This window comes from Shewanella sp. TB7-MNA-CIBAN-0143 (genome assembly GCF_040310065.1).
Lineage (GTDB): Bacteria > Pseudomonadota > Gammaproteobacteria > Enterobacterales > Shewanellaceae > Shewanella.
In genome coordinates this window covers 1-99,062 of sequence record NZ_JBEOPL010000020.1, presented here as the reverse complement: position 1 = coordinate 99,062, position 99,062 = coordinate 1, and the positions used below count along the sequence as shown (strand labels likewise).

Genomic DNA, 99,062 nt, shown 5'->3' with positions numbered 1-99,062 from the left:
AGAAGTCTGAAACAGAAACAAGAAATGCAGCTTAAAATTTAAGTAAAGAGTGCCAACTACCTTGAAAAACACCGAGTGCAATAGATTTACCGTATCGCTTAGCTTTAACCAATTCACGTTGACTATCGCCATTACTGACACCATTAGCCAATAACCACTCAAACGCTGATTTAGGGATTGAGTGGCAATCGATGCTGTGGTTGTTACCGCCATTAGTTAATAAAGCAAACTCTCTAACAGTGACATTATTAACCTTGTTGCGCATCATAAATGCCTTTATATGCGTCAGGATTACGTAATGCAGCATCATTTCGTTGATAAGGTCTTATGCCATCTTGTGACCAATCATTACCCATCAACTGTAATACTGAGCTATCAGTAAACTTCTCTTCAATAAATTGTAAACTGGCATCGGTTTTTAGGTGGTCACCCAATACTTGGCCAACACGTTCCCAGTCTTCAAAAAAGTATTCTTCTAATAAAGGAAGAAGTTCTAACTCAAAAATACGTGCCAAACGCTCAATGGATGGATCATCTTTTAATGGTAAAAAGAAGCTATGGCCTATGGTATGTTCACGGTCATAAAGCAGCTCAATACGCTGGTTAATCGTTTTAAGCATCTTCGCTACATCTATACCATCAATAGCAATACCTGAAAGTAAGCCATGTTGTGGCATCATCTCAACAAATTCAAAGCGACGACGCAGCGCTATATCGACTTGAGCTAGCGATTTATCTGCGGTGTTCATAGTACCGATAATATGCAGATTTGAAGGTACTGAAAATGACTCTTTTGAATAAGGCAGTTTTACTGATAAAGCTTCAGCGCAACCCGAACGTTTACTCGGCTCGATTAGCGTAATTAACTCACCAAAGATATTTGAAATATTGCCACGGTTGATTTCATCGATGATAAGGACAAATGGTTGTTGCGTAGTTTCATGGTCAGCAACTTCAGGCACATATTCTTTTAGTCCAAAGTGTTTCTTCAAGTAGAGTAAAAAACCTTCTACATAGGAGGTGTTATAGATATCTTGTTTCGATCCTGTTAGATAAAGCTTTCTCACATTCGCTATTGAGGCGACATATTTAGGGTCTGTGCTTTCAGTTGAGTGTGGGAATATTTTAAAAGTAGCGCCACCAACATATTCGATTTCAAACTTCTTTCCACGTACAGTTTCCATTTCTATACGGTCGTCAGCTTCTTCATATTTTTCTTGAAGCTGTATAACTGCATCATCAAAAGCATCGACAGATACCACCTGTAAATGGCTTGAACTTGCTCGTTCACATATCGATTTAAACACACCAGGGTCAACACTATATGACAGTACACCGTTATCGCTATTAGCCTTTAATCCTTCAACAAAATCTTCATAGCTAAAGCTTTGATGGAAGGTAACAAAACCAATACGATTCTTCGTCACTAGCTCATCAAAACGGGCTTTGATTTTATGGCGGTCATGTTCATATTCAGTTAAATAAGCTGGATCAACAATAGCAAGTGCTTGGTTAATGGTATTGTAGGTTTTACCAGTACCAGGGGGTCCATACAAAATTTGGTTTAATGCAGCCATGTTGCCACCTGCTTTAGTTGATTGTTTAGTGTTATTATTTTTAGGAAACGCATTGGCGACGCCAATCAAAGACAGTAATTGATGGATAGCACCTTCACTTTCAACGTTAAAGCCATAACCATATTGTGATGTGCCATTAAGCCTTGGATATCGACGAAAACTGGTATTTTTAGTTGGCAGCCAATCAGTATCAAGCCCTTCAATTGAATCAATCTTATCTCTCAAATTAATGATATTTGGATGAAGCACTAATGGTTGCTTTGAAACAACACGATCTGATTTACGTTTAACATAAATATAAGAATCTTGATCAAGGCGGTGTTCATATGCATATGAAGGGTGGCTACTTTCATCATGAGAACCTGTTAACTTAATTAAAAGCTTATGAATTTGTTCTGAATTTAACATTTACAGACCTTGCAAAAATACACTAAATTTCTTATCTAACTTGTGCCTGAAATACTTCAAAATTGTTTAATGCTTCAAATGCAGTAAACACATTCCAACCATGTGATCTCAAAGCTTTAGCATTAGACATGTTTATTAACACCGCAATCTTACGTCTAGGCCAGCATAAATCGATAGCAATCATATTACTTTTATCATTGATGACGACGCCTAATTCAGCACCAGGTAATCTCATTGATTGACACTTTTGCAATAGACCGTCTAAAGCAGTGTCAGCACATTCTCGGATATTATTATAATCAAACACATCAAACTTATGCTGTTCACGGCGAAGTTGGTTTATTTTTAGTACATCATCATTGCTTACATACAAATGTCCATGATGTGGTTGTTTTTTATGGCAATCAACACAAAGCCCCCTTAAATTACTAAGTTTATTATCCGCTTTGTTACCGTTAATATGATGTGTATGCAATAGCTTAGAGTCGTTTGCTAGATAAACGCCACATTGTTCGCAAGTGTAATTTAAATCACTTCTTACCTTTGATGAGATAGCAGGCCAATCTGCAGTGTAATTGCTTGATGCTTTAGCACTGTTAATAGGCAAACTTTTAAAATAGGAACTATACACTTCAAAAAACTGCTCAAATGAAAAATGATTAAATACTTTCTCTTTTGCTGCATAGCTCTGAGTTGCATATCCCTTATAATTAAGGATTTTTAAACAGTTTTTGCATACCCCTAAAGCGGCCTCTCCCCTTATATCCTCTTGATAGCTGTGCACTGAGCCAAATACAGGAAACAAACCATCTACTCGGTTAATAACGTCATACCTCTTGAATCGTCCAGTATTTCGCATTAAATCTAATGTAGAACATTCAGCGACATGGATACGACGGCCTTGTTTTCCATCTACCATTACAACTTCAATATCTTCGCCCTGATCAGGAATATAAAGCATGACCTGATGACCGTCATAATTCAAAATCCCATCAGACCCATCAATTTGGTCTAGTTGGATATCTTTACCGAGAATTAATCCTTTAGTTAAATGACTCCCAATACTCTCAAGTTCAGCTGAACGGCTAGTAATATTAAAATGAGTAGTCACGTTTCCTAGTGGCGCAACAGCGCGATGCAATGCACTAAAATCAACCGTCAGTTTCATTATTGAGCCTCTAATATCCGTTTAATTTGAATATCAGCGTTCGTTATTGCTCTAAACGAAACTCGACGAGACATTGCTTCATCCTCTACACCGTCAATCAAAATTAAACGAGATGAAGAAAAACCAACTGCTGCAATGTTTGCTTTTATCCACTCAGCATCAGCTGGCATCAGCGCATATCCATATTCTAAGACGGATCGGGTACGACCTTGCGATAGTTGCATATTATAGAAATAGGCTTCTGCATCTGATGAACCACGAATTCCTAAACTTGACGTATGCCCTTCTATTCTTATTTCATCTAACGATTCTCTATATGGTGCTAGAACATTGATATATCTGGGGAAAAAATCGTTAAGAATTTCTTTATATGCATCACTTAAACGCGTTTCATTATTAGCAAATAACACATCAGGTGATTGAAAGTTAAAGGCTAATGTTTCCTTGTCTATAGTAGCGCCCCATTTATCGAGATCTTTTTTAAACTCTTCTTCCAAAGCTTGATAAATTGCCACTTGGTTTTCTTGGTAAGCAACAGCCACATCTTTAATTTTGTCGTTTTCTTTTTGCGTTATCATCATAAAAACGATAGCAATGAACAAGAAAACCATCATTAAACCGGCCATTAAATCAGACACAGTCAACCAATGTTCACCGCTGTCTTGTGCGCCGTTACTCGTGCCAAATATTTTATCCATTAGGCTACTCGCTGATTAACAACTTCATTCATTGCTTGAGTCAATTTAATGTAGTCTTCAACAAACTTACCGCTGACTTGAGCTAATGCTTGACCCATCTCATTCATCACACGATTGATTTCTTGCTGCATGGCAGTGTCAATCAGTTTGAGTTGTGAATCGACGGCTTCACCTGTTAAGCCAACTTGTTGTTTAATTTGCTCTTCCATGGCATCAAATGTGCGTTTAGCTTGGTTAATCTGTTGCGTCGCAGCATCATCAATCACTTCATTAAGTCTTTGCTGTAATTTTTCTGCTGATTTAACTACTGTGTCACGGACATTCTCAGTGTCAGTAACCAAGTTTTTATTGGCTTCTTTCATTGTTGAGTTCATGTCTTTAGCATCAACTACTAGCTTTTCAATCATGTCTCGCATGGTGCTATTAAGATCACTTACCGCGTCTTGTAAATGCTGTTTAATAATTTCCGTCTGTGATTGCAGGTAATCAGAACTTGTTTGTAAGCTTTCGTTTGTGCGGGATGTATTATTAGTAAATTCAGTCGCAGCGGTGTCAATTTCTTTGCCTATTTTATCTGAACTTTCAATTAGGCGTTCACCAACACTGTTAATGCCTTTTTCAGTTTCGCTGGCAAATTTATCTAGTAGATCATTTGATGTTTTAACATGCGCTTTAATATAATCATCCGACTCAGATAGAAGTGTTTTGTAATGGTCACTGGCCGTAGTCACTGCCGCTGATATATCTTCTACGGTGCTTTGTACTTGGGCTCTAATCTCAGGTACTGCTTTAACCGCTTCATCACGCATTAATTTAAAGGCTTCTAAATGACGTTCAAGCTCAGCCAGTTGATGTTGATTTACTTCCATTACGCCTTTTAGTTCATTCATCGATTCCGGAATGATTTTGCTTTGCTCACTAATATGCGCAACCGATGACTCTGTTGCTGATATGGACTCAACACCTTGGGCATATTGCTGCTGCATTTGCTCAAGTTGTAATTTGTAGTTTTCTTGCCATTCAACAAGCTTAATCACGGCTTCATTAAGTTGCTTAAAGTTATCGCCAAACTGCTCAGTTAAATTATTATTAAAATCTGTAATCACCTGTTTGAGGGCTTCAATAACTTGCTCAGTGGCAGATTTAGATAAAGTATCAGCAAAGTCTTGCAATTTTAGCCACAGCTTTTCAGAAAATGCGTCAAACTTTTCCTGCTGCTTGGTTGATTGTTCTTGCAGATTTTTCACTGACAATTTGGCATTGTCATTAATGTCACCGCGCAGAATTTTAAGTTGCCCAAATAAAGTGGATTCTTCATTACCGACAAGTGCATCTTTTAAAGTGCGCGTTTCAGTCACTTGCGCCTGCATTGCACCCAATATCGCTTCAGGCGTAGCATGGGAAAGACTCTCTTCAACTTGCTTAGGTTTTAAGAAAGAAAATGTCGATAATGTTTTGAATACCAATGAGAGTAAAATACCCGCCAAACTGGTAATAAATGCGGTTTTCAATCCTTCAAGTAAAGGCGGAATACTGGCCTCAATATCAAGCTGATTGAAATCTAACAAGCCTAAAACAATGCCTAAAAACGTACCAAAAATCCCCATAGTCGTTAATAAGGTCGGCACATAATTGACGAATTCAACTTGCTTGGCTTGTTTGGTAAAAAATAACCCTAATGCACACACTATAACCATCAATACTAAAATGGCACTACTTACCGATTGTGTATCTAAACTGCGCAATAAATTCTCTAATATTTCCATATATTTTTATTTCTTAATAGTTAAGGTCTGTTGTTAAATAGCCTGTTCGACGATGGCGTCGGTCAGGTGGAGTTGAGTTGTTTGGGCGGCACTTAAATGTGTTTTTATTTGGTCGCAGAGTGCCATTAGTTCATCGACTCTAGCGACGATGTGATGTTGTTCTTCAAGTGGTGGTAAAGCAACGACTAAGCTTCTAATGTGCTCTCTTGATACATTTTTCATGGAGCTACTTGTGCCCCCTGCAACTCGATTGTAATAATCCCTTGAAACTTGGCTGTTATTCATCAAGTTTAAATACTCGCCACTTACACTTCCGTGTAATTTAAACCTGATTATTTTGTCACTCATCATTAGATTTTTAGGTGCTAGTTCAGGAACAACTACTGCTTTCGCAACTAAATCTGCTGTATTAGCCCTTGAGATAAGAAAATCGCCGCCTTGAACTTCATGTTCAAGGCGTGGTTCAAGATGTGGAGGAAGCTCTTTATTTTCTTCTGGATTATACTGTCCCCAAGTTACAGCACTAACCTTTAAAACCCCCCAATTATCTCCCTCTCTGGGGGTGGGAATACATTGAGGGCTCCAGCCAGCACTCGAACTGAGTGCTGTATCATCAAATCGACACCACTCCCACCCCTTTGGCAGTTCAAACGGTTTTTCTTCGTCGGTGATGGCAGGTAATGGCTTTTGCTTTTTGATTTTACCGTTTTTAATCAGCTGGGCTTTTTCAGCTTTGATGCGTTCTAGCAGTTTGGTGGCAGGCTCGTAATCTTGACTATTTATTTCATCGAAGCTGGCTTGTTGTACTAACTTACCCATGACGGCGAGTTGGAGGATGGTTTGTTTTAGGGTGTCGATGCTGGCTTCTGTGGTGAAAAGCGTGTCGAAGTGTTCAGCGACACGCTGCCAGCTGTCTATAAAACTATCATTAAGTGAAGGCTCAAGGCTGTCAGCAAAACTCCCTATAACTGCAGGCTCTAGGCTAGCTGCTGACTGAGTAGTGTTAGGCTGTAGTAGTGCATTCAGCAGGGTTTCGACTAAGGTTTGGTGCGCCGCAATACTTGTTTCAGTTTGCGCTTCAAGGGCATCACACAAGCTCATCAACTCATCGACTTTGGAGACGATACGGTGTTGCTCATCTAGCGGTGCAAATGGTAATGGATTATATGCAAAAAAATCTTTAGGCACTCGTTTTTGACCTGCTGTACCAGTCATCTTAGTTTCGCCGACTTTTAGAAACATCGGTGCTTTCAAATATAGAAGGATAAAGAGTGGATCTACTGTTGATTCGATTGGCCTGGCAATGTGTAACTCCGTTGTTCCAGTTCCGACACCGTTAATTAATCCAGAAAAAAAAGCTGCTTTACTGTTCTCGAAACAAGGAGTGATTTTTGCTAATCCAATATCACCATCAGCAAAGTGTGTATATCCTTTTTTTATTTCTTTCCATAACCTTGTTTCAGAACCATGATCACCTTTATAACTGGTACTAATTAGAGGCATTGGCACAAAAGAAGCTTCTGTATCATCATCAAAACTAGAATTTCTTGGACCTATTTCTGCAAGTTCTGCTAAACAAGTCCACGCCCAGCCATTCGGCAATTCAAATGGCTTTTCATCTTCACCAATATCAGGGAACGGCTTTTGTTTTTTAAGCTTACCGTCTTTAACCAATTGAGCTTTTTCAGCAGCAATACGTTCAAGCAATATTGAAGCTGGTTCGTCATTAACATCTTGTGGCACTAACTTGCCGCGCACGGCGAGTTCTAAAATCAGTTCACGGAGTTTTTTGATGCCATACAATGAAAACTTATTTGAAGTGCCACGCCCTGCTGAGGATTTTCGCTCAATGGCAGTTGTCCAAATATCAATATGCTGCGTGATCAAATTATTTGCTTTGTGTTCTGATTGACCGTCGTTGGTAGGTATTGGTAAATCAGTCATTACTTGCCCTCACCGTCTGATGCTGCCGAAGGTGACGATAATGCGGCTGACAAGATACCTTTTAGTTGATCGCGTAGTGCTTTAATATCCGCTTGTTGTTTGGCGTAATCGCTTAGTAACGTTTGTGGATCATGGCTGATAACTTCGCCCACATGGGGGTTTTTAATGTCCAGGTTATAGTTACGGCCAATAATGTCATCGATTGAGACTTTCCAAGCTTGCTCGTTTTCTACCCGCGATGCAAAGCCGTCGGCCTCATTACCCCACCATTCAAGCTCTGTTTCAAACTCTTCAAAGCGCATGGGTTTGGTTTTGTTGTAATTTTTTACCCCTGCTGGGTAGGGATGCTCGTAAAACCACACGTCTTTAGTTGGCGTGCCTTTGGTGAAGAATAAAATATTGGTTTTAATGCCGGTGTAGGGATTAAACACCCCATTAGGTAAACGCACTATGGTGTGTAGATTACATTCGTCCATTAACATTTTTTTGATTTTGGTTTTAACGCCTTCACCAAACAAGGTGCCGTCTGGTAATACAACTGCTGCTCGACCTCCACTTTTAAGCGCTGATGGCTCCTTACCCGCTGACGGCGCTGCCAATACTTCAATAATAAGTTGTAGAAACAAGTCGGCGGTTTCACGGGTTTGGAATTCGCTAGGGAAGTTTTTTTCTATGCCGTCTTCTTCGGTGCCGCCAAATGGCGGGTTGGTGATGATAACGTCAACTTGCTCGTCCCAACTTGAAAGCGGTTTGTTTAAGGTGTTGCCGTGCCTAATTTGCACTGGCACTTCAATACCGTGGAGCATCATGTTGGTGGTGCACAGTAAATGCGGTAGCTGCTTTTTTTCCACACCAAAGATTTGCTTTTGCAGGGTTTGATGGTCATCTGCTGTTTTAACGTAGTTGGCTTTAACGTGATCAAAGGCGCAAGCTAAAAATCCGCCAGTACCACACGCAGGGTCCATAATCGATTCGCCCAATTTGGGATCGGTTACCGCCACAATAAACTTAGTGATGGCGCGCGGGGTATAAAACTCACCAGCGTTACCAGCACTTTGTAAGTCTTTTAATATTTGCTCGTATAAATCACCAAACAAGTGGCGCTCGTTTGAGTCAGTAAAGTCTATTTCATTAAGCTTATTAATCACCTGACGTAACAGCGTGCCGTTTTTCATGTAGTTAAACGCATCAGAAAACGCCGCTTTTACCACAAAACCACGGGGGTTTTTATCTATTGGTGCAGTGAGGTTTTTAAGCTGTGGGAATAGCTCATCATTTACAAAATCAAGTAGCTCATCACCGGTAATGCCTTCATTATCTGCCGCCCAGTTGCGCCATAAGAATTCAGCTGGAATTGGCTCGCGGTAATCGTCTAGTTCAAGCTCTAACTCTTGTTCTTGTGCATCAAACACTTTTAAGAACAGTAACCAAGACATTTGCCCTAATCGCTGGGCGTCACCATCGACACCGGCATCTTTACGCATAATATCTTGGATGGATTTAATTGCTGAACTGATAGACATAGTATTCTCTTAAACGGTTACTGCTGCTGTTATTGGCAGCAGTATAAAATGATGTTGTGTTTTATTTTTAACAAACAGAGCTAATATAAAAACGAATACAAAGCGCTGTTCCAAAGTGCTTATGCAAAGAACAGATGCTAGGCTGATTGCTGATGAATTTGATAAATCTGCGCTTCTAATTCACTAATGGCTTGCTCGTATTCTTGTTTGCCGCCAAAGCCTTTTTTAACGATCTCACTCAAATTACCGTACTCGGTAAACGGGGCAACTTTAAGCACTTGCATGTTTTCAATTTCTTGCACGCCGACATCGGCATATTTTAACAGTAAATTTTGCAGTACGGCTTGTGCAGTGTCGGAATATTTAGTGAAGTAATTGCGCTTTTGCACATTGTTTGCACGATCTTTTCGAGTTAATGGGGGTTGGTCGTACACCACATGACAAATCATATCGAAAGGATCCATGTCTTTACCGACTTCGTCCTCTAAAGCAGACCAAATAATGCCTTCGAGTGCCAGTTCATCAATTACCGCTTGTTTGCGATCTGATTCATTCCAGCGCTTAACAAACTCATCGAGTGAGCTAAACTGCTTCGCCATGGTTTTACGGGTGTAATCTTTAAAGGATTCGGTGACTAATTTACCGTCGCTGTCGTAATATTGCACTCGTTCAGCCACTTTGCTGACAGTCACGCCTGACACGCGGTACTTGCTGATTTTACGGGTTTCACCTTCGTCCCATTCACCATCAAGGCTGCCATCGCCTTGGGGTTCGTTTATGGTGTTTTGTTCATCAACCTGATGTTCATCGCCCTGTTGGTTTTGATTATCATCGGCACCGTTTTCATTCGTAACCTCATCACCAACTGAGTCAATATCAACATTTTCATCTTCAATATCTTCAGGCGTCACTCTAATGATTTTTTCTGGTGTACCGTCAAAGCGTTCGTCGGCAAATAATTCGGTGGCCTTTTTAAAGTCGAGAATGGTGAACCACAGCTTGCCGTATCGGTCGTCAATGCGGGTGCCACGGCCAATAATCTGCTTAAATTTGGTCATGGACTGAATATTTTGATCCAGTACTACTAACTTACAGGTTTTGGCATCTACCCCTGTAGACATTAGTTCTGAGGTGGTGGCAATAACAGGATAGGCTTTTTTGGGATTAATGAAGTTGTCTAACTGCGCTTTGCCAAGCTCATCGTCACCGGTTATTTTCATCACGTACTTTTCATTCTTGGCCATTTGCTCAGGGTTAAGATTGGCAATAGCACGGCGCATGCGATCGGCGTGGTCAATATCGTTACAAAACACGATAGTTTTGGCCATCGGGTCGGTGCGCTTTAAGTAGTTGGTAATGGTTTCGGCAACCAATTGGGTGCGTTCATCAATCACCATGGTGCGGTCGAAGTCTTTTTGGTTATAAATTCGGTCTTCGATCACTTCACCGTTGTTATCGATTTGACCTTTTGTCGGGCGCCAACCTTGTAAATCGACATCAATATCTACCCGCACCACTTTATAAGGTGCTAGGAATCCATCTTCAATCCCTTCTTTGAGTGAGTAGGTATAGACAGGCTCACCAAAGTAATCGGAGTTTGATACTTGGTCTGTTTCTTTAGGAGTGGCGGTAAGGCCAACTTGAGCCGCGCTGCTGAAATATTCTAAAATTTCACGCCAGGCGCTGTCTTCAGATGCACTCCCACGATGACACTCGTCGATAATGATTAGGTCGAAAAAGTCTGGGTCGACTTGTTTAAAGGCTTTTTGGCTTTCTTCTGGGCCGGTTAATGCTTGGTATAAGGCTAAATGAATTTCAAATGCAGGATCAACCGTGCGTCCAGTGATTTTGGTCATTGAAGTGCCAAAGGGCTGAAAATCGTTTATGCGGGTTTGGTCTACCAAAATGTTACGGTCGGCTAAAAACAAGATTCGTTTTTTAGCGCGGGACTTCCATAAACGCCAGATGATTTGAAATGCGGTATAGGTTTTACCCGTACCGGTCGCCATGACAAGTAACACTCGGTCTTTACCGGATGAAATAGCTTCAATGGTTTTATTAATGGCTTGCAGTTGATAATAACGAGGTTGCTTACCCGTGCCATCATCATGATATTCTTGATTGATAATCGGTAACTGGGTTTGGGTATAACCTTTCCACACGCAGTACTTAGTCCATAATTCTTGTGGTGATGGAAAGTCTTCTAAGCGGATCTCTGATTCAAGTTGGTTTTCTTCAGGTGTTCCTAACTTGGTTTTATCATGGAAGATAAAGCCATCGCCATTGGAGGCAAAAATAAAAGGCACTTCAAGTAAACGGGCATAATCTAGCCCCTGTTGCATGCCTTTACCCACTTCGTGCTTATTGGCTTTAGCCTCAATAACAGCCAGCGGCATACTGGGTTTGTGATACAGCACAATATCAGCAGACTTAACCGTTTTGCGCACACCCAATTGACCACGCACAATGACTTTACCGTCACGCAATTTCACCTCTTGGCGAATTTGCGACATATCATCCCACCCAGCATTTTTGATAGCTGGCATGATGTATTTAGAGATAATATCGGTTTCGGTAAGCTTGGCTTTATTGATACTCATACGAGATCTAGATCCTTCTAGCGCGATTGCAAACGGCAATAATATTAAGTTTGCCACATAACCTTGTTAACACCAATGATTACATACAGATACAGAACTTAAAAATGTTAAAACGTGATTTTGCGTAAACATTGCGATTGTTTGATGTTGATGAAGAATCTTAAATCGATTAGCCTTACTTTACCGCCCAAACTGATCATGTTTTTCGAGGTTTGGTGCATTTTATTTCGAATAGACAAAGCGTATCTAGACCAAATCGTGTTAGCGCATACGCTCTAACACTCACTATTCGTATTATGATAAGTATGCTTTAGATTGGCTTGTTAGCTGTTTATTTTAAATTTCACAAGTAACTGCATTCAATACATTTTGTTCTTGTTTTCTTAGGTAATTTACTACTTTCTCTTCAAACGATATATCGGAATAGAATTGCTTGATTAGGTATTTTGAAGGGATATCAGTCCGTTCCATTAATGGGACCGCTCGACCCGTCGCAATGACGTAAACATGAAAATCTTTATAACGTGCCAACATAGGTTCAATAATATTTTTAAGCAACGCATTAGCCAACAACGTAGCATAACCTTTATTACGATGCTCTATGACTGTTACGAAATGAATAATACCCAACTCTTTATAGGTCACGCCTTGATGACAAGTGACTTTGTCTGCACGGGCTTCAAAGTTTTCAAAAAGACTGTACCCTACCAATTCATCATTTACATAAAGTTTAATTATTTCTGCTTGAGTCCCGTTTTGTAATTCCTCGTGCTTATCTAACCACTCAAAAATGTACCACATTTTCATGTCGGCCTGACCCAAGGCGAGTAATTCATGAGTACAAGTTTTAACATTACAGTGTTCGAATCTAAGCATTAATAACCCATTTGAATCTTCGTAAGTTAGTTTACATTGACCTGTGAACTTACTTTTATATAAATAGAGAACAAAATCAGCATAATAAAGACTAAGCTTGCCACTCCTTGTTAAATAGCCGCCCCCAGTGTGAGGATAGTTGTAGTGATCAAACGAATGACGCAGCAAGCTAATATCGCACTAAGCGTATTAACACAGTTGGTTGTACTTTTGATGCACGAACAAAACCAACTGCTTTAAACCGTTTAAGTCTCTTGTAAGTTGCGATTAGGAGATCTAAACAGGCTCCAACACTGCTCATCGAAGGTGCAAATCCAACATCTTTCTTTAGACTTTTCAATTAGCCCCCCGATAATGTCACTTATCGGGATTAACAAAACACGAATTTATGAGCTGCTATTAATCTTCCATCCAATCCATATTCGGTAGTGCATTCAAATGCTGGCCATATCGTATTTCGTTAAAAGAGGAACCATTTTTCATGACATCGGAAACTTCGATAGCCAACGCGCAAGCCATCATTTGAATAGCTTCGTCACGCGGTGTACCTGTCATGACTAAACGCATCAAGGTTTCTTTTACCTTTTTGGGTTCACCGTCGGCGATTTGATTTTCGACTACTTCGATTAGTGTTTCTTCGGTCATGTAACTGTCTTGCTGCTTATCCATTATAACGACTCTGTTAAATATTTAACGCCATTATGCCGCAAGCATGGTGCAAGCCATAGAGTAAACTCCGAATTATTCGAGTGTTGCAGGCAATAACGTAACGTTAAGGTAAAGTAAGATTTATCTCTGTTGATAATCTGATTGGATGTTGTACGCTGAAACGAATTTTTTTGAGCTGACAATATCATCGACTAACACTTAAATGAGCACAAATGGGTTAAGCCCTTAACCCATTTGTGGACATAAACGTTTTAGTGTTATCAACTAAATGTAGCCTCAAAATATGAGAAAATGTATCCCTAACGACTAACGGTCTAGCCAACATTTCTTAACCATTTCAAGACTGACCTATTTCGGCATATTCACCTTGAGGATGATATATTTCTACTAGCCTGCACAATAGTTCTACTAGCCTGCACAACTCATAAACTGAGGTAATAGTATTTCGGAATCGTTCCCACATATTTTTAAATCAGTCATTTGAATTTAAAAACTCCTTAGCTTTAGCAATCGAATAATTTACCGCTTGAGCCAATTCGAGCTTTGGCGGCATGACGAGTTCATTAGGATCGATATGGACATCGATCAGACAGGCATTTTTGCTAGCAAATGCTTCTCCCAACGCTTTTACTAGCAGCTCAGGGCGATCTACACTCCAACCTTCACCACCGCATAAGCGAGCAAACTCTGAAAAGTCTGGATTTTTTAATGCTGTTTTATAATTAGGGTAACCGCTGCTTTCTTGCTCTAGTTGAATTAACCCTAGCTTGGCGTTGTTAAAAATAATAACCTTTATGGGTAATGTTAGATTGACTGCAGTAATAAACTCTTGCATTAACATGCTAAAACCACCGTCACCAATAAGGACGACCACCTGCCGCTCAGGAAATTTTAATTGCGCGCCTATCGCACCAGCCATGCTAAATGCCATTGTGGCCAAGTTGCCTGATAGGGTAAATAATTGTTGTTCAGTAACGGGTAGATGTCGTGCGACCCATGCGGTCACTGTACCCGTGTCACAGAGAAAAATGGCATCTTTGTTCGCAAGCTCGCCGACGGTTCGAGCCAGGCACTGGGGTTTTATTGGCATATCTTGCGAGTTTTCTGCTTCGCTTTGCTCTTCTGACCAACTCCTTTTCTGACGCCGACATTCAGTAAGAAAGTTGTCGTTTTCTTTTTGAGGTAAATCAACGATTAATTGGTCTAGTACTTCACTTACATCTCCGACTATCGATACATCCACAGGGCAACGTCGACCAATATGTCGAATTTCTTTATCCACCTGAATAACTTTGGCTTTTCCTGGATAATATTCTTTGTAGGGAAAATCAGTCCCCAGCATCACAAGTAAATCACAATTATTCATCGCATCAACAGATGGCCGCGTACCAAGTAGGCCAAGCCCTCCTAAGGAATATTCATGCTCATCCGGAAGTAGTACTTTGGCTTTTAGTGTTCTGATAAGTGGGGAGTTGCATTTTTTCAACAAAGTAAGTAACTGTTGACGTGCTGGTATAGCCCCAACACCCGCTAGAACAACAATTTTTTCAGCTTGCTCAATTAAGCTAATTGCACTGTTTAATGCTGATGCTAAAGGTTTAGTTGGTCCCGTTTCAGCGCCCGCTATTGGATGACCCGTAATGTCAGCTTCAACTTGCTCAGTGGCAACATCAGCAGGCAAAGCAATATGAGCAACCCCTTTTTCAATCAGCGCACTATTACACGCTTGCTGAATAATCTCGGGAACACGATCAGAGGCAAATAAGGTTTGATTAAACACAGCCACATCAGAAAACAGAGCTGATGAATTAATTTCTTGATGCGAGTGATTACCGATTTCACTGCGTGGTAACTGTCCAGTTATTGCAAGAACGGGGGCATGGTCGAGCTTAGCGTCATACAGACCATTGAGCAAATGTATGGCCCCACCTCCAGCAGTACCAACACAAACGGCAAGTTTACCGGTTAATTTTGCTTGGGCTGATGCTGCGAATGCCCCGCTTTCTTCATGGCGAACTTGTATAAATTCGATTTCTCCATGGCGGCGTATGGCGTCCATCAAATCATTAATAGCATCCCCTGGAATGCCAAAGACATGACGGACACCATATTGATAAATCGTCTCTACGATATGATCGACAACTTTGCGTTTTTTTATTGCAGCCATAAATATCTCTCTCCGTTTAAAATAAGCTTCACGAAATACACTTAATTAAGCAAAATTAATAGGTTACTGAATTTAATAGCATTTTATTAATGGTTAACTGTTTATTTAAGATCCAATAACACATCATACTGTGCTACGAACTTTGACTCTGTGCGTCACCGTACCCTCTGGCTTTTGCTTTCTCACGAATGTTGACCAGTTAAATACAATTGACCGTTTTTTAAAGTAACGTTATCTCAAATGATAAACCCTAGCAGAAAATAATTTAGCCTATTCGCCATGTCGCTCGATTTAACCATTCCTGAAAATTATCTCGCGTGCGCTGGCGAACAGACGCCGGGAACAGTTACGATTTATGCTTAGAGACATCTAATCGATTCGCGTAAGGCTGGAACGATATTCGATCTTATCTGTAACTTAGCAGAGTGGCCCAGTGACTCGACAAAGGAGAAATACGATGAAGACGAATGAAGGTATGCTCGATCGCTCGCTCCGCGTTACCGCCGGGCTAGTTCTTATTGGACTTGCTGCCACCGACACAATTGGCATATGGGGCTATATTGGCGTTGTGCCGCTGCTTACAGGAGCGGTAGGCTTGTGTCCTCTATATTCGCTCCTAGGCATAAACTCCTGTTCGGTGAGTAAGCGCTGAATCTAATCCACAGCGAATGCCCTGCTATCGTGAAACACTATAGTTAAACACCATGTCAAGATCCTAACAGGACTCGCGTTCATGGTACGACCCTTCTGTTCGCGCGGTTAAGTTAGCGAACTCGGAACTGTACTGCTTAAACACCTGAGGTCATTGTTACTGCCAACAGATATGTAATCGCAAGTTCTACGACGTTATTTTATTCAGCATTTTTTATAAAAAGGCCTGCTATGAAAGTCATTACATCACCCCCCCCAATTAATCCTTGTGAAGAGTCATGTGTTAAAATGGCACTTATTGCAGAAGGTGGTGGGCAACGAGGAATATTCACAGCCGGTGTATTAGATGCGTGGTTAGAGAATGATTTTGATCCTTTCGATTTATTTATAGGGGCGTCTGCAGGCTCACAAAATATTACAAGCTTTTTATCTCGTCAGAAAGGTTATGCCAAGAGATTAATTGGTGAATTAACACGTCGTAATAATTTTTACAAACTAGGCCGTGGATTAGCAGGTGGCAATGCTATTGATTTGGATTGGTACTTTGATAAAACCATTCAAGGTAGTTTTGCATTAGACTTTACGACAGCAACTAAATCATTGGGTCAACGAGAATTATTGTTCAGCGCAACGAATTCACGCGATAGACAAGGCTATTTCTTAAGCCCAAACGGTCATACAAGTCACTGGCGCCAATTACTTAAAGCCTCGAGTGCATTTCCTTTTTTGTATAAACAAGGGGTTAAACTCACACCTAGGCAGGCCTTTAGCTCAACAAATAAGGCCAAAGCAAACGTTGATGACCATAAAACAGACATCTACCTTGACGGTGGACTTGCTGAGCCTTTACCTGTGCGAGAATCCTATCGCCGTGGTGCTAAAAAAATTGTGGTTATTCGAACGGTGAATGCCGACTGTCATACTCAGGCTGCTTGGGTACGTAAACTTAAGTCATGGATTTACGTGTCTGGGTATTGCCCAAAAATGATTGATTATTTGGTACAGCATGAGCAAGCTTATCAAAAAGAACTCGCCTTTATCACTAACCCTCCTGAAGATGTCGAAATTATTCAAATTTTTGCGGAAGACAATCTTCAAAGTAAATTGTTAGGGAGTACTGATATGGATTTACAACATGATTATCTTGCCGGTATCACTGCGGGTAATGCTTTTTTGGAGACTCAAAAACGTTTTGTGCTGTAAACACTAAGCATAATCTAAGCATAATCTAAGCATAATCTAAGCATAATCTAAGCATAATCTAAGCATAATAAAATTAATTTATACCTGTTTTGTAAACCAGTAGAATGAATATTACTAGGCAATAAAAAACATTTTTTAATGCCATAACCCCGATGCATTAAACTAAAAGTATTAACCCGCTCAAGTACCACATAATACTCTTCTATTAACGTAAACGATGCTGCAATATCGGTATCATTCATGTTAACCGACTTATGATGACTCATTGAGTCATTTTTTTCGTTTGTTTGAACCAATGAATCTAAGATATAACGCACCCAAAAATGCAGACATAACCGATGCGACCAAGATGGATGTTTTTGCGTTATGGAGATGTTCAGGTTGCCCGTCAAACCCCAGTGTCGCAATAAATGTGGACATGGTGAAGCCTATCCCGGCTATCAGTGAAGCACCAATAATGTGTTGAATATTAACTCCCTTGGGTAATTTACCTATTTTGTAGTGCAGGCCCAGCCAGCACGCGCCGGAAATGCCAATAAATTTACCGACTACAAGGCCAAAAATAATCCCTAATCCAACAGGGTATTGGAGGCTGTCGATAAACGAACTAAAACTAAACACTACGCCAGCATTAGTCAATGCAAACAGCGGTAAGATGAAGAGTGCTACAGGTAGATGCAGTACATCTTCCCAACGACGCAGGGGAGTGCCAGCATGTTCTGCTAAATCGCGCACTTCCAGTACCTGTTTATGGTCCTCCTGACTACCAAGAACGTCCACCTTTTCTATTTCTTGCTGAAGAGAGCTGATTGTTGTTTTAGCCTTATCAAGCGACTTTGCCGACGCCAACTTCGGCCGTGCTGGCACCGTCAATGCGATTGCAACGCCAGCAACAGTGGCATGAACACCAGACATGAGCATCATCCACCAGGTTGCAATACCGATGATAATATAGAAAATTGGCTGTCTTACGCCCGCGTAGTTAGCTACTGCCAAAAAAGTAATAAGTGAACATGCGCTAAACAGATAGATTACGGATATTTCCTGGGTATAAAATAGTGCAATAACGAGTATCGCCCCAACATCATCAACGATGGCGAGCCCAACTATGAAAGCCAAAAGACTGGCAGGTATGTATTTTCGCACTATGGTAAGTACACCTAGCGCAAACGCGGTATCGGTTGCCATTGGGATACCCCAACCGATCTGTGAATCAAGTCCCCAATTGAACAAGGTATAGATCGTAGCCGGTAAAATCATTCCGCCTATGGCACAAATAATCAACATGCGCCGATTTTCCGGTTTAGCGAGGTCTCCGGCTAGCACCTCGCGTTTGATTTCAAGTCCAATCAATAAGAAAAATATCACCATTAAACCATCATTAATAATGTGTTTAAGTGAAGATCTTAACTCAACATCACCCAAAAATATTCCAATCGGGGTGTGCACAAGATCTAAGTAGGTAGAAGAATAGGCTGAATTTGCCCACCATAGGGCCAAGATTGTCGATAACAGAAGAAACAGACTGGAGGTAGTCTGCGCTCGAATAAAACCCGAAAATGGTTCGTGCATATATTCCAAACCACGCTGCAATATATTTTTAGATTCGTTTGCCATATTAATCACCTGTCATCATCTCGCCTAAGAAGTATATTTATCTTCAGAGTAGAAAATATTTTTAGGCTTTAGGAGTTCGAACAAATACTATAAATTGCGTTTGTTCGATTGTTTTATAACTACTTTATTGAACAAAAACGCTTTACGGAAAAAACTGCATGACCCTGAACTCATAGCGCCTGCATACATGAAAATGCGTTATGGAGCCTTAGCTACATTGCTGTAAACGTAGGGGGCTGCGCCTATCAATGTTGTTAAGCAGTATATTGAGCAGCAAAATAGACCACATTAAACCGTGTTGCTGTTTTCGCCATGCTTATTGGCCATGACGGACGGGGCATGTTGTCGCGGAGATCAGCCATTATCATGTTAGTTGCTGAATGCGAAACTCATTACGCAAGTCTCCTGCCATTTTGAACGGCGCGAAAGCTAAAACTTGAACACTGTTTTTGATGTCTATCATTTTCACGTGAATTGTTGGGGAAAAGTAAAGGCGGGATATAAAACCGTGGTTCCCGCTCAAGTCTTAAGATGGCATGAGTACAATGCCACCTTTGTTTAGCACTACAACACGACTTTAGTGTCCTGTACCTGTTGGCGGAGTTTGAGACCATTCCTGCATAGCTTGGTCTCCTGGACGATCAACTTTCACTTTATCGCCCTCAGTTGAGGTTACCCAGCTTAATGGAATGTAATGGTGTTGACCGCCCTTGTCTTTTTTAAGCTTGAGGGTATCAGTGCCCTCCATATGATCTACAGTAGCAAATTGACCATCTTCGGAGCAGACAACAGGCATATCAGGTTTAATTTGGTTGGTTTTAATCATAGTTTCCCCTCAGAGCTCAGTGCAAGCCCTTCTATTTATAAATGAGCAATCAGTCATCTGACAAGCTTCAGAAAGCGGAATTGTCTTGGACTTTAACTGAAATTATTGGTTACTTAATGTTCCCAATCGCACAATAAAATCATACCCATAAAACTAAATGCAGTCTGTTCGGCAACGAACAGACTGCATTTCCAAGTCCTCTTTTGCAATGTTTTCAATCAATAAGATTAGCCAAATCTAGGGTGACTGCGCCAATCAAAACTGAACGCTACGAAAATATGAGTACGACAATCACATGTTCGTTGTTTAAGTCGGAGTTTGATCAGCGGTATTACCCTGCCCCTCAAGATCTGAAGTATCAATCTTCTTCGCCAGGACGATATAGAAAGCAGGCAACACATACATAGTTAACAAAGTACCGATACCGAGTCCTGTAGCAATGGTTATACCAATCGCAAAGCGCGACTCTGCTCCTGGGCCCGCTGCAATTAACAGCGGGATCATGGCGACGATAAGCGCCAGCGAAGTCATGATAATAGGGCGAAGTCGAATCGCTGCGGCTTCGATTACCGCGTCGCGCTTGTTGCGTCCCCTTTCCTGAAGTGTATTGGCAAATTCCACGATAAGAATACCGTTCTTCGCGACCACGCCAATCAATGTTATCAGACCAACCTGTGTGTAGATATTCATCGATGCAAAACCAAGCATAATGAAGGCCATTGCCCCTGCAATTGACATCGGCACCGATATTAAAATGATAAGAGGATCACGCCAGCTCTCAAATTGCGCAGCAAGCACCAGATAGATAACGAGTAGCGATAAAAAGATAGTCACGATTAACGCACTGCCAGAATTTTCGAACTGTCTAGACTCGCCCTTAAAATCATAGCTGAAACCCCGAGGTAGGATATCGACCGCCTTGGTTTTCATGAAACTGATGGCATCTCCCATCGACACTGATGGCGCTGGAATGCCTTCGATCGTGACCGAATTCAGCTGATTGAATTGTGTTCTGGATGAGGGTTCTACATCATGCTCGAAGCTAACGACCGAGCCGAGCGGAACTAAATCGCCAGAGTCGGCGCGGATGAAATAATCGTTGAGCGCCGTTGCTGTTTGGCGCGCGTAGCGCTCAACCTGGGGAATAACCTCATACGAGCGCCCCTCCATGTTGAAACGACTAATAAACCCGCCGCCAAGCATACCGCCAAGCGCCTGACCAATTTCCTGCATCGACAAACCGAGATCGGCTACGCGTTCGCGGTCGACCTTTACTCGGGTGACGGGCTTATCGATGTCGATCGATTTCTGCACGAATGTGAAGTTGCCACTCTGCATGGCAGCCCCTACGAATTCATCTGCTATTTGATCGAGTTGAGTAAAATCACTGCCCGAAGTTAGCACAAACTGAAAGGGTAGACCGCCACTCGAACCAGGCAAGGATGGAATTGGGAATAAAGCTGTTTTCAAACCAGTAATCCCTGCCACAGAAGCCTGCAGTTGAGGCATGATATCAAACTGCGATATATCTCGTTCGCTCCAAGGCTTCATTTTGAAACCGCCAAACACCGCATTGGGACTCGTCATACCAACCAGCATGAACGTCTCGTCGTAACCTGGTACCTGCTCGAAGGCTGTCTGCATTTCTGTGCCATACTTCTGCAGGTATTCGAGTGTGGCTGTCTGCGGTCCTTTACCCTGAAACAAAATGATGCCACGGTCCTCAGTCGGTGCAAGCTCTTTCTGGCTTAGCATCATCATAAAAAAGATCGACACTAGTACGACTACCGCAAACATAATTACAGGTGAGACGGCCTTGACCATGATAGCCAGCGAGCGCTGATAAGTATTGGCGAGTCGGTCGAACAAACTTTCAATTGCACTCTCGAAGCGGGTCGACTGTCCATGTGGTTTGAGAACCTTACTGGCCAGCATAGGCGATAACGTCAAGGCAATGATGCCTGAAATGACGACGGCACCAGCAAGCGTGAAAGCAAACTCGGTAAAAAGCGAACCAACCAGCCCACCCATGAAACCAATAGGCGCGTAGACTGCAACCAAGGTTATCGTCATGGCGATAACTGGATTAGCCATTTCTCGAGCACCGATCAACGCCGCGTCCTTCTTTGATTTACCATCAACGATATGCCGGTGTATGTTCTCGACTATGATAATAGCATCGTCGACGACCAAGCCTATTGCCAGCACAAGTGAGAGCAGCGTAAGCAAATTGAGCGAGAAACCCAGCACCAGCATGATGAAGGCTCCACCGATGAGCGAGAGCGGTACCGCTATTGAGGGAATGATTGCCGCTCGCAGAGATCCTAGGCATAGAAACACGATGACAAGAACGATACCCACTGCCTCGATAAGCGTCTTGATCACCTCATTAATTGAATCATCAATAAATGCTGATGCATCGTAGGGGAGTTCGACCTGCAGACCCGAGGGCAGCTGAGACTTTATATCCGGCAGGAGTTCCTTAACACGTTCAGCCACAGACAGTGGATTAGAACCCGGAGATAGATTAATGGCTACGTAGGTTGAGGGTTTACCCTTATACAGTGCTATGTTCTCGTAGGTTTGTGATCCGAGCTCTACCATGGCGATATCCTTGAGACGAACGATACTATCTTCGGTCGATTTAATTATCAGATTCTCGAACTGTTTGGTGTTTCCAACGTCAGTATTCGTAGTGAGATTGATCTTGATGAATTCATCTTTGGTTTGCCCAACTGCTGAAATATAGTTGTTCTGACGCAGGGTTTGAGCAATATCTGTCGAGGTGAGATTAACCGCTGCAAGTCTTTGAGGATCGAGCCAGACTCTCAGCGCAAAGCGACGCCCCAGCAGTTCGGCCTTGGCTACACCGGATAGGGCTTGTAGTTTTGGCTGTACTTCTCGGGCAAGATAATCTGAGATCTGTGGGACTTTCATGGTATCGCTAAAGAAAGCGATGTACATGAGCGCACGACCTTCTCCCGTCGTCGAGTTGATAACAGGGTCCTGAGCCTCGTCAGGTAACTCGTTACGCTGACTGGCAACTTTAGATTGAATCTCCGCAAGTGCGTCATTAGCATCGTAGTTGAGTTCCATCTGTGCTTCGATGGTTGAAAAACCTTGTATGCTCGATGAGCTCAGAAAGTCTATGCCCTTTGCTTCGGCAATAGCCTGCTGCAAAGGTTGGGTAATGAATCCCTGGATCAATTCACTGCTGGCGCCTGGATATGCAGTAGTAACGGTGACTTTAGTGTTTTCCAATACAGGGTATTCGCGGATCTCCATCTCCATAATAGAGCGAATCCCAACCAGTAATATTAGTAGACTAACAACAATGGACAGCACTGGCCGTTGTATAAAAATGTCTGTAAAACGCATGTTTATTTAACTCCTGTACTGTCTGCAATCTTGTCATCTTGCTTTATTTTCACTCGCTGACCAGCCCTCAAGCGCAGCAAACCAGAGGCAATGATACGTTCACCGGGTTCTAACCCTTTGTTAATTTCAGTCATGCCATCCCGTGTAACGCCGGTTTCCAATGTCCGCTGCTCAGTGACCAGCTGGCCTTTTTCATTTTTAGTTAATGCATAGGCGAAATCGCCGTAGGTGTTGAAAGACAGTGCTATGTTTGGAATTGCAATGACCTGCCTTTCACCCTTTGCCATGGTTCTAATGGTAGCGAACATACCCGGTTTGAGGCTTTGTTGGGGGTTTAGAAGTTGGGCGCGCAGCTTAACTGTGCGTGTCTCTGGCGTGATAGAGCTATTAATTGCGGTAATTGTTCCCTTGAATACCTCTGAGCCAGTTGCCGCCACAGTGACTTCAACGAGATCACCAATATCAACGCTGGCCAGTTCCTGTTCAGACAGAGTATATTCGACCAGAATTGGATTAAGCATATTGATTTCAACGACAGGTGTACCCACAGATAAATATTCACCTATATCCGCTAGACGTAGCCCTACTATGCCGTCGAAGGGAGCCGTGAGTATTTTTTTACCAAACTGGGCCTCGGCTTCTTTTACTCGTGCTCTGGCTACATCCAGCGCAGCCTTTGTTTCATCTAAGGCGAACTGTGACACAGCCCGTTTGGAAATCAAGTCTGAGTTATGTTGAAATGCTTTCGAAGCAAGCTGTGCCTCAGCTAGACGTGTTGTAAGAGCGGCTTGCTCTATATCGCTGTTTAGGCGGATCAGGATATCGCCTTTTTTGACGGATTGACCCGATTTGAACAAAACTTTTGTCACTACACCGGGCAATTCATTGGCTATCATGACGCCGTTGATAGCTCTGATGCCACCGATTGATTGGATACTCGGTTGCCAAGATACTCTAGCGACCTCTGTAGTTTCAACGACAGTTGCGGGGCGTGGCTGAGAGAATTTGGCCTGCATTTGGTTAATTTGATAGAACTTGTAGCCGAAGATGCTGCCGATGACGACAAGGAGCAGAACGATAGCAATTGCGAAGCGTGAGAAAGTGCCCATCCAATCTGTATCCTTTTTAGTTAATATATAATAAGTAAATAACGTTAATAATCTGACCATTTAATTTCAAAAACTTGGTAGTTTGAAACGCTCAATCTACTTATTTGAAGCTCTCAACATCCACGATGTTTTTTCATGTATTCGCATTCGATCAGATACAAGAGATACCGTTGATTCGTCGTCTGATTGATGGGCCACTTTTAAAACATCGCGAGCAGTCTGTATAATTTTTTCGTGACCAACGAGTAATACTTCCATCATTTCCGTTGCATTGGGAACACCATCTACCTCATGGATTGAACTTAACTTGGAAAATTCTTTATAAGTGCCTGGCGCAGCAACATCGAGAGTTCGAACACGTTCGGCTATATCGTCTACAGCAATGGCCAATTCCATATACTGCTCTTCAAACATCAAGTGCAGCTCCCTAAACCTCACCCCAGTCACATTCCAGTGAAAGTTATGCGTCTGTAAATAAAGCGTATAAGTATCGGCTAATAACTTCTTTAACCCTTCAGCGATTTCGCTTCTATCTTTTTTATCAATGCCAATATTAATGTTGCTCATATTAAATTTCCTTTTAGTTTATTAATGGATATATTCATACTGATTTTTCTGAACGCTGAATGCTGAATTTAAAAATCCAGCTAGCACTTATTCCTTACATGTATTAATTTTTATATTGTATAGCGTAGGTGATTGATCGTTGTCCCAGTAATAAAGCTCAACGTCGTTCCTTAAACCAAGACGAAATGACATGGTCGAGTATTAATATTCTTTACTGAAATAAAAGCAGAGTAAGAAAAGTATTTTCCCGTAACACCAAGCAACACTTTACTCCATTACGGACTTAAGCTCTGTGCGATATCGAACCAACAATAATGGCTAGTGGATTAACATGAGGAATGGAGATATTGAATAAAGATTTATTAATCGCAATAAGAATAGATTCATCACCGTAACCTACTGCGAATAGACCTTAGCTGGGTGGTCGCTTAATCCTGTTGGCTTGGTCGTTCACTCATTTAATCAGGCTTAATTTTTTGCCAAAATGAAATGTAAAAAACAATATAAACTCCATCAAGTTAGCTTCGCACCGAAAGTATTATCTGTTGTCACTCATTAGCACTTTTATCAGTTATGACAAATAAACCGAAACATTAGGGGAATAAATCATCAACTTTTCAGTTGATGATTTATAAATATTTTGAATTTTTGTTTAAACATAACATTCAAAAATAGTTAGTTATCTTCATCTAAAGTCATCAGCGACGTGTTACCACCAGATGCGGTAGTATCAATGCTAACGGCTTTTTCTGTTAATAAACGTTGAATGAGATTATCAAAATATTCTGAACTGATCATTGGTAAAATTGCCCCTTGACGTTCGGCTAATCTGTCACTGATATAATTTTTTCGGCCGCAGTGACTATCAACAACGACTCCTGATAACGCAGGATGCGCCAACAAAGTGGTTAAATGACATAAGCGGGTAATTTGAAACACATTCTCATCTGCGCCTGTTGTAACGAACTTATCTCTAATGGCTAACGCTTGATCATAAAATAAATCAGAAACGACCGAGATAACGGTATTTCCGGTTGTCAAAGCCGTTACAATTGAGAGTATCCAAAAGTGAAAAGTCACATTTTCATCAGCAAAGCAGATGATATTACCGCGATTTTCCAAATAGAGTATATTAGACTCACCTGTCGGACCTGGAAGCGTTGTTGGCTTTTGCAGATGCTTTTCAACACACACTAATTGTGAATTAGCCGCTGTCAAAGTACTATTTAAGTCATCGGCTAAATCATCAACAATATCGATATCAGCCATTTCGGCTAACATTTGACTCACAAAAGAAATACGCTGATCTAACTCGGTCAAGCGCCAGGTTTTTTCTGCTATATCCGCCCTATCCATCATTAATTCTGCTTCTGCTTTCGATCTCGAATCGCTCACTAAAGCATCAACTTGCGATGGTAATAAGTTAAATTTATCGGCATCGGGAGTGGCTTTCTCTTTCACTAGACGTGTTAAATAATATGGCCCACCCGCTTTTGGCCCTGTACCTGAAAGACCACGCCCCCCAAAAGGTTGCACCCCCACAATAGCGCCAATCATATTGCGATTTACATATACATTACCTGCACGCGATAGTGTCGCCAAATGAAAAGCTCGCTGTTCAATCCGCGTATGAATACCCATCGTTAAACCGAAACCGGTGCCATTAATATCATCAATGACTTTTTCTATTTCATCGCCTTTAAAACGAATAATATGGACACAGGGACCAAATACTTCATGCTTGAGCACACTAATATTGTCTATTTCATAAAGTCGCGGCGCAAAAAAGAAATGTTCGTTTTCTGCTATTTCATTTGTCTCATTAGATATCGCGCATTGGTACAATAATTGACCATGAGTTTTCATATAGTCACTGTGAGCATTGAGTGAATCTAGCGCTTTTTGATCAATGACGGGACCTACATCAGTGCTGAGTTTTTCTGGATTACCCACATGCAATTCTGCTAATGCGCCTTTAAGCATTGTAATAACAGTATCGGCAATATCTTCTTGCAAAAATAATACCCTGAGCGCAGAACAACGCTGACCTGCAGACTGAAATCCTGAAGAAATAACATCATCAACCACTTGCTCAGGCAAAGCTGTGGAGTCAACTATCATACAGTTTTGACCGCCTGTTTCAGCAATAAAAGGGACTTTTGCGCCGTCTCTATCAGCCAACGTTGGCGAAATAATAGTCGCTGTTTTAATCGAACCCGTAAAAATAACCGTTTGAATATGTGCATTAGGAATAATAATACTGCCCACTTCACTGCCCTTGGCAATAACCGCTTGTACAACGCCATGAGGTAATCCAGCAGACGTCATTAGTTCAATAGCGCGCAATGCAATTAAACTTGTTTGCTCGGCTGGTTTTGCCAGCACCGTATTACCAGTAGAAATGGCAGCTGTCACTTGCCCTATAAATATCGCTAACGGGAAGTTCCAAGGGCTGATACATAACACCACACCACGGGCTTCTAAACGATCATCTTCTGCAAGCTCAATCGCTTGTTGTGCATAATAACGACAAAAATCAACAGCCTCTCTGACTTCATCTATACCATCTTGAGTCGTTTTTCCCGCTTCTTTGATGCATAAGGCAATGAGCTCGTCCCTATGATGTTCAAGAATATCGGCGATACTGCATAATAAGGCTGCGCGTTCAGATACAGGCTTTTGTGACCATGAGGCAAATGCAGTTTGAGCCGTATCGATCATCGCGAGCATGTCATCTTTGCTATGATGGCGCTGGAAACCAATGATTTCACTTTGCTTTGCTGGGTTTCTAATGGCTACAGCCCCCTCTGGCGTATCACTTTCAGAAAACTGGTTATTTTCAACCCAATTATCTAGTGATGTTTTTAGCGGGGTTACCATATTTATGTCGGTTAAATCTAAGCCCTTGGAATTATCTCGACCAACACCATTTTCATCATGGTACAAGGCAATAGGTTTGATAATCTGGCCGTTATATTTGTCTGTTAAGCGATGCATTTTTTTAACCGGGTCTTCAAGTAAAGATTCGACCGGTTGAGACTCATCAATAATGGCATTAACAAAAGAAGAATTAGCGCCATTTTCTAACAAACGACGGACTAAATAGGCTAGTAGCTCTTTATGAGGACCAACCGGTGCGTAGACGCGAGATTGAACATTTTCACTGGCAACAACTTGATCATATAAAGAACCACCCATGCCATATAGACATTGAAATTCAAAACTTGTTTTGTCATTGCCCGCCAGTTCAAGAATAGTCGTCACTGTGTAAGCATTATGTGTCGCAAACTGTGGATAGAGAGTATCTCTATATTCTAATAATTTTTTTGCACAGGCGAGGTAAGAAACATCAGTGGAAGCCTTGCGAGTGAATACCGGAAAATGCTCATAGCCACCTTTTTGAGTGTTTTTAATCTGAGTATCCCAATAAGCACCTTTAACTAAACGCACCATCATTTTTCGGCCAACACGAACGGTTAACTCATGTAACCAATCAATGATAAAAATAGCCCGTTTTTGATAAGCTTGTAGAGCCATCGAAAAGCCATTCCAACCCGCTAATTCGTCATCACTAAATACCGCCTCAATAACATCAAGGGACAAATCTAATCGCTCAGATTCTTCCGCATCAACCGTTAAACCAATATTGTATTTTTTAGCTTGCAAACAAAGCGCTTTAAGTTTGGGAACAGCTTCAGTCATTACTCGTTGTCTTTGCGCAAATTCGTAACGAGGATGAATAGCAGAAAGCTTAACTGAGATACCAGGAACTCTACGAGGATCGTTCTTACCTGACGCGAGTGAAACCGCGCCAATAGCATCTATGGCAACTTGATAAGCTTTAAAATATTTATCAGCATCACCCATGGTGCGCGCACCCTCACCTAGCATATCGTAAGAATATACGAAGCCTTGCCGATCTTGTTTGGTAGCATGCTCTGTTGCAGCTTGAATCGTTTCGCCCATAACAAACTGCTCACCCATAATTTGCATGGCATAGTTCATTGCTTTACGAATGACAGGCTCACCTAAACGACCAATAATCTTTTTCAATAAATCAAAACTATCTTTTTCGCGTTCATCAGCATAATCAACCATAGTGCCGGTAACTAATAACCCCCACGATGAGGCATTAACAAACAGTGAATCACTGCTGCCCAAATGACTTCGCCACTCACCTTGAGAAATTTTGTCGCTAATGAGGGCATCTTGAGTGTGCTTATCTGGTACACGTAATAAGGCCTCAGCCAAACACATCAACACCACACCTTCTTCACTGGATAATGTGTATTCTGCGAGTAAGGCATCTACAGCACCGTTACCTGATTCGTCTCTACGTATTTTTAATGATATTTTACGTGCCTTTTCCCACGCTCTGCTGGCAGCTTCATCGTTAACGTCTGCTAACGGTAAAATATGCTCTACCGCAACACTTTCATCAATACGATAGAACTCGCGAATTTTCTGACGAATAGGAGAGTCCGTAATGTTCGAATTATTAAAAAGCATGTGCTTCACCTCAGCATGAATAAATTGTATTTTGCAATGACTGGAGACATTTGATATCTAAGAGATACCTAAGATTTGATAACTAACGAGTAAATTATACTGCTCTTTAGTTTTAGACTCTGTGCGTTAGCGTACTTTCTATAAAACACGGTTAACAGTGGTTCCAACTCTTAACATTAACTCATACTTTCAAAAACTTATCAGGCTATATGCCGTTGATAAACTATCGTTTGGTTTTGCCAATATCGCTGAGTTTAAGTGGAGTGTTACCTACGTTGAGGTAATACAACCCATAAATTCGGCCTAGATTTGTTGAAAGGTTGCATTATCTGTATATGGCTTGATATGAATTGGCCGTTGTCACCAACTTTAACGTTATTTTGGTAGCTAAAATAACGCATAAAGTTAGTCATTAAAAAGGCTCTGCTTACCACAGGAGTGCATTCTGAAAAGTTTCTAGTACTAAATCACTCAGTATGACGTTATGTGATTTTTTGTTTGTGAGACATTTATGCTACAAATCGTCAATTTGTTTCATGTTACGTGCCAGTAATCGCCCCTCGGCCTCTTGAACCGACAATATATTATCAAGAAATTCCGTCACCGAAGGTGCACAGCTGCATTTTTGCAGATACTCAAATAGTCCGACGATATTTTTATGATATTCAAGAGTGACAATTGCTATTTCATCCGTATCCATCTTCTCAAACGGATGCTCACCTTCAGTGTGAATAGAAATAGTGAATTTTTCGTAGTAATGCCGACTATACGTGTTGAGTGCACTGCTATTACCATTGTCTTCAAACTTTTTCATTACCTGCGCCATTTTTTTTTCGTGCTCTGAAATGTACTTAAGCAGCAAACCAACTCTTACACTATCGCTTTTTTGTGCACAATTGGCGGCAAAATAATGCAGTTCTTGGTGCATGTTTTTAGTCCATTGCATAACATCGTGAAGTGTTTCTATTTGCATATTATCCTCAAAATTAAAGCTTTTAGGTCACTCTGGGTGGAAAGTGAATCGCCTGCCTAGCATAAAAATAAAAAAATGGTAAAAAATATCACCATTTGTGGCGTAAATTGCAATCGCTTTTAACTCATTTAGTCTATGCAACATTATGTATTTACTACATAATTTAAAATTAGTAACCACGATTTAACTCATGATGTTGATAGTCATAATACGTGTATTTTACTTTTTACTCTGTTCGTTGCCGCACTGAACTTGACATAAATATCTGTCTAATCAAGATATTCACAAACCTTACTGAAAAGAAGTATGACCAACATAGAGCAATTAGAATTATCGGCCCACCGTGGCGATATCATCAAAGAGGTCAACAGGCTCATTGAAAAATATCGTGCTATTTTTTAGATGGAACGTATCTGAAATAGATAAACGCTGGGCAGAAAAATACTTATAGAAAGACGTTGTGTTGCACTCTGATAATGGTGATCCCATGAAATACCTGACGATGCGAGCGAGGATGTACAATTTAGTGGGTGTGACCAAATGAAGTCATCCAAGGATGAGTAATGATAATCCGTACTCAGAATCTACTGTTTAAAACGGTAAAATATCATCTGCGTTGGCCTAGTGATGGTTTTATATCGTTAGATGAAGCGCGTACATGAGTAAATGAATTTGTTTATGGGTACGACAACGAACATTGCCATAGCAGGATTAAGTTTGTGACACCTAATCAGAGACATGATGGTCTTGATGTTAGGATATTGGCGAAGCGAAAAGTGTGCTATCAGACAACAGAAATGAACATCTAGAGCAATGAACAAAAAGAACAGAAACTGTCAGCCATAGGCTGTGGAGTTAAATTAAGAGCAACACAAAGAAGCTGTTTAACCATTTAAGCGACAACTGTCATGAAAAAAACCGCTTAGATAAACCTGTACACCAGTATTCTAAGACGCAGTACTAGTATGTTGATTCTAGGTGCCATCTATCATTATCGTTGAATCAAACCGCTAGCGAAGTTAGTTAGTTATTTATTGTTTAATAGCCTTAAACCAGATGTAACGAGGATTTACTACATTCTTTTATATAGAGTGTCTTCATTGATCTGGTGTAATTTATTTTCAAGCTATTGAATAAATGATGTATCAACGATGGTATTCACCAGCCCTTTCTGGTTGATAAAAAATTTCATTAATGGTTATTTTTATTAACCCACCACCAGGCTTTGGCCATTCAATTTGATCTCCCTGAGCCAACCCAAGTAACGCGCTCCCAACTGGCGCCAGAATAGAGATTTTATCGCCATTCAAATCAAGATCTTTGGGATAAACAAGCGTCATTAAAAACTCATCTCGAGACGACTCGACAGTAAATTTAACCGTTGAGTTCATGGTGACAATTGTAGTGGGTATTTCTGTTGGATCCACGATTGTTGCTCGAGCGAGTTCCTCTTCAAGCTCACTTATACCTACCATTTTCTTTGTAGGTAAGGACTCGATGAGTTTAAATAGTCTCTGCGCATCAAGTGATGAGATCGTTATTTCAGGTCTGTTATTCATTTTTTCCTCAAAAATTCTAATAATTCATGCTTTAAGTATTTTACCTAACGATCAAACTTTGAATAATAGAAGGTTTAATGAGGTAAAATAACATTATTAATGTAGTGATATTAATTTTAAAAATCACACACGCGATTGCAAATATTATCCCTAGTTTATTAAAAATAACTTAATATCTGAGTATCTTCGCCTAAAAACAGGTGACATACAAGCCACTACAAAGTGAATATCCACGACTATATTTACAACCAATAAATATATTACGCTAAAGGTGAATTTATAAGACGAAAACACATAAAATCAACAAAAAACTAATAAGCTGTACAGTGCCTTAAAGGACGGGAGTATTACAGAGAACATTAATTTCTTAATCTGATATATTTATTATATTCAAAGTTTAATGAATACTTATGATCAAGCCTATTTAGATATTAATGCATTAAACATGATCTCTTGAGCCTTATCTTGTATAGAATTGAGTAACAATTTCTCTGATTTTACCTGAACTTTTTGCCCGTTAATTATTGTAAATTCATCCAAATAGTTAACTAGCTGTTTAACAATACCAATGTAATTTTCAGGTATCCTTATAGCCACTTTTTGGGTCGCTTAGCTATTCGTGCTCTAGCGCCACCAACTCCAACTTGATGTGACTTAATCTCACCATTATTTGCTGTCATTTCTAGACTCCTTCACTATCTTTTCATAGAGAAAGTTAACATCATTATCCATTTTAAAAATCACTACCACAAAGTAAATTAACAAACAATAACATATAGTTATTAAAACCAAATTGTCTATAACGTTAATGTAAAAAGATTCTGTATGTTAAAAAAATAAAATAGGCTGAACATAAAAATCATCTTCAGCCTATTTATAAAAACATTCTACGTTATTGTTCCTAGCCCTCACAAAAAGCAGTTATTACTGACATTTATGTACAAAGTGTTCAGTTAATTAAAGGAGGTAAAGTATTTCGTATCCAGTTTACTAGCCTTTTTTCTTTCTAATCTTGGCTACCTCTGTAACATTTGATTCTTTTTTTAACTTACGCTTTTCTTTTAGCGACAACAATGGTTTTTTCATTTCATGCTTAGACATATCATTACCTTATAAATAAAAAATTAATAACGTTTATTTAATGCAATAAACTCATTTTTGAAATAAATAATCCACCGCCCTCCTTTTAGAACTTTTTGGGTTTATTTTTATAGTATTAAAATTAAATTAATTACAGCATTTTAAAAACAAATAATTATTTACATATAGATAAAACAAAGATTGGGTTACTCCTATTGATTAAAAATAGTTTAACGAAATCTAAGCCTCAACATATAAATGCAAGCTGTTTTTTAAATGTTAATTTTAATTGTATATTCTGTAAAAACAGATGGGCGCAATGACACGCCCGCTTAATCGGGGAATTTTAGGGCGAAGCTCCCTAAAAAAATAATTGAATAAAATGTGAATATTGATGTTTTCATAAAGCCAATATAGCAGCTTAAATAATAACTTCAAGTATACGTTAGCGGTAAATCTGAATAATCTACGATTATCGTTTCTAATTTATGGATTTAATTGTGAATACGGTCGACTTTAGTGTTGTGTCTTAAGTTAATTAACCAATATTGACTGCTGTTACAACCTAATACTGCAGCCTATTGCGTAGTTTTTGCCCTCCAATCAACCTAAGTCTACTGGAGGGCAAAAGATGACTTATCTACTTATTTCTTGGTTAACTTATATAACTTTGTCCAGCATAGATGATGAAGTGTCGTAATGCTAAAACACCCGTCAAACTGCAGCAGGCAACTGATATCATGATGGCTTTAGTGTGACGAGCATTGGCAGGTAAAAACATAGACAGAATGGGAACGATAAACCCGATTCCGACTACGCCTATCCAAAACACGCTAGCCCAAATGTCGGTACTTAATGATGCTAATGCTTCAGCAGCTGCGCCTCCTGTGAAATAAAGAGTACTAAACAGCATCACTAAAAACATCATTTCAGACACGATTACTGGTAAATCTAGGCTGTGCATTTTTGCCACATCGTTATCATGGGGGCTGCTATTAAAACAGGTTAACGCAACGATTAAGTTACCCGCAGCTCCCGCTGATAAACCAGACGCTAAGAACAATGCAGGTAATACTGCAGTATTGAGCATTGGGTAGGCATTCATGGCCGAGATTAAAAAGCCCGTATACGCACCAACTCCTATAGCAAGTACAAACAGTAGGATTTCAATTACTTTACGCATTGGCAATAGCATATGCCCTATTGGGGCTAAAAATCCTAACTTCCACTTTGGTAAATCATCTCGCAATACAATCAATGCATAAGCAATACCTAACGGTGAATAAGCTAGTAAGGCCAACACACCAATCGCCATTACAGATGTAAAGTTATAATTGACTAAGATGAGCCAGAAATGAAATGGTTTGGTTAAATCAAACACTAAACAGGCCAAACCTAAGCTTATGGCTACTGGCCCGATAATGGCAGAGGCTTTTAATATCGAAGTTTCAATATTCCCCCCTTTACTATACCAACGCATACCAATACCAATGAGTACGCTACCTGCCGATAAACCGGCCATAAATAAATAAACGGCGATAACCCAGTTCCATGTCACTGGATCATATTGCGCCATGTCGCCCCATATATTGTTCATGACTCTATCCCTCCTCGTTTAGTCGGAACACGGTACACTCGTGGTTTGGTACCTAAATGCGTTTTGTCTTGATAGGTTATTTTTGTATTCAGTAATTGAGCAACCTCACTTTTACTGTCGTTAGCATCGCCAAAATACAATGCATCTGTTGGGCATGCTGTAACACAAGCGGGTTGTTCACCTCTGGCTAGGCGAGTGTCTTTACAGAAATTACATTTGTCTGCAGCCTTGGTTATGGGATTCATAAAGCGCACTTTGTATGGACATGCCGCAACACAATACATACAGCCAACGCACTTATCGTTATGAATAGACACTAAGCCATTTTCGTCTATGTAAGCGGCACCTGTAGGGCAAACACTGACACAAGGTGCGTCTTCGCATTGCTGACAGGACACGCGGTGATATTTAAAATGTAAGTTTGGTGCTTCACCAAAAGGACCTTCCACCCTAACTTGCAGGCGTGTTACCCCTTCAGGGACTTCGTTTTCACTGCGACAAGCTATATTGCAAGCTTGGCAGCCGATGCATTTGTTTTCATCATGCACCATGACATATCGTTTGCTCATAGGAGACTCCAAATCAATTAGTTACCGGCTAAATTTTTACCAACTTGACACCTGTGGTGTGTAAATTCATGCCACAGATGGGAGCGATGACATTAGGAAGTAGGTTGCCGCAATGGATACCTTTTCCTGTTGCTCGCACCAGTTCTTTGTTTTTGGAGCCAAAGCCCATGTATGCAAACACAGTATCTTGACGAATCCCCGGGGTGACCAAAGCGGTTCCTTCTTCGGTGCCAACACTGCTGGTTAATTGAATTGCATCGCCACTATGGATATTTAATCGTCCGGCGGTTAATGGATGGATCCAAACTGCGTTGTTAGACATAAGGTTGGAGAGCATAGGAATATTATGGGTGGCGCCGTTGGTGTGTACGGCAACTTTGCCTTGAATAAAATATAATTCATCGGCTTGCTTTAGTTGGACATGACGATGCTTAATCACGCCTCGTCCTGGAGCCATATCTTCGACTTGTGGTGAGGTTAATTCAATTTTCCCACTGGGTGTTTTGAAGTGCATAGCTGTAGCATACGTTCCATCGGCATCTACGTTTCTTGCGTTGGGATAAGTCTTAACGAACTCGTCAACCATTTCAGGTTCACGTAGCATCAAAGGCTTGCCGTAGCTTACGAAGCCTATTTTTTTAATGTGTTCTAACAAGGCGTGATCACGATTAACCTGCATTAATTGCAACGTTTCTATGTTGTCCCAAGGATAATACTTGTCCAGCCCTAACGCCTTACCAAGATCTTTGAATATTTGCCAACTAGGACGGGTGTTACCGATGGTTTCAACTACACGTTGACGCACATAATAAGCAGGATTTTTACCTGACTTATCAGCAATTTCCTCATCACGTTCAAGGTAGGTTGACTCTGGTAAAATAATGTCAGCATACGCTGCTGTTTCACTGATATACAGGTCACAGCACACCACTAAATCTAATGCTTTAAGCGTTTGCTCTACTTTCGCCCGGTCTGTTAAGGTTTGCATTGGGTTAGTACGGCTCATCACCCATGCTTTTAGCTGATAAGGCTTAGCCTCTAAAGTTGCATCTATTATGGTTTGATAAATACCACCTGAAGACCACATCAACTTGTATTGTTTATCTACTTGGTCAATACGAATAGCAGAGATTTTAGGCATGCCTTCAACACCAGGCGTCACTAATTCTGGGGCAACTTTCTCACCGGCAAATTTATTGTATCCAGGTGCTTTCTGGCCCATGTATATGCCACCTTTGCGTTCAATATTACCAATCAAAATATTGACAGCATATATTGCACGACGCATATCGAACTCTTCGGGAGTAAAGGTGGCACGATGACCGAAGTCAACAACAGCATGTGGCGCTTTGCTTGCAAATTCATGAGCAATTCGTCGAATGGCACTGGCAGAAACATCTGAAATAGTTTCTGCCCACTCTGGGGTATATTTTTTTACCTCTGCAGCAAATTCTTCAAAACCAACAACATATTTTTCGATAAAATCATGGTCGTATAAATGGTCATAAATTAAAACATGACATAACGCTAGCGCAACTGACACGTCAGTGCCTGGACGAATGGCATGCCATTCATCAGCTTTGTCGGCAACAACTGAAAAACGAGGTTCAAATACGACTAACTTGGCTCCTTTATCCATTTGTGCTTGCATCATGCCTCGAGTCTCAGACATGTTTATGCCTTCATAAATATTATGACCGAAGTTAATGATGTATTTTGAATTGCTCAAATCACGCTTCATTTTGGTACCAAACATAGCCTTTGCAGCTATTTCATAGGCACCAGGACAAGTCGAAGCATGTGTGAAAGTATTAGGTGAACCAAAAGTAGCTGCCAAATGAAATAAATGGCCATCTAACGAACCTGATTTAGACGAAAAAGCGACAGTTTCTGCACCGAACTGTTGCTTAATATCCGTTAGTTTTTCGGCAATATATTGATAAGCTTCATCCCAACTGATCTCAGCCCATTTGCCTTCTCCACGCTCACCAGTTCTTTTTAATGGATTAACGATACGCTGTGAGTCATATAAAAGACTATGACCCGCACCACCGCGAGCACAAACTTTACCGCCGAATGATTTGGCTTCTTTATTACCAGTAATAAATACGTTTTTACCGTCTACAATACGGGCTTTAATAGGGCAGCGTGTAGAACACATTTCGCAGATACTGGCCACTTCAGAAGAGACACCTTTTAAAGGCTGTTTCTCTAACGCGGCTAACGAGCCAGGTAGCATACTTGCCAGAGCACAGGTTGCACTTGTAGCACCAGCCCCCATTAAAAAATGTCGCCGATTTAACTGAATCATGATTGCCCCCTTCATCTTCAACTAAGCACGAAGTTATTACGGTTAACTTAGGTTTAATGGGGCTTATTAGATAAACACAACAATAAGCTCCATCGCTAAACACAGTGTTAACCCATAAGTATTTTAAGGGTATTGTGGTAAACCACATTGATATTAATCATATGATTAATATCACGGTTTCAGCTCTCAAATACACGTTATCAGTGAGTCGTTGGTTTGATATATATTACAATATGGTTATTAAGGGAATAACAATCGACACTCTACATCCCGCTACCCAAGGTGCTTCAGTATCATCTACGCATTTAGATAAGCTAATATTGCCGCCAAACTGTGTAATCACATCGTGACAAATGGCTAAACCAAGACCTAAGCCGTTTTCTTTTGTTGTAAAAAAAGTGGTTTTGAATTCATCGGCTGAACAGCTTAAACCAGTGCCATTATCATAAATGGCCAATTTCAATGTCTGATTGACGACCTGTAAGTTAATTAAAATTCGATTTATTTGAGGAGAACAATGATGCTTTTTAGGCATAGCATCTACAGCATTTTTTAAAACATTTATCAGCACTTGGCAAAAACCTACCTTATCACCGATTATTTTTATTTCAGTATCAGCAGGTGTATAACTAAGCGTAATATTGTGACTTTTTAATTCATGTTCAAGCAATTCTATACAGGTTGTTAATTGTTCTTGTACATCAAATTCTGTGTTTTCTGCATCTTTCCTTTGAAGCAAACTTCGTATCCTATGTACAATTTCTCCAGCTCTAATTGATTGTTGCTGTATTTTCTCTAACAGCTGATATTGAATCGAATTTATTCCAATACTTTTAGCCTGCTCAATCATGCCGCCTTCGCTATATTGCGTAATGGCAGCAATAGGCTGATTTAACTCGTGAGCTAAGCCAGCACCAATCTCACCTAGGATTGCTGCACTTTGTAAACGCTCTAACTGCAGGGCTTTTATCTTTAATTGCCGTTCTGAATGTAATAAGTTTTCACTTTCTTGTCTAAACCGATATTCAAGCCATAAATGGTAGATGGTTGCCACGATAAATAGCGCTACAAAACCAAATGCCCATTGCTGGTTTAATTTAATCCACAGCCAAACTTGTAAGTATATTGGCACTTTATTTGATTCTAAATCCAAATCTTTAAACAGTTTAATGACTTTAAATTGACTAATAGGTGCTGCCCAGCCGCGATTTTGCCCAATTATCGAAACCGGATGAGTAGCACTAATCGACAGTAATGCTCTGGTGATATCCGTTCTTACGACAAGTGGAACATCATCTGATGAGGCAAATGACCAATTAGGATATAACGGTGTACTAACAGCACAATCATAACCAGCAGGCGTAACATCATTAATCACTCTAAAGTCATCAGCCTTGATGTAACCTTCTTCAATCATTTGTTCTAAAGTACAAAATGGGGTGATAGCAATATCAGCATTACTATCTCGAACTTGATAAATTAATGGCTCCAACGGAAAACCGAGAAAGGTGACTTTAGAGAAAAAATTGTAAGTTGGGAAACCTTTGTCTTGAAGAAGACCTATAGCGGCTTGATAGCCTCCTAATGCATTAGGATCACTTGCTACGACAGAATGACTCATAAGATCATCTATTGTGTAAAATTGACTATCCTTGCGAACAACGATGGTTGCACCTATTGCGAAAGTATTCCCCTGATGCTTATCACTTTTCATAGTCGCGAGCCATGAAATAGGAAAATCATCGCTCATGTTGAAGTAATGTCCAGGATTGGTAACAACAAACTGAACTTGCCCATTAAGCAGTTGCTCATTCATCCTAACAAAATTTAAAGGCACAACCTCAAAGCTGGCATTGGCAACATTTTGGCTTAAATAGTCCATTAATGGCTGCCAGCGTTCAATACTTTTAGCCACACCATAATTTGCAAGCACTGCAACTCGGTAATGTACTTCAGCATGAGCTTGAGTCGTAATGGGTTTTTCAATGACCGCATCAGGTGTTATAGGCTGCGCACTTGCTTGAGTTAAATATCCAGCAAGAGTTAATGAAAGTGCTCCAATCAGCAAAGTTTCAATTCGCATCCGTAACCTTTTAGCCATCTGACAACATTTAGTTAATCGGTACTTAGTTAATAAACAAAGTAATCCGTTTTTATGCAACAAACTCAGTGTAGTGCAACTTAATTAACAAAACAGATGCACACAGCACAAAAGCAACCGAACAACTTGATCCACAACCAACAATGATTACACTGTATTAACATTTAATAAATCGATACTACATATGATTAAAGATATTTATATGGTGGATGATGACCTAGCAATTCTTGATTCTATGCAATTTATGCTATTGCAATATGAATACAACTTACAGGTTTTCAATAGTGCCATTTCGTTTATTAACACCATTGATACTACCCAGCCAGGTTGTCTTATCGTGGACAGCAAAATGCCAGAAATTACTGGCCAAGAACTACAACAAAAATTAATTGCCGCTAACAGTCCGTTAGGCATCCTCTTTTTAACGGGTCACGGTGATCTGCCGATGGCGGTAAATGCATTTAGACAAGGTGCTTGTGATTTTTTTCAAAAACCCGTTAACGGGAAAGAACTGGTTGTTGCTATAGAAAAAGCCTTTACGTGTAGCCATAAAATGTTTGAATCTATTCTTCTGAAACAACGATATAACACCTTAACAGAACGTGAAATCCAAGTATTACATCTATTAATAGAAGGCAAAACCAACAAACAAATGGCCGACGAATTATACCTTTCTCTGCGCACTATTGAGGTACATCGTTCTAAAATCATTAAGAAACTAGCCGTACATAATGCTGCTGAATTGGCAAAGTTCAGCCCTTTATTAGCCTAGTTTTTATTAACTTATGCTGTGTTAAATTGTTTTTGCACTGCCCGTAGCCCCGATAATTTCACGCTATAATTGCAACGAAATTTTTTGTGTTATCTTTTGTATAAATACCTTCCTGGATATGAATCCCACTCTAGAATGGTACAAACGGCTATTAAGTCTGCTTTGGGCACTTCACTTTATATCGTTAGGTACTACATCTTTTCGTGACCCTCGATTGAAAACTCTCTGAACTTGATTTTATAAAGCAGTTTATTGTTAAATCCTCTCCGCAAATTACCTCTCACTCAGTCTGTTCATAATCTTTCATATATTGTCTACGTTCATTCATCCACGGTCTGAGTGCCATTAACAATTATTATCTAATATAGCTGTCATCAGCAAAGATAATTTTTTAAGTGAGCAAGCTATGACAACAAAAAACGTAGTAGACCCCAAAAGTAATGTTAAGTCTAAGGAGCTGAAAGCTCTTGGATTTATCATTTTTTTATTTTTTCCCATTATCACCGTAACCAGCATTAGTGCGTACGGTTTTGTCATTTGGATGATCCAAGCATTTGGTGGCGTTGTTGCGCACTAATCCTCAAACAAATTATGAGTCAATCTTATAAAGGATGCTGTTATGAAATGGTTTATTAATACCTGGCGGACGCTAAATCAGCCTGCCAAATATCTTACTTTAGGCACAATTAGCCTATCAGCTTTTTTAATGGGGATTATATTCTGGGGTGGTTTCAATACCGCACTGGAAATGACCAACACTGAAGAGTTCTGTATTAGCTGTCACAGTATGGAAAGCAAGCCCTACCAAGAGCTACAGCAAACTGTGCATTGGTCTAATCACTCTGGCGTTCGGGCCACTTGCCCTGATTGTCACGTGCCGCATAACTGGAGTCGTAAAATTGGTCGCAAGATTGAAGCATCACATGATATGTGGGGCTGGTTGATGCAAACCGTTAATACTGAGGAAAAATTTGAATCAAAACGTCTAGAGATGGCTAGCCGTGAGTGGAAACGCTTCGACCGTGATAACTCTTTAGCGTGTAAAAACTGCCATAACTATGACTCGATGAAATGGGATGACATGTCAAAGTTGGCGCAAAAACAAATGAAGCGTGCAGCAGAGATAGACCAGAGCTGTGTTGATTGCCATAAAGGTATTGCTCACAAACTTCCTGACATGGGCACTTCCCGTGCACCAGAACTCATTGCACAAGTCGGATCTGGCGAAACCGGTCTTGTGGTTGGTGCTCAATATTTTACCGCCTTGACTAAACCCCTTTATTTTAATCAAAAAACAGATGTTGAAGCTGGTACGTTAAACATTGCCACTAAAGTGACGGTACTTGAAACCAATGGCAGTCGTGTACAAGTTGGTATTAAAGGTTGGCGTAAAAAAATTGGTGCTGGTCGTGTTATCTATTTCGATTTTGGTCTTAACATTCTGTCGGCTCAGTTATCAAAAGATGCTGCGCTAGAAGAAGGTGTAATGAATGTCTTTCAACAAAAAGAAGACCCAATGACCGGATTAACATGGCAACGTGTTGAAGCCAAAATTTGGACCGATGCAGACTACCTAGTAAGTGATTTACAGCCACTTTGGGATTATGCCCGCACCACTTATACCAGCAGTTGTAGCGTGTGTCATACCCAACCAGCAGAAGCACACTTTGACGCTAACAGTTGGCCTGGAATGTTTAAAGGCATGATTGCATTCGTCAACATGGACCAAGACACTCAAGCGCTTGTACAAAAGTACTTACAAGAGCATTCATCTACTTTCAATAAGTCGGCGCATTAATAGGACATCATCATGAACAGAAGACATTTTCTTAAAGGCTTAGTGGCGACTTCTTATGTTGGACTAAGCAGTACATCAGTGTTGGCGCCATTCAATGCCCTTGCAGCTGCAAGCACTAAAGCAGGTGACGACTGGTTAACTACCGGTTCGCACTTTGGTGCATTCAAAATGAAACGTAAGAATGGCGTGATTGACCAGGTGATTCCATTTGAGTTGGACAAATACCCTACCGATATGATCAATGGCGTTAAAGGCTTAGTCTACAACCCATCACGGGTTCGCTACCCTATGGTACGCTTAGACTTTTTATTGAAAGGTCATAAAAGCGACACCAGTCAACGCGGTGATTTTCGCTTTGTCCGTGTCACTTGGGACAAAGCATTGACCCTGTTTAAAGATTCACTTGATGAGGTGCAAACTCAATATGGCCCATCAGGACTGCACGCGGGTCAAACTGGCTGGCGCGCCACTGGACAACTGCATTCAAGTACCAGTCACATGCAACGCGCTGTTGGTATGCACGGTAATTTTGTCAAAAAAATTGGTGACTACTCAACGGGTGCTGGCCAGACTATTTTGCCTTATATTTTAGGTTCTACTGAAGTTTATGCCCAAGGTACTTCATGGCCGTTAATCCTTGAGCAATCTAAAACCATCATTTTGTGGTCAAATGATCCCTATAAAAACCTGCAAGTGGGTTGGAATGCCGAAACCCATGAATCGTTCGCTTATCTAGCGGAGCTTAAAGAAAAAGTAAAACAAGGTAAGATCCGAGTGATCAGTATCGACCCAGTGGTCACTAAAACCCAAAAATACTTAGGCTGTGAGCAACTTTACGTCAACCCACAAACTGACGTTGCGTTAATGCTAGGTATTGCCCATGAAATGATCACCAGTAAGTTACACGATGAAAAATTTATTGAGGGCTACAGCTTAGGGTTTGACAGATTCGTACCTTATATTTTAGGCGAGTCAGATAACGTAGCTAAAACACCAGAGTGGGCCAGTAAAATTACTGGTGTTAGCCCTGAAATTATACGTGATTTAGCTAAAGTGATGACCAAAGGTCGTACTCAAATCATGATGGGTTGGTGTATTCAACGTCAACAACACGGTGAACAACCTTATTGGATGGCAGCTGTACTTGCCACTATGATTGGCCAAATTGGTTTACCTGGTGGTGGTATCAGCTATGGCCATCATTACTCAAGTATTGGCGTTCCTTCATCGGGCGCAGCTGCACCGGGCGCGTTTCCTCGTAATCTTGATGAAGGCCAAAAGCCATTATTCGACAGTAATGATTTTAAAGGCGCGAGTAGCACCATTCCGATTGCACGTTGGATTGATGCCATTTTAGAACCGGGTAAAACCATCGATGCCAACGGGGCTAAGGTCACTTATCCTGATATTAAGATGATGGTATTTTCAGGTAATAATCCATGGAGTCATCACCAAGATAGAAATAAGATGAAGCAAGCATTTCAAAAGCTTGAATGTGTGGTCACTGTCGACATTAACTGGACAGCAACGTGCCGTTTCTCAGACATCGTTTTACCTGCTTGTACTACATTTGAACGTAATGACATTGACGTTTATGGCAGCTACGCTAACCGTGGTGTTTTAGCGATGCAAAAAATGGTTGAACCATTATTTGATAGCTTGTCTGATTTTGATATCTTTACCCGCTTTGCCAAAATAATGGGTAAAGAGACAGAATATACCCGTGGCATGTCTGAATTTGACTGGATTAAGAAACTTTATAACGACTGTAAAGCCGATAATGCCGGTAAGTTCGATATGCCAAATTTCGACACGTTCTGGAAACAAGGTTATGTACATTTTGGTGAAGGCCTACCTTGGACTCGCCATGCCGACTTTAGGGATGATCCTGAAATGAATCCATTGGGTACACCATCGGGCTTGATTGAAATTTTCAGCCGTAAAATCGCCCAATTCAATTACGATGACTGTCCTGGCCATCCTACTTGGATAGAAAAGTCAGAGCGCAGCCATGGTGGTCCTGGTTCAGATAAATACCCAATGTGGATGCAATCTTGCCACCCAGATAAACGCTTACATTCACAAATGTGTGAGTCGCAGCAATATCGGGAAACCTATACGGTACAAGGTCGTGAACCCGTGTACTTGAATCCTACCGATGCAAAACAGCGCGGCATTAAAGATGGCGATGTTGTTCGTGTGTTTAACGACCGAGGTCAACTGTTAGCGGGTGCAGTGGTATCCGACAGCTTCCCTAGTGGGGTTATCCGAATTCATGAAGGGGCTTGGTATGGCCCAGTCGGTAAAGATGGGTCTAAACAAGGCGGTAGTGAAATTGGGGCGTTGTGCAGCTATGGTGACCCAAATACGTTAACGCAAGATATTGGTACATCAAAGCTTGCCCAGGCTTGCTCCGCATACACTTGCTTGGTCGATTTCGAAAAGTATCAAGGTAAGTTACCTGACGTCAGTTCTTTTAGTGGCCCAATAGAAACGCAGCTATAACGTGTAAGCATTATCACTGTGCGCCAAGCGATTTAATTCTTGGCGCTTAAGTTAACGGCCATAATAGGCTCAGGAGATAACATAGATGAATGACAAGATATTGTATAACACGCCAATGAACCAGGGTCGTTCGATGGTGTATAAGCTGCTCTCATCACTGTTTGCAAAAGAGCTAGATCAACAGCTATTACAAGAGCTCACTGCAAGTCAGGCTCAGGCATTCTTTGCTCAATTGGCCAGTGACCCGTTATTGAGTCAAGACATTGAAACCATAAACTCAGTGCTTAATTCAACCCTTAACAGCGTCAATACTGATCATGCTTTATTAGAGCTTGCTGCCGATTATTGTGGCCTATTTTTAGTAGGTACAAAGCATAGCGCCAGCCCTTATGCCAGTTTATATCTTAACGATAATGCAGTTGCCAAGGACGACATACTCTTATTTGGTGAACAGCATCAGCAAATGCAAACATATCTAAAACAAAGCCAATTAACGGTTCAAAGTGAATTTCCTGAACCGTCTGACCATATTGCCGTTATTTTGGCTTATGTCGCTCACCAAGCGTGTGCTTGTGACGATAACACTCAGCTCAGCTTTATTAGGCAATATCTCCACGCTTGGTTACCCCGTTTTGTAGATAGGCTTACCTCTGTGGATACCGGTAAGTTTTATTCAGCCATTGCTCACCTCACTCTGGCTTGGGTTGAAAGCGATTGTGTAGGACTAAAAGGTGCTCAGTAACAGGATATCTATATCATTAACCCCCCATATAAAAACACCGAGCAAGATCGGTGTTTTTATATGTAATGTTTGAGCTTAGGATAAATAGAGTGAGGATTATACACACTCAACTATATTTTATATCCCTAATTTACAAAAGCTTAGACAGGAAGCTTCAACTCAAGTGCCTTAATAGATGCTTGCCACACTTGCTTAAGCAACAAATATGAATCATCACTAATGCCATCTTTTTCTAATTGTTTGCACAACTGACTCAACTGAATAAAGCCAATGCTGGCACCACTGCCTTTAAGTGCGTGTAACACTTTTGGCCTATCTGCAGGTAAAGCTGCCAGTGCATTGATGTGTTGTGTACTACTGACTTTAAATAGCGCTAACATCTCTTTAACAGCTTCTGTACCAAGATATTGTAAGTCTTCATTAATTTGCTTTTCATCGAGTAAAGCCAGATTGTCTTCATTACAAACAGATACTTTTTGATCTATGGTCGTTTGTGTAAAGCCTTTGTGTTTATCCATCTTGGTTAACTTATTCGTGTTGTCGCTGTTGATTGCTGACTTGTCACTCGCATCACCAATCCAATTGGCTAAAAACTTCATATTAAGCGGTTTGGCTAATACGTCATCGAAGCCTGCTGTTTGATACTCGTTTATGTCATCATGTTGAATTTGTGCCGTAAATGCGGCTATGCTGATGTCTTTTTGGGCTGCGTTAGCAATACGCTTCAACTCAAGTAATAACTCAATACCAGAGCCATCGCCTAATTGAATATCAAGCATAATGCCGTCAAACTTCAACGCACTATCGACGTTAAACAACGCTCTTGCTTGCGCACAACTATCAGCCAGTACGGAATGATGTCCAAGATATGCTAAAAACCCTTGGGCCACCATGGAATTCACTTTGTTGTCTTCGATAACGAGTACACATTTAGAATCAACTTTAGGTAACTCTGCACTGATAACCTCATACGTTTGTTCACAAATGTGTAATGGTAAACTAAAACCAAAGCTGGAACCCTCACCCACTTTACTACTCACCCGAATAGAATCATTGGCAGTGTTAGCCTCATTCATTAACGAGACTAATTCTTTACAAATAGCGAGCCCAAGTCCTGTGCCTCTGGTTCTGCCTTGATTAGGCTGTACACCATAGGCGATAAACAATTGATCCATGGCCTTTTCACTGATACCAACGCCAGTATCTGCCACTTCAAAGGTTAATTGTTTCTCGACCACATTTACCCGTAATGTAACCTCTCCTGCTGGAGTGAATTTAATGGCATTGCCGAGCAAATTAAACAACACTTGGCGCAATTTGGGGCCATCTACCGTTATCCATTTAGGTAAATTACCGCGAACTAAATATAACGAGATACCTGACAATCCCGCACCAGCTAACATGATTGCCATCACTTCATCGAGCAGCTCATTAAGCGCAACAGCCCGTGGTTCGTTAGTTAATTTACCTTGCTCCAAACGGGAAAAGTCCAAAATATCATTAAGTACATTTTGCAGTAAGGTGCCGCTGTATTGCGATAATGCCAACATTTGTTTTTGTGCTGGAGGTAATGGCGAGTGACTCAGTAAAGTCAGGGTGCCTAAAAGACCATTTAGCGGAGTACGGATTTCATGGCTCATGGTCGCTAAAAATAGCGATTTTGCCTTGTTAGCTTGTTCTGCCATCACTCTAGCCGTCGAATGCCCTTTTGCTTCAGCGTCTAGTTGACGGTTGGTTTCAGCCAGTTCGAGTGTACGTGCCTGCACGGTACTTTCAAGTGAGGCTTTATGGGCAAATAATTCTGATGCCGTTTGTTGTAATTCAGATTGCAGTGCTTGATTGTGCGCGGTTTTTTGTTTAAAAGCTTCAATGGCAGAAGCCATCGCGGTGAGTTCATCGTCTCCGTGAGGATCCAGTACCACTTCGGTATTGCCCTGACTTAATTGAGATAATGCAGCAGTTGCTTCACTTAGGCGTAAAGCGATGCCTTTATAAATAACCCGATAAACCACCAACAGCATAATGATTAACATCAAAATACCTGTCGCCCACAGCCCTGACTTAGCCCACAGTAATTGCTGTAAAAAATTACTTCGGGCATGTTCTGCCTGTAGCTGTTGTGCTTTCATTGCACTATCGACTGACTTATTCAGTTGGCCTAATTTATCCGTCAGCGTTAACAGTTGCGCATTTTGTTTTGTTAGCAATTGCGCATATTGCTGCTGCAAACTTAAGCCAACATTCACCTCCCTTAACATTATCAATTGGTGCTCAAGCTCTGTTGCCCTAACCGGATCTCGAATTAAGCCTTTAAGTAATTCTAGAGGCATTAAATCAATTTGCCCACTCGTTCCTGAACCTGTGTAAGGGCTCGGTATTTCGTTGCCGCTTTGTGAGTTATCGCGAGTAGAATTAATGGTATAAGTCGTTGGAGACAGTACTCGAGCCATACTGTTGAGTACGTTATTTAATCCGAGTTGTTGGTCTGGAGACTGTAATAACTGCCCTACTAACTCAATGTGATGGATCAATCCCAAAGCTCGATTTAAACGTTCACGGACATCCAAGTCTTGCTCTATGATGGAGTCCAAAAGTTTGGCACTTTGTTCAGCGCCAACCACTTGAGGGTAAGCTAAACTCAACTTGGCCAGAATGGTTGAATCGACCACTGCTTGTTCTGCTTCAAGTAAAACACCACTGTTACTGGCCGCTTCCGCCAGTGCGGCTCCTTTATTAATCAATTGCGCCGCCAACACTAAACGTTTACCCACTTGGCGGCCGAATACCGATAAGTCATGGATAATTTCGCCAGCTAATAAAGCTAAATGCTGATCTTTATTAACACCATGATTTTGTAGATTTAACGAATTGAGTCGTTCAATAGCAGAAAGCAAATTAGTGCTTTCCAGTGATAACTTACGCCCAAGGAAAGCGCGTTGAGCCTCTTCTTCCACTCGTTCAAGCGCTTGGGCATTGTCGAGCAAGCCATTAGAAGACTGCATCAATTGCCTTGCAGCCTCAGATGCAGGTAACGCCTCTTCATATAGATACTGGTCAGCCAGCTTTACCCAATAAAGCGAAATGCTGCCAAGGCTAACTAACATTAACAATAACAATCCGAGCAGACAGAATGCCAACATAAGGCGACCCACTAAGCTCTTGCCTGATAGTGATAAAGTGCTCACAGTCATTCCTTAAAATGTTATAATTACGAAAATTTTTTAGTGTTCTGTTTAGAAACCTTAATCGAGACAATATAATGCGCCGACTTATTTATTTGCTCATAGCTTGCTTAGGGACAATACCATTACTTGCTGAAGCAACATCCGATTCTAGCTGGACATTACAGCAGCGCACGCCCTTTAATGCCAAAATTCAAACAGTAAAATCAATACAATATAATCAACTGACCTCGGCCAAAAAGGCTTGGCGAATCTGTGCCTTAGTACCTCACCTTAAAGACGCTTATTGGATCGGCATTGATTATGGTTTGGTGTCAAAAGCCAGCCAATTAGGCATTAATTTAGAATTATTTGAAGCTGGTAGCTATTACAGAAAAGAGCAACAACTAAAACAACTTGAATACTGCCTTAATCAACCGTTCGATGCCATCTTACTCGGTGCTGTGGCCCCCAATTTACTTGATCAATATCCGGGGCTAATTAATAAACCCATCATAGCGTTAGTGAATAGACTCGATAACCCCATTATAACAACTCGTGTAGGCGTCAATTGGTATCAAATGGGCTGGAAAGCTGGCCACTTTATCGCCAAAGCTGTAAAAAATTTACCGCCATCGTCTCCAGTAACACTCGCTCTACTCACCGGCCCAGAAAGTGTTGGCGGCAGCGATTGGGTTGAGCTCGGTATTCAAGATGCTATTGCCGATAGTCCTATTGTGGTTTCGTCAATTCGTCATACCGATAATAATCGTGACCTTTATCGTGACCAACTTCATAATCTACTTAATGATCATGTTCCTAGTTATATTCTAGGCAGTGCCGTTGCTATTGAAGCAGCAATAGGAACATTGCAACATAAACGATTAGCTGGCCAAGTAAAACTTGTGAGCAGCTATTTATCGCCAGCGACCTTGCGCGGACTTTATCGCAATAAAGTGGCTTTCAGTAGTGATGATCAAGTGGTGTTACAAGGTAAATTGGCAATAGATATTGCGGTAAAACTACTGGAGGGGGCACACTCATTTGGGGATATTGGCCCACAAATACAGGCGTTAGAACAAGGAGCTGTGCAACTCAATTTGTTTAACAACAGCTTAGCCCCTGCAGACTTTTACCCCATTTATCGCGTGACGACAAAAACTAATCTTTAACCTTTGTCGCAAACAAATAGCCTTCTCCATGAACCGTTACAAACAGGTCTGCCTGTAGTTTGTTTCGTAAACGGCGAATAATGACATCAATGGTTCTATCATTTACATCTTCATTACGATGGCTTGTTTGCTGCATTAGCCGCTCACGTGATAGTACTTGCTGTGGATGCAATGCAAAGGCGGTAAGTAATTCGAACTCTGCTTTAGTCAGCTTTATCACCTCGTCACCACGACTCAGTTTTCGGCTGTTTAACTCAAGAGTATATTTATCGAACGCAATGATATCGTCACACTGTTCAAATTGTTCTACAACTTCTTGTTGTGCTTTTTTAACTAATGAAATTCGCCACAACAAATTTTTAACTCTTACCAATAGTTCTCTTAATTCAAATGGCTTAGTCACATAATCATCAGCACCCATCTCAAGGCCAACGATTTTATCAATGGTTTCATCACGACCAGTGACTAATATAATGCCAACGTCCGAACGACTTCTTAGTTCACGCGCCAAGCTCAAACCATCGGTACCGGGTAAGTTAATATCTAACATCACCAAATCGATATGTTGATTTGTAAACTGTTGCCACATCTGTTCGCCGTCTCCAGCTTCAAGTACACGATAACCATCACGCTCAAAATAACCTTTTAATCGAGCGCGGATCACGGCTTCATCGTCAACGACGAGTACCGTATTTGTTAAACCAGTATGTGCCATCATCCTATCCAGATAGTGTTGCTAATAATGGCCGTTATTATTCATAACTTTTCATATTTGCCTATAAAGATTTGTCAGGAATGAGTGACAGCTAGCAAAATAGTTTATAAAAAACGACCTGAGTCACACAATGGGAATGCGTAGAATCAGGTCCAATAATAAAAAAGATTATATTATCAATTTAGAAACTTTTGCTGATGCCAACAACCACTCGGTCATCAAAGATTTTTGTTTGAGTGCCATAGACCTTATGATCGCTATCCATGGTACTGCCATGATAACGAACATCAAAATTGATTCCGGCATAGGCTTTACTCACACCCAAATTCCAGTGCCCCCAACCTTCTGCACCATGACCATCTAAGTCTTGGTAGCCGATACTTGCTGAAACGTATAAACCATTGTCAAACTGATAACTCGGATGAACGGCATAGTTAACACCTTGCCAGCCCTCTACACCAAACCAATCATCGATTGTTGGAGTCACTTCTAACTGCACATTTGCATGACCAAATTGCTTACCGACTTTAATCCACAGTTCGGTATAATTTGAATATGAGGCACCTGGATACAGGTAAGAAAAAATCATGACGTCGTAACTGATACCACTATTGCCAAACTCGCCTGCTTTACCAATATAAGGTGCAGTAACAATTTCTAAATTGGGGTCTGCAAATTTGATATTGGATGCAAATACACCAGCATACCAACCCAGATCATTGCCCCAACCTAGGGTACCTTGTACCACTGGTACTTCTGCATCCATTGTTTCTGATTCGCCACGGAAAACATAATCTGAAGCAAAGGTTAATTTACCACTTATGGCTCCACCGAAGACATCATCGTCTGCAGCGTTGGCAAAAGAGGTCGCCGATAAAAGTAGACTGCCTAACAAAATTGACTGAGCTAATTGAGTTTTTCTAATGTTCATATTCATCACCCTAAAATATATGTTCTTATTGATAGAGTGACTATATTCAAAACTTGTGAATAGCTATTGAGTTGGATATGAACTGATCGGAAACAAATATGAAAAAATATGAACACTAAGATTTAACATGACCTCAAGCATTGTGTATCGCTCTATTAAACATGAATGATCGATTTTTATAATCAAAAGTGTCCATATGCACAGCTGGATTTCGATGTGCTTCACTAGGTTAAACCGGTAAATACTCAGATTTATGTAACGCTCAACTTTTACAACATTTGAGCTATTGTGCTTATGAGTTTTTAAACAACAGGCTTACAACTGGCTCTGCTGTTGTTTGAAGGGTTGATGATAAAACTGCAGGGTTTTACCTACTGTTAATTTATCTTTGTCTGTCATTTTGTTCCAAGCGATAATTTGGTCCACACTGACCTTATACACTTTGGCAATACTCCATAGTGTGTCGCCATATTTTACCGTGTGATCGCTTTGAACTGTTGACTGATTAGATATTGTGATAATCCTTGGCTGTTTGCTTGGTGCAGCTTGCTTTGGTGTAGAGACTTGGGCGTTTTGTGTTGTAGCCAGTTCGACTAAGGGTGTTATGCCCGATGCAGCTTGTGGCATATACAAAAATTGACCCGCAACGATCTTATCGCCATTAATGTCATTCATCGCTTTTATTTCTGACACCGTTGTAAGGTGACGTTTTGCAATGACACTAATATTATCGCCAGCTCTAATCTGATATTTAAACCATTTTACTCTAGCGCTAATATCAGTATCCGCAAGAGCTTGTTTAAACTCACTGACTTTACTCACTGGCACTATCAACTGATGCGGTCCATCGGGTGATGTTGCCCAGCGATTAAACCCTGGATTCAATTTTTGTAACCGAGCAATGGATATATTGGCTAGATCGGCAGCAACTGCGATGTCAATTTGGCTTCCGACATCAATTACTTCAACTAGTGGTTTATTAGGAATGGATTTAAGACTGATGCCGTAGCTTTCAGAATGTTTAATCACATCTGCTATTGCCAGCAATTGTGGTACGTATTGCCGAGTTTCCTTAGGTAATGGTAAAGACCAAAAGTCGGTGCTCAGCCCTCTTGCTTCATTATATCTAATAGCCTCACGTAAGCGACCTTCACCAGCATTGTATGCGGCTAGTGCATATAACCAGTTGTCGGTTTTTTTATACAAGTATTCGAGCATATCTAATGCAGCGGTGGTTGCAGCAGGCACATCTTTTCTGCCGTCATACCACCAATTCATCTCTAGTCCAAAATGGCTGGCCATGGGTGAGGTAAATTGCCACAGGCCTGATGCGTCGGCACTGGAATAAGCAAAAGGATTAAACGAACTTTCTACTATAGGGAGTAAGGCCAGTTCGATAGGTAAATCTCGATGTTCAAACTCTTGGACGATTAAATATAAAAACGGCTTGGCGCGCTGTGAAATCTGCTCGAGATGCTGTGGATTATTAATATACCAATCACGATATTGGTTAACTAATTGTTGATCTGGAATGGGCATATCCATTGAATATCGAATGCGTTCCCATACATCACCGCTGTCTTGATAATTGCGCCGAGCTAACAACTTAGGAACTTTTAATGATGTTGGTTTATTCACACCACCAAGACTTTTTTCTGCTTTGGCATCTTCTACAACAACAGTTTGGCAACCACTCAACAGGATAAAACCTGCCGCAATAAGGAAGATTGATGCTCTCAATTAAAGGTGTTCCTCAGATAGTACGCCGTTATTTTCTTGTTATAGCGTGAGTTTTTAAAGCAAAAGTCGTACATTGTAATTTAGTTTTATTGTTCTATCCATCTGTTTAAAAACGTCTGTTTAATCAACTCACGGTGCTAACTGCTTTTATTAAACCGTTATCAGACGACACTAGCTAACGTTACGCCCTTTTAGGGATATATAGTTATAGCAGTGTTCATTGTGTATACTTCAATCGTGACGTTAACATTATTGTAACTAATGGGATTCAATCAGGTTTGCCTACATAAGATATTATGTTCTCTTGGTTGTGATTCATAACGAGCTGGTTAATAATTTATGTTTACCTAAAAAACTATGATCAGGCGATTAAAAAGTTCATTTTGATTTTCATAGTGTTGGTATTTTACTTTTACCCGTTAAACTTCTATTGTTTAGCCAATAAATCCAGCAGGTAGTCATCATTGGTCATCTGGTAAAAATGGAAAAATCATGTCTCATTCAAATGCTGTTCTTGTTAGAAATAATGTTAAATTAATCGGTAATGGTAGCAAAACCTTAGTTCTCGCACATGGGTTTGGTTGCGATCAAAATATGTGGCGTTTTGTAACCCCTGAACTGATGAAGCATTTTACTATTGTGCTATTTGATTATGTTGGTTCAGGTGCTTCTGATATCTCTCAATACAGTAGAAAACGTTATGGTCAACTTGAAGGATATGCAGAAGACATAATCGAAGTATGTGACGCTTTGCACTTAACTGACGCTATTTTCATAGGGCATTCAGTGAGCGGTATTATTGGTGCGATTGCTGCAATTCAAAAACCTGAGCTATTTTCTAAGCTGGTAATGGTATGTCCTTCACCCTGTTTTTTAAATTTTCCTCCTGAATATTTTGGCGGTTTCGATAAAGAAGACTTACTCGAATTGTTAAATCTAATGGACAAAAATTATATTGGCTGGGCTAATTATTTAGCTCCGTTAGTAATGGGAACAACCAATTCTGATGAACTTATTGGTGAATTATCAGGCAGCTTTTGTTCTACCGACCCGGTTATTGCGAAGAACTTTGCTGAAGCGACTTTTTTATCTGATTATCGTTATCTACTAAAAGAGATTACACAACCGTGTTTAATTTTACAAAGTGAAAATGATGCCCTGGCAGCAACATCTGTTGGTGAGTTTATTGTGAGCGAAATACCCCATAGCGAACTTAACATTATCGCTGCTCATGGTCATTGCTTGCATATGACTCATCCTGAAGCAATTTTAAAATCGATAATGAAATTCGCAAAATGATCACGACAAAAAATAGTAAAATCGAAAGTAATAAAACATTTGAGCACTCCCCAGATAGTTTCCAGTGTGGTGCGTTAGTCACCAACGCAGCCAACATTATTATTTATGTAAACTCATACTTTACCGACGAACTATTGTGGAATCCAGAGCAACTGATAGGCAAAAATGCGGATATTATCTTTACCCAATCTTCCCGCATATTTTTTCAAAGTTATTTAATTCCAACACTTTTACACGAACAAATTTGTGAAGAAATGCAGTTGATTATTTTTAATGCTGACGGGCTACGAATTCCGATAACAGTGAATGCTCGTTTAAGCGATGACGGCTGTATTTATTGGAGTTTTTTCAATGCATCCAAGAGAGACCAACTTTATGATGAGTTAATAAAAACAAGAAAAAAACTTGAGGAGCAAGCTGAAAAATTAAAATTGCTTGCTTCAACTGACGAGTTAACGCAGCTATTAAATAGAAGAGAAATGAAATATCGTTGTACGTTAGCGCTTGAACAGGCTGCTAGATCTCATCAATCTGTTAGTTTATTAGTGTTAGATGTCGATCATTTTAAAATCATTAATGACACCTTTGGTCATTTAGAGGGTGATCGAGTACTGAAAGAACTCGGGCATATTTTGAAAGACTTTTGTCGACAAACAGATCTTGTCTCTCGCTTTGGCGGCGAAGAATTTTTGATCTTGCTACCAGACTCCAACAAAAGTGATACTTTATTATTTTGTAACCGGCTCCAAGATAGCATCACGCAAATTAAAGTGGGTGACGGCGTGCTAACCGTCAGTATTGGGGTCAGTATTTGTGATGATAAAACACTGTTTACAGATTTATTTACTCAAGCGGATAAGGCTATGTATAAAGCCAAAGCACTTGGAAGAAATAGAACTGAAGTTTATTGTTTGGATTAAGAGCCTGTTAGTTTCGCTACAAAGCCAGTAACACCATACTTAAAAAGCGTTCGTTACACTACCCCAACAATTTCAAGTTTAACCGCTCAGCGCCCAGCAACGTAATAACATTAGTAATGTAATAATCTAATAACGTTCCTCTTTATCGATTACGATTTTTCTGCCTCTCGTTGTTTATAGGGTTCATTACACACTAGTCAATATGTTCTGTCATTTGGGATGTGATCTTCATCATCGGATTTCGATTTTATCAATGCCAACGTCGGCTATTTTCACTGTTTAAACATCCTACCTTTGAGTAGATTAGTTGTTATCAAGCATTCATCTATAAAAAGTGAGTTTCATCATGACATTACAAGATAACATTGAGAAAATTGTCACCCACCCTCACCTTTCTCCTAAGCAAAAATCCAACTATTTAGCATTAGAAGCTGAAAACAGTCTGCCTTATGTGGCGGTGTCTGAGCAGGTAAATAATGCCATGAAACAAGGTATTATTTGCGATATGTTTGAAGGTCATGCGCCATTTAAGCCGCGTTATGTGTTGCCAGATTATGCCAAATACCTGCAGCAAGGATCTCAGTATTTGGAGCTGTCGCCCGCCGAAGACTTTGATGACGCCTTAAATGCATTAACCATTCTTTATTTTCATGTGCCATCGGTGACCAATATCCCGGTTTACTTAGGCCAATTAGATGCGTTATTAATGCCTTTTACCAAAGGGCTCGATACTGATGCTATCTATCGCAAACTCAAGCGGTTTTGGATATTACTCGATCGCACGTTACCCGATGCATTTATGCATGTGAATATTGGCCCAACTGATAACATTATTTGCCGAACCATTTTGCGTATAGATGCAGAATTACAACAAATTGCCCCCAATTTAACCTTTATGTATGACCCTGCCGTAACGCCAGATGATTTATTATTTCAGGCCACCAGCAATATTTGTCAATGCGGTAAACCTCACATTGCCAACTATCCGCTACATGCCGACGCCTTCGATACTCGTGGTTTTGGGATTGTCAGTTGTTATAACGCATTACCGTTAGCTGGCGGCGCCAATACCTTGGTGCGGGTTAACCTCAAAGAAGTCGCTCTAAACGCTAACAGTATTGATGATTTTTTTGCCCAAACTCTGCCATATTACAGCCAACTCGCATTCGAGCTTATTGAAGTGCGTTCGGCATTTTTACACCAACAATCTCATTTCTTTGACAGTTTTTTAGTTAAGGAACAGTTGATCGATGAATCTCGTTTTGCACCTATGTTCGGTATTTATGGTATGGCTGAAGCGGTCAATATTTTACAAGCCTTATTACCTAGTGCTGCTGAGGTTTCAACTGCTAACGTCGCAAGTAAACCCAATACAGGCTACGGCCATAACCTTGATGCCAATGAACTTGGACTCAGAATATCTGCAGCTTTAGACAACATAGTAAAGTCGACACCGGTCACTTACGGTTATAACGGTCGCGCGTTATTGCATTCTCAAAGTGGCATTAGTTTGGATAAAAATGTCACTCCTGGCGTGCGTATTCCCTATGGCTCAGAACCAGACCCTATTAGTCATATTCAAGCACTAGCTGAACATCATCAATATTATACTGCTGGGATAAGCGATATTTTAACCATAGATGAAACCGTTAAAGCGAATCCTCAAGCGATGTTCCAACTCTGTAAAGGTGCCCTTAGCTCAGGTTTTAGAGAGTTTAGTGCCAATGTTGCTAGTAACGATTTAGTCCGTGTTACTGGTTATATGGTTAAACGTTCGGACATTGAAACTTTTAAGCAATGCGGTTCACGCACCAACACCACAGGGTTAGCTGCTGAAGCCGCAATCAATACGGGGATATTTCAACGCCAAGCTCGGGTAATTGCTCACGAACAAGCTCCTTTTATTCATGAGTAAACATGCCGTTGTCAGTCAAATATTGCCATTTTCCTGTGTCGACGGGCCTGGCAGTCGTTTGGTGATTTTTTTGCAAGGCTGCAACTATCAATGCAAAAATTGCCATAATCCTCACACCATCAGTTTGTGTGATGCTTGTGGTGACTGCATTGATAGTTGCCCTGAACAGGCGCTGAGTCTTATTCATTCACAAGCTATGCCGTTGCCCCAACTGCGGTCACAAGAAATGTCGTTACATGGAGATCCAATACCAGTTAATCATTCGCCAATTAGTTCTCCATGTATTTCTCCAAGTAGTTCACCAAGTAAGCCCCATATTGTCTGGGACAGCACCAAATGCAGCCAATGCGATACTTGTATTACTGTATGTCCTAGACAATCAACGCCTAAAACGTCTCATTACTCCGTTGAGACAATGCTAGAGGTTATCTATGGGCGACGTCATTTTATCAATGGAATTACACTCAGTGGTGGTGAAGCGAGCTTACAATTACCTTTTATTATTGAGCTTTTTAGTGCGATAAAGTCCTCAGAACATTTATCTCATCTCAGTTGTATGCTCGACACCAATGGCAGTTTGAGCTCAACGGGTTGGCATAAGCTACTGCCATTTTTAGATGGCGCAATGGTTGATTTAAAAGCATGGCAACAAGATACCCATCATTACATCACTGGGCGTGATAACCATTCGGTGTTTACCTCAATTGAGTTGCTGGCTCAGCACAATAAACTGTATGAAGTAAGACTGTTACACATTCCCGGCATTACGGATTATGAGCATGATATTGACGCCCTAGGCGGGTATTTATCTAACCTCCCCACAGAGACTCGGGTGAAGTTAAATGCGTTTCATCATCATGGTGTTATAGGCGTAGGCTCTACATGGCCACAATGTACTCAAGCGGATATAGCACGTTTAGCAAATCAACTTACTCAGCGAGGAGTCACCAATATCGTCTTGCCGTCGCTGTATATCTAATCGCTATATTTAGTACCTATATTTAACACCTACATTTAGCGTCCATAGGTAACTTCTATTGGTAACTTCTTTAGGTAACGTCTATATGCAACTGAGGTTGAACATATGGCTAGGATGGCTTTGCTGCAACTTAATACCAAATCAATTCATTGATAAAGTACCATTTAATCAATACATAAAATCGTATTGGTGCGGTTAACGACTGCACAGCAATATTTGTTCATACAGCCAACGATGAGCAGGATCGTTCATACTTTGCCGATGCCACACAAGGCTATAAGCAACTTTGCCATAATCGATCGGTAACGGTTTAATCAATAATCCTTGGGCTTGCTTGGCTATTGAGGCCCAGTGGCGCGAACAGGTAAATAGCAGTTCACTGTGATGGCACATTAACGCTGCGCTGCCAAAGTCAGGTACCGAAATCGGTATCGCCCGTTTTTTAGATTGTTGTGCCAGTAAAATATCAAAAAAAGGTGTGCTCAAATCAGTATCTGTTATGCCGATGTGGCTGAAATTTAAGTAGTCATCAAGGCTAATAGTCTGCTGTGACGCCAGTGGATGGCTAGCACTCATTAGGCAGACCATTTCATCGTTGATTAAGGTTTCCCAGACTAAGTCTTCATCGACATTGGTTGGTTGGCTTAAGTCATGTGGCAAAAGAATAAAATCCAACGAGCCTTTTACTAAGCCCTCAAAGCCGATGTTGTCTTTATTGTAAATATCGATATGGATATTGGGCGCTAAGTTGAGAATATGAGCCGTTAATGTGGCGGCTAATAACTCAAATGTGCTTTCGCGCATCGCCAGTGAAAAGCTACCTTGATAATGTTGTGGCTTGAACACATCCTGGTTCATGATCTGATTCATATCATTAATCATCTGCTTCACACTTGGGCCTAGTCGTCGTGCTAATGCAGTGGCGATGAGTGAATTGCCATGACGATAGAATAATTCATCATGCAAACTTTCTCTTAGCTGACTTAAGGTTTTACTCACCGACGATGGGCTTAAACATAACCGTTCAGCACAGGCTGTGACACTGAGGGTATCAAGCATCACATGCAAAGTGATCAAGTGTTTCATACTGATACGTGAAAGCTTGGCCAATTCCATTTACGAATTACTCTTTATAAGTCATATATTTGATTACGAAAATATAAACCTAAATGATATTACGGTATAGGCTTCACAAGCATAATCAAGACCCGCTTCACATTGCTATCGTTAAATAAATTTTTGTTCCGCAATCAGCTCTATTTCTAATCCATATAATGCGGCTTTATGCACAGATTTGTTAATTACTCACTTCAGAAACCTTACTGCTAACACCTGTATCGCTTGATCGGTTTTGCTATTGCGACAATTAACGTGGTCATTTTTGTCTTTTGTGCCATTTATGACACGAGTTAAATACAACTTATTGTGTGGATAATGTAAAAATTATCTAACAACTAATCACATCTAAATTTTTAATTAATAAAATCAGATACTTATTTTATTTACGTTATTTATTATCATCTAACAGATATTGGCCTAGCAATTGCTATTACTAAGTATGTTTGCAATCTATTTTACAGATTAGAGTTGCATTAACTTAACCATTTTTTTGGAGTAATAACATGACTGATTCTATTGTTTCTTTTCCGCAATTAAACCGACCCGCTCCGGCCTTTAATACCAAGACAACACATGGCATGCGCTCACTTACTGACTATAAAGGTAAGTGGCTAGTGTTGTTCTCCCATCCTGCGGATTTTACCCCTGTGTGTACGACTGAGTTTATTGGGTTTGCTCAACGTGCAGAAGAATTTGCCAAGCTTAATACTGAGTTACTCGGTTTATCCATCGACAGTGTTCATTCCCATATCGCTTGGGTACGTAACATTGAAGAAAACTTTGGCGTTGAAATAACCTTCCCGATTATTTCCGACTTATCAATGGAAGTGGCTAAAGCCTACGGCATGATCCAACCCGGTGCGAGTGACACAGCTGCCGTTCGCGCAACCTTTATTATCGATCCCGAAGGTGTATTGCGTGCCATGGTGTATTACCCAATGAGTAATGGTCGTTCTATAGATGAATTTGTTCGATTAGTAAAAGCACTGCAAACCAGTGATGCCAATGGCGTTGCTACCCCAGAAAACTGGCAACCTGGCGATGACGTTATTGTGCCACCACCAGCAACAACTGCTGACGCTAAAGCACGATTATCCCAGGGTTATGATTATGTAGATTGGTATTTTAGTAAGAAGTCGCTTTAACCCGTGGCAAGCACTGGGACGCTTAGTCCCTGTGCACTATTTAACAGGAGCTTGTGATGATTTCAACCTTTAGTGTCCATGAATTTTTAGATGAAGACAGTGAAACATTCACTTATGTTGTTGCTGATAATACCACATCGTTTGCTGTGATTATTGACCCGGTTTTAGACTTTGATTATAAATCAGGTCGAACAGGCACACGAAATGCCAATCGAGTTTTACATTGGATTGAACGCCAAGCGTTAACCGTAAAATGGATACTTGAAACCCATGCTCATGCCGATCACTTATCTGCTGCCAGTTATTTACGTGACCAAATTGGTGGCCAAATGGGTATTGGCGAGCACATCACCGAAGTCCAGCAGACTTTTAAAAAGGTATTTAACCTAGACGCTAGCTTTTTGCCTAACGGCAGTCAATTTGACCATCTATTTAAACATAATGAGCGGTTACAAGTCGGTAATATGACCATTCGTGTTATGCACACACCGGGTCACACTCCGGCTGATCTTGCTTATATTATTAATGAGCAGGCAGCCTTTGTTGGAGACACCATTTTTATGCCTGATGTGGGTACCGCTAGATGTGATTTCCCAGGTGGGGATGCCAATACTTTGTACGATTCCATTCAGGCATTATTTACTCTCCCAGATACAACAGATATCTACGTGTGTCATGACTACCCTACAGAGGGGCGCGGGCATCAATTTAAAACTCAAGTCATCCAACAGAAACAACACAATATTCATGTGAATGACACTATGACCAAATCTGCTTTTGTGACGCTTCGTCAACAACGAGACGCCACATTGCCGATGCCTAGGCTGATATTGCCATCGATTCAAATCAATATTCGCGCAGGCCAAATGCCAGACGCTGAAAACAACGGCACTGTGTATTTAAAAATCCCGATTAACCAGCTTTAAACTTAAGAGTAACCATGATGATACAAGCAATCATTGGCGCATTATTAATTGGTTTAGTGCTGAGTGTATTAGGGTCTGGTGGATCCATCCTTACTGTTCCGGTGTTGCTTTACCTTATTGGAATGCAACCCCAATTAGCTATCGCTTCGTCATTGTGCATTGTGGGTGCTATCAGTTTAATCAGCAGCATAGGCTTTATTAAGCATAAAAAAGTCTCTTGGCCTCATGTGTTTTTATTTGGTTTACCTGGCATGGTAGGCACCTATTTAGGCGCATGGCTCAGCAGCTTCTTTAACAGTGACATACAACTTACTGTGTTTGTCATTTTGATGCTCATTGGCGCGGTGATGATGTGGCGAAATCAATCTAGCCGCTACCAAGCTGGCAAACTAAATATCGCTAAAATCTTGTCGCAAGGATTAGCGGTTGGGGTTGTCACCGGTTTTGTGGGTGTGGGTGGTGGCTTCTTAATTGTACCTGCACTGGTGTTACTTGGCGGCATTGAAATGTCGTTGGCGATTGGTACCAGCTTACTGATTATTTCAATGAACTCACTGGTCGGTTTTGCTAAATATTACTCATTACTTTCAAGTAAAGGGTTTGAGTTCGATGGGTCGATTATTGCCATCATGATTGCAGGCGGACTTGTCGGCAGTATTGCCGGCCAATGGATAAATCAATATTTACCCAAAGCGATTTTACAAAAAATATTTGCCGTGTTTTTAGTGCTAATGGCGCTATTCATTTTAACTAAATCCATTATTTAACATCACGAGGTACACATGAAAACTGCCCAGGAATACATAAGTGAGATTAAAACCCACATTATTGAAGTGAGTACCCAAGAATTACTGACGGCAATGCTTAACCCTGATGTGATCATCATCGATGTTCGTGAGCATGATGAGTTTACGACGGGCCATATAGAAGGTGCGGTGAATTTTCCACGTGGAGTATTAGAGATGAAAATACACGAGCATCCTTTAGTGAGTCATCACTGCGAGTGGGTATTGGCGTTAAATGAACTAGCTGATAAAGACATATACCTTATTTGTCGAACTGGTGGCCGTTCTGCACTGGCGGCAGCATCATTACAGGATATGGGGTTTAGCAAACCTCTGTCTGTTGCCGGTGGCATGATGCAATGGCAACAAGATGGCTTTCCATTGGTGCCTCATAAAATATAAATTACGCAAACATGAGCCAACATTATGTGGCTCATGGCTTATTTTTTACTGATGGCAGATGCTGTTAATGGCTAACCGTGCTAATGGTTGATTGTGCTAATGGTTGATTGTGTTAATGGTTGATTGTGTATTCATTTTTAGAGCCGATTTAGCGGTATTTTAAGGTAGTAGTTACCCTTACCGTCAGCTAATGGCATGTTACCCGCACGAATATTCATTTGAATGGCGGCTAATAATAGTTGCTGTATGTCAGGGCCAATATGGCGTTGTTGATGCCGTTTAATAAACTCTGCTAGGGTGACATTCCCCCCTACCACACTGTTATAGCGTTTTTGGGCAATCACCGATGTTTCTAACCCATTATCTGTACGTTTCTGTGCATGTGGATCATGGCCAACAAACACCCGAGTGCAATTAGGTAATGCCAATATTCGCTGAATTGAATGGTACAAGGTTATTGCGCTGCTATTGGGGAAGTCAGTATTAACGGTACCTAATTCTGGCGTTGACAAGGTGTCGCCTACAAACACAACATCTTCAATGAGATAACTGACGCAGGTTGGTGTATGACCCGGTGTATGCATAATGTGAATATCTAAATGACCCAGTTTAATGAGTTCTTCATCCACAAATAATTGTTCAAATTGTTCGCCATTACATTTAAAACTATCATCAAGATTCAGTAATCGCTTAAAGGTATGTTGAACTTTGGTGATGTGCTCGCCAATTCCGGTTGTTCCACCACGTTTTTTCTTGATATAACAGGCCGCAGAAATATGGTCGCTGTGGGCATGGGTTTCTAAAATCCATTCAACTTCAAATCCATGTTTATCGATATGCTCAATGATGCTATCAGCAAAACTCGTGCTTATGGTGCCAGACGCCATGTCAAAATCTAAAACAGGATCAATAATCGCACATTGACGGGTAGCAATATCGGTCACCACATATGTAAGAGTATGGCTAGCTTGATGATAAAAAGGATCGATTCGAATTCTACTCATGACACATTAACTCCCAACACAATACACTGGTATTTGTCAGATAAAGCCTCAGATTAATATTGGTAATATTCTCAACATCATTGATTCAATGACTGAGGAGGGTTAATCACTACAGCATGATGTTAAATTAAACCATCAATGTAAACTGCGGATTAAGTCGCAACAAACAGCGAATTAATAAGCATTATTTGATTTACGATCCGAAGAATAAGGCTTAATGATAAAGCCCTATTCCCGTGGTAGTTTGTTAATTACTTTTTCGACTTTGGCTTTTGACTATTGCTTTCGGCTATGGCTTAGCAGTAACCGATGGAGTAGATTTTTTGATATCCTTTTTCAGTGAAAATGCGCCACGAATATCACCAAGGGCAAAGTTAACCGCTTTATCATCTGGATAGGTTTTGCTAAGCAATGCACTCACTTCCGGTTCAATATTACTGCCATGGCAACCTAAACATAATTGTTGCGCTGGTATGGCCTTCATATAACGAAACTGAGTGTTGCCATCATTGACGATAAACTCACTCGCCACGATTGGCTTATCTGCAGGTTGTTGTCCTGAGGCATTCACCAGCTCAAATTGTTGTAATTGCGATAACTCCCATTCATCTGGCGTATTGTCTGAATTACGTACACGTAAACTGGTTCGAGTCAGTGTCCAGCCATCTTTCGAGTTTTCAGCGGCAATGGCAGGTGCAACCGATTTACACACCGACACCGCATTGATTAAGCCACCTTGTTTAATTGCGGCTTGTAACTGATCTTTTAACGCTTGGCTAAAATCGGCAATGCGTTGATTGGCCTGTTGTTCAAGCACCTGCTGTTGCGTTAGTGATTCAGCATGGCAAAAGCTGCTCATGCCAGCAATCACTAATAACGCACTGATGTTACGTGCATTTAAAACCGTTTTTTTGTGCTTTGATGTTAATTTCATTATTTGTCATCCTCGTCTTCAAGTCGGGTCATTCCCATTAACTTCAGGGCATAATTTTCGTACATGGGTTCACTACTGCCAGGGCACCGTTCGGTCGTAAGCGATATAACACAATCAATACAAAGCTTGTGCCATATCACACTAGCTAGGTTTAATCGCTTAAAATCATTAGCTTAAACATTATTGAAATTGACAGGATGCCCATGCTAGGTTGTTGAGTGACAAATGAGTGACAAATATGACATCGTAATGACATTTATCGTGCTATTAATGTCATTATAAAGGTTGGCCGATTAATATGAATCGCAAGCGAGAGTAATCAATGAATAAAACCACCGTTGTACAATCTATGATAAACGCTATTGATAAACCGGCGATTTTTATTACTCCCGATTATGTGATCCATGCGGTTAATCAAGCCTATATCGAAACCTATGATGACGACGTTATTTTAGGCCAAAGTAAATGCCATCAAATCTCTCATAATAGTGACCAACCTTGCGATAAACACGGTGAGGAATGCCCGTTATTACAATGCCAGAGTACTAACCGAGCTGCCAGTGCCGTGCATATTCACAGCACGGTGCAAGGTAAGTCTTACTGCGACATTTTAATGAAACCTATAAAAGATAATAGTGGCATGGTATTGGGGTATCTAGAGATTTTAGATGCCATAGATTACGCATCGACAGAATCAAAAAAAGGCACCATGATCGGTCAGTCTGCGCCATTTAAGCAGATGCTCAACAGGATTAATAGAGCCTCTCAATCCAATATCGCGGTTCTGTTACAAGGTGAAACTGGTTCAGGCAAAGAGTTAGTTGCTAAAGCGGTACATCAGGCCAGCAACCGAAATGATAAACCGTTTGTGGTGATTGAATGCACTGGGCTAAGTGAAAATCTGTTCGAAAGTGAATTATTTGGCTATGAAAAAGGTGCATTTACAGGGGCGACAAGCAGCAAAAAAGGCTTGATTGAAATAGCGCACGGTGGAACGGTGTTTTTTGATGAAATTGGTGATGTACCGATGAACATGCAAGTAAAGTTACTTAGGTTACTTGAAACCCAGTGTTATCGTGCCGTCGGCGGATTAAAACAGAAACGTTCTGACTTTAGGCTAGTCAGTGCCAGCCATAAGAATTTACTCGATTTGGTTGAAAAAGGTGAATTTAGGCGCGACCTGTATTACCGCATTGCAGGATTTCCGATTTACTTACCGTCGTTACGTGAGCGTTATGATGACATTCCGACGCTGGTGAATCACTTTATAAAATATTCTGATTACAAACATAAAAAGTTTTCGAGCAATGCATTAACTCTTTTGGGTCGTTATGCATTTCCGGGAAATATTCGCGAATTGAAAAATATTATTGAGCAATCGGCACTTATCGCCAATGAGGATGTTATACACAGCAGTGATTTACCTGAAAGCGTTCAACCTAGCCACACATCTAAGGATGAAACAATTGCCGTAAAACTTAACACCGAACTGATGACGTTAGATGACATGGAATGTGCGTATCTTTCGCAGGTATGTGAGCAATATGCAGGATCGCCAGCCGAACTAGCGATAACGCTTAATATCAGTGTGCGTACCTTATATCGAAAATTACAACGCTATGGTTTAAAGCTTAACTAGCCACCACAGCGCTGTGATAAAACACCCCTAGCGATCATTAATGAGCAATTAGTGAATGTTTTTTATTGCAGCAACGTTTCATTGTTGTGGTTTCATTCGCCAATTCAGATTTAGACTCGCAGCAACGTTTATGTGTCGCCAGATCAGATCTGTTCTGACAGTCTTCACCATGAGCGTGTTGATGATCATGGTCATGGTTATGTTTATGCTCATGGTTACAGCAACCACCAGTGGCTTTCTTAGCAATATTATTGATGGATGGTCGCCCCTGACTTGCCTCGGTAAATGGCTCACAGTCCGCTAAATGACTACTGGCAAAATACTCTATTGCAGTACGACCATTTTTTGCGTGAAATACACTCAATTGTTGGCTTAATAACTTAGATAAAAGCTGTTGGCCAATGTTGCGCACGATGACGCGATCCGCTCCATTTGCCAGTATCATACTGACTAATTGTTGCTTACCCTCACATCCTTCTGTTAATGCTGGGTTGGCAAAGCGCCCTTTTACTTGGCCTTGCTCATCAATGAATAGCATCTCATCGGCACGGCTAAAGTGGTTGGCAATATGTTGGTCTTTCATAGGTATGGCAGTAATCATCATGTCTCCTCATGTGCATTTTTAACAAATCGATTAAACGCAGTTGTTCCAACTTGGTTTATCGACATGCCACTGGGCTTAAAACAGCTTTTGCCGAGAGCGTCCTAGAATCTTCGTCTATTTTTGGAGGCTTGGCATTATCTGCTTAAATTAATCGAATAATAGTAATTGGCATATGCAATATATACTCTTATTATTAGCATATGCCAATAATAATTTCGATTCTGGTTTGAGTTTTGTGACGCGTGACATTATTTATGATGACAAGTATTTTACCTGTCATAAGCCGTGCGAGGATTAAACAAAACGATGAAGGATGGTGAATGGATTGACTTAAAAAAGAGGAAATCCTTTTCCATAAAATATCATGTTATTACATGATATGAGTCTTTGTGGTTTTCTTGGGAGCATCTACAAAGTGGCTCGAGATAATCCTTTATCTACATGATGAACTTGTTATGTTTACGACCAGTGCACGTGGGTTATTTTCCAATGACCATCCGCTTGTTTTATTAACACAAGCGTTTCCATGGTCATTGAGTCAATACTTTTACCTTTATATTCACCTTGGGCGTGACTTATTGACGTTGAAATAGCAATGTCACCCGTAATCGTTATTTGGTGTTCTTTTGCCGTTATGGTTAACCCTTTTAAGTAGGCCATATCCGCAAGCATGTGATGATTGGCATAATCCGTAAGTGAACGTTCTACTTTTCCACCTTCATAAATTTGCACATTGACAGCTAATGACTGCCTAACAATAGCCTCATTACCCATTTGTAATGCAGCATGAAATTGTTTGACGACATTACCCGCGGCGGAATCAACACCGATAAACGCTTTTTGTTCTATGGGGTGAGTTTCATCACCATGGGCGAAGCTCAATGAGCTTTGTCCTGCTGACATCAGTAGTATCCCGGTCGTTATGAGTATTGTTAAAGGGCTATTATTCATTTTTATCTCTCTGTTAATTTATAGTGATTATCCAAGGCTCATAGGACCTAGCACGCTCGAAAGTACCGCTGTTGTCGCTAATATCAGTACTGCTATTAATGCTTCTAATCCAATCGATTTTTGTAGTTTTTGTTTTGCGAGTGATGGGTTCGCAATCGTTAATTTCGGTACTAAAACCAATTTATGCCATGCTGCTATAAGCAAAATGATAGCCACCAAACTTAGCTTGATGGTGACCGCAATACCATAATTGGAACTGAATAATTCAGTGGGACTATCAAACAACATCCACACCATTCCCATGCCTGAAAGCAACACTAGAATGACAATCACTATGCCTAAACGACCAAATGTATCCATGACATTTTTTATGACGATGTTGTCATAGACGTTGTCATCACTGTGGTCATCGGTGCTGCATAATTTCCATAATGGATAAAAAGCGCCTATCCAACTGCCAATGATCAACACGTGTATCAATATTAAGCCTTGAGCAAGCAATCCCAGTTCAGTGCTGTGGCCAATAAAAATAAACGTGACAGCAATTAACAGACAGCTGATAATGGCTAATACCGCAGAAAACGTTTTGATATAACGGTTCTTATGTAACAGTAAACCACTAGCCACTAGCATTAACCCAAAACCGATTAAGCGCCAAAGCACCGTTTGCCCTACCTGGGTTGGCCAAAGAAAAGCATGCATCTGCGCATCAAATATTCCCATCAAGCCACTTTCAGCAAAAGATCCTACTTGCGCAAAATAATTGATACTGACGGCAATCAACCCCAAAACGGCACCTACGCCGGTATATTTTGCAACGCTAATACCAAGGTTCGGTTGACCCTTAATGAGATATTGCATCAATGTGCCGCCAATAACGGCGGCAACACTCAGATAGATAACCCATTTAGATATCAACACCGATATTTCAAATACGGTTAATATCATGTTTACTCATCCACTTATTGATGTGCAGTGTGCTCGCTAGTCTCATGCTCCATTGTCATAGGCGGTGCACTGCGAGTGTTCATGCCAGAGTCGTGAAGCATAAAGCTCATGTTGCCTTTCATCTTATGACCGTCATCACCCATGATCATCCAGTTAACCGTGTAATTAGCTGCGTTTAATGCTGGTAGAGCGAATGAAAATGCTGCTTGGCTGGTCGCACTTGAAGGTAATGTTAGCGGTACGCTTTGCTGCTTCTCATCTTGCATTGTTAATTTGACCAAACGTACCGGAGCCGTAAAGGTCAGTTCAAGCGTTGTTGGGGCTTGACTTAGCATGGCACCGTTAGCGGGCATAGAACTGCCCAATCCGACATGAGCAAATGCTGAAGCACTCAGGAATAGACTTGTTACGACTAAAACCTTGTTAAATAATTTCATGATATTTCCTTTTATATTGTTTTTAACGATCGAAAAACGGTTTACATAAATGATTAAATATTGGCTTAGCTAACATCTTGGCGCCAAGCTTATAACTCAGTGTACGAACGAGATCTTAGAACCACGCGCTAAAACCAATAACAAACTGGGTTTCTTGTGTATCTTCCCCTTCACTTCGGGCGTAATCGGCGGTATTACCGAGCTTCTGACGCCAATCCACACCGATATAGGGTGCGAACTCTCGAACAATCTCGTATCTCAATCGCAGCCCTGCACTGACGTCAGATAAGCCTGAGCCTATTCCAAGTTCAGCATCGTCCTTACCAAATAAATTAACTTCTACTTCAGGTGTGAGTATCAATTTTTGAGTGATTAACAGTTCATATTCCGCACTCAACCGCATAGCCGTACGGCCTTGTTCACCGATGAATAAGGCCGCATCAATATCAAAGAAATATGGCGCTAACCCTTGAACCCCAATCACAGCCCAATTACGGTTCGGCGTCGGTTTGATATCGGTTTTAATACCGAATTGTACATCCCAGTATGGTGCGATGGGCTTACTGTAAAGAGCCTGAATTTCAAGGTCTTGCTTATCACTATTTGAATATTCACCTTCGGTTTTAAGCCACAACTTATTCAAATCGTAACCTAACCAGGCTTGTGCACTAAACTGGGTGGGATCTTGCGGATCCACGCCTTTTTCAAATTGATCCAACATGACTTTTGTTAATAGAGGATCATCATTACCGCCGGCAAACACAGCTGAGCTAGCCAATGAGGCGCTCAGACTCAACAGTCCCAATGCCACTAAATTCGTTTTATTCATCTGTATTCCCCTTATTTCACCACGACTTTTCTGAACATGCCTGGCATGTGGAATAACAAGTGGCAATGATATGCCCATTGCCCTTTTGCATCTGCTGTGACTAAGTAACTTATCTTAGAACCCGGCTGAACTAATACCGTGTGCTTACGGGGAATAAAATCAGCATCGCCTGTCTCTAACTCACTCCACATACCATGCAAATGCATAGGGTGAGTCATCATCGTGTCGTTCACCAAGGTGATCCGCAGTCTTTCTCCGTATTCAAACTCTAATGGCGCAGCATCCATAAATTTCACCCCATTCACAGACCACATATATCGGTTCATATTGCCGGTTAAATGCAGTTGAATTTCGCGGCTAGGTTGGCGTGTGTCGTAGGTAGGATGTAAGCCTTTAATATCGCCATAAGTTAATACTTTGCGGTTAAATTGCTGTTGATGGTCACGCAGCCCAATCCCGGGATCATGTAAACCACTTTTTGGCGCATCGGCACGCATATCCACTTGTGGGCCGAACTCGGTGTCAATGTGTTTAATTTCATTGTTACTGCCAAAGCCTGCAAGCCCTAGTCCTGAGACTGTCGCTTTCGCAGCGTCCATGGTCATTTTGCTGTGATCCATGCCTGACATATCACCGCCACCCATAGCCATCTTGTCATGATCCATGCCTGACATATCACCGCCGCCCATAGCCATCTTGCTGTGGTCCATGCCTGACATATCACCGCCGTCCATAGCCATCTTGCCATGATCCATGCCTGGCATATCACCGCCGCCCATGTCCATTTTGCTATGATCCATTTTGCTATGATCCATACCACTCATATCCATATCACTCATGTCCATGCCCATATCACTGTGGCCAAGGACTGGCCTTGGATCCATTGGGGGAATAGGAGCATGTAAACTGGCATCTGAGGTAAGGTTACCTACCGTAAAGCCGGTGCGGTCGATACTCTGAGCAAAAATACAATAGGCATTATCAACCTCTGGCTCAATAACCACATCATAGGTTTCAGCAACACCGATTCGAAATTCATCCACAGAAACCGGTTGAATGTTCTGACCATCACTGGCGACAACACTCATTTTGAGACCCGGTATACGCACATCAAATATGGTCATCGCAGAACTATTTATAAAGCGTAAGCGCACCTTCTCACCTTGTTCAAACAACCCTTGCCAGCCCTGTTGCGGAGGATTGCCATTCATTAAATAGGTGTAAGTTGAACCCGTAACATCAGATATGTCTCTGTCACTCATGCGTGCGTTATTCCACATCGAACGAGCGTTCCACGTATTGGCTAAGCCATTTTTATTCACGTCAGAGAAAAAATCCATTACCGTACGCTCACGGTAATTATAGTAATCGGCTTGTTTCTTTAATTTGGCATAAATGTTTTCAGGGGCTTCGTCAGACCAATCAGACAGCATGATCACATAGTCACGGTCATATATGACCGGATCGGGGGTCGCAGGATCAATCACAATAGCACCGAATAAACCGGTTTGTTCTTGATAGCCTGAATGACTGTGATACCAATATGTGCCACTTTGCTGGACGGTAAATTGATACTCAAATGTTTCACCGGGTTTAATGCCATCAAAGCTAAAGCCAGGCACACCGTCCATTTCGGTGGGTAAAATAATACCGTGCCAGTGAATAGAGCTATCATGGTCGAGATTATTTTTTACTCTTAAGGTGACTGTTTCACCTTCTTTCCAACGTAATAACGGCGCGGGCAGTAATTGGTTTACCACAGTGGCCCGAGCAGATTTTCCGGTAAAGTTAACCATTTTATAGTCAATTGATAAGTCAAACACTTTGCCAGAGAGCTGGCTCAACGATTGGCTTAACGCATTGGCAATGGCATTTTTAGGGAAAGGGATCGACATCAATGCCAACATGGCGGATGCACCAAACACAAACCGGCGTCGGCTGTTGTTGAGTTCACTGTTTGTCGTTTGAATCATGGGTTTTATCATGTATTGAGATTTCATTGCACAGACTCCTCAAGCGAGTTCACTTGGGCGTAAACCTGGCTACTGCCATCATTTTTCAACAGTAAGACTTGGTATGGCATAAATTTATCTTGGTACTCCATACCTGGGCTGCCCACAGGCATAGCCGGAACGGTTAGGCCGATAGCATCTTTAGGGGGGGAGGCTAAAAAACGACTAATGAATTTTGCAGGGATATGCCCTTCAAACACATAACCTTGAGATGACACTGCGGTATGACAAGATTGCATTGAAGCAGGAATACCCTTTGACTGTTTAAACTCATAAAGGTTGTTAATATTGTGGGCATCAACACTAAATCCACGGTCACTAATATGAGTAAGCCATTTCTCACAACAGCCACAATTGGCATCTTTATAAACAGTGAGTAATGGCGCCGTAGTGCCGGGCTCCGCTGCATGAGCAGGTAACATCCCTCCCATAATTTGCAGAATAAAAATAGTACCTATGACACGAAAAAAACGAATAGAATTGCGATATAGAGCAGACATAATATTGCCTCCAAATCAAATTTCGTCACATTAAACAACGCGGTTTAATGTCAGTTTATTAACCGAAAAAGTTAAAAAATTGAAACTACATGATTGGCTAGGACAGTTAGCAAAAAAAAGGCGTAACTGTGCCTATGTTAGGCAAATATTGGAGGACGGTATAAAGATGAAAAATACTGAGGCATTAGTGCTGAGGTAAACATTGTTGCAGAATTAACTAAGCTGACTTCTGATTTAAGCGTTGGCATAGCCATCGTTAAAGCGACGGATAAACATGAGCCGACAGGACAATGGCACGCTTGGGCGCAGCAATTATCACTCTCATTATCACTCATGTCACTCATGTCACTCATGGCATTCTTTTGCATATTCATGTCATGACAAGCATTGTTATTATCTGTCGATAATGTTGACTTTGTCATTGAGCTCATTGGCATATTAGCTGACATAATCACAGACGCAAAAGCCTGACCGACAAACGTCAGTAAGACAAACATCATGATTAAGTGGGCTTTACGCAAAATATACTCTCCAAAAACAACAGCAAACAGCAAACAGCAAACAGCAAACAGCAAACAGCAAACAGAATAGTGAAATGTATTATCTTAAACAAGGGTTATTTTAACTTGTTTTACTTAGTATTGACTATAAACCCACGTGCAGCACATAGGTCAAGCAGGTTTTTATAACGATAGAGCGCTATGTAAGCGCCCTATCAATTTTACTATTGTTGCATCATTTGACTGTGTTGTTTCATGATAATAGCCATTAACTCTTCGTGATTAACTAATTTGACGTTTTCACCTTTTACGCTGGCGCGGTCTAAGGTTATCACCGGTGATGCAATAAATTTCTTTGCATTGGTTGAAGAGAAAATCTCTTTGCTACGCACTTGAATATCTTCATCTTTGGTTAGATGTAGACTCCAATATAACGCATCGGACTTAATAAAATTCGTATCATCTGCTCCTGATGAAAACACATCATAAAACTGTAATTCTATTAAATGTTGACCAGGAGACACCTCCATTTCACTTTTATTTGATGCCGATTTGCCATCGACCGCAGTAAAGATTAAATAGTCAGGTAATGAGATAGTGGCAGCCATTGCTGCTGAGCTGGCTAAAGATAATAGTGTGATCGCAATGAATTTTTTCATAATAAACTCCGTTAACTTTTTGATGCTTATAGTTTTTTGATGCTTATAGTTGAAGCAACAAAAATCTTTATAAATTAATGTGGGTAACTAATAAACATAAAGAATTAAGCTATCGGAGGCGGATTTTGGCTTACTAGAATGGTGGGGGTTGATGTCCATAAAGGCGAACTCACTTTGGCACTCGTTAGTAGAGCACCGGTGAGGTTTGTTGCTGATAACAAAAATGCATTCGCGACCGCATGACAATGGCTAATGCATTGACTCATATCGTTTAAGCAACAGTCATCGTTAGTATCACAGTCACTTTGCATCATCGTTGATTGATGCATACTACTCGACTGCATGTCCGACATGGCCATTTCATTAGACATAGCAAAACTTGGAACAAGTAATTGTCCAAGTAGTGAAATTATCATTGCTATGTTTAACAGCGTATTTCGCATTATGTCGGCCATATGATGAGTACGATTCAACATTAACAATTTAATTAGAGTGATAATCAGAGCTGAATCACATTTTAAGGTTTAGCCATAGTTGAATGCCCCAACCTTGCATGTGTTATGGCAGAGCAATACCACTGTTATAATAAACCTTAGTAATAAACCTTAGTAATATAAAACCTTAGCATTTAATGCTGGGTAAGCATTTCCATTGGGTTGAATATTGAGGTGTGAGTAAATCACGGCGCATGGCCCATTTTTGTTCTATTCCTTGTGCTGCCAGAAACACTGTATCGCGGCCATATCGTTGGTTGATGCCGTCAAGCGTATCCATCAAGGCATAATTGACCTTCGCGGTATTAAATAAATCAAATTGAAAATGTTTCTCGCTGGCTAAATCAACCAGGCCCACACCAATTTTGTAATAACGAACACCATTGCTAAATAATCTCGGGGCGGCGTCTGTCATGGCTTTAGTGAGTTCAATGGTGCAATTGGTTGGACACGGAAAATGGACAATAACTTTATAACTCACAGGCCGCTCGTCGTGGGGCGAATTACTGGCAAATAACAACATGGTTTTGCAATGTGAGCCTTGCTGACGCGCTTTACTTGCTGCGATACCAACATGTTTACTCAATGCCTGTAATAGCGATTCAAAATCGCAAATACGTTCGCCCACACTGCGGGTGGAGAAAATTTGCTTTTTATCTGCCCTAGCCTCATCCCATTGTTTACACACTTCGCCGTTAAGTTCGCGTACGGTGCGTTCAATTTCAATACTAAATTGTTTTCTGGCTAGACTGGGTGGCATAGAGGCGAGATCGTATGCGCTGCGAATATTCATCAATTCAAGCTTTTTACTGATGCGCCTGCCAATCCCCCACACCTCTTTAACGGCAAGCTGGCGTAAAATGTCATTACGTTGCTGCGCAGTGTCGATAACGCACACACCTTGGTATCCCGGTATTTTTTTAGCGGCGTGATTGGCTATTTTAGCTAAGGTTAACGTTTGGCCCATGCCCACACAAACAGCCAAGCGGGCTTCTTTCCAAACGGCACGGCGAATTAACTGACCTTGGCTATGCAGGCATTTGATTGCGGGATAACAATGTTTAAAAGACAGGAAGCTTTCATCGATGGAGTACACATGTTGCTCTGGTGCAAAACGACCGATTATTGCCATCATCTTTGCCGATAAATCGGCATACAATTCATAATTAGATGAACACACAATGACATTGCGCTGGGCACATAATGCTTTCGCTTGAAAGTAAGGCAAAAACTTCTCAATACCCGCCTCTTTTGCTTGCCGATTAGCCGCGACAATACAGCCATCGTTATTGCTCAGTACAATAATCGGTCTGCCGCGCCAGTCAGGACGAAAAACCTGTTCTGCACTGCAATAAAAAGCATTGGCATCGACTAAGGCAAACATTGTTACCTAACCTTTTTTACTGATAAGCAGTGGGCTTTGACGATGACAACGAATTGAGCGAATAACCACACCTTCAATACTAAAGTCATCATAGTCGCAGATGGTCACAGGTAAATGTTGCTCATTAGACGACATCAGCATTCGCCGATGCATGTCGAGAATTTTACACACAAACTCACCATTAAAATTAGCCACTATCACGTCGCCATTTCTAGCCGTTTCATGACGATCGACAATCAATAAGTCACCATCATATATTCCCACACCTTGCATCGACTCACCTTGGGCTAAGCCGATAAAAGTAGAACTTGGATGCTGGATTAATATCTCATCAAGGCTGAGGCCTAACTGAAGATACTCAGCTGCAGGAGATTCAAAACCGGTAATGCCGGCACTGGCTGCAATGGGAATAACGCGCATATGACAACCTCTAATATGATATGTACTGTATAAATACAAACCGTATAAATAAACAGCACACAAATAAGCACTGTATAAATATATACTGTATAAATAAACAGTATATATTAGCGTTAAATTTTGTCAGTGCAAGTTTATTTGCTTTAAACCGCGACAAGCGGCGGTTATGTTCAATCGTTAACGCCGTTTTTATTGCCTCTGCACAACAACATCGGTCCATAACTAATGCTTCTTCAATGTAGCAAAGCGTCAATACATCAAAGTGATAGCTTCATTATTGATGAAATAATATGTCCAAGGTCAAAATATAATCAATGAGCTTGGTCTACACTGATAACAGGATCAAAAATCAAGCTAACCTATTTATTAAACAAACAAATAGACTTATTTCATATTGACTCGGGGGTCTAGCATGACACTCGCAACATTCCATATCGACATGCACGATGATAACTGCTTACTGAACCTTGCTGGTGATTGGCAATTAGGCCAAGCACCGCTAGGCGCAGATATTTGTGCTGAGCTGCCATCTAATTGCCAATCTGTCACTTTAATCACCACAGAGTTGTCTCATTGGGATTCAAGCCTCGCCATTGCCTTATTACAATTATCTCGCTGGTGTGAGCAACATAAACTATCACTAGACACTCAACAAACACCTCAAGGGCTGCAGCAACTACTGCTGCTCGCTACCGATGTTGCGGTTTATCAACCCACTAATGAGGGTGCCCTAGGCGGGCTATGGCCGACCTTACGTCGAGGATTGATTAATCAAGGCTTACAAGTACACGATGGATTAGTATTTGTCGGTAACTGCACTTTGGCACTCGGGCGTTGGTTGGTTGGCAGAGCGAGAACTCGCCGAAGTGATATCGTTTTTTTTATCGAACAAGCTGGGCCTAAAGGGCTTGCTATTGTGACCTTAATTAGTCTGCTCGTGGGAATGATTTTGGCTTATTTAGGCTCGGTACAGCTGCGCCAATTAGGCGCCCAGGTATATGTGGCTAATTTAGTGGCTATCGGAATGGTGCGTGAAATGGGTGCTCTAATGACAGGCGTTATTATGGCCGGCCGAACGGGAGCCGCTTATGCGGCGCAGTTAGGCACCATGCAAGTTAATGAAGAAATTGATGCGCTGCGAGTAATGGGTATTCCTACCATGGAGTTTCTGGTTTTACCGCGGTTATTAGCATTAATTTTTATTATGCCGCTAATGTGTATTTATTCGGATGTAATAGGCATGATTGGTGGTGCGTTAGTTGCTAACGGTATGGGCGTGAGTTATACCCAATATATTTTGCAAACCCAGGTTGCGATTGATTGGGTCGATATTTCCACTGGTTTAATAAAGAGTTTAATTTTTGGATTTTTAATTGCGATTGCGGGTTGTCAGGCAGGACTGCTTTGCGGACGTGACTCGAATGCCGTTGGTTTAGCGACGACCCACGCTGTGGTTAAGGCCATTGTTTTTTTGGTTGTCTCCGATGCGGCGCTTAATATCTTATACGATAAATTAGGGATCTAACCATGGTTGATGATGCCTTTATCAGTGTACGTAATCTATCAGTCGGCTACGGCAGTACCGAGGTGCAAAAAAAACTCAACTTCGACATTAACAAGAATGATATCTTTTTTGTCATTGGCGGCAGTGGTTGTGGCAAAACAACCTTGCTCAAATCGATGGTGGGATTACTCACGCCACTACAAGGCGAAGTACTCTATCAAGGCAAAAACTTTTATGAAGCAGATGAACCCGAGCAGGTAGCAATGCTCAAAAATTGGGGGATTACCTTCCAAACAGGCGCATTGTTTTCGAGCATGTCGCTTGGCGAAAATGTGGCTTTACCCCTGCAGCTCTATACCGACCTTTCGGAGCGACAAATTGCAGAAGCCGTTGCCTATAAGCTAGCATTAGTTGGCTTAGCGGGCTTCGAGAAGTTTTACCCTGCCGAGTTAAGTGGCGGTATGCACAAACGCGCAGGATTAGCGCGGGCGCTGGCATTAGACCCTCAATTGCTATTTTTTGATGAACCCTCTGCGGGTTTAGACCCTATTAGCTCGATGCGTTTAGATCAATTGATCGTGCAAATATGCCAGGCGCTAGACTCTACCGTGATCATTGTGTCCCACGAGCTGCCCAGCATATTGTCAATCGGCACTCGCTGTGTGTTTTTGGATAATGAAACCAATACTATGCTCGATTGTGGTGACCCACGAGAATTAAAAATACACAGTAGCCAGCCTAGGGTTCGTCAATTTCTCAATCGTACCGAAAAATCGGAGATATCATGAGTAAAAGCCAACGACTTCCGCTCGCGATTGGTGCCTTTATTTTTGGCGCTATTATCTTAGTGTTTATTGCATTACTGTTCTTTTCTGGAGGGCGTATATTTGCAGAGAAAGCCCCGGTAGTGATGTTTTTCAACAGTTCAGTGCAAGGGTTACAGGTAGGCGCACCGGTAAAATTAAAAGGGGTCATAATAGGTGAAATAAGCGATATCAGTATCGATTTCCCTAACGACAGTAGCCAGGGTGTCACGGCTGCAGTTCATGCCGACTTATTGTTGAAACGTATCAATATTAAGGGGATCCAAGTAGGTGAAGAGTTTTTTTCACACGCCATCGATAACGGCTTACGCGCCCAGCTGAATTATCTGAGTTTACTCACCGGACTGCTATATGTTGAACTGGATTTCTTTCCCAACACCTCGCCGTTATTCCATGGCGAAAAAGACCAATTATTAGAATTGCCGACCATCGCGACTGATTTCGAATCGTTGTCGAAAGACCTGCAATCGTTAAACTTAAAAAGTTTAGTCAACAATGTCGACAATTTAGCCCAGCAGCTCAGTGACATTGCCGCCAGCGGAAAAATACAGCAAGCATTGGATAATTTTGATAATGCAGCCAAAGCCGTTAACAACACCGCGATTAACTTGGACAACACTCAAGCAGCGTTAGGTAAAAATGGGCTTGAAGTACTGTTAAAACTCGATAATTTACTGGTGCAATTAAATAATGATGAACCCAAGCTCGTTGAGTCGCTGAACCATAGTTTAACTGAATTACGCAATACACTATTAAGCATGAATCAGCTTGCAAACCAAGCAGGTAACACACTCGACCAAAACTCGCCCTTGTTGATAGAACTCACCAATACCTTGGAAGAAATCCGCCGCACAGCTCGATCATTACGTAGCTTGAGTGAAACCTTAGATGAACAACCTGAGGCCATCATACGCGGTAAAAAAGCCCTACCTTTAGGAGAATAATGTCATGGGGAAATATGGAGTTTGGACCATTAACTGGGGGATCGGTTTACTGCTATTGAGTTTAGTGAGTGGCTGCCAAAGCTCTCCCGAAAAACAGTACTTTGTGTTAACTGCAATACCCAACCAAATAGTGTCGGGCAGTACTGCGTTAGAGTATGACATTGGTATAGGGCCAATTGACGTCGCCGAATACTTACATTTTACACAGCTGATGTATCAACTTGACGATGGTAACCTGCAACGATTTGCCAATAGTTATTGGGCTGAACCGCTTGAACAAGGAATCAGCCGGGTCATGAGTATCAATCTCAGCCAAAGCGATAACCGTCGTAACCTAGTGTTATTTCCTTGGCAAGCAGACAACAGCCCCCTGTACAGCATTAAAATCAAGGTTATTTCCCTCAACCGAGATGGCAATAATGCCAGACTCAATGCCAACTGGGAGCTAACAAACAATCCATTAAACCAAACATTGGCAAAACAAAATTTTATCGCGGTCACTAATGCAGGTTCGACTGCAGCGGAGTTTGTCAGCGCGTACAGCAACTTATTGGCTCAGTTGGCAAAGGAAATTGATAAATCATTACCACAACATTCAGATTAAACACTCCAGCCTACTGTCAGCATTCTCGCGTCAGAGTTGTCGCGTCAGAGTTGTCGCGTCAGCGATGTTGTGTAAACGATGTTGTGTAAACTTTGTTGTATGAGCGGTGGTGTGAGCGGTGGAGTAAATCATAAACCTAACTATTAAGCTGTTTTACAGCGTATTGAGTAAACAAACTCAAACAATAACGCTATCTATAGCACTACTTATAGCGCTATCAATACTGATGCCAATCCCAAGAAAAATAGCAACCCAACATAGTTAGGTGGCTTAAGCACTGGCAGCGTTCATATTACAAAACCTAACTCACCTTTATCCCAAGTTTAGGTTAATTATGCTGATGATAATCAACTGCACTTATCTCTGCCTCTCAAATAAACAATACAGCCAATAAACATCAAACCAGCACATATTCAGCCACGCATTTCATTGCTTAACTCAGCGTTAGTTAAATTTGCTAACAATTCGAACATTGACATTTTTTGTCAGTCTTTCAATATGGCTAGGCAAATAATTCTGTAAAAATAGACCAAGGAACACGATAACAATGAATAAATCCTTAATTGCGATTGGATTAACCACAGCACTATTAAGTGGTTGCGGCGTATCTGATACAAATAACACTAAGCTTGCAGCCGTGACCTCACCGGCCCCCGCTAAAGCAGAGTTAGGTACTTTTGGTGTGGATTTAGCTGCACGAAATGAAGCCGTTAAACCTGGCGATGACTTTTTTATGTATTCAAGTGGCACTTGGTACGACAACTTTGTCATGCCTGCCGACAAAACTCGTTATGGCGCATTTAATGCCTTAGCTGAGCGCAGTGAAAATCAAGTGAAAGCAATTATCGACGATATTGCCAGCCGCAGCGACTTAACTGCCGAAGAACAATTAATTGCTGATTTTTATCATGCCTATATGGATACCGACACCATTAATAAACTAGGTATCACACCAATTAAAGCCACCTTAGATCAAATTACTGCGATTAGCTCAACTCAAGATTTAACCAAAGTATTCGGTGAAGCATGGCTTACTGGTGCATCGTCCCCTATTTGGGGTGGAATGTGGTTTAACCGTATAGATCCCAATCAATATGAAATGACCATCGGTGCTGGTGGTTTAGGCCTGCCCGATCGCTCGTATTACCTCGAAGACAGTGAGCGTTTCGTTAAAATTCGTAAAGCTTATGTTGAGCATATCGCTGCAATGCTGGCTTTTGCTGGTATAAACGACGGTGCAAAACGTGCCGAGGCAATTCTTGCCCTTGAAACAAAAATAGCACAGGCACAATGGCCTAGAGAAAAACGCCGTGACCGTGATTTAACCTTAAACCAACTCAAACGTGAAGAATTGGTTAAGCAATATCCTGGATTTGATTGGGATATCTATTTCGCACAGAGTGGTTACCAAGTACCACAACTCAACATATCTGAACCTGAACCGGTTAAGGCTATGATTGGCTTAATTAACCAACAACCGCTCACTGTGTGGCAAGACTATTTAACATTCCACACCATTAGTAATAATGCAGGGTTATTGTCTGAAGACATTTTTAATACCAATTTTGCTTTTTTTGGCAAAGAACTCACTGGTCAAGAGCAACCTCGTCCACGCTGGAAACGTGCAGTTGAAGAAATGTCTGGCACTCAGTCTCTAGGTTTCGCTATTGGTAAAGTCTATGTGTCGCGTTATTTCCCTGAGTCGTCTAAACAAAAAATGGCCGAGTTAGTTAAGAACCTGCGCACAGCATTAGGCCAACGCATTGATGGTTTAGATTGGATGGGCGACGAAACTAAAGTGAATGCCCATGCTAAGTTAGCGGCATTTAACCCTAAAATTGGTTACCCTGATGTGTGGCAACAGTTTGATGGCTTAACCCTCACTAAAAATGATTTAATGGGTGATATTAAGAATCTGCGCAAATATTTCCAAGTCGATAGCGTAACGAAAGAACTGGAAAAAACGGATCGTAATCGTTGGGGTATGACACCGCAAACGGTCAATGCCTATTACAACAGCTCGTTTAATGAAATTGTGTTCCCTGCGGCAATTTTACAACCGCCATTTTTCGATCCAAATGCAGATGCAGCAGTTAACTATGGCAGTATCGGTGCCGTAATTGGTCACGAAATGGGCCATGGTTTTGATGATCAAGGTTCTAAATCAGACGCCAATGGCGTTCAGCGTAACTGGTGGACAGATGAAGATCGTGCCGCTTTTGATGCTAAAGCCGATAAGCTCGCTGCGCAATATAACCAATATGAACCAATCCCTGAAAACTTTGTTAACGGACGCAACAGTCTCGGTGAAAACATTGGCGATGTAGGCGGTTTATCAATGGCATACCATGCTTACAAATTAAGCTTAAACGGTAAAGAAGCCCCGGTGATAGATGGCGTTACTGGCGATCAACGTTTCTTTTTAGCTTGGGCTCAAGTGTGGAAAGAAAAACGTACCGAGCAAAGTATGTTAACTCAGTTACGTGCCGGCACTCATGCACCAGGTCGTTACCGTGCCCTCGCCCCGCGTAACCACGATGCTTGGTATAAAGCCTTTGATGTTAAACCAGGTGATAAGTTGTACTTGCCTGAAGATCAGCGCGTACGTATTTGGTAATTTAGTGCATAAATAGCTGCAATAACGTGCCGCGATAGCAACAAGCAGCCGACATAAAAATGCCCGTCAGTTAACTGACGGGCATTTTTATCACTATCTATACGAATTCCTAAAATAATATCAGCAAGCTTGTGGGTAATAGCGAGTAAAGACCTAGACAAACATTCGGATTGATTAATCAGTTACTGGTAATATCGTTTGAACACTTTTCAAGTCGGTTAACAATTTTCTCTTGATAAGCTTTTACCGTAGAGAAACTGTGTATTTTCATAAATAAGTCCGAAGCAGTTTCTTTAGATGCATCCGTTAAATTAACCCCTTTATACAGTGCTGGTACCGTATTTTGTTTCATGGAATTATCTGCAAATATTAAATTTAATTTGACTACACGGGCCAACTCTTCTTGATAGAGAAAAAATTGCCTTAAATGTGTATTCTCTATTTTGGCAGTTTTGGATCTGTCTATTGTTAATATTTCGTCAATTAGGCGGTTTAATCTACTACGAAACTCAATCGCTTCATCCATAACCTCAAGCCATTTTATTTCAGTATTTGATAACAAAGCCAAAAAATACAATGTACGTGCTTTGTTATAATTAATAAATCCTGGCCACATAACATCTTCACTAGAAATATTAAGTGCTCTATCAAACTGGTCACATGCAGATTTTAAATACATGGTCACATCTTCTATAATTGACGGAGATATAGAGCCAATACCTTTCTGTACCACGCTAAGGCCGTTAAGTGAGAGAATATCGATATCCCCCATATTCAGGGACTCTCTAAGCAAGTGCATGCCCTTTTTGTTGTAATATAAACCAAGGTAATTGTGATAAATCGTTTTTGTGACAGGATTTCGAAGTATAGGACCACGAACATGGAGAAGATCTGCATGGATATTAAAATTACCATCAGCAACAAAATTCTGATATGAAACAACAGCTTTAAATAACTTTATTGTTTCAGTTATTTGAATTGAATTTCCCTTGCTTACCGAATGCAGTATGTCTCGTTGCCTATCTACCTCTGTTAATATCTTGTCCATGCGTTTTTTATAGAGTTTTTTATCCGTATCAGAAGCATTAAAAACAGCAGGAAATAAAACGATAAGATCAATCATATACTGTAACGTATCGGCAAAAAGTACGGCAGTACCGGATTCTTTTTTCAACTTATACTCAACTGAATCAAATAGTTCTTTGTCTAGTGTTTTTTCGTCTTTAGACTTAAATTGATTGATTAACTCAGGAAGAGAAGTTACATAGTGCTCATTATCAAGAATGTTACCTTCCATTTTGCTTATATTGTTCACACTATCGATTGATGTATACGTCCTGACAGCTATAAATAGAGCTAATAGTGCAATGCAGAAGCCAACTGTCGATATTGTAAAACTCAGTAAATCTTTGCCCTCTTTAAGATAATATACCCAAACTGCAATACAAGAAGAAAACATGACGAGTATAAAAATTGTGAAATATATTATTTTTGATGTACGCATTTATCTTCCTAATATTATTAATATTTGTACGTATATATTGAACTAAAACCTAAAAAAACAGAACGCGTTAGCGCGTCAATCCAAGAAGCCTTTATTTATAAAATGTCGTTCATCACACCAATATCCTTGAGGATAAATTGTACCCAATAATAGCATTTTAACTTTTCTTTGAACCATGGTCATGTACCATCTTGTAGTGGCTAAATCATTTGAATAATTTGAACGCCGTACTGTCTTACATTCAAAATCAACCAAAACAGGCTTTAAAATCAGAGTTAAGGTCATCTATTTTTAATTAAAACCAACTCATTTTTGGACAAATGTGCGTTAGACATAATATTTAATACTGCCGATTTGAAATATTTAACGACGGAATTATCGCAATAACCATTGAGATAATCATCATTATCGTGATGATGTAAACACTATTAATAGTGAAAATATTGGTGCTAATGTTTAATCCGTATTGAGTCATTAAATAATCTTGAGACACCATTAAAGTAATGGTTAATATCAATCCAGCCGCAATGATGCTTGATAGCGTAATGAATAAAGCTTCGACAGCAATCAGTAAAAACAGAAAGTGAGCCGGAGCACCAATAACTTGCAGTAATCGAATTTCATAATGCCTTTCACGCACCGAAGCCAATAACATGGCACATACGCCTAAACAAGCTGAAAGAAATACCAATAACGACACTATAAGCAGGGTATTTTCCAGCACGCCCATCATTTGCCACAACTCCGACAATACCACACCGGGTAAAATGGCGATTAATGGCTCTGATGGAAACTGATTAATATCACGCTGTATCGTAAAAGTGGTGATTTTTGATTCAAGTCCTAACATAAATGCGGTGATGTGACTTGGTTGCAACAGAGCTTGCTGATTAACCGACCCTGACATGTCAGTATGTATCGCTTCGATACTTTGTAGACTCACATGAAGAGTATGATCGACTGGCGTACCTGTGGGAGATAAAATACCCACCACAGTAAACGGTTTATCTTTGTGTAAACTAAAACTAGTCGCAACAATACCATGGGCTAACACTAACTCATCACCTAACTGATAATGTAATTTAGCCGCCACAGTAGATCCCAGCACAACTTCATACACGTCAGAAAATATATGGCCTTGGCAAAATACTAACGAATGTTTTTGTCCATACTCAACATATTTGAAAAAGTCTTGATTAGTTCCCAACACACGAAAACCTTTATGGGAATCTCCAAGAGAAAGAGGCACAGCCCATTTTACTTTGGGGTTTGCAGCAATCATTTCAAAGGAATGCCAACTGATATTATTTGTCGGTGATCCAATTCGAAATACAGAATAAAGTAATAAATTAAGGTTACTCGTTCTGGCTCCCACGATTAAATCGACTCCAGATACCGTATTAGCAAAACTCAATTTTGCTTGATGCCGTACATGTTCAACGCCCAATAACACCATGATACTGATTGTCATGGCCAACACAGAAAGCAATACAGACCCTTTACGAACCGCAATGCTTTTCAAAGCAAGTTTTACAAACATGAAAGATGATCCTAGCGTTGATTTATATCACTTAATGCTTCAACGCGATTGAAGTATTGTGATAACGACATGTCATGACTAACAAATAACAAGCTGATGTGACTTTCTGCGACAATCGACATTAACAATGCCATGAAAGCATCACGATTTTCATGATCTAATGATGAAGTTGGCTCATCTGCAATCAATAGTGATGGTTTATTGATTAACGCTCGAGCAATTGCCACTCTTTGTTGTTGTCCTAAACTCAACTGATTAACTGGAATACTCCAATCCCGCTTAGGCATATTTAAGGTTGTCAGTAGGATGTTAATGTTATTGTTAAGGTGATGGTTAGATAATTTATTCGCAAAATAGCTGGCTAGACGGATATTATCGATTGCGCTGAGATACGGAATTAAATTGAACTGTTGAAACACATAGCCGATGTGTTTTGCTCTAAATTGGTTGCGTTGACGACCATTCATATGATCTATACGTTGATCAAGTATTGTTAATTCACCAGAAGAAACAGGTAAAACACCACTTAATAAGCCTAAAAGTGTAGATTTACCACATCCAGAAGGACCATATATAAACGCTTGTTCAGCTTGGGGTAATGACCAAGAAGAAATACCCAAAACAGGGGACTTTTGTTGTGGATAATGAAACGTTACATCACTGAGCACAATACTCATGGTTTATCTTCTCGCAAAAATAAGTGTAATATCGAAATGATACACTGTATCATTTCGATATTACACTTATTTATACGGTAAACAAAAAATGTTACGAACGATGATATTAAGCAGTGTAGCAATACTGATGGGGTTGTTAGTGGGTTGTAATAATAGCAGTGCGTCTAAGAGTGAAATCGAGCACAGTGTAATTGATGATGCAGTAATTCATGATGTGGCTCCGACGTATAAAACAGTAGAGTGGACTGACCTAATGCCGAAAAGTGACTTAGATGCATTACTAAATCCACCGGAATATCTTGATAATATTGAAGACGGCTCATTTGAAGATGTTATTAGTAATCAAGTATTCAATGCCCTTACCTCTGCTAACGATGATCGCTATCAACAAGCATTAATTTCAACTAACATCATCAAGGAAATGGTAGATCAACCGATTAGAATTCCAGGATTTATTGTTCCATTAGAATTTGATGACCAGCAAAATATAACCCAATTCTTTTTAGTACCTTACTTTGGCGCCTGCATCCATATGCCGCCACCGCCACCCAATCAAATGATCTTTGTCAGCTCATCACTCGGCATTTCATCAAATAATCTTTATGAGCCTTTTTGGATTACCGGCATATTGAAAACAGCCATTAACGAAAATGAACTGGGCACAGCAGCCTATACTATGCATATCACCACTATTGAACCGTATACTGAAGAGGAATAAGCAAAGTCTTGATTTAACATCCTCAATAAAACGTGATGATAGTGAAACACAATATTCCATCATCACGTTCATTAATGTGCCAATAGGATGTTTGATTTATTGAGAGGAGCCTACATCGCCTGAGCAACGTTAGTGCGCTAGCTCAATCACATTGAGCATCCATCCTCTTGATACAACTATTATTATGTTTGCAGCGAGCAAAGTTAGCCCAATGTGCAATGACAACTAAGGTCGCACCCAATAATGTTAATACTTTCTCACCAGACTCACCGATTAAATCATGTCCTAATAACGCAGCAAACATTAACAACATTATTCCTGTAGCCCCAATCAATAAAAATCGATATTGACGATGCTTTTTAAAACCGGCCGCCAATGCGTATAAACTAATAGGGATAACCGCAATTAATAGCCAAGTATGAAAGGCTTCATTATCAAGTTGCCATACGCCCAAACTGGGTAATAAAACTAATAATAATGGCAATAATAAACAATGAATAACACATAAAGATGAGAGCGTAATGGCACATTTATCCATGATTACTTGCATTGTTCTCATTAAGACTTTTTCCTCTATTTAGGCTAATTTCGTATTTTGATTGGGTACTGGCTATAACATGCGACGCGTTGAAAAAATCAATTCTTCTACAAAACAATGATAATGGTCATGCCGCAGAGGCTAGACATTCATTACAGATGCAATTGATTTCCAATTGAGGACTAACAAGCTGAAAACCTGCATTTTTTACAGTACTCTGAAGTTCAGTAATCGTCGACTTATTGATAGTAATTTCTTTAACGATATGACAAGTACTGCAGATTAAAAACTGTGGAACACCATGTTCATGCTTACAAGTAATGTGAGAGCAAGCAATATACTTGTTGGCTAACTTAAGCTTATGAACTAAATTCTCTGCTTCTAAAAAGTCGAGGATACGATATACCGACATTGCCGGAATTTTTTCGCCACTTTGTTGTAAAAACAAATCAATTAATTCGTACGCCGACAACGCTTTACTCGACTGGACTAGCGACGACAATATTTGTTTTCTCTTAATGGTTAAACGTGCACCATGACTTTTACAATTTTGTTCCGCATGTTCGATAATCGTGTTGACGTTATTCATTGGGTTATCTCAAACTAATCATGTTGTTTTTACCGCTCAGTGTAACCGCCCCCTGATGGGTGTCGGTAATCCACATAGAACGAATATGATGAATACTAGGAAAAAGTGCAAATACTGTAACAGCAATACTCGAAAGCTCTGACATGTTTTCACAATTATACCGATAGTAAGCCGTCACATCATTATGCCGTTCATGTGCGCTATGTTCATCTATTTGAGATTTAGTTGTATCATCACTATTCTGGCTCTGAGACAGCTCAAAAGCTTCCACACTATGAGATACCAACGTGCAACCTCCGCCATTAAGCACAAACAATTCATCTACTTCACTCAGCACAGTATTCATCTCTTTAAATGCACGTTTATTTGATTCAGAGTTAGCAGGATGCTCAAAACCAACGAGATCAGATGTGGGAGTCGTTAAGGTGATATCAACAATGTTGTTATCAACAGCAATAGTCATCGTCGATACCCCATGGGTATGAACATTTGCCGCGTAAACGTATGAACTACTCAAACTCACCAACAAACTAACAAAACAAATCAACTTAAAACAAGTAAATCGAATTAAGCGAGCTTGTAATCGTTTAGCATCATCTATTGATATTTCCATCTTTCATTCTCCGTTTTATAGGATAAACAAGCATAAAAACTCGCCTAACATTTGATGTTATTGAATAAAGTCTAAGGTTAACAATAAACGAGACTCCCCCACAGCTAACGGTGGCGAACGATGGACCAAACCAGCCTCTTGTTGTTCATCCCACATTTCACCTTTTAACAATGCGACATCACCACAATTAAGTTGCTGAATGTTGTGGGGTTTAGAAATCAGTCCCGATTGTTCATCAGGTAAACCTTTATTCCCTGCGCCTAATTTACTTCTATTGACCCCAGCGTGTTCCAACCATTGAGTTGCGGCGCCTTGATAAGTAGTGATCAATCGACAAGGAATACGGTCAACATGAAAGCGGGGGCACATTGCATGTTCTAAAATAGTTAACCGAAGCCCTGCGTGTTCAATACCAAATAAACAACAAAACATACTCACTAATTGTGCTATATCATCCGCAATTACAGTCATGGCAGCGGTTGGCTCAAATGCGCTAAATAACTGTTCATGGGCGTCTTGTTCGGTCACTTTTAAAATTGCTTGCTTCTTAGTAGACGTTTTCAGAAATTCGCCCACTGCCGATGTTAACTCATCAGGCATCACACGGTGCCAAATGGCAATATTTGTCTCTTGTTGGTAAATCGATGGAAATACTTCCAACGACTTTCCCTGTACAGAATTGCGAATAATCGTATTGTGCAAATTAAACGTATCTAGCGATTCAACCATACTCATACAATATCTCCCCATTGAGGAAAGGGATCGCTAAGCGTTTGCCAATAGTCTTGCCCTTTAACAAACTCTTCATTGGACAATAAACAGTCATTGAGCGCTTGTTTCATCGCTGTTATATCTAATTGTTGACCAATGAACACCAACTCCTGACGCATGTCACCATAGGGCTCCTGCCATTGTTCATTTATTGCCGCTAACGATTCTTCATCCGTTGGCCACTCATCCGCAGGTACCGCTTTCCAAAACATCCCAGAAATATTATAACGGGCAATGCCACCGGCTTGATTCCATTGCCCAACAAACTCGGGTTGAGTTGCAAGCCAGAAATACCCTTTTGAGCGGATTAATTTTCCAAATGGTTCAGTATTGTGTAGAAAGTGGTGAAATTTTTGCGGATGAAATGGACGTCTTGCGACAAAGTTGAAGCTGCTAATCCCATACTCCTCGGTTTCCGGAATATGTTCTCCACGCATTTCTTTGAGCCAACCTGGTGCTTGTTGCGCCCGTTCAAAATTAAATAAGCCTGTATTTAACACTGCATCAATATTTATGTTGCCTGCTACAATAGGAATAATTTTAGCATTTGTGTTGAGAACCTTGAGAATAACAATTAATCGATTAAGCGAGGAGCTATCAACCAAGTCAGTTTTACTGATCAATAAAACATCTGCAAATTCAACTTGTTCAATGAGCAAATCCGTAATGCTTCGCTCATCTTCATCGCCAAGAGATTCGCCAGTTTCTTGTAAGTCTTGCGCCTCATCGTAATCTTTTAAAAAATTAACCGCATCAACAACCGTTACCATGGTATCTAACGTTGCAACCTCAGACAGAGACACACCATTTTCATCTGCAAAAGAAAATGTTTCAGCCACCGGCAAAGGCTCAGAGATCCCAGTAGATTCAATAATCAAATAATCAAATCGTCCCTCTTTTGCTAGCAGGCCAACTTCAATCAATAAATCTTCACGTAAAGTACAACAGATACAACCATTACTCATTTCAATCAGTTTTTCATCACTGCGATTAAGAGATATCTCGTTTTTAACAACCGCCACATCGATGTTAATTTCACTCATATCATTAACAATAACAGCCACTTTTTTACCTTGACGATTATTAAGAATATGACTCAACACCGTCGTTTTACCTGCGCCTAAAAAGCCAGAAAGTACTGTAACAGGGAGTTTTTTTATTTGTGTCATTAAAAATTTTCTCGAAAACAAGAATTGAGATATGTTACAACGTATCATTTGTGTTTTCTAGTTAAATTTATTAAAAATAATCTTCCCATTAATTAAAACGACCACATGCTTAATTTTTGTACTTCAAGTTCTGTACCGGACTTTATTTAACGTTCATTTATCACTTGAATAATAATAAGGCCTGATGCCTCTAAACACTCGGTAGTATTAAAAATTTAATATACTCAAAGTTGAGTTAATCCTAATGGCGTAACTAAAATACAATGGGGCATAAATGATTTGCATACCTTGCTTGCAATTGGCGTGATTCAACTCTGAACTTGAGGACGTTGAAGAAAATTGCGTGAAGCTCACATGGCCTTTCTCGCACATCCATGTGCTACAAGGCATTCAGGCATCCTGCCTATCAGATGTGAGCTTAGCTTTCGAGGTACAGGTCGTTTCTTGGCGTCCAGCCATCACGACATTCGTGAATCCATTCACATCAGATGTACCATCGGAAGCGTTAGTATTTTCACTCCTTAATACAAGATGGGCCGAAGTGAGGCTACAAACGAAGTTCAACGCTGGATAAATCGCCATGGCGATCTTTTCGCATTTAATATTTAAGTCAATGGGGAAAATGTTGCCGGGTAGCTGGGCTAATTCTTTTATAAAGAATAAAGAGGGAACAGCCGCTGGTTTCCTTTTGGTCTGGTGTGGGTGAAGCGCCACGACGTTAGTGGCCGCAGGCCATATTCAAAATTAACTTAGGCCATACATGAATCAGAGTGATAAACGGATAAACAATAATGCCTACAGCAACTAAAGCCGGATAAAGTACGGTATCGCAACTAAGATTATTCCCATAATCAGCAAAGTGGTCACGCTGGCAACAAAATAAGGAAACACGATTAATGCCATTCCTACACACAAGGGAACAATCGCCCTTTGGCGCTTACCATAAACAAAATACCCCATGCCTATAGCGCCAAATAGCACACTCCACATGATCATTGATGCACTGCCCATCTGTGTTCCTCTTATCTAATCATCTTGCTATTTGAACCTTTAAATAAGGTTATAGCATGGTTATTGTTTTTCTATCACGTCTCTATGATAAATCCAGATCATCGTTGGTGACATTATTCAGGCAGTAGAGTTAATCAAACTGCCCTCCCCAATCCTTAATAACCAATCCTTAATCCTTGAACACTGAACACTGAACACTGAACACTTAGCAGAATACATCACCCATATGAATAACATTAATACCTAACATTAGTCGGAGAGAATAAGGCTGTGGTTGTAGAGTGACACACTCCAAAAAAATACTGGTGAAATTGGCTAAAACAAACAGATTTAATCAATATAGCTCACGCTATGTGCTCAATGACTCTGCCGTTTTTCAATCAATATCGAGCTCATGGCTCTACAATCTATATCTGCACGAATTAGGCTATTTAGGGACAAAGGCCCATTTTAAAATGATATTTTATCAATCAAAAACCTAAAAATAACTGCAGCTGTAATGATTTCATGTAAAATCTCTTCGTTTTTTACAACAAACCATCAACCAAAGCCAGATAACATTTAACCCATACAGAACAGTGTCTTATTTTTTATAATTAGTTTCCTATCTTATTTTGTCACTGGAATGTTGTGATCTATATCAAGTTATAACTTGATAATTACAGCACTAATCATTAGTATCGTTATTAATTGAGCGTTCAATTAACAACTCTTAATACAGATAACGGACCCCTTTTATGTCAAGACCTACAATGAAAAACGTCAGACAACAACAGCTGATAGATGCCACGTTAATGTCAATCGAACGTCATGGGTTACAAAACACTACTATTAATACCATTAGTGGATTGGCGGGAATGTCATCAGGGATCATCAGCCACTATTTTGGTGGTAAACAAGGGTTAATTGAAGCCACGCAGAAATTTCTGTTAGAGGAATTGAAGCAAGCATTACTGACAAGAACGTCAGGCAAAACATTAACCCCAATAGATCGGCTTTCAATGATCGTGGAAGCAAACTTTACCGAATTACAACGTTCAACAGCCGCGACAAAAACATGGTTAAGCTTCTGGTCCCAAGCGATGCACGATCCTGGGTTAGCAAGATTGCAAAACATTAATAGTCAGCGGTTATACAGCAACCTGCTTTTTTCGTTTAAACAATTATTACCCAATGCAGCAGCTGTTAATGCAGCCAAGCAAACAGCGGCAGTAATTGATGGTTTTTGGTTACGCAGTGCGTTGAGTACCACCCCAATAGAAGATTTTAAACAAGCCCAAATTTTATCTAAAGCCTTTATCAAGGCTGTGATCGTGCACAACGGAGTAGAATAATGTCATCGTTAATTATTTATCAAAATTATATCCATGGAAAATACCAATCAAACGGTACAGGCGAAACATTTGAAGTGATCAATCCTGCTACTGGAGAAGTCAGCTATTTAGTTGAAGTAGCAACCGAGTCTGTGCAAAAAGCCGCCATAGAGAGTGCCAAAGCAGGTTTTGCAGTTTGGTCAGCGATGATGCCGATAGAACGTAGCCGCATTTTATTAAAAGCCGTTACCCTACTCCGTGAGCAAAATGATGAGCTTGCTGCAGGTGAAGTATTGGATACCGGTAAGCCATGGCAAGAAGCCTCGGTTGTCGATATCGTTACTGGCGCTGACTCTATAGAGTTCTTTGCCGGACTCGCCCCAAGTATTGAAGGCAATCAACAGCCTGTTGGCGCTGACTTTTATTATACTCGCCGTGAGCCGTTAGGTATTTGTGCTGGTATTGGCGCATGGAACTACCCGTTACAAATTGCTTGTTGGAAAGCAGCCCCTGCATTGGCTTGCGGCAACGTAATGATTTTTAAACCTTCAGAAGAAACACCTCGTGGCGCAATGCGTTTAGCAGAAATATTCACTCAAGCGGGTGTACCAGATGGCGTGTTTAACGTTGTTCAAGGTGACGGTAGAGTTGGCGCATGGCTAACCACCAATGAAGATATCGCTAAAGTGTCATTTACGGGCGAAGTCGGAACCGGTAAAAAAGTCATGGCCGCTGCTGCGGGTTCACTAAAAGACGTGACTATGGAGCTAGGCGGAAAGTCGCCATTGATTATCTTTAACGATGCCGATGTTGAAAATGCGGTATCAGCAGCAATGTTAGCGAATTTCTATACTCAAGGTGAAGTGTGTACCAACGGTACTCGTGTGTTTGTGCAGCAAGATATTTATCCGCGCTTTATCCAACGTTTAAAAGAACGTACTGAACAAAACATCGTTTGCGGAGACCCAATGCACCCTGACACCAATTTTGGTGCATTGATTTCACGCGACCATCAGCAAAAAGTACTCGACTACATTGAAATCGGTAAAAAAGAAGGTGCCACCTTATTAACAGGCGGAACAGCATTAACGCCTGACAATGCACCGAATGGTTTCTTTGTGGCACCGACGGTATTTACAGATTGCACTGATGAGATGACGATTTCAAAAGAAGAAATATTTGGCCCTGTGATGTCAGTATTTACCTTTACTGATGAAGATGAAGTCGTTAAGCGTGCCAATAGTACTCACCTAGGCTTAGCGGCAGGTGTATTTACGCAAGACATTACCCGTGCACATCGTGTTATTCATCAAATGCAAGCCGGTATTTGTTGGATAAATGCTTATGGTGCCTCTCCTGCAGAAATGCCGGTTGGTGGTTACAAGATGTCTGGTATTGGTCGTGAGAATGGCTCTGAAACATTAAAAGCATACACCCAAATAAAAGCTGTTTACGTTGGTATGCAGTCACTTGAAAGCCCATTTTAGGAGTGACCCATTAATGTCTACGCAAATATCTCATGAATACGATTATATTATTGTTGGTGCCGGTAGCGCAGGTTGTGTATTAGCCAACCGCTTAACGGAAAATCCAGACAATAAAGTCCTGATACTTGAAACCGGTGGTAGCGACAAGAGCATTTTTATTCAAATGCCTACGGCACTATCTATCCCTATGAATACTAAAAAGTATGCATGGCAGTTTGAAACCGAAGCCGAACCACATTTGGACAATCGCCGTATGCATTGCCCGCGTGGCAAAGTGTTAGGCGGTTCATCATCAATTAATGGCATGGTCTACGTACGTGGTCATGCGCGTGATTTTGACGAGTGGCAGCAACAAGGTGCAAAAGACTGGGATTACGCTCACTGTCTGCCTTACTTTAAAAAAGCTGAAACATGGTCTTTTGGCGGTAATGTTTATCGCGGTGATAAAGGTCCATTAGCGGTTAATAACGGTAATGAAATGAAAAACCCGTTATATCAAGCTTTTGTGGATGCAGGTGTCGATGCCGGCTATCTAGCCACTGATGATTACAATGCTAGTCAGCAAGAAGGCTTTGGCCCAATGCACATGACCGTTAAAAATGGTGTGCGTTGGTCTACGGCAAATGCGTACCTTCGCCCTGCGATGAAACGTCCGAATTTAACCGTGGTCACTCATGCGCTTGTACATAAAGTGATTATGCAAGGCAAAACGGCTGTCGGCGTTCGTTACGAACGTAAAGGCGAGCTAATAGATGTTAACTGCAATAAAGAAGTGATTTTATCTGCAGGTTCTATTGGTTCACCGCATATTTTACAACTGTCGGGTATTGGTGATTCAAGCACGTTAGCTAGCGCAGGCATTGAACAAGTACATCAATTACCCGGTGTTGGTCAGAATCTGCAAGACCACTTAGAGTTTTACTTCCAATTTAAGTGCTTAAAGCCTATTTCGCTCAATGGCAAAATTGACCCGTTAAACAAATTGTTTATTGGTGCTCGCTGGATTTTTAATAAATCAGGTTTGGGCGCAACTAACCATTTCGAATCATGTGGATTTATCCGCTCAAAAGCGGGTTTAGAGTGGCCGGATCTACAGTACCATTTTTTACCTGCTGCTATGCGTTACGACGGTAAAGAAGCATTTGCTGGCCATGGTTTCCAAGTTCATATTGGCCACAATAAACCTAAAAGCCGTGGCGCCGTAACGGTTGTATCAAATGATGCCAAGGTTGCGCCACAAATTCAGTTCAATTATTTATCGCATCAAGATGATATTGAAGGCTTTAGAGCGTGTGTGCGTTTAACCCGTGAAATTATTAATCAACCGGGTTTAGATGAGTATCGTGGTGAAGAAATTCAACCAGGCTTATCAATACAGACCGATGAAGAAATAGACCGCTTTGTAAGAAGCTCAGTAGAAAGTGCTTACCACCCTTCTTGTTCATGCAAAATGGGTGAAGATGAGATGGCGGTTGTCGACTCTGAAACAAAAGTTCACGGTATTCATGGTTTGCGAGTGGTTGACTCGTCAATTTTCCCGACCATTCCAAATGGTAACTTAAACTCCCCTACTATTATGGTCGCCGAGCGCGCTGCCGACATCATTTTAGGCAACAAACCTCTTGCGCCAAGTTTGGCAAAAGTGACTATTGCTGAGCAATGGCAAACATCACAACGATTACAAGCGCCTAAACGACAAATTGATTAACACCCATTCGTCGATGTGTATTCATTTACACACATCGACAACAGGTTGATGGCCAACCTACATTTTTGTAAATGGCCTATTTAGCCAAGTTCAATCTATCAGGGTTTAACTATCGTCATCACGATACTTAAGGCTTGAGGGCGTTTTGCCTTTAAAAATTGTTCTATGGCATAAAAAACATACAACAAGGAGCCAACATTATGTTCGCACACACTATTCACCCGGGAGTTAAATAATGACGACCTGGTTATCAATAGGCATTTTATTCACTTTTGCCGCTATCGCATTTGTTATTTATCGTTGGGGTAACATGCAGTGCATTGGTGTGACACCGGTGCGTAAATTTACCTTTATTGCCATTTTGTTCACTTCAGGGCTTGATGTTGGCTTAATCATGTTTCCGTTAACTGAATTTGCTGGTTATGCAGATTTAGCAACCAGTCCAGAATATGGATTTAGTAATCCGTTAGCCATAGAGTTTGGTTTTTGGGCCTGCTTAATTTGGGCGTTTTACTTTTTAACCTGCTTCTACTTTTGTGTTATTGAACCAAGAGTTAAGTATTTTGAAATTCCATTGATAAAGTTTATTAATAACGTAGTGATCATTGGTACATGTGCCTTTACCGCTTATTTGTTATTAACTAACTTACCGTGGTATTTACCGCAATTAGGTGATGGTGAAACCGTTGTTAGCAGCTTCTATTTAATCGTGTTTATGGTTATTGCCGCCGCAGTGTATTCAAGCACCAGTATTCGCTATGTTCGTTATCTTAGTTTAGGCAGTACCTGGTTGTTCTTTGGTTTAATCGCCATCATGTGGGCGGGCGCATTTTTATCAGACGATTCTAGTGTGGGTGAGTTCTTTACTACATTTGCATTAATTGGTGACTATTTTGGCAACATCCATAACTTTGTACTTCCAATAAACGATTACCACGAATTTTACCTATTCTGGTGGTTTGCATGGAGCATTATGATTGGTCAATTTACCGCTCGTTTTGTGGGTGGAATGAAAACCTATCAAGTATTAATAGCCATGATGGTATTCCCTTCAATCCCAATCGCGATTTGGTTCACGGTTCTGTACTACTACAGCGCAAATGGTATTGATACGTCAGGTTTTTATAATCTAGCAATGGTGATTGTAGGGGTAATGTTTGTTATTAACTCACTCGATTCACTGGTTCGTTTATATACAGATAACTTAAACCTTACCGTTGAACGTTTTGGTAAAGTACCTTATATCATCGGTAATGTAGTGGTACTGAGTGGCTTAACCTTGTTATTCAAACTAGACTTTTTACAAATTCAATGGGTTGGCGCTCTCGCTATTGCCTTGATATTAAGTTGTTTCGGATACATTTTAAAATCGCACTACCGTAAAGTGACTGATATAGAACGTTCTCCAAAAGAAAATAAAATCGATTTTACTAAAATCGAATTAGCAGACTAAACAATAATAATGATCCAAGGAATAATGATGAACACCACAATGAAAAAATTAGCCTTATTAAGCTTATTTGCTTTACCGACTTCAGTAATGGCTGGTGAGTTAAGCACAACCGTTAATGCAACCTCTGACTATACCTTTAATGGTGTTAGCCAAACAGACAATGATCCTGCCTTACAAGCTAGCCTAGACTATGCTGCCGATGACGGTTGGTACGTTGGAGCTTGGGCATCGAATGTTGACTTTGGCAGTGCTGATGACACTTGGCTAGAACTTGATTTTTACGCAGGTAAATATTTTGAACTAACAGACAGAGTGTCTGTAGATGCGGGTATTGCATATTACACTTACCATGGTGATGATGCCTCTGATGAGTATTACTACCCAGAGATTTACACTAAGTTTGGCTATGCTTCATCGCTTGGTCAAAGTGAATTAAACTTTTGGTATTCATGGGATTACTTTGGTGTTGATGCTGACCATTACATCATGATGGTTGCTCATACCTTTACCATTGCAGAAGGTCATGACATCCGTGTTAGTTTTGACCGCTCTACTTCGCAAGACGAAGACAAATGGGCATGGGACGGTGACAAGTCTTACAACCATTATCGCGCAGAGTACTTAACCAGCTGGGAAGGTTTTGACTTCAACGTTGCCGTTGAAGACACGAGCATGGACACAGACTTAAGCGATACCCGCGCAGTATTATCGGTATCACGTACTTTCAGTCTATAAGTTGTAATTGCTGATAAAATAGCTAAGCAGAATAATGTCTATGACATTATTCTGCTTTTTTTGATATTGGACATGAGTAATAAGCCGAATTCTGCTAAGGTGCATGGTGAATTATGAGGGGATTATGGAAAAATACGAACAACTATTAATTTCATTGCGCCGGGTGATCAGAGCTATTGATATACACTCACGTCAATTAAATAAACTATCGGGTCTAACTGGACCACAATTAATGGTCATACAGAAAATTGATCAACTTGACGCTCCACTGGCCAAACAAATAGCTCAAGAAATTAATTTGAGTGCAGCGACAGTGACGACCATTATTGATCGATTAGAAAATCGTGGCATGGTGATTAGAACGCGCAGCGAAACCGACAAACGGAAAGTTCATTTATCGTTAAGTGACGCAGGTAAAACGTTATTAAATAGCGCACCTAAACCACTGCAAGAACATTTTATTATGCGTTACCAAAACCTTGAAGAATGGGAACAAAGTCAATTATTGTCTGCCGTTGAGCGGATAGCTACCATGATGGATGCCAATGAAATTGATGCTGCCCCTGTTTTATATGTAGGCCAAATTCAACTAGACGATCAGTCTTAGTCAACACCCTTTTCTATTCATAACGTGATGGTTCATAGAGTTACAGGCCTCTCACGTTATGTTTCATTCCTAGACAAGCCTAGCTTCAAGCTAACATTTGATTCCAAAGTGTGACTAACCCAAAGATCTTATCATCAGCATCCTCCTCTATTGTAAAGTCTCCCCACCAATTCAATAACACTTAATATTCAGCTCAATTTTCTGACGATTGTTATTAATAAAGAGCGGCACGCCTGATATTCAACCAGAGCGCGAGGGATTTTATTCTTTCAATCTAATTCACAAATTTCAGACGTAAAAAAGCCCCAACTAATGTTGAGGCTTTTTTACACCACTCTCTATTACTAGA

81 protein-coding genes and 1 pseudogene are annotated in these 99,062 nt (G+C 40.7%); 30 read left to right on the top strand and 52 right to left on the bottom strand.

Annotated elements, in window-relative coordinates; genetic code table 11:
• Positions 1 to 31: 31 nt before the first annotated feature.
• From AAEY97_RS16290 to AAEY97_RS16240, 11 genes are all read right to left on the bottom strand, one after another.
• Positions 32 to 268: a hypothetical protein gene (locus AAEY97_RS16290; RefSeq protein ID WP_351000020.1), complete on the bottom strand. Its 237-nt coding sequence runs from the start codon at positions 266 to 268 to the stop codon at positions 32 to 34.
• Entirely contained in the window at positions 249 to 1,985 is a 1,737-nt protein-coding gene (locus AAEY97_RS16285; protein ID WP_192114914.1) for an McrB family protein, read from the bottom strand. The genes AAEY97_RS16290 and AAEY97_RS16285 overlap by 20 nt, the downstream gene beginning before the upstream one ends.
• A gap of 31 nt (positions 1,986 to 2,016) precedes the next feature.
• Positions 2,017 to 3,153, bottom strand: a complete 1,137-nt coding sequence (locus AAEY97_RS16280) for an HNH endonuclease (protein WP_192114913.1) — start codon at positions 3,151 to 3,153, stop codon at positions 2,017 to 2,019.
• Positions 3,153 to 3,851 (bottom strand): OmpA family protein, encoded by a 699-nt coding sequence (locus AAEY97_RS16275; protein ID WP_192114912.1) that lies wholly within the window; start codon positions 3,849 to 3,851, stop codon positions 3,153 to 3,155. Before AAEY97_RS16275 ends, AAEY97_RS16280 begins: the two co-directional genes overlap by 1 nt.
• On the bottom strand, positions 3,851 to 5,617 hold the full coding sequence (locus AAEY97_RS16270) for a MotA/TolQ/ExbB proton channel family protein (protein ID WP_192114911.1): 1,767 nt from the start codon (positions 5,615 to 5,617) through the stop codon (positions 3,851 to 3,853). Before AAEY97_RS16270 ends, AAEY97_RS16275 begins: the two co-directional genes overlap by 1 nt.
• Before the next feature lie 33 nt (positions 5,618 to 5,650).
• A complete protein-coding gene (locus AAEY97_RS16265) occupies positions 5,651 to 7,561 on the bottom strand; it encodes a restriction endonuclease subunit S (protein ID WP_192114910.1) in 1,911 nt (636 codons plus the stop codon).
• Positions 7,561 to 9,084: a type I restriction-modification system subunit M gene (locus AAEY97_RS16260; RefSeq protein WP_192114909.1), complete on the bottom strand. Its 1,524-nt coding sequence runs from the start codon at positions 9,082 to 9,084 to the stop codon at positions 7,561 to 7,563. Before AAEY97_RS16260 ends, AAEY97_RS16265 begins: the two co-directional genes overlap by 1 nt.
• A gap of 137 nt (positions 9,085 to 9,221) precedes the next feature.
• Positions 9,222 to 11,684 carry an EcoAI/FtnUII family type I restriction enzme subunit R gene (gene hsdR, locus AAEY97_RS16255; RefSeq protein WP_192114908.1) on the bottom strand — a complete coding sequence of 821 codons (2,463 nt, stop codon included), beginning with the start codon at positions 11,682 to 11,684 and terminating at the stop codon, positions 9,222 to 9,224.
• Positions 11,685 to 12,020: 336 nt separating this feature from the next.
• A complete protein-coding gene (locus AAEY97_RS16250; RefSeq protein ID WP_351000011.1) occupies positions 12,021 to 12,560 on the bottom strand; it encodes a GNAT family N-acetyltransferase in 540 nt (179 codons plus the stop codon).
• 399 nt (positions 12,561 to 12,959) lie between these two features.
• Positions 12,960 to 13,229: a hypothetical protein gene (locus AAEY97_RS16245; RefSeq protein ID WP_182745393.1), complete on the bottom strand. Its 270-nt coding sequence runs from the start codon at positions 13,227 to 13,229 to the stop codon at positions 12,960 to 12,962.
• Between the two features lie 472 nt (positions 13,230 to 13,701).
• Positions 13,702 to 15,396: a thiamine pyrophosphate-dependent enzyme gene (locus tag AAEY97_RS16240; RefSeq protein WP_182745392.1), complete on the bottom strand. Its 1,695-nt coding sequence runs from the start codon at positions 15,394 to 15,396 to the stop codon at positions 13,702 to 13,704.
• A 457-nt stretch (positions 15,397 to 15,853) separates the two neighbouring features.
• Here AAEY97_RS16240 and AAEY97_RS16235 point away from each other — a divergent pair, with 457 nt between their 5' ends.
• On the top strand, positions 15,854 to 16,048 hold the full coding sequence (locus AAEY97_RS16235; protein ID WP_101088290.1) for a YgaP family membrane protein: 195 nt from the start codon (positions 15,854 to 15,856) through the stop codon (positions 16,046 to 16,048).
• 230 nt (positions 16,049 to 16,278) lie between these two features.
• On the top strand, positions 16,279 to 17,250 hold the full coding sequence (locus tag AAEY97_RS16230; RefSeq protein ID WP_192114906.1) for a patatin-like phospholipase family protein: 972 nt from the start codon (positions 16,279 to 16,281) through the stop codon (positions 17,248 to 17,250).
• 47 nt (positions 17,251 to 17,297) lie between these two features.
• On the opposite strand, the gene AAEY97_RS16225 is transcribed toward AAEY97_RS16230, so the two are convergent.
• The 8 genes from AAEY97_RS16225 to AAEY97_RS16190 all read right to left on the bottom strand — a co-directional run bounded on the left by AAEY97_RS16225 (position 17,298) and on the right by AAEY97_RS16190 (position 30,184).
• Positions 17,298 to 17,516 carry a hypothetical protein gene (locus AAEY97_RS16225; RefSeq protein WP_192114905.1) on the bottom strand — a complete coding sequence of 73 codons (219 nt, stop codon included), beginning with the start codon at positions 17,514 to 17,516 and terminating at the stop codon, positions 17,298 to 17,300.
• Positions 17,517 to 17,520: 4 nt separating this feature from the next.
• On the bottom strand, positions 17,521 to 18,867 hold the full coding sequence (gene nhaA, locus AAEY97_RS16220) for a Na+/H+ antiporter NhaA (RefSeq protein ID WP_351000005.1): 1,347 nt from the start codon (positions 18,865 to 18,867) through the stop codon (positions 17,521 to 17,523).
• 577 nt (positions 18,868 to 19,444) lie between these two features.
• Complete coding sequence (locus tag AAEY97_RS16215) at positions 19,445 to 19,693, bottom strand: DUF2171 domain-containing protein (RefSeq protein WP_192114903.1); 249 nt, start codon at positions 19,691 to 19,693, stop codon at positions 19,445 to 19,447.
• A gap of 306 nt (positions 19,694 to 19,999) precedes the next feature.
• A complete protein-coding gene (locus AAEY97_RS16210; protein ID WP_192114902.1) occupies positions 20,000 to 23,071 on the bottom strand; it encodes an efflux RND transporter permease subunit in 3,072 nt (1,023 codons plus the stop codon).
• 2 nt (positions 23,072 to 23,073) lie between these two features.
• Entirely contained in the window at positions 23,074 to 24,240 is a 1,167-nt protein-coding gene (locus AAEY97_RS16205; RefSeq protein WP_243756183.1) for an efflux RND transporter periplasmic adaptor subunit, read from the bottom strand.
• Between the two features lie 36 nt (positions 24,241 to 24,276).
• Complete coding sequence (locus tag AAEY97_RS16200) at positions 24,277 to 24,747, bottom strand: Dps family protein (RefSeq protein ID WP_182744429.1); 471 nt, start codon at positions 24,745 to 24,747, stop codon at positions 24,277 to 24,279.
• A 675-nt stretch (positions 24,748 to 25,422) separates the two neighbouring features.
• Complete coding sequence (putA, locus tag AAEY97_RS16195) at positions 25,423 to 29,256, bottom strand: bifunctional proline dehydrogenase/L-glutamate gamma-semialdehyde dehydrogenase PutA (RefSeq protein ID WP_351000000.1); 3,834 nt, start codon at positions 29,254 to 29,256, stop codon at positions 25,423 to 25,425.
• Positions 29,257 to 29,770: 514 nt separating this feature from the next.
• Entirely contained in the window at positions 29,771 to 30,184 is a 414-nt protein-coding gene (locus tag AAEY97_RS16190; RefSeq protein WP_242445204.1) for a hypothetical protein, read from the bottom strand.
• Positions 30,185 to 30,659: 475 nt separating this feature from the next.
• Here AAEY97_RS16190 and AAEY97_RS16185 point away from each other — a divergent pair.
• Positions 30,660 to 31,075 (top strand): annotated as a pseudogene (locus AAEY97_RS16185) (integrase core domain-containing protein); the annotation flags it as partial.
• Positions 31,076 to 31,374: 299 nt separating this feature from the next.
• Here the strand turns inward: AAEY97_RS16185 and rnk are convergent.
• From rnk to AAEY97_RS16160, 5 genes are all read right to left on the bottom strand, one after another.
• Entirely contained in the window at positions 31,375 to 31,788 is a 414-nt protein-coding gene (rnk, locus tag AAEY97_RS16180) for a nucleoside diphosphate kinase regulator (RefSeq protein ID WP_192114900.1), read from the bottom strand.
• Between the two features lie 1,735 nt (positions 31,789 to 33,523).
• Entirely contained in the window at positions 33,524 to 34,465 is a 942-nt protein-coding gene (gene nrfD / locus AAEY97_RS16175) for an NrfD/PsrC family molybdoenzyme membrane anchor subunit (protein WP_011637462.1), read from the bottom strand.
• Positions 34,462 to 35,034, bottom strand: coding sequence for a 4Fe-4S dicluster domain-containing protein (locus AAEY97_RS16170; protein ID WP_102036995.1), 573 nt, complete (start codon positions 35,032 to 35,034; stop codon positions 34,462 to 34,464). Before AAEY97_RS16170 ends, nrfD begins: the two co-directional genes overlap by 4 nt.
• Before the next feature lie 28 nt (positions 35,035 to 35,062).
• Entirely contained in the window at positions 35,063 to 37,345 is a 2,283-nt protein-coding gene (gene phsA / locus AAEY97_RS16165) for a thiosulfate reductase PhsA (protein ID WP_192114899.1), read from the bottom strand.
• Positions 37,346 to 37,571: 226 nt separating this feature from the next.
• Positions 37,572 to 39,428 carry a sensor histidine kinase gene (locus tag AAEY97_RS16160; protein ID WP_192114898.1) on the bottom strand — a complete coding sequence of 619 codons (1,857 nt, stop codon included), beginning with the start codon at positions 39,426 to 39,428 and terminating at the stop codon, positions 37,572 to 37,574.
• Positions 39,429 to 39,630: 202 nt separating this feature from the next.
• Between AAEY97_RS16160 and AAEY97_RS16155 the strand changes: the two genes are divergently transcribed.
• The 5 genes from AAEY97_RS16155 (at position 39,631) to torD (ending at position 45,263) form a co-directional block, all read left to right on the top strand.
• Entirely contained in the window at positions 39,631 to 40,218 is a 588-nt protein-coding gene (locus AAEY97_RS16155; RefSeq protein WP_192114897.1) for a response regulator transcription factor, read from the top strand.
• Between the two features lie 406 nt (positions 40,219 to 40,624).
• Positions 40,625 to 40,795: a nitrate reductase gene (locus AAEY97_RS16150; protein ID WP_101088486.1), complete on the top strand. Its 171-nt coding sequence runs from the start codon at positions 40,625 to 40,627 to the stop codon at positions 40,793 to 40,795.
• 42 nt (positions 40,796 to 40,837) lie between these two features.
• Positions 40,838 to 42,016: a pentaheme c-type cytochrome TorC gene (gene torC, locus AAEY97_RS16145; protein WP_192114896.1), complete on the top strand. Its 1,179-nt coding sequence runs from the start codon at positions 40,838 to 40,840 to the stop codon at positions 42,014 to 42,016.
• A 12-nt stretch (positions 42,017 to 42,028) separates the two neighbouring features.
• Positions 42,029 to 44,521, top strand: a complete 2,493-nt coding sequence (torA, locus tag AAEY97_RS16140; RefSeq protein WP_192114895.1) for a trimethylamine-N-oxide reductase TorA — start codon at positions 42,029 to 42,031, stop codon at positions 44,519 to 44,521.
• A gap of 100 nt (positions 44,522 to 44,621) precedes the next feature.
• A complete protein-coding gene (torD, locus tag AAEY97_RS16135) occupies positions 44,622 to 45,263 on the top strand; it encodes a molecular chaperone TorD (RefSeq protein ID WP_502959469.1) in 642 nt (213 codons plus the stop codon).
• A gap of 140 nt (positions 45,264 to 45,403) precedes the next feature.
• Here torD and torS read toward each other — a convergent pair whose 3' ends face one another.
• Positions 45,404 to 48,454 (bottom strand): TMAO reductase system sensor histidine kinase/response regulator TorS, encoded by a 3,051-nt coding sequence (gene torS, locus AAEY97_RS16130; protein ID WP_192114893.1) that lies wholly within the window; start codon positions 48,452 to 48,454, stop codon positions 45,404 to 45,406.
• Positions 48,455 to 48,522: 68 nt separating this feature from the next.
• Here torS and torT point away from each other — a divergent pair, with 68 nt between their 5' ends.
• Positions 48,523 to 49,596 carry a TMAO reductase system periplasmic protein TorT gene (torT, locus tag AAEY97_RS16125; RefSeq protein WP_101088313.1) on the top strand — a complete coding sequence of 358 codons (1,074 nt, stop codon included), beginning with the start codon at positions 48,523 to 48,525 and terminating at the stop codon, positions 49,594 to 49,596.
• Here the strand turns inward: torT and torR are convergent.
• The 3 genes from torR to AAEY97_RS16110 all read right to left on the bottom strand — a co-directional run bounded on the left by torR (position 49,586) and on the right by AAEY97_RS16110 (position 52,982).
• Positions 49,586 to 50,311 carry a two-component system response regulator TorR gene (gene torR, locus AAEY97_RS16120; RefSeq protein WP_192115164.1) on the bottom strand — a complete coding sequence of 242 codons (726 nt, stop codon included), beginning with the start codon at positions 50,309 to 50,311 and terminating at the stop codon, positions 49,586 to 49,588. The two genes, torT and torR, sit on opposite strands and share 11 nt — an antisense overlap.
• A 181-nt stretch (positions 50,312 to 50,492) precedes the next feature.
• Positions 50,493 to 51,242 (bottom strand): TorF family putative porin, encoded by a 750-nt coding sequence (locus AAEY97_RS16115; protein WP_192114892.1) that lies wholly within the window; start codon positions 51,240 to 51,242, stop codon positions 50,493 to 50,495.
• A 315-nt stretch (positions 51,243 to 51,557) separates the two neighbouring features.
• A complete protein-coding gene (locus tag AAEY97_RS16110) occupies positions 51,558 to 52,982 on the bottom strand; it encodes a LysM peptidoglycan-binding domain-containing protein (RefSeq protein ID WP_192114891.1) in 1,425 nt (474 codons plus the stop codon).
• Between the two features lie 492 nt (positions 52,983 to 53,474).
• Here AAEY97_RS16110 and AAEY97_RS16105 point away from each other — a divergent pair, with 492 nt between their 5' ends.
• From AAEY97_RS16105 to AAEY97_RS16090, 4 genes are all read left to right on the top strand, one after another.
• A complete protein-coding gene (locus AAEY97_RS16105) occupies positions 53,475 to 54,281 on the top strand; it encodes an alpha/beta fold hydrolase (RefSeq protein WP_192114890.1) in 807 nt (268 codons plus the stop codon).
• Positions 54,278 to 55,201 (top strand): sensor domain-containing diguanylate cyclase, encoded by a 924-nt coding sequence (locus AAEY97_RS16100; protein WP_182744442.1) that lies wholly within the window; start codon positions 54,278 to 54,280, stop codon positions 55,199 to 55,201. Before AAEY97_RS16105 ends, AAEY97_RS16100 begins: the two co-directional genes overlap by 4 nt.
• Positions 55,202 to 55,547: 346 nt before the next feature.
• Entirely contained in the window at positions 55,548 to 57,116 is a 1,569-nt protein-coding gene (locus AAEY97_RS16095; RefSeq protein ID WP_192114889.1) for a YjjI family glycine radical enzyme, read from the top strand.
• Positions 57,109 to 58,095, top strand: a complete 987-nt coding sequence (locus AAEY97_RS16090) for a YjjW family glycine radical enzyme activase (RefSeq protein WP_192114888.1) — start codon at positions 57,109 to 57,111, stop codon at positions 58,093 to 58,095. Before AAEY97_RS16095 ends, AAEY97_RS16090 begins: the two co-directional genes overlap by 8 nt.
• Before the next feature lie 195 nt (positions 58,096 to 58,290).
• On the opposite strand, the gene AAEY97_RS16085 is transcribed toward AAEY97_RS16090, so the two are convergent.
• On the bottom strand, positions 58,291 to 59,211 hold the full coding sequence (locus AAEY97_RS16085) for a LysR family transcriptional regulator (RefSeq protein ID WP_192114887.1): 921 nt from the start codon (positions 59,209 to 59,211) through the stop codon (positions 58,291 to 58,293).
• 506 nt (positions 59,212 to 59,717) lie between these two features.
• Between AAEY97_RS16085 and AAEY97_RS16080 the strand changes: the two genes are divergently transcribed.
• From AAEY97_RS16080 to AAEY97_RS16065, 4 genes are read left to right on the top strand one after another with little or no spacing between them, the layout of a single operon-like run.
• Entirely contained in the window at positions 59,718 to 60,359 is a 642-nt protein-coding gene (locus AAEY97_RS16080) for a peroxiredoxin (protein ID WP_101088322.1), read from the top strand.
• Positions 60,360 to 60,415: 56 nt separating this feature from the next.
• Positions 60,416 to 61,285 (top strand): MBL fold metallo-hydrolase, encoded by an 870-nt coding sequence (locus AAEY97_RS16075; RefSeq protein WP_192114886.1) that lies wholly within the window; start codon positions 60,416 to 60,418, stop codon positions 61,283 to 61,285.
• Positions 61,286 to 61,299: 14 nt separating this feature from the next.
• Positions 61,300 to 62,052, top strand: a complete 753-nt coding sequence (locus AAEY97_RS16070; protein ID WP_101088324.1) for a sulfite exporter TauE/SafE family protein — start codon at positions 61,300 to 61,302, stop codon at positions 62,050 to 62,052.
• A gap of 15 nt (positions 62,053 to 62,067) precedes the next feature.
• On the top strand, positions 62,068 to 62,472 hold the full coding sequence (locus AAEY97_RS16065; RefSeq protein WP_101088325.1) for a rhodanese-like domain-containing protein: 405 nt from the start codon (positions 62,068 to 62,070) through the stop codon (positions 62,470 to 62,472).
• Positions 62,473 to 62,609: 137 nt separating this feature from the next.
• Here AAEY97_RS16065 and AAEY97_RS16060 read toward each other — a convergent pair whose 3' ends face one another.
• Positions 62,610 to 63,476 carry an MBL fold metallo-hydrolase gene (locus tag AAEY97_RS16060; RefSeq protein WP_192114885.1) on the bottom strand — a complete coding sequence of 289 codons (867 nt, stop codon included), beginning with the start codon at positions 63,474 to 63,476 and terminating at the stop codon, positions 62,610 to 62,612.
• A 289-nt stretch (positions 63,477 to 63,765) separates the two neighbouring features.
• Positions 63,766 to 64,410 (bottom strand): Tll0287-like domain-containing protein, encoded by a 645-nt coding sequence (locus AAEY97_RS16055; RefSeq protein WP_243756185.1) that lies wholly within the window; start codon positions 64,408 to 64,410, stop codon positions 63,766 to 63,768.
• 322 nt (positions 64,411 to 64,732) lie between these two features.
• Here AAEY97_RS16055 and AAEY97_RS16050 point away from each other — a divergent pair, with 322 nt between their 5' ends.
• Entirely contained in the window at positions 64,733 to 66,049 is a 1,317-nt protein-coding gene (locus AAEY97_RS16050; RefSeq protein WP_192114884.1) for a sigma-54 interaction domain-containing protein, read from the top strand.
• 37 nt (positions 66,050 to 66,086) lie between these two features.
• On the opposite strand, the gene AAEY97_RS16045 is transcribed toward AAEY97_RS16050, so the two are convergent.
• The 12 genes from AAEY97_RS16045 to AAEY97_RS15990 form a co-directional block, all read right to left on the bottom strand.
• Positions 66,087 to 66,653: a NifB/NifX family molybdenum-iron cluster-binding protein gene (locus tag AAEY97_RS16045; protein WP_192114883.1), complete on the bottom strand. Its 567-nt coding sequence runs from the start codon at positions 66,651 to 66,653 to the stop codon at positions 66,087 to 66,089.
• 459 nt (positions 66,654 to 67,112) lie between these two features.
• On the bottom strand, positions 67,113 to 67,556 hold the full coding sequence (locus AAEY97_RS16040; protein WP_192115162.1) for a YybH family protein: 444 nt from the start codon (positions 67,554 to 67,556) through the stop codon (positions 67,113 to 67,115).
• 75 nt (positions 67,557 to 67,631) lie between these two features.
• Positions 67,632 to 68,552, bottom strand: coding sequence for a CopD family protein (locus AAEY97_RS16035; RefSeq protein WP_192114882.1), 921 nt, complete (start codon positions 68,550 to 68,552; stop codon positions 67,632 to 67,634).
• A gap of 14 nt (positions 68,553 to 68,566) precedes the next feature.
• The gene (locus AAEY97_RS16030; RefSeq protein WP_192114881.1) at positions 68,567 to 68,989 is read right to left on the bottom strand and encodes a copper resistance CopC family protein; all 423 of its coding nucleotides are present in this window, start codon (positions 68,987 to 68,989) and stop codon (positions 68,567 to 68,569) included.
• 115 nt (positions 68,990 to 69,104) lie between these two features.
• Positions 69,105 to 69,818, bottom strand: coding sequence for a copper resistance protein B (locus tag AAEY97_RS16025; protein WP_011711624.1), 714 nt, complete (start codon positions 69,816 to 69,818; stop codon positions 69,105 to 69,107).
• A gap of 11 nt (positions 69,819 to 69,829) precedes the next feature.
• Entirely contained in the window at positions 69,830 to 71,818 is a 1,989-nt protein-coding gene (locus tag AAEY97_RS16020) for a copper resistance system multicopper oxidase (protein WP_192114880.1), read from the bottom strand.
• Entirely contained in the window at positions 71,815 to 72,330 is a 516-nt protein-coding gene (locus tag AAEY97_RS16015) for a DUF411 domain-containing protein (RefSeq protein WP_192114879.1), read from the bottom strand. The genes AAEY97_RS16020 and AAEY97_RS16015 overlap by 4 nt, the downstream gene beginning before the upstream one ends.
• Positions 72,331 to 72,467: 137 nt before the next feature.
• Positions 72,468 to 72,851 carry a CopL family metal-binding regulatory protein gene (locus tag AAEY97_RS16010; RefSeq protein ID WP_243756186.1) on the bottom strand — a complete coding sequence of 128 codons (384 nt, stop codon included), beginning with the start codon at positions 72,849 to 72,851 and terminating at the stop codon, positions 72,468 to 72,470.
• A gap of 203 nt (positions 72,852 to 73,054) precedes the next feature.
• A complete protein-coding gene (locus AAEY97_RS16005) occupies positions 73,055 to 73,489 on the bottom strand; it encodes a DUF2057 family protein (RefSeq protein ID WP_192114878.1) in 435 nt (144 codons plus the stop codon).
• A 104-nt stretch (positions 73,490 to 73,593) separates the two neighbouring features.
• On the bottom strand, positions 73,594 to 73,932 hold the full coding sequence (locus AAEY97_RS16000) for a hypothetical protein (RefSeq protein WP_350999970.1): 339 nt from the start codon (positions 73,930 to 73,932) through the stop codon (positions 73,594 to 73,596).
• 178 nt (positions 73,933 to 74,110) lie between these two features.
• Complete coding sequence (locus AAEY97_RS15995; RefSeq protein ID WP_192114876.1) at positions 74,111 to 75,367, bottom strand: Y-family DNA polymerase; 1,257 nt, start codon at positions 75,365 to 75,367, stop codon at positions 74,111 to 74,113.
• Positions 75,368 to 75,373: 6 nt separating this feature from the next.
• A complete protein-coding gene (locus AAEY97_RS15990) occupies positions 75,374 to 75,787 on the bottom strand; it encodes a LexA family protein (protein ID WP_011637424.1) in 414 nt (137 codons plus the stop codon).
• Positions 75,788 to 76,199: 412 nt separating this feature from the next.
• On the opposite strand from AAEY97_RS15990, the gene AAEY97_RS15985 reads away from it, so the two are divergent.
• The 5 genes from AAEY97_RS15985 (at position 76,200) to AAEY97_RS15965 (ending at position 82,280) form a co-directional block, all read left to right on the top strand.
• Complete coding sequence (locus AAEY97_RS15985) at positions 76,200 to 77,312, top strand: MlaE family ABC transporter permease (RefSeq protein ID WP_101088332.1); 1,113 nt, start codon at positions 76,200 to 76,202, stop codon at positions 77,310 to 77,312.
• Positions 77,313 to 77,314: 2 nt separating this feature from the next.
• Positions 77,315 to 78,079 carry an ABC transporter ATP-binding protein gene (locus AAEY97_RS15980; protein WP_192114875.1) on the top strand — a complete coding sequence of 255 codons (765 nt, stop codon included), beginning with the start codon at positions 77,315 to 77,317 and terminating at the stop codon, positions 78,077 to 78,079.
• Positions 78,076 to 79,059 carry an MlaD family protein gene (locus AAEY97_RS15975; protein WP_192114874.1) on the top strand — a complete coding sequence of 328 codons (984 nt, stop codon included), beginning with the start codon at positions 78,076 to 78,078 and terminating at the stop codon, positions 79,057 to 79,059. Before AAEY97_RS15980 ends, AAEY97_RS15975 begins: the two co-directional genes overlap by 4 nt.
• 4 nt (positions 79,060 to 79,063) lie before the next feature.
• On the top strand, positions 79,064 to 79,663 hold the full coding sequence (locus AAEY97_RS15970) for a PqiC family protein (protein ID WP_192114873.1): 600 nt from the start codon (positions 79,064 to 79,066) through the stop codon (positions 79,661 to 79,663).
• 547 nt (positions 79,664 to 80,210) lie between these two features.
• Positions 80,211 to 82,280, top strand: coding sequence for a M13 family metallopeptidase (locus AAEY97_RS15965; RefSeq protein ID WP_192114872.1), 2,070 nt, complete (start codon positions 80,211 to 80,213; stop codon positions 82,278 to 82,280).
• 178 nt (positions 82,281 to 82,458) lie between these two features.
• Here the strand turns inward: AAEY97_RS15965 and AAEY97_RS15960 are convergent, their stop codons facing one another.
• From AAEY97_RS15960 to AAEY97_RS15950, 3 genes are all read right to left on the bottom strand, one after another.
• A complete protein-coding gene (locus AAEY97_RS15960) occupies positions 82,459 to 83,784 on the bottom strand; it encodes a hypothetical protein (protein ID WP_192114871.1) in 1,326 nt (441 codons plus the stop codon).
• A gap of 340 nt (positions 83,785 to 84,124) precedes the next feature.
• Entirely contained in the window at positions 84,125 to 85,324 is a 1,200-nt protein-coding gene (locus AAEY97_RS15955; RefSeq protein ID WP_192114870.1) for an ABC transporter permease, read from the bottom strand.
• A gap of 11 nt (positions 85,325 to 85,335) precedes the next feature.
• On the bottom strand, positions 85,336 to 86,001 hold the full coding sequence (locus tag AAEY97_RS15950) for an ABC transporter ATP-binding protein (RefSeq protein WP_192114869.1): 666 nt from the start codon (positions 85,999 to 86,001) through the stop codon (positions 85,336 to 85,338).
• 88 nt (positions 86,002 to 86,089) lie between these two features.
• Here AAEY97_RS15950 and AAEY97_RS15945 point away from each other — a divergent pair, with 88 nt between their 5' ends.
• A complete protein-coding gene (locus tag AAEY97_RS15945) occupies positions 86,090 to 86,719 on the top strand; it encodes a DUF3299 domain-containing protein (RefSeq protein ID WP_350999960.1) in 630 nt (209 codons plus the stop codon).
• 142 nt (positions 86,720 to 86,861) lie between these two features.
• Here AAEY97_RS15945 and AAEY97_RS15940 read toward each other — a convergent pair whose 3' ends face one another.
• The 6 genes from AAEY97_RS15940 to AAEY97_RS15915 form a co-directional block, all read right to left on the bottom strand.
• Entirely contained in the window at positions 86,862 to 87,278 is a 417-nt protein-coding gene (locus AAEY97_RS15940; RefSeq protein ID WP_192114868.1) for a MerC domain-containing protein, read from the bottom strand.
• A gap of 106 nt (positions 87,279 to 87,384) precedes the next feature.
• On the bottom strand, positions 87,385 to 87,846 hold the full coding sequence (locus AAEY97_RS15935; protein WP_192114867.1) for a Fur family transcriptional regulator: 462 nt from the start codon (positions 87,844 to 87,846) through the stop codon (positions 87,385 to 87,387).
• A gap of 4 nt (positions 87,847 to 87,850) precedes the next feature.
• On the bottom strand, positions 87,851 to 88,459 hold the full coding sequence (locus AAEY97_RS15930) for a ZrgA family zinc uptake protein (RefSeq protein ID WP_192114866.1): 609 nt from the start codon (positions 88,457 to 88,459) through the stop codon (positions 87,851 to 87,853).
• A 57-nt stretch (positions 88,460 to 88,516) separates the two neighbouring features.
• The gene (locus AAEY97_RS15925; protein WP_192114865.1) at positions 88,517 to 89,194 is read right to left on the bottom strand and encodes a DUF1826 domain-containing protein; all 678 of its coding nucleotides are present in this window, start codon (positions 89,192 to 89,194) and stop codon (positions 88,517 to 88,519) included.
• Positions 89,191 to 90,399, bottom strand: a complete 1,209-nt coding sequence (gene zigA / locus AAEY97_RS15920; protein WP_194956082.1) for a zinc metallochaperone GTPase ZigA — start codon at positions 90,397 to 90,399, stop codon at positions 89,191 to 89,193. Before zigA ends, AAEY97_RS15925 begins: the two co-directional genes overlap by 4 nt.
• 804 nt (positions 90,400 to 91,203) lie before the next feature.
• On the bottom strand, positions 91,204 to 91,410 hold the full coding sequence (locus AAEY97_RS15915; protein WP_101088339.1) for a hypothetical protein: 207 nt from the start codon (positions 91,408 to 91,410) through the stop codon (positions 91,204 to 91,206).
• A gap of 737 nt (positions 91,411 to 92,147) precedes the next feature.
• Here AAEY97_RS15915 and betI point away from each other — a divergent pair.
• From betI to AAEY97_RS15885, 6 genes are all read left to right on the top strand, one after another.
• On the top strand, positions 92,148 to 92,744 hold the full coding sequence (betI, locus tag AAEY97_RS15910; RefSeq protein ID WP_101088340.1) for a transcriptional regulator BetI: 597 nt from the start codon (positions 92,148 to 92,150) through the stop codon (positions 92,742 to 92,744).
• The gene (gene betB, locus AAEY97_RS15905; protein WP_192114864.1) at positions 92,744 to 94,210 is read left to right on the top strand and encodes a betaine-aldehyde dehydrogenase; all 1,467 of its coding nucleotides are present in this window, start codon (positions 92,744 to 92,746) and stop codon (positions 94,208 to 94,210) included. The genes betI and betB overlap by 1 nt, the downstream gene beginning before the upstream one ends.
• Positions 94,211 to 94,223: 13 nt before the next feature.
• A complete protein-coding gene (gene betA, locus AAEY97_RS15900) occupies positions 94,224 to 95,918 on the top strand; it encodes a choline dehydrogenase (RefSeq protein ID WP_182744768.1) in 1,695 nt (564 codons plus the stop codon).
• Between the two features lie 235 nt (positions 95,919 to 96,153).
• Complete coding sequence (locus AAEY97_RS15895) at positions 96,154 to 97,371, top strand: BCCT family transporter (protein WP_101088343.1); 1,218 nt, start codon at positions 96,154 to 96,156, stop codon at positions 97,369 to 97,371.
• A gap of 27 nt (positions 97,372 to 97,398) precedes the next feature.
• Positions 97,399 to 98,106 carry a TorF family putative porin gene (locus AAEY97_RS15890; protein ID WP_101088344.1) on the top strand — a complete coding sequence of 236 codons (708 nt, stop codon included), beginning with the start codon at positions 97,399 to 97,401 and terminating at the stop codon, positions 98,104 to 98,106.
• A gap of 124 nt (positions 98,107 to 98,230) precedes the next feature.
• A complete protein-coding gene (locus AAEY97_RS15885; RefSeq protein ID WP_101088345.1) occupies positions 98,231 to 98,713 on the top strand; it encodes a MarR family winged helix-turn-helix transcriptional regulator in 483 nt (160 codons plus the stop codon).
• Positions 98,714 to 99,062 lie beyond the last annotated feature (349 nt).

What these genes read in the sequence shown, in the direction of transcription:
- AAEY97_RS16290 (WP_351000020.1), bottom strand. Translation starts at nt 268, where the DNA reads ATGATGCGCAACAAGGTTAATAATGTCACTGTTAGAGAGTTTGCTTTA.
- AAEY97_RS16285 (WP_192114914.1), bottom strand. Translation starts at nt 1,985, where the DNA reads ATGTTAAATTCAGAACAAATTCATAAGCTTTTAATTAAGTTAACAGGT.
- AAEY97_RS16280 (WP_192114913.1), bottom strand. Translation starts at nt 3,153, where the DNA reads ATGAAACTGACGGTTGATTTTAGTGCATTGCATCGCGCTGTTGCGCCA.
- AAEY97_RS16275 (WP_192114912.1), bottom strand. Translation starts at nt 3,851, where the DNA reads ATGGATAAAATATTTGGCACGAGTAACGGCGCACAAGACAGCGGTGAA.
- AAEY97_RS16270 (WP_192114911.1), bottom strand. Translation starts at nt 5,617, where the DNA reads ATGGAAATATTAGAGAATTTATTGCGCAGTTTAGATACACAATCGGTA.
- AAEY97_RS16265 (WP_192114910.1), bottom strand. Translation starts at nt 7,561, where the DNA reads ATGACTGATTTACCAATACCTACCAACGACGGTCAATCAGAACACAAA.
- AAEY97_RS16260 (WP_192114909.1), bottom strand. Translation starts at nt 9,084, where the DNA reads ATGTCTATCAGTTCAGCAATTAAATCCATCCAAGATATTATGCGTAAA.
- hsdR (WP_192114908.1), bottom strand. Translation starts at nt 11,684, where the DNA reads ATGAGTATCAATAAAGCCAAGCTTACCGAAACCGATATTATCTCTAAA.
- AAEY97_RS16250 (WP_351000011.1), bottom strand. Translation starts at nt 12,560, where the DNA reads ATGCTTAGATTCGAACACTGTAATGTTAAAACTTGTACTCATGAATTA.
- AAEY97_RS16245 (WP_182745393.1), bottom strand. Translation starts at nt 13,229, where the DNA reads ATGGATAAGCAGCAAGACAGTTACATGACCGAAGAAACACTAATCGAA.
- AAEY97_RS16240 (WP_182745392.1), bottom strand. Translation starts at nt 15,396, where the DNA reads ATGGCTGCAATAAAAAAACGCAAAGTTGTCGATCATATCGTAGAGACG.
- AAEY97_RS16235 (WP_101088290.1), top strand. Translation starts at nt 15,854, where the DNA reads ATGAAGACGAATGAAGGTATGCTCGATCGCTCGCTCCGCGTTACCGCC.
- AAEY97_RS16230 (WP_192114906.1), top strand. Translation starts at nt 16,279, where the DNA reads ATGAAAGTCATTACATCACCCCCCCCAATTAATCCTTGTGAAGAGTCA.
- AAEY97_RS16225 (WP_192114905.1), bottom strand. Translation starts at nt 17,516, where the DNA reads ATGAGTCATCATAAGTCGGTTAACATGAATGATACCGATATTGCAGCA.
- nhaA (WP_351000005.1), bottom strand. Translation starts at nt 18,867, where the DNA reads ATGGCAAACGAATCTAAAAATATATTGCAGCGTGGTTTGGAATATATG.
- AAEY97_RS16215 (WP_192114903.1), bottom strand. Translation starts at nt 19,693, where the DNA reads ATGATTAAAACCAACCAAATTAAACCTGATATGCCTGTTGTCTGCTCC.
- AAEY97_RS16210 (WP_192114902.1), bottom strand. Translation starts at nt 23,071, where the DNA reads ATGCGTTTTACAGACATTTTTATACAACGGCCAGTGCTGTCCATTGTT.
- AAEY97_RS16205 (WP_243756183.1), bottom strand. Translation starts at nt 24,240, where the DNA reads ATGGTCAGATTATTAACGTTATTTACTTATTATATATTAACTAAAAAG.
- AAEY97_RS16200 (WP_182744429.1), bottom strand. Translation starts at nt 24,747, where the DNA reads ATGAGCAACATTAATATTGGCATTGATAAAAAAGATAGAAGCGAAATC.
- putA (WP_351000000.1), bottom strand. Translation starts at nt 29,256, where the DNA reads ATGCTTTTTAATAATTCGAACATTACGGACTCTCCTATTCGTCAGAAA.
- AAEY97_RS16190 (WP_242445204.1), bottom strand. Translation starts at nt 30,184, where the DNA reads ATGCACCAAGAACTGCATTATTTTGCCGCCAATTGTGCACAAAAAAGC.
- rnk (WP_192114900.1), bottom strand. Translation starts at nt 31,788, where the DNA reads ATGAATAACAGACCTGAAATAACGATCTCATCACTTGATGCGCAGAGA.
- nrfD (WP_011637462.1), bottom strand. Translation starts at nt 34,465, where the DNA reads ATGAACAATATATGGGGCGACATGGCGCAATATGATCCAGTGACATGG.
- AAEY97_RS16170 (WP_102036995.1), bottom strand. Translation starts at nt 35,034, where the DNA reads ATGAGCAAACGATATGTCATGGTGCATGATGAAAACAAATGCATCGGC.
- phsA (WP_192114899.1), bottom strand. Translation starts at nt 37,345, where the DNA reads ATGATTCAGTTAAATCGGCGACATTTTTTAATGGGGGCTGGTGCTACA.
- AAEY97_RS16160 (WP_192114898.1), bottom strand. Translation starts at nt 39,428, where the DNA reads ATGCGAATTGAAACTTTGCTGATTGGAGCACTTTCATTAACTCTTGCT.
- AAEY97_RS16155 (WP_192114897.1), top strand. Translation starts at nt 39,631, where the DNA reads ATGATTAAAGATATTTATATGGTGGATGATGACCTAGCAATTCTTGAT.
- AAEY97_RS16150 (WP_101088486.1), top strand. Translation starts at nt 40,625, where the DNA reads ATGACAACAAAAAACGTAGTAGACCCCAAAAGTAATGTTAAGTCTAAG.
- torC (WP_192114896.1), top strand. Translation starts at nt 40,838, where the DNA reads ATGAAATGGTTTATTAATACCTGGCGGACGCTAAATCAGCCTGCCAAA.
- torA (WP_192114895.1), top strand. Translation starts at nt 42,029, where the DNA reads ATGAACAGAAGACATTTTCTTAAAGGCTTAGTGGCGACTTCTTATGTT.
- torS (WP_192114893.1), bottom strand. Translation starts at nt 48,454, where the DNA reads ATGACTGTGAGCACTTTATCACTATCAGGCAAGAGCTTAGTGGGTCGC.
- torT (WP_101088313.1), top strand. Translation starts at nt 48,523, where the DNA reads ATGCGCCGACTTATTTATTTGCTCATAGCTTGCTTAGGGACAATACCA.
- torR (WP_192115164.1), bottom strand. Translation starts at nt 50,311, where the DNA reads ATGGCACATACTGGTTTAACAAATACGGTACTCGTCGTTGACGATGAA.
- AAEY97_RS16115 (WP_192114892.1), bottom strand. Translation starts at nt 51,242, where the DNA reads ATGAACATTAGAAAAACTCAATTAGCTCAGTCAATTTTGTTAGGCAGT.
- AAEY97_RS16105 (WP_192114890.1), top strand. Translation starts at nt 53,475, where the DNA reads ATGTCTCATTCAAATGCTGTTCTTGTTAGAAATAATGTTAAATTAATC.
- AAEY97_RS16100 (WP_182744442.1), top strand. Translation starts at nt 54,278, where the DNA reads ATGATCACGACAAAAAATAGTAAAATCGAAAGTAATAAAACATTTGAG.
- AAEY97_RS16095 (WP_192114889.1), top strand. Translation starts at nt 55,548, where the DNA reads ATGACATTACAAGATAACATTGAGAAAATTGTCACCCACCCTCACCTT.
- AAEY97_RS16090 (WP_192114888.1), top strand. Translation starts at nt 57,109, where the DNA reads ATGAGTAAACATGCCGTTGTCAGTCAAATATTGCCATTTTCCTGTGTC.
- AAEY97_RS16085 (WP_192114887.1), bottom strand. Translation starts at nt 59,211, where the DNA reads ATGGAATTGGCCAAGCTTTCACGTATCAGTATGAAACACTTGATCACT.
- AAEY97_RS16080 (WP_101088322.1), top strand. Translation starts at nt 59,718, where the DNA reads ATGACTGATTCTATTGTTTCTTTTCCGCAATTAAACCGACCCGCTCCG.
- AAEY97_RS16075 (WP_192114886.1), top strand. Translation starts at nt 60,416, where the DNA reads ATGATTTCAACCTTTAGTGTCCATGAATTTTTAGATGAAGACAGTGAA.
- AAEY97_RS16070 (WP_101088324.1), top strand. Translation starts at nt 61,300, where the DNA reads ATGATGATACAAGCAATCATTGGCGCATTATTAATTGGTTTAGTGCTG.
- AAEY97_RS16065 (WP_101088325.1), top strand. Translation starts at nt 62,068, where the DNA reads ATGAAAACTGCCCAGGAATACATAAGTGAGATTAAAACCCACATTATT.
- AAEY97_RS16060 (WP_192114885.1), bottom strand. Translation starts at nt 63,476, where the DNA reads ATGAGTAGAATTCGAATCGATCCTTTTTATCATCAAGCTAGCCATACT.
- AAEY97_RS16055 (WP_243756185.1), bottom strand. Translation starts at nt 64,410, where the DNA reads ATGAAATTAACATCAAAGCACAAAAAAACGGTTTTAAATGCACGTAAC.
- AAEY97_RS16050 (WP_192114884.1), top strand. Translation starts at nt 64,733, where the DNA reads ATGAATAAAACCACCGTTGTACAATCTATGATAAACGCTATTGATAAA.
- AAEY97_RS16045 (WP_192114883.1), bottom strand. Translation starts at nt 66,653, where the DNA reads ATGATGATTACTGCCATACCTATGAAAGACCAACATATTGCCAACCAC.
- AAEY97_RS16040 (WP_192115162.1), bottom strand. Translation starts at nt 67,556, where the DNA reads ATGTCAGCAGGACAAAGCTCATTGAGCTTCGCCCATGGTGATGAAACT.
- AAEY97_RS16035 (WP_192114882.1), bottom strand. Translation starts at nt 68,552, where the DNA reads ATGATATTAACCGTATTTGAAATATCGGTGTTGATATCTAAATGGGTT.
- AAEY97_RS16030 (WP_192114881.1), bottom strand. Translation starts at nt 68,989, where the DNA reads ATGAAATTATTTAACAAGGTTTTAGTCGTAACAAGTCTATTCCTGAGT.
- AAEY97_RS16025 (WP_011711624.1), bottom strand. Translation starts at nt 69,818, where the DNA reads ATGAATAAAACGAATTTAGTGGCATTGGGACTGTTGAGTCTGAGCGCC.
- AAEY97_RS16020 (WP_192114880.1), bottom strand. Translation starts at nt 71,818, where the DNA reads ATGAAATCTCAATACATGATAAAACCCATGATTCAAACGACAAACAGT.
- AAEY97_RS16015 (WP_192114879.1), bottom strand. Translation starts at nt 72,330, where the DNA reads ATGTCTGCTCTATATCGCAATTCTATTCGTTTTTTTCGTGTCATAGGT.
- AAEY97_RS16005 (WP_192114878.1), bottom strand. Translation starts at nt 73,489, where the DNA reads ATGAAAAAATTCATTGCGATCACACTATTATCTTTAGCCAGCTCAGCA.
- AAEY97_RS16000 (WP_350999970.1), bottom strand. Translation starts at nt 73,932, where the DNA reads ATGCGAAATACGCTGTTAAACATAGCAATGATAATTTCACTACTTGGA.
- AAEY97_RS15995 (WP_192114876.1), bottom strand. Translation starts at nt 75,367, where the DNA reads ATGTTTGCCTTAGTCGATGCCAATGCTTTTTATTGCAGTGCAGAACAG.
- AAEY97_RS15990 (WP_011637424.1), bottom strand. Translation starts at nt 75,787, where the DNA reads ATGCGCGTTATTCCCATTGCAGCCAGTGCCGGCATTACCGGTTTTGAA.
- AAEY97_RS15985 (WP_101088332.1), top strand. Translation starts at nt 76,200, where the DNA reads ATGACACTCGCAACATTCCATATCGACATGCACGATGATAACTGCTTA.
- AAEY97_RS15980 (WP_192114875.1), top strand. Translation starts at nt 77,315, where the DNA reads ATGGTTGATGATGCCTTTATCAGTGTACGTAATCTATCAGTCGGCTAC.
- AAEY97_RS15975 (WP_192114874.1), top strand. Translation starts at nt 78,076, where the DNA reads ATGAGTAAAAGCCAACGACTTCCGCTCGCGATTGGTGCCTTTATTTTT.
- AAEY97_RS15970 (WP_192114873.1), top strand. Translation starts at nt 79,064, where the DNA reads ATGGGGAAATATGGAGTTTGGACCATTAACTGGGGGATCGGTTTACTG.
- AAEY97_RS15965 (WP_192114872.1), top strand. Translation starts at nt 80,211, where the DNA reads ATGAATAAATCCTTAATTGCGATTGGATTAACCACAGCACTATTAAGT.
- AAEY97_RS15960 (WP_192114871.1), bottom strand. Translation starts at nt 83,784, where the DNA reads ATGCGTACATCAAAAATAATATATTTCACAATTTTTATACTCGTCATG.
- AAEY97_RS15955 (WP_192114870.1), bottom strand. Translation starts at nt 85,324, where the DNA reads ATGTTTGTAAAACTTGCTTTGAAAAGCATTGCGGTTCGTAAAGGGTCT.
- AAEY97_RS15950 (WP_192114869.1), bottom strand. Translation starts at nt 86,001, where the DNA reads ATGAGTATTGTGCTCAGTGATGTAACGTTTCATTATCCACAACAAAAG.
- AAEY97_RS15945 (WP_350999960.1), top strand. Translation starts at nt 86,090, where the DNA reads ATGTTACGAACGATGATATTAAGCAGTGTAGCAATACTGATGGGGTTG.
- AAEY97_RS15940 (WP_192114868.1), bottom strand. Translation starts at nt 87,278, where the DNA reads ATGAGAACAATGCAAGTAATCATGGATAAATGTGCCATTACGCTCTCA.
- AAEY97_RS15935 (WP_192114867.1), bottom strand. Translation starts at nt 87,846, where the DNA reads ATGAATAACGTCAACACGATTATCGAACATGCGGAACAAAATTGTAAA.
- AAEY97_RS15930 (WP_192114866.1), bottom strand. Translation starts at nt 88,459, where the DNA reads ATGGAAATATCAATAGATGATGCTAAACGATTACAAGCTCGCTTAATT.
- AAEY97_RS15925 (WP_192114865.1), bottom strand. Translation starts at nt 89,194, where the DNA reads ATGAGTATGGTTGAATCGCTAGATACGTTTAATTTGCACAATACGATT.
- zigA (WP_194956082.1), bottom strand. Translation starts at nt 90,399, where the DNA reads ATGACACAAATAAAAAAACTCCCTGTTACAGTACTTTCTGGCTTTTTA.
- AAEY97_RS15915 (WP_101088339.1), bottom strand. Translation starts at nt 91,410, where the DNA reads ATGGGCAGTGCATCAATGATCATGTGGAGTGTGCTATTTGGCGCTATA.
- betI (WP_101088340.1), top strand. Translation starts at nt 92,148, where the DNA reads ATGTCAAGACCTACAATGAAAAACGTCAGACAACAACAGCTGATAGAT.
- betB (WP_192114864.1), top strand. Translation starts at nt 92,744, where the DNA reads ATGTCATCGTTAATTATTTATCAAAATTATATCCATGGAAAATACCAA.
- betA (WP_182744768.1), top strand. Translation starts at nt 94,224, where the DNA reads ATGTCTACGCAAATATCTCATGAATACGATTATATTATTGTTGGTGCC.
- AAEY97_RS15895 (WP_101088343.1), top strand. Translation starts at nt 96,154, where the DNA reads ATGACGACCTGGTTATCAATAGGCATTTTATTCACTTTTGCCGCTATC.
- AAEY97_RS15890 (WP_101088344.1), top strand. Translation starts at nt 97,399, where the DNA reads ATGAACACCACAATGAAAAAATTAGCCTTATTAAGCTTATTTGCTTTA.
- AAEY97_RS15885 (WP_101088345.1), top strand. Translation starts at nt 98,231, where the DNA reads ATGGAAAAATACGAACAACTATTAATTTCATTGCGCCGGGTGATCAGA.